Source organism: Hyphomicrobium sp. 802 (assembly GCF_000526135.1).
Taxonomy (GTDB): domain Bacteria; phylum Pseudomonadota; class Alphaproteobacteria; order Rhizobiales; family Hyphomicrobiaceae; genus Hyphomicrobium_B.
In genome coordinates, this window is record NZ_JAFM01000001.1 from 1205861 (window position 1) to 1317686 (window position 111826).

A 111826-nucleotide genomic window follows, 5' to 3' on the forward strand; every position below is an offset into this window, starting at 1 on the left:
ATAGTTCGGCTTCCTCGCCATCGGCGGCTTGCACGACGTCGTAACCTTCCGACTGAAGATTGTACTTCAGAAGCTCGGCTAGCGGCGCTTCGTCTTCAACAACGATAATCTTAGCTGGCATGATATTGGATCGGGGTTGCTCTCAGGGTCGTACGGTCATTGGCGCGGCGTAATCAGTGTCGAAGAGGTCTTGTCGCCCTTCGGCCGATCGTCGGCGATCGGTACGCCGTGCACGAGGTAGTAGACGTTCTCGGCGATGTTTGTCGTGTGGTCGCCAATGCGCTCGATATTCTTGGCGCCAAAGAGGAAGTGCGTGCAGATACCGATGTTGCGCGGATCTTCCATCATGTACGTCAGGAGTTCGCGGAACAGCGAGTTATACATAGCGTCGACCTGCTGGTCGTTGCGCCAGACTTCCATCGCCTTCTCGGCATCGAGCGTCGTCAGCGCATCAAGAACGTCCTTGAGCTGCTGCTGCACCATCTCGGTCATGTGGCGCATGCCGGTCATCAGCGGCTTGGGATAGGCTTCCCCTGCAATGGTGAGAGCGCGCTTGGCGATGTTCTTGGCAAGGTCGCCGATACGCTCAAGGTCGCCCGCAATCTTGATGACTGTCATGATGTGGCGCAGGTCGTTGGCGACCGGCTGGCGGCGGGCAATCATCAGAATGACCTGGTCCTGCAGCTCGCGTTCGAGCTGGTCGACCATGACATCGTCGGAAACGGCTTTCTCGGCGAGCTTAGGGTCGCGGCGTTCGAGCGAGTCCATCGCCTGAACGAGAAGCTTTTCGGCATAGCCGCCCATCTGCGCGATGCGGCGGTCGAGGAGCTTCAACTCTTCCTCGTATGACTTCACGGTATGTTCGTTCATCGTCGTAATCCTGAAATCCGGTTTGGCCTCAACGTCATCTCTAGCCGAAGCGGCCGGTGATGTAGTCTTGCGTGCGACTATCCGTTGGGTTTGTGAAAAGCTTTTTGGTGTCGCCGAATTCGACGAGATCGCCGAGGTACATGAAAGCAGTATTCTGCGAGACGCGGACTGCCTGCTGCATGTTGTGGGTCACGATGGCGATCGTGAATTCGTTCTTCAACTCGTCGATCAGCTCTTCGACCTTAGCGGTCGAAATCGGATCGAGAGCGGAGCAGGGCTCGTCGAACAGGATGACTTCCGGGCGGATCGCAACTGTGCGGGCGATGCACAGACGTTGCTGCTGACCGCCGGATAACGACAGGCCGCTGGCGTGCAGCTTGTCTTTTACTTCCTTCCAGAGCGCTGCCTTTTCGAGGGCGCTTTCGACGCGGGCGTCGACTTCGGATTTCGGCAGGCGCTCATAAAGGCGAAGACCGAACGCGATATTTTCATAGATCGTCATCGGGAACGGCGTCGGCTTCTGGAACACCATGCCGATGCGCGAGCGCAGCAGGTTCAGGTCCTTCATGTCGAGGATGTTTTCACCGTCGAACATGATCTTACCTTCGGCGTGCTGGCCGGGATAAAGATCGTACATGCGGTTCAAAACACGCAGGAGCGTAGACTTGCCGCAACCCGAAGGTCCGATGAAGGCTGTCACCTGCCGCTCGTAAAGCGGCAACGAGATGCCTTTGAGTGCCAGAGTCGATCCGTAGTAGAACTTCAGGTCCTGGACCGAAATTTTCTCGGTCAGGCCGGTGTCGACGTCTTTTGACATTACGTTCATTTGGATGTCCTCGAAGTACCCAGGTAACGAGCGGCGATACTAAGCGTGAGCACCGCTGCGGTGATTAACAGTGCGCCGGTCCAGGCGAGGCGCTGCCAGTCCTCGTAAGGGCTCAAGGCATACTGGAAAATAACGACCGGCAAGCTTGCCATCGGAGCATTAAGATCGGTGCTCCAGAACTGGTTGTTAAGAGCGGTGAACAGAAGCGGAGCGGTTTCGCCGCTGACGCGAGCGATAGCAAGCAGCACGCCCGTGATCATGCCGGCGCGGGCCGCCTTGTAAGCCACCTTACGGATGACGAGCGACTGGGGCATGCCGAGCGCTGAAGAGGCTTCGCGAAGCTGGTTCGGAACCAGCAGCAGCATGTTTTCAGTCGTGCGAACGACCGTCGGGATGACAAGTACCGCCAGGGCCGCGGCACCAGCGATGGCCGAGAAGTGGCCCATCGTGCGGACGAGGATCTCGTAGACGAAGAGGCCCGTCACGATCGAAGGGGCGCTGAGCAGAATGTCGTTGATGAAGCGGATCACCGACGAGACTTTGCTGTAACGGCCATACTCCGCCAGATACGTGCCGGCGAGGATGCCGATTGGCGTGCCGACCGCGACGCCGATGAAGGACATCACGAAGCTGCCGGCGATGGCGTTCAGAAGGCCGCCGTCGCTGCCGGGCGGTGGCGTCATTTCCGTAAAGACCTTGAAGTTCAAGCCCGCGAAGCCTTTGAACAGCAGCGTCGCGAGGATGACGGCCAGGATCGTTAGGCCGAGCGCGGATGCCGCCCAGCACAGGCCGACGGTGATCGTGCTTCGCACGCGCCGACGGCGGTATTTTGCCATATCCAAGGCCATGTTTATGCTCCCGCCTTTTTCTCGATACGCATCAGCATGAGGCGCGCGAGAGCCAGGACGACAAAGGTTATGAAGAAGAGGATGAGGCCGAGAGCGATGAGCGACGATGTGTATATGTCGCCGACCGCTTCGGTGAATTCGTTGGCGATCGTGGCAGAGATTGTGGTGCCCGGCGCCAGAATCGATTCCGAAATTCGGTGCGCGTTGCCGATGACGAAGGTGACCGCCATCGTCTCGCCGAGCGCGCGGCCGAGGCCGAGCATGACGCCGCCGATGATGCCGACGCGGGTATAGGGAATGACGACGTTTTTCACGACTTCGCGGGTGGTCCATCCCAAGCCGTAGGCGGCTTCTTTCAGCACCGCCGGGACGGTCTCAAAAACGTCGCGGCAGACCGCAGTAATGAAGGGAAGCACCATCATCGCCAGGATGAGGGCAGAGGTCAGAATGCCGATGCCATATGGCGGACCGGCGAACAGGCCGTTGAGGATCGGGATCGGTTTGAAGAAGGCGATCAGTTCGGGCTGGACATAGCGCTGCAGAGTAGGAGCGAAATAGAACAAGCCCCAAATGCCGTAGATGATGCTCGGAATGCCCGCGAGCAATTCGATCGCGATGCCGATCGGACGGCGGAGGGACATCGGGCAAAGCTCGGTCAGAAATACTGCGATGCCGATGGCTATGGGAACAGCGACCAGCATGGCGATCGCCGACGTCACGATGGTGCCGTAGATCGGGGCCAGTGCGCCGAATTTCTCGGTGACAGGGTTCCAGACTTCGGTGGTGAGAAAGCTGAGGCCGAAGGTCTGGAATGCGAGCGAGCCTCCGAGGACGAGCGATACGAAAATCGCGCTCAGGAGGATCAGTACGAAATAAGCGGAAGATTTGGTTAGCACGCGGAACATCGTGTCCGTCGTTTTTAGACCTTCAAGTACTTTGCGTCTGGCTGCCGCCGCAGCCATCGCTTGCGTGTTGGCGTCTGTCATGAAGGTCAAGTTTCCGCTCCGCACCAGGATAAGGACATCATTTTTTTGCGCAGCCGAGAGGCACCCGAAAGCGGGCGTCTCTCGGCCTAGCGAACGCTTAGTTCGAAAGAACCGGTTTGTTGTCGTCGCCGACAATGTCAGCCCAGCTCTTCTTGATCATCGCAACGACGTTGTCCGGAAGCGGAACGTAGTCAAGGTCTTCCGCAGACTTGTCGCCGTTGGCGTAAGCCCATTCGAAGAACTTGAGGGCTTCCTTGGCGGCAGCAGCATCCTTCGACTTCTTGTGCATCAGGATGAAGGTCGGGTTCGTGATCGGCCACGATTCTGCACCCGGCTGGTCCGTCAGGATAACGCCCATGCCCGGAGCCGAAGCCCAGTCAGCGTTAGACGCCGCGGCCTGGAAGGCGGTGATGACCGGAGCAACGGTCTTGCCGTCCTTGTTGATCATCTTCGTGTACGTCAGCTTGTTCTGCTTGGCGTAGGCGTATTCGACGTAGCCGATAGCGCCCTTCGTCTGCATCACGTTGTTGGCGACGCCTTCGTTGCCCTTCGCGCCGATGCCGACCGGAAACTGGACCGACGTGTTCGAGCCAACGTTTTCCTTGAACTCAGGGCTGACCTTCGAGAGGTAGTTCGTCCAAACGAACGTCGTGCCCGATCCGTCCGAGCGGAAGACAACAGCGATGGCATCCGACGGAAGCTTCACGTCCGGGTTCAGCTTCTTGATGGCCGGGTCGTCCCAGGTCTTGATTTCGCCGAGGTAGATCTTGGCGATGGTCGGGCCATCGAGAACGATTTCGCCCGGCTTGATGCCATCGAGGTTAGCAACCGGAACGATGCCGCCCATGACGGTCGGGAACTGGACGAGGCCGTTCTTCTCGAGTTCTTCACCCTTGAGCGGCTTGTCCGAAGCGCCGAACGTGACGGTGTTGGCTTCGATCTGCTTGATGCCGCCGCCGGAGCCAATCGACTGATAGTTCAAGCCGACGCCGGTCTCTTTCTTGTAGGCGTCAGCCCACTTTGCGTAGATCGGATACGGGAACGTGGCACCCGCGCCGGAAATGTTGTCGGCTTTGACGGGGGCGGTCGCAGCGGCTGTCGCCGCAAACGCCGCAATAAGCGCCATAAAAGACTGTTTCACTCGTGGTCTCCTTGTTGAACGGGGGCTTGAGGCCTCGCCACTCCATCTGCCGGGCGAGCCGGCAAGCACTCTCTAGTCCAGTTAGTTCACGCCTTTGTGAAACGTTAACGGATTGTTTTCTAAGCCGTGGAAATCGTCCGTAGTCGTCTCTTTCAGATGCGGTGATCGGGTTTCTTCCGACGGATCCTGCAAAGATGCTCCCTGAGAGAACAATTTTAGGAAGCGTCTGCGGCCCTCCCCCAAGGCGCGCGCCGCGCAAGATTAGGTTGTTCGGACTAGGCCAACTGGCTTTCAGCGGCAGTCATAACACTGTCATCCAACGCGGGACTCGTTCTAGCGAGTTCAAGCTATGGAATTGTGACAGTCTAGTTATATGATTTTATTATATTTATTTGTAGGCGGGCAGAGAGACGTTGAAAGTGGTGCCCTGGCCGACCACCGATTGGACGGAAAGCTCGGCTTCGTGCCGGTTCAGCACGTGCTTGACGATCGCGAGGCCGAGACCTGTGCCGCCGATGCGGCGGCTATGTTCGGCGCTAACGCGGTAGAAGCGCTCGGTGAGGCGGGGCAAATGCTCAGGCGCGATGCCTGGACCGTTATCCGTGATCGAGACGTGAGCGCGTGCGGGAAATTTTTCGTCTCGCGCACTGTTTTTCTTCAGTAGGGAAACTTTTACGGAGCCGCCTTCTTTGCCGTATTTGACGGCATTTTCAACGAGGTTGTGAAAGACCTGGAACAACTCATCGCGATCGCCCATCGCAATCAGCGGGCCGGCTGATGGTTCGACCTCGATTGTGATGTGCCGTTCTTCTGCAAAAGGCATCAAAGAGCGGGTGACGTCTTCGATGAGATCGTTGACGTCAACGCGGCCTTCCGGCTTCAGGTTGGCCTTTTCCTCGACGCGGCTGAGCAGCAGCAGATCGTCGATCAGGCGCGTCATGCGTTCGGCCTGATCGGCCATGATGGCGAGGAAGCGTTCTCGGGCTTTTTCGTCATTTCGCGCCGGGCCTTGCAGGGTTTCGATGAAGCCGCGCACGGATGCCAGCGGTGTTCTAAGTTCGTGGCTGGCGTTGGCGATAAAGTCCGTGCGCATCTCAAGCAGGCGATGCTGCTCGGATTCATCATGGATTGTAATTAGCGCGGCAATCGGCGGGCGTTCTACCGCGGCGCCGAGGGGGGCAACAGTGGCGATGAGACGCTGACCGGCACCGCCGCGCGGAACGAGATGTGCGGTGCCTTTCTCGCCGTTCTGAAGTGCGTTGGAAACGGCTGAGATCAACTCGGGATCGCGGTTGACGTGCTCGAGCGGGACGCCTTGGCGAAGGCGGTCGAACAGGCCGCGGGCGGCAGCGTTATAATTAAGGATGACGGAGGCTTCATCGAGCACGATCGCGGGATCGGGCATCGCGGCGGCGAGATCGATCCAAGTCAAATTCTTATCTGAGCTTGAGCCAATGCCTGTCATGTCACTCGCTTTTTGATCGAGCGTAACGCGTGGCCATGCAAATAACGCGGCAATGGCAGCAAACAATCCACAGCCGAAGAAAATTAAATCGCGAAGTGGCCCGGTCGCCCAGATCGACAATAGAGCGAACAAAAGAAGGGCGACAGCGCAAAGGGCTGCAAAACTTAGGCGAGCGTTCTCACGGGTCATGCCCGTTGGAGTAATCTTGAAGGGCGCCATAAGCTAGTCAGCAATTCAGGTGCGCCGCGTGCCGCGTGCTGCCGGCTTCTTGCTACGCAATTTGTGGTCCGAATCGCTCGATCCGTTCGGTTCGGTTTCGGTGAATCCGATCGGCGACTTGACCGCGAGCTCCGCAAGCGTGTGCTGATCGAGGACAGAGATGAATGCTGTCAGCGCGTCGTCGAACATGGCGTTGATGTTGCCGGGGTCGGCTTCGCTGGGCTGGTCGGAATTCCCGCCCTCGACTTGAACGCGCGTCACTTCGATGGCGCGGACCACGTCGCCGACACGGATTTGGGTAGCCGGGCGGGCAAGGCGGACGCCGCCGTTGGGACCTCTTACGGCGGTCAGAAATCCGGCGTGCGACAAAATGTGGACGATCTTGAAGACATTCTGCTTCGTGACGCCCAGACGGTCTGAGACGTCAGCAACTTTCACAAGCTGGTCTTTTGCCTGCGCACAATCGATCAGAATGCGGATCGCGTGGCCGGTTTGCTTCGTCAAGCGCATATTCGAATTACCTGGACCGCGCGATCGCGACGGAAGAATTCCTACCCCTGCTTGTTTCAAATTCTTGTCAGGGTGGCAAGTGGCCGAACTGACCTGAGTTCACTTGACACTTAATTGCGCCGGCTTTCTATACCATCGAGGTCAATAATGGGGCTGGGCGAATCCGTTCGAGTGTTGCGGATCGCAGAGGACAGCAAGCTGCGGGAGATCTGTGATGTCGAAGAAAGCAAATTTGTGGACCTGCGCAACTCGATTTGCGGCCGTATCGGCCGTTGCTCTGGCCGTCAGCTGTGGACCGGCGCTCGCGGCTCCGCCTGCCACCAAAGACATCATGAAAAACTACGGCGACATGGCCGAGGCAATGTATGGCGATGCGCTGGCGAAAGCCAAGGATCTCGACAAGTCGATTGACGCGTTTTTAGCGTCCCCGAACGCCGAGACGCTGGCGGCCGCGCGCACGGCCTGGAAAGCTTCGCGCGTTCCCTACATGCAGACTGAGGGCTTCCGCTTCGGCAATAAGATCGTCGACGATTGGGAGGGCGAGGTGAACTCGTGGCCGCTCGATGAAGGCCTCATCGATTATGTCGACGAAGCGAGCTACGGCGATACGAAGGAAGAAAATCCGCTCTACACGGCCAATGTCATCGCCAACAAGAAAATCCGCCTCGGGCCGAAAATGCTCGACGCCAGCAAGATCGACAAGACGGTCATCGCGAAGCTCAACAGCGCGCTCGATGTCGAAGCGAACGTCGGTACCGGATATCACGCGATCGAGTTCCTGCTCTGGGGACAGGATCTGCACGGCACAGGACCGGGTGCAGGCGAGCGTCCGGCAAGCGATTACGACCTCAAGAACTGCACGCATGGTAATTGCGACCGCCGCCGCGATTACCTGAAAGCCGCTTCGGGTCTGTTGGTCGATGATCTTGCCGAGATGGTCGATGACTGGAAGACGGACGGCAAAGCTCGCAAGGCGCTTGCGGAGCAGAACGACAATGCACAGCTCTCGACGATCCTCACGGGTCTTGGTTCGCTGTCGTACGGAGAGCTTGCAGGCGAGCGCATGAAGCTTGGCGTTCTGCTGCATGATCCGGAGGAAGAGCACGATTGCTTCTCCGACAACACGCATAACAGCCATTACTACGATCAGGTCGGCATGATGGAGATCTGGAGCGGCAAGTACGACGGCGTGACGCCGGTCAGTGGGCCGAGCATCGCCGAGCTTGCTCGCGATAAGGCGCCGGATGCCGCAAAGCGTGTCGATGATGCGATGGCGGTGACGCTGGAGAAGATCAAGGCGATCAAGACCAAGGCCGACTCCGGCGAAATGGCTTACGACCAGATGCTGGCGGCCGGGAACGAGACCGGAAACAAGATGATCCTGGATGCCGTCGATGCGCTCGTTGCGCAGGCGCGCGCTATCGAGGCGGTCGTTGCGGCGCTTGGCCTCAAAGTGAAGATCGAAGGGTCGGATAGTCTCGACGATCCCGATAAGGTCGCCAAGGCGAAGTAAGGTGATTTCGGTCAAAGCGCAGCGGCTGCGAGCTGAAAGGGTGCACGCATGGTAACGCGTCGCGACCTCATGCTCGGAGCCGCAGCCTTCACCGCTAGCGCGGGGGTGGGGTTTGTCGCCCCCGGGCGTAAGGTTCAGGCAAAAGAAGTCATCGCCAAGCCGATCGCGCACGGCGTTAAGTCGCTTGCGCTCGATCTCGCAGAGCGGCCGACGGCATTACCATGTTTCGGCGGCAAGACGCTGCCGCTCTGGACGTTTGAAGCCGGCCCGACGTTTCCGATCGTGCGGGTTAAGCTCGGCGAGCGGCTCGATACGGTTTTCCGAAACCATCTGCCGCGCAACGGCGAGGTCGCCTCGATCCATTGGCACGGGCTTCGAATTCCGAACGCGGAAGATGGCGTTCCGTATCTGACACAGCAGCCGATACCGCCGGGCGGCGAGGGACGGTATGCATTCGTGCCGCCCGACACGGGCTCGTTCTTCTTTCACACGCACTGCAATTCGGTGGAGCACTTCGGGCGCGGATTGGTTGGCGCACTGATCGTCGAAGGTGACGAGATAGAGCCGGCGGATGCGGAATACGTGCTGCTTGCCAAAGACTGGCGCATCGGACCCGACGGCAAATTTCTTCCGTTCTCGACGGACGAGGGTGCAGCCAAAGGCGGGACGCCCGGAACGATCCGGTCCGTCAATGGTGCGACGTCGCCGGTGATCACGGTCCCATCGTCGGCGAATGTTCGTATCCGGTTTTACAACCTCGATCCGATGCGCATTTCCGAGATCGGATTTGAGGACGCGGAAGCTGCGATCATCGCCATCGATGGCAACGGTCTGCCGCCGATGACGTTCGAATCGTGGCGTCTCGGCACGGCGATGCGCGTCGATATTCTGTTGCGTACGGCAGCGCCCGGCGGGTCGATCAAACTCTATGATTACTTCGCGAAAGAACCGTTCGTGCTTGCCGAGTTCAAATCGGAAGGCCCGCCGAAACGCTCGGACGCGTTCGAGCCGACGCCGCTCAAGGTGATGCCGTTTCCGAAACTCGACGAAGCGAACGCGCAAATCGTTCCATTCGAGTTTTCAGCGACGCCGACAGGACAGTCCATCGCGGATATCGGCGCCGGTCCCGGCATCGAGCTTGGGCCGCTCTGTCTGACGAAGCGGACGTTCTGGGCGATCAACAAGCGCGCGTGGCCAGGGCAGGATCATCGCGATCTCGGGCCGCCGCTTGCGGTGCTGAAATCTGGGCAAAGCTATATATTCGAACTCGATAATACGACGCCGCGGTCGCATCCGATCCATATCCATGGCCACACATTTGAAGTGTTGAATTCAAGTAAACGGAAGCTTCCGCGCTTCCGTTGCGATACGGTGCTGCTGATCCCGAACGAGCGCATCCAGGTCGGATTGGTTGCGGGCCTTCCGGGAAAATGGATGTTCCATTGCCATATCCTCGAACATCAAGAGACGGGCATGATGGGGTACATCGAGGTCGTATGACGCGGCGGTTGCAGGCCCTGTCGGTGCTGGCATTGTTCGCCGGAATGTTGCTGCCTGATGCCGGTTGCGCCGATCCGCTCGATGCTGCCGTCGGCAAAGCGCTGTTCGACCGGCAGTGGATTCCGGCGCCGTCTTCGACGAACGGAACGGATGGTCTTGGGCCGCTGTTTGTGTCGCGGTCATGCACGGGCTGTCATGCCCGCGCGGACGGTGCGCATGTGGTCGTGCGCGATGATGGCAAACCGGACATCGCTGGCGCAGTCGTTCGCTTCGGCACCGCCGACGGCGCCACAGATTCTTATTATGGTCTTGAACTGCAAACCAACGCGATCCCCGGATTGAAATCCGAGGGCAGCGCACGATTTCTACCGCACCTTAGTTACAACCTGAATGGGCCGCCGCTGGGGGAGGGCGTGCATGCGGGCGTTCGTCTTGCTCCGCAGTTGTTCGGCAAGGCCGCGTTCGACGACGTGTCGGACGAAGAGATCGTAAAGCGCGCCGCCGCCAACGCGAAGAGCGGTGGGCCCGTCAAAGGCCGCGCCAACGTCACGCCGCACGGCGTCGGCCGTTATGGCTGGAAAGCGGCGCACGTTTCGATCGACGAGCAGATCGCGCATGCGTTCGCGTTCGATATCGGGCTGTCGAGCCCGCTGTTCCCGTTGCCGTATGGCGACTGCACGACGGCTGAGACGGCCTGTCTGGCCGCCCCGAACGGCGAAAGTCCGGCGTTCGAGGGGCGCGAGCTTTCGTCGCCGATGATCGGTGTCGTCGCAAGTTATCTGAAATCGCTTCGCGCCCGGCCCGTGACTGAGGCTTTGGCGCTATTTACTTCGACGGGATGTGCGGCATGCCATGTTCCGGCGCTCACGGCGCGGGACGGGCGGCAAATTCCGGCCTTCACTGATCTTTTGCTTCACGATATGGGTCCAGGGCTCGATGACCATGTCGGAGAGCCGGGCGTGAAATCGTTCGAATGGCGGACGGCGCCGTTAATCAATGGCCGTTTGCGGCCCGAAGACCGGCGCTATCTTCACGACGGTTCGGCTGCAACGGTTGAAGACGCGATCGAGCGGCACGGTGGAGAAGCGGAACACAGCCGTAATCTTTTTGAGGCCTTGATGGTCGACGACAAGAAGCGACTGGTCGATTATGTGAATGGGCTATGATGGTACGAAAAGTCATGATCGCGGTGCTGGCGTTTTTGGCATTTGCGACGGAGGCGGTCAGCGCCGATCTGCCTCCTGAACCGCTGAGCCATGCGGGCATGGTGAAGGCTGCAATTGAACAATACATCATCCCGCACATCGATGCGCTGAAGGCTGCGACGGCGCCGTTGCCGGAAGCCGTCGAAGATGTTTGCAAGACGGGCTCGCCGGAAGCCGAAAAAGCGCTCCAAGAGCGCTTCGACAAGGCCGTTATCGCCTATGCAGGTGTCGATTTCCTGCGCTTCGGGCCGATGCTCGAAAAGGGGCGGCGCGAGCAGATTTCATTCTGGCCCGATCCGCGCGGGTTCGTTGCCCGGCAGATGCGGCTGTTGCTTTTGAACAAGGATGAAACGATTGCGCAGCCGGGCGCCATTCGCAAACAGAGCGCGGCTGTGCAGGGGCTTCCGGCACTCGAAACGCTGATGCACGATAAGAATGTGCCACTGGGGCCGGGTGATGCCGCGCGTTACCGGTGCCTTGTGGCGCATGCGATTGCTGCCAATGTCGCAAGCCTCGCGACGGAAGTGGCCGAGGGCTGGGAGAAGCCAAACGGCTGGGCCGATAAGATGCTGCATCCAGGCCCCGCGAACGACACGTATAAAAGCGATAGCGAGGCGGCCGTCGAAGTCGTCAAGGCGTTGATCGTCGGTCTGGGTTTGACGGCCGATCTGCAGGTGAAGCCGCAGATCGACGCCAAGGTTCGGCTAACGCCGCCCTACGACAAATCGGGATTGCAGAAGGCTTATTACGCGACGAGCGTCGCGTCGCTGCATCAGCTTTACGATGTTCTCAATCTTGAAAGCTGGTTGCCGCCCGATCGTCTCTGGATGAAGGATTGGGTAGTGGGGACATGGCGCACGCTCGAATCTAGCGACGGCGTCGGCGGGCATATGCCCCACGCGAAGCGAGAGGATACTCCGACGCTTCGGGAAGTGTTCGATCGCACGAATGGATTGCGCAACATGGTCGCGAACAGGTTGTCGGTCGCGGCCAAACTGACGGTAGGTTTCAATGAACTCGATGGCGATTGATCGCAGGCAGATGCTGCTCGGCACGCTGGCGTTCGTCGGCGCGACGGCACTTCGACCGGAATTCGCGGCAGCGGGAACAAGCGCGGCTTACGTTACGGCAGCGCGCCTTGCTGACGGTTCGTTCGGCATTCTGCTGCTCAGCGCTGATGGCGCGATCTTGCGCGAAGTGCCGTTGTCGGCGCGTGGACACGACATTGCTATCGACCAGACGTCGGGGCGCGTCGTGGTGTTTGCTCGGCGACCCGGCGCGTTCGCGGTTTCTTTCGAACTCAACAACGCGACGCCACCGCATGTATTTACGCCGGGCGAAGGCCGCCACTACTTCGGGCATGGCTCGTTCTCGCAGGACGGGCGATTGCTTTATGCATCAGAGAACGACATTGCGACCGGCATGGGCGTGATCGGCATTTATGATGTAGTCCGCAGCTTCAAGAAGATCGGCGAGCACTCGACGTTCGGCATGGGGCCGCACGAGATCATGCTGCTGGCTGACGGTAAGACGATCGCGTGCGGGAATGGCGGTCTCGATACGACACCCGAGGCGGGGCGCGAAAATCTCAACGTCGATTCGATGCAGCCGTCGTTGACGTTCGTCGATGTGGAAAGCGGCAAGCTTTTATCGAAACATGAGATGACGGGCGACGTGCAGTCGCTGTCGATCCGGCATGTGACGCAGGATGCGAACGGCATCGTCTGGTTCGGCGGCCAATGGGAAGGCAGCCCGAGCGAGACGCCGCCGCAGATCGTCGGCAGCGCTGGGCTCGATCGGCCATTCAAGCTGCTCGAACCGCAAGGCAAAGGCGGAGATGATCTCAAGGGCTATATCGGCGCAATGGCAGTGAGCAACGACGGACGCTTCATTGCGGCGAGTGCGCCGAAGGCCGGGCATGTGCTTTACGTCGATACCACGACGGCGACCGTCATCGGGCGTAGCGATCTGAAGGACGTTTGCGGGCTTGCGGCGGAAGGCGCGCGGGATTTCGCGGCGTCGTCGGGCTTCGGCATCATTCGCTACGAGACGGCGCAGGCGAGCACGATTTCAGAGCGCGCGCTACAGGACATCGCGTTCGACAATCACTTGCGGCGCATCGCCTGATCGCGGGCTTTGAAAGCCTCAAGGTCGGCTCGGGTGTCGATGTCGGCAAAGGCCCCTTCGTCGTCGCACGGCAAGGGTCGCCAAAGTGCTTGATGTGAGGTGAGGATCGCCCTGCCGCCGCTATCGCCCGTGACGGTCATGAGTTCTGGAAAGAGCGATTTGGGCCAGAGGATCGGGTGCCCCCGGCGGCCGTCGCTCGCGACGGGAAAGACGATCGCGGCCCGGTTGGATCGGAACGCCGAAACAAGCGCATTCACCAGCTCCGTCGAAATGGCGGGCATGTCGGCCAGCGCAACGAGCAGGCCGTCAGTGTTTTGCGAGATGTTTTTCAGGCCGGTGCGTAGCGACGTCGAGAGGCCATCGCGAGCGTCGGGATTTTCGGCCACGCGCCAGCGCCCTGTTCCGGCGGCCTTTTCCACGGCGCCATTTGCTTCCGATGTCACCAGCACGATGTCGGCAACATCGGATGCTGCCAGCGCCCGGCAAACGTGGCGGACAACGGGAATGCCGTCGATTTCGACCAACAGCTTATGGCCATCTTCGAAGCGGGATGAGCGTCCGGCGGCTAGGATGACAGCCGAGACGGTCACGCGTCAGGTGCTTTGCGGAACGCTGAGATGATCTGTGCCAGGATCGAGGTTGCGATTTCGCCCGGCGTTTCGGCTTCGATGTTGAGGCCGACGGGAGCGTGGATGCGCGCGATGTCGGCATCGGTGAAGCCAGCGGCCTTCAGGCGGTCGACGCGTTTGGCGTGCGTTCTGCGCGAGCCGAGCGCGCCGATGTAGCGGCACGGCGATTTCAAGGCGATGGACAGGGCTTCGTCGTCGATGTGGTCGACGTGAGTGAGCGTGACGACGGCGGAAAACGGATCGGCGGTGAGCTTTCTAAAACAATCCTCCGGCCAGCCCGCGATGAGCTGCGATGGGTCGAACCGTGTTGCGTTCGCGAATGCCGTGCGCGGGTCGATCACCTTCACGTCGTAGCCGGAGGCGGTCGCCATCGTCGCCAAGTGTTGGCCGATGTGGGTCGCGCCGACGATGACGATGCGCGGCGGCGGTGTCAGGGCATGGAGAAACGTTTCACCGCTTTTGTCGACGCCGCTATGGGCTCGGCGGATGGCTTCGGCGATGGCGGGATCAGTTGTGCTTGTGCCGTCATAGATTTGCCTCGCGCCGTCGGCGAGGCGCGTCATCACGACGACGGGCTCGCGGGCGGCGGCGGCACTGTCGAGTTTTTTCAGAAAGTCGAGATCGGTTTTCGGATCGAGCTTGCTGACGTGGACGCGGATCTTACCTCCACATGCCAGGCCTGCGCGCCAGGCTGTCTCGTCGGCGATCCCGAAGCTCAGCGTGTCGGGTTTGCCGCTCTCGATAACGTCCATTCCGGCGGCGATGACGTCGGCTTCGACGCACCCGCCCGACACCGAGCCCTGGAACTCATCTTCGCCGGCGATAACCATTTGTCCGCCGGCGCGGACGGGGGCCGATCCCCAGGTGTCGATGACAGTCGCAATGGCGACGGGGCGTCCGGCTTCGAGCCAAGCCCTTGCAGCGGCCCGAGGATTGGTCTTCGGGGCGTCGGATTTTTGAGGCGTTTCAGCGGTCTTGAGATCGGTCACGGGGGTATCTTCAACTGGTTGCCACAGTGTCGCGATTGCGCTTCGGAAGTCCCGAGGCTAGAAGCCCGAAGATGGCGAGACCCTCTCTAAAGATCAAGGCGAAGGCAAGTGCGAAGGTGCGGCGGCTGGCGCATGGCGCGACGGCTGAGCAAGCGCGCACGCCCAAGGTCGGCTTCGTGTCGCTCGGTTGTCCGAAGGCGCTGGTCGATAGCGAGCGCATTATTACCAAGCTGCGTTCGGAAGGCTATGCGATCGCGCGCGAGTATTCCGGCGCCGACGTTGTCGTCGTCAATACCTGCGGTTTTCTGGATTCCGCCAAGCAGGAGAGCCTCGACGCTATCGGCGAAGCGATGAACGGCAATGGCCGGGTGATCGTGACAGGGTGCTTCGGCGTCGAAGAAGGGCGCATTCGCGAGGCGCATCCGGGCGTGCTGGCGGTAACGGGGCCGCATCAATACGAGCAGGTCGTCGAAGCCGTTCACGACGCGGTGCCTCCGCTGCACGATCCTTATGTCGATCTCGTGCCGCCGGAAGGTTTGCGGCTGACGCCGCGCCACTACGCGTATCTGAAGATTTCGGAAGGCTGCAACAATCGCTGCACGTTCTGTATCATTCCATCGTTGCGCGGCGATCTTGCGAGCCGCCCCGCGAACCACGTGATGACGGAAGCGGAGCGGCTGGTGAATGCGGGCGTGAAAGAGCTGCTCGTCATCAGCCAGGACACCAGCGCGTACGGCCTCGATCTTAAATATCAAGAGAGTGCGTGGAAGGGCGGTCAGCTCAAGGCGCGCTTCCTCGACCTGTCGCGTGCGCTGGGCGATCTCGGTGCGTGGGTTCGGATGCACTACGTCTATCCTTATCCGCACGTCGATGACGTCATTCCGCTGATGGCCGAGGGCAAGATTTTGCCTTACCTCGACATTCCGTTTCAGCATGCGTCTCCGGCTGTCTTGAAGAAGATGCGGCGTCCGGCCTCGCAGGAGAAGACGGCAGAGAGAATTCGGCGCTGGCGCGACGTTTGTCCGGATCTTGCGATCCGCTCGACGTTCATCGTCGGCTTTCCCGGTGAGACCGAAGACGATTTCGCGTTTCTGCTCGATTGGCTGAAGGAAGCGAAGATCAACCGCGCCGGATGTTTCAAGTATGAAGCGGTTGAAGGCGCTCAGGCGAACGAGATTGAAGGCGCGGTTCCGGAAGAAGTGAAGGAAGAGCGCTGGCATCGCTTCATGGAAGCGCAGAAAGAGGTCAGCGGCGAATTGCTTCGCGGCAAAGTCGGCACGACGATCGACGTCATCATCGACGAGGTTGACGAGGACGGCGCTATTGGCCGCTCGAAGTGGGATGCGCCGGAGATCGACGGCAACGTGTTTCTCAACGGTGATGGCGATGTAAAGCCCGGCGATATCGTCAAGGCGAACATCATTGAGGCCGACAAATACGACCTCTGGGGCGACCGGGTGGTTTAACGGCTGGATTCCCGATCTTCGCTGATGCTCGATCGAGAATGACGAAAAAGATCTAAAGCGGTACCGCGCCGGAATCTTCCGGTTTTGCTTTGTATTCCGGCTCGACGTGGATCACCACTTCCGAGCCTTCGATGCTTTTCTCGATGGAATTTTCAAGCCGGTCGCAGATCGCATGCGCGTCATCGACGGTCATCGAGCCCGGCACAACGAGATGGAACTCGATGAACAAGGCTCGTCCTGCCTGGCGGGTGCGAATGTCGTGGGCCTGAAGCGCTCCGATGCCGTTCGCTTCGATGGCGCCGCGAATACGCGCCTCGATTTCAGGGCTCGCGGCTTCGTCCATGAGGCGGGACATCGATTCAGTCGCGATGCGATAGCCCATCATCAGAATGTTGACCGCGACCACGGCCGCAATCAGCGGATCGAGAATGTACCAGCCCGTCATCAGCGCCAGGATGAGCGCAATGACTACACCGACCGATGTGATGACGTCGGTGAAGAGATGATGGCCGTCGGCAACAAGCGCGGGAGAGCGCCATTGCGTGCCCCATTTGATCATCGCCCAAGCCCAAAGCGTGTTGATGACCGTTGCGATGCTGTTGATCGAAAGACCCAAAACGGAATGGTTGAGCGTCACGCCTTCAACGAGACCGTTGTAAGCCTTGATCATGATCAGCACGGCTGCGACGGCAATCATCGCGCCTTCGAACATCGCGGCAAGAAATTCAGCCTTGGAATGGCCGAACGGATGGTCCGAGTCCGGCGGCTTCGCGCTCATCCAGATGGCGACGTAGGCGGCTACCGCCGTTATGACGTTGACAATGCTTTCGAGTGCGTCTGAGTACAACGCGACGGAGCCGGAGACGACGTAAGCGGCGTACTTCAGACATATGACCGCCAGAGCCACGACTATGTTTGCGGCTGCAACTTTCGTGATTTTTTTGCTGGTCGGGGTGCTGTTCGTAAACATGTGAGCATTGGTTTCGCTGATGTCGTGACCTAGTCGCACATTCCATCGGTGGGCGCTACCGCAGAGCCGGGCTCGTCGCCCGAGCGGTATAAGAATGAAGGCTGCGGCGGCTTATCCACATGCGGGCCGGCCGGGCATCTCGTCGGGAAGACGAGAATCTGATGCTCCAATAGTCGCAGTATCGACTGCCGAATCTCTCAGCCCGGTATTTCGGCTGCGAGCGGGCTGGAGCACCCCAATGGCGAATTTCACGACACACATTGCGATCGGCACCGTCGTTTCCGGCGCGCTGGCCACGCTGACGCTCGCAGCCGACGTCGTGGCGCCGCAAAACCTCGTGGCGGTGACATTGGCCGGTGCGCTCGGATCGGTGTTGCCGGATATCGACCTCAAGGACTCGCGGCCAAGCCGCGCGATGTTCGCCGGGCTCGCTATTTTTGCATCCTTCGCGGTCCTGTTTAACGCCGCGACACATTATTCGATTGCGGAGCTTTGGCTGCTTTGGCTCGGGACGTTGCTGCTTGTGCGGTACGGGCTGCATACGATCTTCCATCGCATGGCCGTTCATCGCGGTATATGGCACTCGATCTTGGCTGCTGTTTTCTGTGCGGTGGCGACGGCGATCGTGTTTCGCCATCTTCTGGGAAAGCCGGAGGGCGTGTCGTGGCTGGCTGCGGCGTTCATGTTCGTGGGCTACATTACGCATCTGACGCTCGATGAGATCTACTCGGTCGACGTCATGGATACCCGCATCAAGTCTTCGTTCGGGACGGCGCTGAAGCTGTTCGATCGCCGGCATCTCTATGCGTCGGCGGGGATGGCGGCAGCGACGGCGCTCGCGATCATGCTATCGCCGCAGACGAGCACGTTCGTTCATGGGCTCAGTTCGCACGACATGTGGTCGGGCCTTGAGCAGCGGTTGCTGCCGACAGGCAAATGGTTCGGCGTTATCGAGGGGCCGCATTTTGCGTCTCGCAAGCCGGAGGCGGGCGAAGGGATGACGACGGGATCAATCGCCGCCCAGCCGGCCACCTCTCAGCCAGCGAGTGGCACGGGCGCGGCGGCAGATCATTCGGGGGCACTGCAGGCTCAGGGCGGCGCAGGGGAGGCAGCTACGCCTCTTCCCGCGTCGCAGACGCCTGCAGCGGTTTCAGCTCCGGCCGTGGTCCCGGCCGCCGTTACTGGTGCGCCGAGCGGCAGCGCAAGCCCTTGAGGAACGTCGAGGTGAGATCCTTGGCGTAAGTCTGGGCCGTTGCCGGAGTGATGTAGACGCCCTTCTCGGTGGCGGCGAAGGCCGTGATGCCATTCAGGCCGGCCAAGAAAGAGCGCGCCGTCGTATCGAGATCTTCGGTCGACAGGTTTGGTGCGACCTGGGCAAGCGCGCCTTTGACGACTTCAACAAGGCTGTTTGTATAGTCATGGAAGGGCGCCGGGACTGTTTTTCCTGCCGGGAGATTGTGGGCCAGGAATAGGTTCCACATCCGCCGATTGACCAGCGCGAAGTCGACGTAGGCGTAAGACAAGTCTTCGATGTTTTTTTCACCGTCTTGTCCGAGGGGCACACGTTTCAGGTGCTCGACCGTGCGGCCCATCAGTTGAACCTGGAGAGTCAGCAAAACATCGTCGAGGTTCTCGAAGATGTTATAGAGCGTGCCTGGCGAATAACCAATCATTCGCGCAATTTCGCGAGCCGAAAGACCTGTAATTCCATTGCGTTCTACAATGGTCTGAGACGCGTCAAGAATAAGCTGTCTCAATTCTTCCGGCGAGTGAACGGATCTCCGTCCCATAGGTTTCCTACGATCCCCAAACAGTGTTTACATTTTCGTAAGCTCGACTTTAACTCACGTTTATAACAGCACAAGGAAATATAGAACTCGGAGTTTGAAATCCTAGAGGTGAATTTCTTTCGGGGAAATTATGTTTATTTCCCAATGGAATAGAATGTTTTGGCGATCCGCAAAGACATGCTGTGTCAGGGTTTTATAAAATCAGCATGCTGATTATATTGCAAATACGAGCATGGGCCAGCGCTGAACAAAATTTTGTTATTTGCCGCAAAACGGGCTGGAAGACGTTACTGGCAAGCAGCTTTCGAGGGATTATCCCACGTATTGTTGTTGTTCAGGCCCGGCAGAAACATGACAGAGGGCACATCGCGGGGCGTCATGACCATCGTATCTGACCATGTGGACTGCCGAATGACACTCGGAAGCAGGTTCGAGAGGATGGGCGTGTATGTGTATGTGGCCTCGATGAAGACGGCGCGTCCATTGCCGACCAGCACGCCTTGATCGACGATCTTAGAATCTCCGCATCCCGACGTCACGCCGGTGGGATACTGGTAAGACCATTCGATTTTCGTTTGCGTTGGGTCATCGAGTTTGGCCCAAACTTGGTAGACACGAAGCGACAGCGGCGTGATGCTGTAGGGTTCCATCGCGTGCGCGACGGACTGCATGATGCCTGCAAGAGTATTCTTGGCATCCGTTGTCGTTACGCTCGCGTCGGCTTCGTCTTCCGGCCAAAGCTGCTTTTCGCGCGTGACGAGGTCGCCCACCATCGCCGTCGCACGCTGAAAGCGCTTATGGATCATCAGGGCGCGTGACAGCTCGATCGTGCCGAACGTCATCATCAGGAGCAGTGGGACGAGCAAAGCGAATTCGATCGCGGCGACGCCCGCGTCGTCGGTGCGAAAGACGCGAAATTTTGCCGACAGCGAGGATGTCCAAAGCTTGTGCATGTCAGCTGCCCGTTCCCGGAAACGGCTCAGTCCGGAATGCCGTAGACGACTGGATCATCATCGTTCCGTCCTGCATGTTGCCCAAATGGAGGAACGGAATTTTTGATGCGTATTCCCATTGGTAGCAGGTCGTCACGACCACGACGTTGCTGGCGCCACCGGTATAGGTGGCGATGAGATCGCCCGGATTACGATTGTTCACGCTCGCCGTGTTGTTTGCATCGACGCAGCGATGTATTCCGTTGGAGTTGAAACCAGTGTCGTCCGTCGGATTGGTGGTTCCAATGGCACTCCAGTCGGTCCAGCTTTGGGCCCAGACCTGCAGCTTGTCGCATTTGATCCAACCGCCGGCGCTATCGCAGATTGTCTGCTTGAATTGGGCGACGGTCATCTTGTCGGTGACGGCTTCGCCAGTGCGGATCAGCCGGCTCGTCTGATCCATGCCGCGTTCGAGGGTATTGGAAACAAAGAAGTAAAGTGCGCAGCCGATCAGGGCGAAGACGAACATCAGGAACGGCGTAAGGAGGATGGCGAATTCGACTGCGGTTGCGCCCCGGTCGTCGAGACTAAAGCGGCGTAGGCTCGCAAATCTCAAAGACAGCCGTCGTCTGGCCGTTGCCAGGCCTGCCATGGGTTGGAGCTCCGCGTCGCGATCATGTTTTGCGAAGAGCTAAACTGCGGAAGATTAAGACGGCATTTATCGAAAGGTGTTCTTTCTTTATCGGTTAAGAAGGCGTTGCCGAGGTGCCGCTTCCGTTCGCTATTGCGCGTTGTTGGCGCTGTTGCCTTGGTCCGACGTGCCGGACGAGAATTTGATCTTCGACGAGTTTGCGGACTCCACTTCTTTGAAGAAGTCCTTTTCATCGCCAATCGTCAGTGTCGGTTCGCAGTTCGGCGTGCACGCATATGTAAAGCGCTCGCTTCCTTTATGGAGATTGACGATACGGTTGTCGTCGCGCTCGACCATCACGCGCTGGTCCTGGATAATATTATGGTCGGTGTCGAGCGCAATGATGTTGGTGATGCCGAAGGTCTTACCCGTCACGACTAGCAGGTTGCCGTCCTGCAAAGCGACGTCCGCGATCGACGGATTGCCGACGATGATTTCGGAAGCGGGGCGCGGCAGTCGAAGCAACTGCGATTGATCATAGCGGACGATCAGATCGGCGGCCGTCGCCGGCATCGCAAACAGAAGAGAGATGCCGATGCCCAGCACAATGCTCCTCACTTGGGAGGAGACGGCGGTTGTTCTGGGGTTTGTCAGCATACGACGGAATCCGGGTTCATGACGAATTGCGCCATTACCCCAGAAATTGGTGAAGGATGTGCAAACGCCCGTCTCAGAGCGGCCTAAGCCTGGATGAGACACGGTCGGCCCCACAAAAGCGAAGCTCTGCAAGTCGATAAATTTGTTCGTATCGACTCTCGAGACCCGGCAGTGCTTGTTGGAGTTAGGGCGCTGGCTTGCCAGATGCACCGACGCAGCGGCCTCGACGCGGCGCGGAACTGGCAGAATTCCTTCTTCTTGTTCTTTTAGTATATTATGCGATAAATCATGTATTAACTCATAAATACTTGTGCCATTGGCGTTTTATGGCGCCAATTTTCGAATTAGTAACGGGTTATTCGGGTGGATTTCGTGATTTTATTTCTTGTGTTCTGTCGAGTTTAACTTGGATAATCGTGTATTAATGGAGATTTATGGCGAAATTCGCCTATTTTACTCGGTTTTAATTTTTCAGGACTATGTTTCCGAAAGTTCCCAGTTTGGGCGGAGACCCAATGGGACATGGATCGGACAACTACTTGAAGATTGGTTTGGGAGAGTACGAATGAACATGTTTTCGCGTTTCGTGAAGGACGAGTCGGGCGCAACGGCTATCGAATATGGCCTTATCGCAGCCATCGTCGCTGTCGGCATCATTGCCGCTCTGAGCCAGGTTCGTGGCGCTCTGCAGACGACGTTCACGGGCGTCGCCGATCAGCTCAACAGCGCCAACACCAACTAATTGCTGCGCTAAAGCGAAGCGTTTCGATATGCGCTCGGGGGATCGCTCCGAGCGCATATTTTATGGGCATTGGTGAAGACGGTTGAAACAATCTGCTCCGGGCTTCCAGCACCTGATCTTAAGAAATCAGCGCGATGCTTTCGGAAAGACTCGGCTGGAGGCAACTGAAAATGGGATCGGTTATGCTTCGAAACAAAGCCCTCAGGTTCATCGCTGATGAGAGCGGAGCGACTGCTATCGAATATGCGTTGATCGCCAGCATTATCAGTATCTGCATGGCGGCTGCTCTGACGCAGATTTCCGGCTCTCTTCAAAGCACGTTCAACAACATTGGCACGCAGCTCAACGCAAACGGCCAATAAAACTTCCGCAGCATCGGCATATTAGGTCGACTTTTACCCTGTTCGGGCAGGCTTCTCGCCATTGGCGGTCTATAACCGGGTCTTGGCGTATGAGTTCGATGGCATCTTTTGTTCTGATGGTTTTTCCGGTGGCGATGGCGTTTGCAGCGGCGAACGACCTTCTCACGATGAAAATCCCTAATCGCATTCCGATGGCGCTGGTTTCCGGATTTGTCGTCATTGCGCTTCTGACCCGCATGCCGCTTGACGTGTTCGGCATGAATTTGGCGGTCGGATTTGCTGTCCTTGCAGTGACGTTCAGCCTTTTTGCGTTCAATCTGCTCGGCGGCGGTGATGCCAAATTGATCGCGGCCGGTGCGCTTTGGATCGGCGCGGCGCACATCATCGACTATTTGCTGTTGACGACGATCTTTGGCGGCGCGCTGTGCCTCGCCATCCTGGCTTATCGCCGATGGGTCCCGGCGACTGCCCTTGCGCTTCCCGGTTGGGCGCATCGGCTGCACACAGAAAAGGGTCCGGTCCCTTATGGTATCGCGATCGCGGCAGGCGCGCTTGCTGTGTTCCCGAGTACGGATCTTTTCCTGACGCTGATGTCGTAAGCGCATCGGAGTCAGAGCAACGCGCGGCGCAACCCCGTTTACGCTTCGATAACTGGCTCTACAACGAATTACCTCCGCGCCCCAGTTCGAGACGGCGGTTAACTTCAAATTGACGATTGTCGGGCCATCATCAGGGCGAAGGAATCACGTTCGATCGCGAAGGGACTTGCGGGGCGTATGAAGCGGGCTCAGCTTATCGGCTTTTCAGTGGCACTCGTTGCCGCGGGGCTAGCTTATTATGTCGCGGGCGCTCTTCTGCAGCCGCCCGCTCCCATTACCGTCGAGAAGCATGTCGACAGCACAAAGGTGCTCGTTGCCGGCAGGAATATTCCCGTTGGCGAGATCGTCAACGAAGGCAGCTTCCGCTGGATGACGTGGCCGAAAAGCGCTGTGTCGCCCGACTATCTGAACCAAAAAACGGTTGGAGCTGACATCTTGAAGCGGCTTGCCGGATCGGTCGCGCGAGCGCCGATCCTCGCGGGTGAGCCGATTACGAAGCAAAAGCTGATCAAGCCCGGCGACGGTGGCGTGCTCGCCGCTATTCTTCCGCAAGGCATGCGCGCCATATCGACGAAGATCCGCGCGGAAACCGCGGCAGGCAGCTTGATCCTGCCGAACGATCACGTCGATGTCATCCTGATCCGGCGCGTGCGAGGTCGCAACAACGATGATCAGAGCGTCGCCGATACGCTGTTTCGCAACGTTCGGGTGCTCGCGATCGGTCAGCAGATCCAGACTAAAGAAGGCAAGATGGTCGCCGAAAGCTCGGCGAGCACGGCAACGCTCGAGCTGACGCCACATCAGTCCGAAATGATGGCGCTCGCAAATACGATGGGGGACATCACCCTCTCGCTGCGCAGCGTCGCCGATCTGAATTCGGATCCGACGGGATCGGGTGCAGGCCTCCGCCGGCCGAAAGAGAATTCCGTGCGTATCGTACGTTACGGCGCGAAGTCGCGTGTGTATGGCGTGAACTGAGTCATCAAAAGTCAGTGGTCGTCATAAGGTAAGACCTCATGCGCATTACTCTAGAATTTTCGTGGCGCGCCGCGGTGCGCGCCGTCGCGCTGCTTGTCGGCGTCGGGATGTTGTGCGCGAATTTATCGCCCGCATCTGCGCAGGCGCAACGGGGCGGCGACCAGTCTTACGACGACGATGTTTCGGGGGCGGATCACCAGTCGTTTATCCGTATCCAGGATACCGGGGGTCCAATCCGCAAGAGCATAAAGATCGGGATGGGCAAGTCGGTTCTCTTGGAGTTCCCGCGGCCGGTTCGCGACGTGATGGTTTCCAACCCGGCTGTTGTCGATGCCGTGGTGCTGAGTTCGAACCGCGTTTTCCTGCTCGCAAAAGATATGGGCGAGGCCAACGCCTTCTTCTTCGATACGTCCGGCAATCAATTCGCGACGATGGAGCTTTACGTTGCGCGCGAGACTGCGGGACTGGAATCGCTTCTGAACCGCATCATTACGGGGGCGCGGATCAAGGTCGAAATGTTGAACCAGACCGTGATCCTGACGGGCTCCGTCAAGAGCCCGATCGACTCGACGCGTGCGGGCGATATCGCCGGACAGTTCATCTCGCAGCAATTACGCACCTTTTCCGCGAATACCAAGGAGGGTGTTTCGCTGGCTGAAGGACAGACGAACCAGATCAAGGAATCCGTCATCAACATGCTGACGGTTGAGGCCGAAGAGCAGGTGATGCTCAAGGTCACGGTCGCGGAAGTTCAACGCACCCTGCTTAAGCAGATGGGTGTCAACGTCGGCGCCATGGTGCAGTCCGGCAGCTTCGCGACGCAGCTTCTAACGGAAAACTCGTTCCCGATCACGGTGGCGCAGGGCCTTGGCGCCTTGCCTTCGGTCGGCATCGGAACGGCGGCAAGCTCTGGCTGTACGGTCGGCGCACTTTGCACGATCAATACGGGCACCGGAGGATCGTTTCAGAACAGCGGCATTACTTCGCAATTCGGAAGTGGAAACAACGCAGTCCAGACTGCGATCCGCGCGCTCGAACGCGACGGTCTGATCCGTACGCTGGCCGAGCCCAACCTGACAGCGATCTCGGGCGAGCCGGCTGAGTTCCTGGCGGGCGGTGAGGTTCCTTACGTCACGGGCATCGACACGCAGTCGGGCGTTAGCTCGGTGGCTTTCAAGAAGTTCGGTGTGCAGTTGAGCTTCACGCCGGTCGTTCTTTCCGAAGGTCGCATCAGTCTCAAGATCGATACCAGCGTCAGCGATATCTCGCAGTTCATCGCCAACAACCCAGTGTTCGATACGCGCCAGGCCAAGACGGTCGTCGAGTTGCCGTCGGGCGGCTCCTTGGCGCTTGCCGGTCTCATCAGCACCAAGACGCAGCAGAACATCGACGGGCTGCCGGGTGCAAAAGACATCCCGATTCTCGGTACGCTATTTCGCAGCCGCGACTTCCAGAACCAGGAATCGGAACTGGTCGTGATCGTGACGCCCTATGTCGTGCAGCCGGTCTCGCGTCAGCAGCTTGCAACGCCTGCGGATGGTTTGGCGCCGGCGACCGATCTCAAGGCAGACTTTCTGGGTCATCTGAACCGGATCTACGGCAAGAGCGAAGCTATGCCGTCCGGCGGTCTCAAAGGTGACTACGGCTTTATCGTCGAATAATTGGGGCAAGACGCGTCATGCAGATGAAAAGCACGAGTGCCGGCGGCCCGAAGAGATTGCGGACCGACATGGGCAGGATTGTCATGATCGCCCTATTGTCCATGGTTGCGGGCGGCTGTCAGCATGATGGTGTCACGGGACCGCAAGTTGCGGGCTGGACGCTCGTCGATCCCGAGCAGCGCCACCCGATCCTGGTTTCGCAACAGCCCGCGACCCTCAGCCTGCATATCTCGCGGAACGCCGATGGATTGACGCCAGCGCAGCGGGCGCGGGTGCTCGAATTCTCCAGCCGCAGCCGGGCGTCCGATGCCGGTAACAGCCGCATCGTTATCTCGGCACCAAGTGGCGCGTCGAACGAAAGCGCTTCGATGCAGGCCGCGGATGAAGCGCGCAAGCTTCTTATCGATACAGGCTATTCGGAGACGACGATCGCGGTCGAGGCGTACCCGGCTTATGGCCGCGATGCGCCGGTGCGGTTGTCGTATATGCGCTATGTCGCGGAAGCGCCGAATTGCGGGCAGGACTGGTCTGAGAACCTGGCACGGACTTACCAGAACACGCCTTATCCGAACATGGGCTGTGCCGCGCAGCGCAACTTGGCGGTGATGGTCGCCAATCCGGCCGATCTGCTCGGACCGCGTACGATGACGAGCCGCGATTCCAACCGCCGCGACGACATGTACGAAAAATACGTGAAGGGTGAAGCCGTCGGCGCAGCCGCCGAGGCTCAGACTGTCCAGAGTGTCACCAGCGGCCAGTGATCGATCGGAGACGTCATGTCCAAGCTTGCTCATCTTACCGACGACGAGCCCTACTTCGATAGCGATGAGGCGTTGGCCGCCCATCCTAGCGATCGCGCCCGGCCGATCCCGCGCATTTCAATTCAAGCGTTTTGCGACGATCTGAACGTCGCTGATGCGGTTCAGCATGCGGCGGAAGATCGGCGCCTGGCGAAGGCGCATGTTAGCGTCCACATGGGCGGGATCGCGGCGGCGATTGCGCACTATGCCGATAGTCCGACGCCCAATCTCATCATTGCTGATAGTTCTCACAGCGGCAGTCAGCTGCTGTCGGAGCTCGATCATCTCGCAGAAAGCTGCGATCCGGGAACGAAGGTGATCGTTATCGGTCGCCATAACGACGTGATGCTCTATCGCGAGCTGTTGAAGCGCGGCGTCGCCGAATATCTGGTCGCGCCGACTGATCCCATCGAGTTGATGGAGAGCATCTCCAATCTCTACAACAACCCAGAGACGGACCCGGTCGGGCACGTCTTTGCGTTCATCGGCGCCAAGGGCGGCGTCGGATCATCGACCATCTGCCATAACGTGGCGTGGACGATGTCGGAGGCGCTGGAAACCGACGTCACGATTGCCGACATGGACCTCGCGTTCGGCACGACGGGGCTCGATTTTAATCAGGATCCCGTTCAAGGCATCGTCGAAGCTCTGTCGGCGCCGGAGCGTCTGGACGATCAGCTGCTCGACCGGTTGCTGACGAAGTGCTCCGAACGGCTGTCGATTTTTGCGGCGCCCGTCGTCCTCGACCGCGACTTCGATTTTTCGGCTGACGCTTGCGAGACCGTTATCGATGTTGCGCGGCAGAACGTGCCGTTCGTCGCGATCGACCTGCCGCACGGCTGGTCTCCGTGGACGAAGCGGCTGTTGCTGCAGGCCGACGAGATCGTCATCACAGCCGCGCCCGATCTCGCCAATCTGAGAAACGCGAAGAATATCGTCGATCTCATGAAGACCTCGCGACGGAACGACCAGCATCCGCACCTGATCCTCAATATGGCAAACCAGCCGAAGCGGCAGGAAATCAGCGTCAAGGAATTCGAGCAGGCGCTCGATTTGAAGGTTCTCGCCGTCGTCGACTATGACAGCGAGACGTTCAGTCAGGCCGCCAACAACGGCCAGATGGTGGAAGAGCTTAACGCCAAGGCAAAAGCCGTCGAAAAGTTTCACGATGTGGCGATGAAGCTAACGAGACGTAAAGACACGAAGGCCGAAAAACAGAGTTCGGCACTTTCGGCCCTGGCGCCGATCTTGGAGAAGCTAAAGCTCAAGCGTTGAGGATTTCAGGTTCATGTTCGGAAGGCGCTCAAACGAGCCACAGGCAGATCGACGCGTAACGCCGCGTCCTCCCGAACCGCAGGCCGCACCTGCTGCAACCGAGGCTAGACCGGCTGCGGCAGCTCCGGCGCGCAGTGCGGTGCCGCCACCGAGCGCGCCGCCTAAAAAGCCGGAACCCGCGCCGGAACCGCAGCGGCGGCATTCCGAAGAGTACTATGACGTCAAGACGACAGTCTTTAACGCGCTGATCGACACCATCGATCTCACGCAGCTATCGAAGCTCGACAGCGTGACGGCGCGCGAAGAAATTCGCGATATCGTCAGCGAGATCATTCAGATCAAGAACGTCGTGATGTCGATTTCGGAGCAGGAAGAGCTGCTCGAAGACATCTGCAACGACGTTCTCGGCTATGGTCCGCTTGAGCCCCTTCTGGCGCGAGATGATATCGCCGATATCATGGTGAACGGTGCCGCGACGACCTTCATCGAAGTCGGCGGCAAGGTGCAAAAGACCGGCGTCCGCTTTGCCGACAATCAGCAGTTGATGAATATCTGTCAGCGCATCGTCAGCCAGGTCGGCCGGCGTGTCGATGAATCCAGCCCGATCTGCGACGCGCGTCTGCCGGATGGGTCACGCGTCAACGTCATTGCGCCGCCGCTTGCGATCGATGGGCCAGCGCTCACGATCCGAAAATTCAAAAAGGATCGGTTGAAGCTCGAACAGCTCGTCAAGTTCGGTTCGATTACGCCGGAAGGCAAAACCATTCTGGAGATCATTGGACGCGTTCGCTGCAACGTCGTCATCTCAGGCGGTACGGGCTCAGGCAAGACGACGCTGCTCAACTGTCTGACCGGCTCGATCGACCACGACGAGCGCATTATCACGTGCGAAGACTCGGCCGAACTTCAGCTGCAGCAGCCCCATGTCGTGCGGCTGGAAACGCGCCCGCCGAACCTCGAAGGCGAGGGCGAGATCAAGATGCGCGATCTCATCAAGAACTGTCTGCGTATGCGGCCTGAGCGGATCATCGTCGGCGAAGTCCGTGGACCTGAAGCGTTTGACTTGCTTCAGGCCATGAATACCGGCCACGACGGCTCGATGGGCACCCTTCACGCCAACAGTCCGCGCGAAGCCTTGAGCCGACTTGAATCGATGATCATGCAGGGTGGCTACGCGCTGCCGATCAAGACGATCCGCGAAATGATCTGCGGTTCGGTCGATGTCATCATTCAGGCCTCGCGATTGCGGGACGGCTCGCGCAAGATCACGCACATCACTGAAGTTCTCGGCATGGAAGAAGAAACGATCACGCTGCAGAACATTCTCGTCTACGAAATCACGGGCGAAGACGCACACGGCAAGCTGACCGGGCGACACCGTTCGACGGGCATCGTTCGTCCGCGGTTCTGGGAGCGCGCAGAATACTACAACGAGACTGAAAAGCTCGCAGCGGCGCTCGTGCGGTCGGAAGTCATGGACGATCTCGGCAATCCGCTTGGAGATCAAAATGGCTGATCTTGGGCTGCCGACGTTTCTCGCGCCGCTGCTCGCCGCGCTGGCTTTCGCCGGTATCGTGTTCGCGGTGGCGTACCCGTATTTTGCGGACGATCGCAAGGGAAAGCGTGTCGAGGTCGTTGCGGGAGGACGGTCGTCGCGCAAAGGTAGCTCGGCCATTGCCGATATCCAGAGCAGCAGAAAAAAGTCCGTTGCTGAAACGCTGAAGGAAATCGAAGTCCGCGAGAAGGCCAAGAAGAAGATCACGATGAGCCTGCGCTTGATGCGGGCCGGTACGAAGCGAAAGCCCCGCGATTTCTATGTTGCGAGTGCGTTGCTCGGCGTGCTTTTGGCGTCTATCGCGCTTCTCATTCTCGAATTGCCGTTTTCGGCGGCGATCGTGGCGGCATTCGTCGGCGGTTTTGGTCTGCCGCGGTGGATTCTGAACAAGATGACCGCGCGTCGGCAGGCCAAATTTCTGGGGCAGCTTGCAAACGCTATCGACGTCATCGTGCGTGGCATCAAATCCGGCCTGCCGCTCAACGAATGTCTTCAGGTCATCGCACGTGAGAGCCCGGAACCGCTCGGCAGCGAGTTTCTCGAAGTCGTCGATCAACAAAAGATGGGCGTTGGGTTGGCGGACGGGCTTGAGCGCATGTGCGACCGGCTTCCACTTCCGGAAGTGCGCTTTCTGACGATCGTCATTGCGATCCAGCAGCAGGCGGGCGGCAACTTGTCAGAAGCGCTCTCCAATCTGGCGAGCGTGTTGCGCGAAAGGCAGTCGCTGGCGATGAAAGTCAAGGCGCTGTCGGCGGAAGCCAAGGCATCGGCCATCGTGCTTGCATCTTTGCCGCCTGGTGTCATGACGATGGTCTATCTGTCGTCGCCCGACTACATCATGCCGCTGTTCACGACGACGATGGGGCATTTCATGGTCGCGTTCGGCGCGGTGTGGATGCTTACCGGCGTTTTGATCATGAGGAAGATGATCAACTTCAAATTTTAGATCTTTTCACGCGAGCAGGCACGGTCGTGCGCAGATGACGACATTCATCGATACAATCATGAACCCGCAGTTCATCGCGACGGCGCTGGCGGCGATCTGCGTCTTCGCGACGGTTTTGACGGTGGCGTTGCCGATGCTGCAGCGGGACCAGATGAACCGGCGCATGCGTGAAATGGCGATCGAGCGCAGCAAAATGCGCTCGGCGCGGCTTGCGGAAATGACGTCGAAAGACCGCCAGCAGGGCGGTGCGAGCCGGCTTCGCTCGACGCCAAAAGGCTTTATGCAGCGGGTTGTCGACAAGTTCAATTTGCGGGAACGGTTCGACAACGAAGAGCTGCGCGAAAATCTCAAGCGAGCGGGTCTGCGCGGTCAGGCCAACATTGTCGCGTTCCTGTTCTTCCGCGTTGCGGCGCCGATTGCGATTTTCTTTTTCGCGCTCTTTTATCTTTTCGTGCTGTACGACAGCGGCTATCCGCCGATGATTAATCTGTTGATCGCGCTGGCGGCGGGTTTTCTCGGCTTCTATGTGCCGAACATGTTCATCACCAACCGCGTGCAGAAGCGGCAGATGGCCATCAAGCAGGCGTGGCCGGATGCGCTCGACATGCTGTTGATTTGCGTGCAGTCGGGCATGTCGGTCGAAGCAGGGTTCGCGAAAGTTGGCAAAGAGATCGTCAGCCAGTCGGTCGAGCTTGCGGAAGAAATGTCGCTGACGACGGCGGAACTCTCCTACCTTCAGGACCGGCGGCAGGCCTACGACAATCTTGCGAAGCGGACGGGGTTGCCCGGCGTGAAAGCGGTGACGACAGCGCTCGCTCAGGCCGAGCGTTACGGCACGCCCGTCGGGACGGCGTTGCGTACGATGGCCAAGGAAAACCGCGAAATCCGGCAGTCGGAAGCCGAGCGTAAGGCGGCCGCGCTGCCGCCGAAGCTCACCGTGCCGATGATCGTGTTTTTCCTGCCGGTACTTTTCGTCGTCATTCTGGGACCGGCCGTCATCAGCTATATGGCGCTGAAGCAGCATTAGGATGCGCTTTTCGCTGCTCCACGTTTGCGAGGAGCAGCGAGAAGAGACGCCCGGTTTGCGATTGGTCTTTGTCTATTTGATGAGACGCGCGAGCTTGGCATGGCGGCGCGTCATGACGTCGAGCGGTAGCCGACAGCGGCTTCAGCGCACCAGTGGCGGGCTTTGGTCGGTCGTCGTCTGCCACACGCTCTGGCTGACGGGAAGCGACGACGTCGTCGTGGCGGCGGCGCGCTGCACTTCGATCCGCGGCTGGGAGGGGCTCACGTAGGTATTGCTGGCGAAGCTTTTGGCGTCGGGCATCGCCGTCGTCGGTTGGAGCTGGACCATCTGCTTCAGATAGTTGGCGTTGGCGCTGGCGGTATCGGTCGAGAGTACGCGGGATGCGATGGCCTTCGATTCATCATAGCGGCCCTGCAGGCCGAGCACGAGAGCCAGGTTTTCACGAACCTTCGGCGTCGCGCCGGGAGCGACAAGCGCCTGACGCAGAATGCCCTCGGCCTTTTTCGGATCGCCGGTCATGGCGTAGGCCATGGCGAGATTGTTCATGACGGTCGGGTTGTCCGGCGAAAGGGTCAGCGCGCGCTCATAGAACGGCACGGCGTCGGCATATTTGCCCTGCTTCGCCATCACGGTGCCGCGCGCCGAGACGACCCGCCAATCCGGTTTCGCCGGATCGTCGGCGACCGTCAGCATCTGGTTGGCGACGCCGACCTGGTCCATTTCGAGCGCCAGGCGGCCGTATTCGCCGGCAAGCTCCTGATCGCTGCCGTGAATGAGCGCGGCTTGCTGCAGAACAGACAAGGCTTTCGACTTTTCGCCGAGCGCCTTCAGGTCTTTCGCATAATTGAGTGCGGGCTTCAGTTCGGCCGGGTTTTTGGCGTATTGCTGGCCCCAGTAGATCGTTGCCTTCTGCAACTCGGTCTGCGGCGTGCCGGGGGTGGTATCTCCGGTCGTCGTATCACTGGGTTTCATGGCGATGCTTGGCAGCAGATCAGTGGAGGCGGAGCAGGCACCCAGGAGCAGCGATGCCGTGAGCGACGCGAAGGTTCCGAGGCGCGGAAGGCGCGGCAAAGTCTGCGAGCGGGGGCGCTCAAAACGCGTCATGACGGTCTCCTGGGGTGATTCGCTCATCAGCGACGAATCAAGGTGAGGCCGTCAGTTTCTGGGGCATCGGTCAACAAACGCTTAAGACTTGCCAGTGACCTGTGATAGCTGGAGAAAACGCGAATGAACTGCAGCCCGGGGGCGCCTGTCGAGGCCGCCAGTTTGCGGCCGGGTCGCGACCTTGGTCAGCTTGGTGCAACGGTAAAAGAGAGAACGAAGACGAATGGTTGAGACGACAGCCTGGGCGGCAGCGGAGACCTTTGCACTTGGCGCGCCGGATGCGAGCGACATACCGGTGCACTTCATCGGGTCGAACAGTCTTCAGCCGTCGCCGCTCGATGCCGCGCAGCAGGCGTGGCTCGCAGCTCAGAATTTTTCCGGGAGCGCCAAGCGCTCCGTTCTTCTGCCCAACGCCGAGGGGAAAGTTTCAGCCGTCGCGTTCGGCACGGGCAACGGCCAGCAGGGCGAGCCGAGCGGTCCGTCGGAATTGCTCGCGGGGCTGCTCGGTGCGGGGTTGCCTGCCGGGACCTATCGGATCGCATCGGAGCTGTCGCAGCCCGACCTTGCAGCCCTGGCGTGGGCGCTCGGCAGCTATTCGTTTTCGCGCTACCGCAGCAAAGGTCCGAACGGGGCGCGCGCGAAGCTGCGTCTGGCGGCGGAGGGCGCTGAGCGCATCATCAACACGGCTGAAGCCGTCTGGCTCGGCCGTGATCTGATCAACACGCCGGCGTCCGACATGGCGCCCGCCGATCTCGAGGCCGTCGCGCGGGTTCTGGCCGACCGTCATGGGGCCGACATCTCCGTCGTCGTCGGCGACGACCTGTTGGCGAAGAACTTCCCGCTCATTCATGCGGTCGGACGTGCGAGCCCGCGGCCGCCGCGTCTCATCGACATGAGCTGGGGGCCGGTCGGGGCGCCGAAAATTACGCTTGTCGGCAAGGGGATCAGCTTCGATACCGGCGGTCTCGACATCAAGCCCGCGAGCGCCATGCTGCTGATGAAAAAAGACATGGGCGGCGCGGCTACGGCGCTGACGCTCGCGCACATGATCATGGGGCAGCGGCTCAACTGCAGGCTGCGCGTCATCATCCCGACAGCGGAAAATTCCGTAGGCGGCGATGCGTTCCGTCCGGGCGACATTCTGGCGAGCCGTCTGGGGCTTAGCGTCGAAATCGGCAATACGGACGCGGAGGGGCGCCTGGTGCTCGCCGATGCCCTGGCGCTTGCCGATGCCGACGAGCCCGACTGCATCTTCGTTTTCGCAACGCTGACCGGCGCAGCGCGGTCGGCTCTGGGGCCGGACCTGCCGGCGTTCTTCACGAACGATAATGATCTGGCGCAGACTCTGCCGCCGCTTGCAGCGTCAATCGGCGATCCGCTATGGGCTATGCCTCTTTGGGAGGGTTACCTACGCAATCTCGACAGCGACATTGCCGACATCAACAATGTCTGGGAATCGCCATTTGCCGGTGCCATTACTGCGGCGCTGTTTCTGAAACGGTTCGTCAGCAAAGCGCGCCGTTTCGCGCATTTCGATCTCTATGGCTGGCGTCCCGCCGCACGTCCTCTCGGGCCGAAGGGCGGTGAGCCACAAACGGCGAGGGCCGTGATGGAACACTTGCGGCGAGAGTTGACGTCGTGACGGCTGACGTTTCTCAGCGACCGGCGAGCTCGCTCGATCCGAGACGGAACGCATTCCGCTCGGATCTCGCGGCGCAGTCGCTCGAAGGTGTCGTGCGCGCGGAACGCTATGTCACCGGAGAGCCGGGTTTCGTCATCCGCGCGACGGTGCCGTTGCGCAAATTTCCCGATCCCGCCCGTGGCTTCGAGACGGAAGCGCTGTTCGGCGAGAGCCTGACGATCTACGAAGACGGCGGTGGATGGAGCTGGGTGCAGCTCGCGCGGGACGGCTATGTCGGCTATGTGCCGAGCGATGCCATCCGCCGCGGCACCTTTCACACGACGCATCACATTCAGGCGCTGGGGACGTTTCTCTACGCCCAACCCGACATCAAGACGCCGCCGATCATGCATCTGCCGCTCAATGCCGCGATTGCCGTGCGCGGCGGCGACGAGGGCTTTCTGGAGCTTGAAAGCGGCGGCTTCGTCTATGCACGCCACGCTGCACCGAACGATCGTTTCGCGCGCGACTTCGTGGAAATCGCCGAGCGCTTTATCGGCACGCCGTATCTCTGGGGCGGCCGCACGCGGATCGGCATCGATTGTTCGGGCCTCGTGCAGACGTCGCTTGCCGCCGCCGGTTTTCCCGCACCGCGCGACAGTGACATGCAGCAGGCCGAGCTTGGCGAAAACGTGCTGGTGGCCGACGATCTCGAAGGCTTGATGCGCGGTGACCTGATATTCTGGAAGGGGCACGTCGGCATCATGATCGACGGCATCATGATGGTGCACGCCAACGCCTGGCATATGCAGACGTCGGTCGAGACGCTGCCCGAGGCGGTGCTACGCATTGCCAAGACGGGCAGTCAGATTACCGCGATCAAACGCATTCCAGGCTATGCCGCGATGGATGGGTTCTAGCGCCGGTAGGCGAGATAGCGATGCGTTCGCCAGACCTCTTCCGGCGGCGCTTTGGCAATCCGGCGTTCGCCGCGCCAATCCCATCCGGGGCCGAGCGCCACACGCATCTCGATCGCGATCAGCTCGTCGGTCATGGCATCGAACTTGGAGATTTTCTCGACGTGGCCCGCTTCGATGGAGCGGACGAGGTGCGGGAAAAGCTCGAAATGCTCGACCGGCAGGTCTTCGAATGCTTCTTCGGCGAGCTTGAGGCTAAAGGTCTGCTTGGATGCTATCAGCAGTTCAAACGGACAAGCTTCCGGCACGATCGGCAGAACGACGACACGCCAATAAGCTGTCGTCGCGATTACATCGACGGCGGCGTAGTCGCGCATGCGAGCGACGGACGTTTCAATTTCCACGAGCGTTTTTTCGAGGCGGTCGCGGAATACATCATCGGGGAGCATCTGGCAGTCTCGCGTCAGCGATTCGGAGGATCACCAGAATAACCGATCTTCCGGGTACGGAAAGGCGACCGATGCCGTTCAGCAGGACCGCTCGCGAACGAGCGCATCGTCCTTGGCGGCGGCGGTTTTGAATGCCGGGCGGCTCGTCATGCGTTCGATATAGCTGGAAAATTCCGGCCGATCGGGAAGCATCTTGAAGAGCGTCAGAAACCGGACCGCCGATCCGATCACAACATCGGCTGCGGAGAAGCGATCTCCGAGAATGTAGGGGCCGTTGCGCACGGCGCTGACAAGCGCGTTTACGGTATCGTCGTAGCTACCATAGCAGAGCGAGGACGACGGCAAGCCCGGCGGCAGCTTGCGTGCTTTGTCCATGACGGCTGGCTCGATGGCGCCGTGGTTGAAGACGATCCAGCGCAGGTAGGTGCCGCGCGTCGGATCCTTCACGTCAGGTGCGAGCTTTGCCTCGGGAAACAGATCTGCAAGAAAAATTGCGATTGCGCCGACCTCGGTGATCGGCGTGCCATCCGCGGTCACGGTAGGCAGTTTGCCCATCGGATTGATGGCGAGGAACGCGGGCGATTTGTGCTCGCCGGCCTTCATGTCGAGAATTTTCAGTTCGTGCGGCGGCGCGCCCAATTCTTCGAACAGCCAGCGGATGGTGAATGAGCGGGTGTTTGGCGCGTGATAGTGGACGAGCTTCGGCGTTGCCATCGGCGACCTCCCAGTCAGCTCGCCAGCCTGTCAGCTCGCAAGCGCCCCCTTGTATGCCACCTTGATGTCGAAGGCTGCCGCGAGCAGCGCCTTGGTATATTCGTCTTGCGGCTTTTCGAAGATATCGCGCGCGGGGCCTTCTTCGACGACTTTGCCGTTCTTCATGACAATGACGTAGTTGCAAAGCGCGCGCACGACTTTGAGGTCGTGGCTGATGAAGAGATAGGCGAGACCGTGGTTCGCTTGCAGCTTGCGCAGAAGATCGACGATCTGGGCCTGAACGCTCATGTCGAGAGCGCTTGTCGGCTCGTCGAGCATGACGAACTTCGGCTGCAAGACCATGGCGCGGGCAATCGCGATGCGCTGGCGCTGGCCGCCGGAGAACTCATGCGGATAGCGATCCTGCGACGCTGGATCGAGTCCGACTTCCTTCAGTTCCGCGCCGACGCGTTCGCGCCGCTGCTCTTCGTCGAGTTCGGGATTCTGGATCAGAAGCCCTTCCTCGATGATCTGGCCGACCGTCAACCGTGGCGAGAGCGAGCCGTAAGGGTCCTGGAAGACGATCTGCATTTCCTTGCGCAGCGGGCGCATCTGCTTGTTCGTCAGCGCGTCGATGCGTTTGCCGACGTAGGCGATGGGACCTTGCGATGAAATGAGCCGCAGGATAGCAAGGCCGAGGGTGGTTTTGCCGGAGCCGGATTCACCGACGACGCCGAGCGTCTCGCCGGCGCGAAGTTTCATCGACAGACCGTCGACCGCTTTTACGTAATCGACGGTTCGCTGCAACAGGCCCTTCTTGATCGGGAACCAGACTTTCAGATCGTCCGTCTCGACGACGACGGGACGCGTCGGGTCGGCGGCGGGCGGCATGCCTTTCGGCTCGGCATCGAGAAGATGGCGCGTGTAGGCGTGCTTGGGTGCGGTGAAGATCTGTTCGGCGTCGCCGGTCTCGACGATGTCGCCGTTGCGCATGACGTAGACGCGTTCGGCCATGCGGCGCACGATGCCGAGATCGTGGGTGATGAGCAGCATGGCCATGCCCATCTCTTTCTGAAGCGACTTCAGAAGCTCCAGAATTTGCGCCTGAATGGTGACGTCGAGTGCGGTAGTCGGCTCGTCGGCGATCAATAGGTCAGGTTTGTTAGCGAGCGCAATAGCGATCATCACGCGCTGGCGCTGGCCACCAGAGAGCTCATGCGGATAGGCGCCGAGGCGCTTCTCCGGATCGCGGATGCCAACCTTCGTCAGAAGCTCGATGACGCGCTCGCGCGTTTTGGCTTCGGGCAGCATTTGGTGCAGCTTGATGATTTCGCCGACCTGCTTCTCGATGGTGTGAAGCGGGTTGAGCGATGTCATCGGCTCTTGGAAAATGATCGAGATGCGGCGGCCGCGGATTTCGCGAAGGTCATTGCCAGACATTTTCAGGATGTCGGTGCCGCCGAACAAAATCTCGCCGGTCGGATGCGAGGCGGAGTTCGGCAACAGGCGCAAGATCGACATTGCGGAGACGGTCTTGCCGGAGCCGGACTCGCCGACGAGCGCGACGGTTTCGCCCTTGTTGATGTGGAACGAGACGCCGTTGACGACCTGCACGAGGTCTTTTCCTTCGCCAAAAGCGACGGAGAGATTGCGCACGTCAACGAGAGGAACGGGATTTGCCATCAGCTTTTGGCCCTGAACGATTTGCGCGGATCGAGGGCGTCACGCACGGCTTCGCCGATGAAGATCGCGAGCGAGAGGATGATCGACACGGCAATGAAGCCCGAGATACCGAGCCATGGCGCTTCGAGGTGCTTCTTGCCCTGCAGGAGCAGTTCGCCGAGCGAGGGCGAACCCGGCGGCATGCCGAGGCCGAGGAAGTCGAGCGCGGTCAACGCTGCGATGCCGCCCGACAGCTTGAAGGGCAGGAACGTCAGCGTCGCGACCATGGCGTTCGGCAGCAGATGCTTGAACATGATCTGCCAGTCGGACAGACCGAGCGCGCGTGCGGCGCGAACGTATTCGAGGTTGCGGCCGCGGAGGAATTCCGCCCGGACGAGTCCGACGAGGGATGTCCAGGAGAAGATCATCAGAATGCCGAGCAGCGTCCAGAAACCGGGCACGAATAGCGACGACAGGATCAGCAACACGAACAGCTCGGGGATCGAGTTCCAGATCTCGAGCAGGCGCTGGAAAATGAGATCGACGCGGCCGCCGAAATAGCCTTGCACCGCACCGGCCACGATGCCGACGGCGGACGAGACGATCGTCAGGATCAGGCCGAAGAGAACGGATATTCGGAAACCGTAGATGATGCGGGCGACGACGTCGCGGCCCTGATCGTCGAGGCCGAGCCAGTTGGTGTTGCCCCACTCGTTATAGCGGGCGAGCTGGTCGGCCGGCGCCGGGCACAGCTTCAGCGACGAGGACCACGGCGGCGGCGCTGGATAACCGAGGCAGACGCCGTTGTCGCCGATGCGGCCGGGATAGTCCTTGTTGATGGTCGAATACGAATAGCGGATCGGCGGCCACAGCATCCAGCCGTTGGCGTTGATCTCGTTCTGGATATCGGGCGTGCGATAATCGGTGATGGCGAGGAAGCCGCCAAATTTGTCTTCCGGATAGTCGACGAGCACGGGGAACAGGATTTCGCCTTTGTAGCTGACGATCAGCGGGCGGTCGTTGGCGACGAACTCAGCGAACAGCGAGACGACGAACAGGATCGAGAAGACGACAAATGAGCGATAGCCAACTTTGTGCGCCTTGAAGCGTTCCCAGCGGCGTCGGTTGACGGGCGACAGCCGGAAGAGGCGTCGCCACCGGGACTTCTTGGCCTTCGCGGCGGGTACTGCGACTGTCTCGGGAGCGTTGTCGGCGCGCTGGTCCATCGTCATACCTCGCGCGATTCAAAGTCGATGCGCGGATCGACGAGCGTGTAGACGAAGTCCGACAGGATGCCGACCAGCAGGCCGACGAGCGAGAAGATGTAGAGCGAGGCGAACACGACCGGATAGTCGCGCTTTTCGATGCTTTCGAACGACAAGAGGCCAAGGCCGTCCAGCGAGAAGATCGTTTCGATCAGCAGTGCGCCGGAGAAGAAGGCGCTGATGAAGGCCGACGGGAAGCCCGAGATGACGAGCAGCATGGCGTTGCGGAAGACGTGGCCGTAGAGCACCTGGTTTTCGGTGAGGCCCTTGGCGCGCGCGGCGACGACGTATTGCTTGCGGATTTCATCCAGGAACGAGTTTTTCGTCAGGAACGTCATAGCGGTGAACGAGCCGACCGCCATCGCGATCATCGGCAGCACGAGGTGCCAGAGATAGTCGGTTATCTTTCCGAAGACCGAGAGCTGATCCCAGTTGTCGGAGAAGAGACCGCGTGAGGGGAACCACTGGAAGAACGACGAGCCCGCGAACAGGATCAGCAACAGAACAGCGAACAGGAAGCCCGGGATCGCGTAGCCGACGACGAGAACGGCGCTCGACCAGGTATCGAAGGGTTCTCCGTCTTTCACGGCCTTGCGGATGCCGAGTGGAATGGAAATCAGGTACGTCAGCAGCGTCATCCAGATGCCGAGCGAAACGGAGACAGGCAGCTTCTCCTTGATGAGTTCAAGCACCGAGACGTCGCGGAAGTAGCTCTTGCCGAAATTAAAGGTCAGGAAGTTCTTCATCATCAGGTAAAAGCGCTCGGGCGCCGGCTTGTCGAAGCCGAACTGCTTTTCGAGGCTCTTGATGAACGCGGGGTCGAGGCCTTGCGCGCCGCGATATTTCGAGGTGATGGAGTCGCCACCGCCGACGCCAAGCTGGCTGTTCATGCCACCGCCGCCGAGCGTATCGCCGCCGCCACCGCCCATGCGGCTGACGATGGACGAGGATTGGCCCATCAGCTGCGCAATCATGCGTTCAACCGGTCCGCCAGGCGCGAACTGGATGATGATGAACGAAAACAGCATGATCCCGAACAACGTCGGGATCACCAGGAGCAAGCGCTTTAAAAGATAAACGGCCATCACTGCTTCACTGGTTGTTGCGTGGAGTTCGGCGTCGTTTGCGACGCTTTTTGCGGCTCAGGCTTGCCCGAATTGAGGTCGGCGGCCTTCTTGGCATCGAACCACCAGGTATCCAGAACGCCGCTATCATACTTCGGCTGGACGGCTGGATGCGAGAACTTGTTCCAATAGGCGACCGAATAGAACGGCTTGTACCAGTGCGGCACCCAATAATGGCCGGCGCGTAGAACGCGGTCGAGGGCGTGCGTGGCCGTGGTCAGCTCAGCGCGGGATTTGGCGGCGATGACCTTATCGGTCAGGGCATCGACGACGGGATCGCAGATGCCTGCGAGATTGAACGAGCCTTGTGCCTTGGCCGCCTCACAGGAGAGGAAGGCGCGCATATCGACGCCCGGCGTCAGGCCGAGCGAGAAGCGCTGCGTCGTGACGTCGAAATCGAACGACTTCAGGCGCTGCTGATATTGCGCCGGATCGACGAGACGCCAGTTGGCGTCGACGCCGATGCGCTTGAGATTCTCGACATAGGGAAGCGTGATGCGCTCGAACTGCGCTTCGAAATCGAGGAACTCGATGCTTAACTGCTCGCCCTTGGCGTTGCGCAGCTTGCCTTCGGCGTCGGGCTTCCAACCGGCGCTGATGAGCAGATCGCGCGCTTTCTTGAGGTTGGCGCGGTTGTTGCCGCTGCCGTCGGTGACGGGCGGCGTATAGGGCTCGCCGAAGACTTCCGGAGGCAGCTTGTCCTTATAAGGATCGAGCAGGGCGAGTTCTTGCGGCGAGGGCAGGCCCTCGGCCTTCATGTCGGAATTTTCGAAGTAGCTCGTCGTGCGGCTGTACAGGCCGTAAAACAGCTTCTTGTTCGACCATTCGAAATCGAAGACGAGATCGAGCGCGGCGCGTACGCGCGGATCTTTGAATTTATCGCGACGGGTATTGATGAAGTAGCCCTGCGCGCCGGACGGGCGGCGGTCGGGCAAAAGCGCTTTGATGAGACGACCGTCGCGAACGGCTGGAATGTCGTACTGCGTCGCCCAGGCGAGGCTTGAGAATTCCTCGCGGAAGTCGAAGTTGCCGGATTTGAGCGTTTCGAGTTCGATGGTGCGGTCGCGATAATAGTCAAGGCGAACTTCGTCGAAGTTGAAGCGGCCCTTGTTTACCGGCAAATCTTTCGCCCAGTAGTCGTTGCGGCGTTCGTATGTGATCGAGCTGCCGGAGTTGAACGTCTTGATGCGATAAGGGCCTGAGCCGAGCGGCGGCTTCAACGACGTTTCATCATAGGGATTCGCCGTGTAGTAGGCTTTCGACAGCACCGGGAGCTGAGCGATCAGGATCGGCAGATCACGCACAAGTTTGCCCTGGAAGGTGTAGCGCACCGTCTCAGGATCGAGCGCCTCGGCTTTCACGACGTCGTGCAAGGGCTGCGAATATTGCGGGCGCGTCGCCATGCTTTTCAGAAGGCTAAGCGTATAGACGAGATCGTCGGCGGTGATCTGGGTGCCGTCTGAAAACTTTGCCTCGAGACGAAGTTTGAACGTCACCGACATGCGGTCGGGTGCGACGTCGGCCGATTGGGCAACGAGGCCATAGACGGCGTCAGGTTCATCCTGCGCGCGGACCATCAAGCTGTCGAACAGCAGGTCGAGGTCCTGGGCGGCGTCGCCTTTGACGATGAACTGGTTGAAGCTGTCGAACGTATTTACGTCGCCCGTTCCCATTGTCACGATGCGGCCGCCCTTTGGCGCATCGGGATTGACGTAGTCGAAGTGCTTGAAGTCGGGCGGGTATTTCAGTTCGCCGAAGATCGAGAGACCATGGCGGGGCTCAGCCTGCGCCAGGCCGCCGTCGGGCATGGAAAACAGCAATGCCAGCGCGGCCAGAAAAGAGAGCTTCGCTCCGGCCGCCGCACGTGATCGGGTGGGTCGTTCCAACAGGGTCACTTTCCCTTCGCTGCCTGGACGGCTTTCGCCTTGTCCGCGTCGTACCACCAGACCTGAGTCAGAGCGGCGCCTTGTGACGGCAGTTTGTCCGGACGGCCGAAAACATCCCAGTAGGCAAGCCGGTCGTAGGGGTAATACCAGTGCGGGACGACGTAGTAGTTCCACAAGAGAACCCGGTCGAGCGCATGGGTTGCGGCAACGAGGTCGGCGCGATCTTTCGAGAATACGATCTTGTCGATCAGGTGGTCGATCGCGGGGTTCTTGATGCCAATGGTGTTGCGGCTGCCGGGCTTGTCGGCGGCGGCAGAGCCCCAGAAATCGCGCTGCTCGTTGCCTGGTGAATTCGACTGGGCGAAGCTGTCGACGATGATATCGAAGTCGCGGTTGTCCTCGCGCTGTTTGTACTGTGCGTCGTCGACGTTTCGCACCGTCGCCTTGATGCCCATGGCTTCGAGGTTTTGCACGTAGGGTAGAATGATGCGCTCGAACGTGTCGCCGTTGATCAGGAATTCGACCGTCATCTGGTCGCCCCTGTCATTGCGCAGGACGCGCGCGGTCGAGCCCGATGATAGCCCAATCGTCTGCATCGCCTTGCACCAGAAGCCGCAATGCGGATCGTTGACGGTTTCGCTGCGGATCTTCCAGCCGGCGTCCTCGAACAGTTTCAGCGCTTCCTGCTGGTGCTTGCGGAAGTCGCCTTCCTGGGCGTTGACCGGGTTTTCGTAGGTCGCCGTAAAGACTTCCGGCGGCACTTCGGATTTGATCTCGTTCAGGATCTCAAGCTCGCGGCCTTGCGGCAGGCCCGTCGCCTGGAGGTCTGAATTTTCGAAGTAGCTGCCGACGCGCTTATAGAGATTGTAGAACAGCTTCTTGTTCGTCTCTTCGAAATTGAAGAGCAGGTTGAAAGCGTGGCGGACGCGCGGGTCCTGGAACTGCGGGCGGCGAATGTTGAATACGAACGCCTGCATCGGCGCCACGCGCTTCACCGGAATGGCTTCTTTCTTCACCAGGCCTTTTTTCAAAGCGTCGAAATTGTACTGCGTCGCCCAGGCGTCGGCGCGGTTCTCGGACCAGACGTCGATGTTGCCGATCTTGAAATCTTCAAATGCGGGCGTGCGGTCGCGATAGTAGGTGAATTCGAGCGTGTCGAAGTTCATCTGGCCTTTCAACACAGGCAGATCCTTCGCCCAGTAGTCGGGCACGCGCTCGTAGGTGATCTTGCGGCCGGTATCGACCGACTTGATTTTGTAGGCGCCGTTGCCGAGGGGGGCTTCGACCGTCGTGGCCGCGAGGTTGCGCTGGGAGCCATCGGCGTTCTTGCCGGTCCAGTAGGCCTTGGAGACGACATTCAGCTCACCGACGATCATCGGCAGCTCGCGGTTGCCGGTCTTGTCGAAGGTGAATTTCACCTCGTGGTCGCCGGTCTTCTCGGCCTTGACGACGTTCTTGTAGTAGAAGGCGTAGAACGGATTGACGTTCTTGAACTGCTCGAACGAGAAGATGACGTCTTCCGGCGTGATCGGCGAGCCGTCGTGGAATTTCGCTTCGGGGCGCAGCTTGAACGTGACGGACGAATAATCGGCCGGGTAGGAGGCGCACTCGGCGATCAGGCCGTATTGGGTCGAGGGTTCATCAGGGCTCGGCGTAAACAGACTGTCGAAAATCAGACCCAAGCCCGCGGCCTTGACGCCCTTGTCGGAAAATGGGTTCAGCGTGTCGAAGGTGCCATCCGCCCACTGACGGACCGTGCCGCCCTTCGGCGCGTTCGGATTGACCCAATCGAAATTCTTGAAGTCGGGTCCGTATTTCGGTTCGCCGACGAGGGACAGCGCGTGATGGCATTGGACGTCAGCGGCCGTGGCCGTTGAGGCAGCACCGGCAGGAGCGGCGTCGGAGGGGTTCGGCGGCGATACCGGCGTGGTTGCGGCTTCAGCGGGTTTCGGCGCTTCAGCGGGTGCAGCGGCTTCCGAAGGCTTGACGGGTTCATCGGCTTTTGGCGCATCGACCGGCTTCGGTGCGTCGTCGGTCTTGGGAGCTTCGGCGGGCTTTGGAGCGTCTGCGGATTGCGCGGCTGCGGCGGGCGGCGTCGCGGCGTCTTGCGCTTTTGCAGGGTTCGGGAGCGAAAAACTCATGAACGCCAGCGCGGCAAGGATAAACGGCGTCAGGCGCATCTGCATATTCGACTTCGTCCCTTTCAAATTGTCACATTCCGGGGCCAGCTTAACACAGCCCCGGGCAGCGGGGACAAGTCGTGGGCCGGATACAAAAACGACCCCGCCAAAGAGCCGGCAAGGTCGCAAACTTTTGTACCCATAGCGAGTTAAAACGCCGTCATTTTGGCAGTGGAACGGGCGTATCTGCAAGGGTGGCGAGATAGGCGATGACGTCGGCTTCATCCTGCGGTGTCGGCAAGCCGTTGAACGTCATTTTTGTGCCGGGGATGAACGTCTTGGGGCTGTGAAGAAAATGCGCCAAGTCGTCGAATGACCAGTCGCCGCCTTTTTTCTCCATCGCTGCCGAATATTTAAATCCGGGATATGAGCCTTTTTTGCGATTTACCACGTCCCACAGGTTCGGGCCGACGGTCGGCGTCTGGCCTTTTTCGGATACGTGACAAGCTTGGCATCTTTTGAAAATCGTCTTGCCTTTTTCGGCGTTCGCCTTGGGCAGAAGCGCAATCACCTCTTTGCCGCTGTCTTCGGCCGGGGCAGCAGGCGCTGCTGCACCACCTGCAGGCGGGGTCGCCGTTTCAGCGGGCGCGGCGGCAGGAAGGGTGAAGCCCGGTTTCTCGGGCGTATGACCAACGGTCATCTCGATGATCGTGCGGGTTCCGAAAATCAAAAGCAGTGCAGACAGCACGGCCCCGGCAAGTTTCGTGAATTCGAAACTGTCCATCGTCATGTCTCAGCTCCTTGGACGGTCACTCCCCATGACGCGCAATTCAAGGTGACGAGATCGATTTGCGGTATATAAGCTCGGCCGCCCTGCAAGCACGTCGTCGTTTTTTGTAAGAACGTCGATAGCGGTATTGGGGCGATTTGTCACCGAACAAAAGAATTCGATCGCAGTGTCTCAACAAACGCTCATCCTCATTCCCGCCCGCATGCACGCCACCCGTCTTCCCGGAAAGCCGCTTGCGGATATTCATGGTGCGCCCATGATCGTGCACGTCTGGCGGCGGGCGATGGAGGCCGGTCTGGGGCGGGTCGTCGTCGCGACCGACAGTTCCGAAATTCTGGCGGCCGTGAAGTCGGCGGGCGGCGAAGCGGTGATGACGCGGGACGATCATGCTTCGGGTTCGGACCGGATTCACGAAGCCGTCACGACGCTCGATCCGGAGAAAAAAGCCCAGATCATCGTCAATCTGCAGGGTGATCTGCCGACGCTCGACCCCGTGCTTGTCACCGATTGCGTTGCGCCGCTTGCGAATGAGGCGACCGACATCGCGACGCTCGCGGCGGTGATTTCGGAAGACGAAGAGCGCACCAATCCGAACGTGGTCAAAGTGGTCGGCACGCCGATCGGCGAGAACCGGCTGCGGGCGCTTTACTTCACCCGAGCGACGGCGCCCCACGGCGACGGGCCGCTCTATCACCACATCGGCATCTATGCTTACCGCCGTGCCAGCCTCGAACGGTTTGTATCGCTCCCGCAAGCGACGCTGGAAAAACGGGAAAAGCTCGAGCAATTACGGGCACTTGAGGCTCAAATGCGGATCGACGTCAGCGTCGTTGACACGGTTCCACTCGGTGTCGATACTCCCGCCGACCTTGAGCGCGCCCGACGCCTCATCGCGCCCTGACGTTTCTTTCCCGGACAACCGATCCACCATGACCAAAACCACAGGTTCCGAAGCCGGAGCCCTCAAAATCTCGTATCAAGGCGAGCCGGGTGCGAATTCGCATCTTGCGGCGCGCGAAGTCTATCCGGATGCCGAAAGCGTCGCCTACCCGACATTCGAGGATGCGCTCGCGGCGGTGAAGAACGGCGAAGCTGATTACGCGATGATCCCGATCGAGAATTCGGTCGCGGGGCGGGTCGCGGACATTCACCATCTGCTGCCCGACGCCGGGCTCTACATCATCGGCGAGCACTTCCTGCGCGTGCGCCATCAGCTCATGGCGAAGCCGGGCGCGAGCCTTTCGACGATCAAGCGGGTCATGAGCCATACGCAGGCGCTGGGGCAATGTCGGACGACGCTTCGCAAGCTCGGTTTGAAGCCGGTGCCGGAAGCCGATACGGCAGGTTCGGCGCGGCTCGTCTCCGAGAGCGACGATCTTTCGACGGGCGCCATCGCATCGCGTCTTGCGGCGGAAATCTACGGTCTCGAAATCATCAGGAGCGATATCGAAGACCAGTCCCACAATACGACGCGCTTCATAATCCTGGCGAAGGAGCCGGATGACGCCGAGCCCGGCAACGGCCCGGTGATGACGACTTTCCTGTTCCGGGTGCGAAACGTGCCGGCGGCGCTCTACAAGGCGCTCGGCGGGTTCGCGACCAACGGCGTCAACATGACGAAGCTGGAGAGCTATCAGGAGGAGGGGACGTTCAACGCCTCCCGCTTCTTCGCCGATATCGAAGGTCATCCGGTCGACCGGCCTGTGCAACTTGCGCTTGAGGAATTGTCGTTCTTCTCGACGCAGACGCAGATCCTCGGCACCTATCCGGCGAGCCCCTACCGCAAGGAGGCGGCGGAGCTTGCGGCCAACGGCCTCGTCCCGATCAAGCGCGCCGAATAGCGCCGCTGCGCCGGAAGCGAAATTCGGCCGGTAAATCCGCGGCTTGCCTTGTTGTGGAGGCTGTTAGTTTCCGGTGCAGGGAGGGTTGTACTTTTTCGCCGCCCGGCCCATTATAGGAACGGGCTGGCGGCGGACGAGTTCGTCGCCAACCGGGTCAGGTCCGGAAGGAAGCAGCCCTAACGATCAGAAATCGGGTCGTTCGCCAGCCTCTTTACTCGCTCACGAGCGCAATTCGGATCGCAAGGGCGATTCGGCGCTCTCCGCGGGGGCGCGGCTTACCGCGGGTCGCCTTGCTCCCTCGCCCCTTCGGGCGAAAGGTTGTTTCAGGGATCATGGCGAAAAAGAAATCGGAAACGTCTGACGGCGTCGAAGGTTCGGGAAGCACCGAGCTGGCGAAGCCGTATGTCGTGCTGGCGCGGAAATATCGGCCCGCGACGTTCGACGACCTGATCGGCCAGTCGGCGATGGTGACGACGCTGCGCAACGCGTTCGCATCCGGGCGCATCGCGCAGGGCTACATGCTGACGGGCGTGCGCGGTGTCGGCAAGACGACGACGGCGCGTATTCTCGCGCGGGCGCTCAATTACGAAGCGCCAGGCTACGACAAGCCGACCATCGACATGCCGGGCTTGGGTGTCCACTGCAAGGACATCATGGAGGGCCGTCATCCGGACGTGCTCGAAATGGACGCCGCCTCGAATACCGGCGTCGACAACATCCGCGAGATCATCGAAAGCGCGCAGTACACGCCACTCGTTGCGCGCACGAAAGTGTTCCTGATCGACGAGGTTCACATGCTGTCGAAGGGCGCGTTCAACGCGCTGCTGAAGACGCTTGAAGAACCGCCATCGCATGTCCGTTTCATTTTCGCGACGACGGAAATTCGCAAAGTTCCCGTCACGGTGCTGTCGCGCTGTCAGCGCTTCGACTTGCGCCGTGTCGAGCAGCCGGTGCTGGCTGAGCATTTCCAGAAGATCGTCGGCCTGGAAAGTGCTGAAGCTGACGCTGATGCTTTGCAGCTTATCGCACGCGCGGCCGAAGGTTCGGTGCGCGACGGCCTTTCCATTCTCGATCAGGCGATCGCGATGGGCGAGGGGCACGTCACGGCGGCGAAGGTTCGCGATATGCTCGGCCTTGCCGATCGCGCGCGGATTTTCGATCTCGCTGAAGCGCTCTTCAAAGGTGATGTCGCGACGGCCATCCGCGGATTGGAATCGCTGCATCGTGACGGCGCGGAAGCGGCCGAGGTCGTGTCCGATCTGGCTGAAGCCGTACACGCTATAGCGCGCGTTAAAGCTGTCGGCGAAGAGCCTGCGGGCGAAGCTCTGACGGCGGAAGAAAAGGCGCGCATCGCCGGTCTCGCATCGCGTTTGTCGATGCCGTACCTGTCGCGAGCGTGGCAGATGCTGGTCAAAGGTTTCGAAGAGGTTTCGCGTGCGCCCAATCCGCGTGTCGCGGCCGAGATGGTTCTGATTCGGCTTGCGTACACGTCGGATCTGCCGACGCCCGATGAGTTGATCAAAGCGCTCGGCGGCGGGGCTGTTCCCGCGCGGCGTCCGGCATTGCCGGCCGGGGATGCTCCGGCCGGTCAGCGCGGTCCGCTCAATGCGCGCGTTGACGTTCCGGTCGCTGAAAACGATCAGGATGATCTCGGCGACCTCGGTGATCTGGGCGACGGCTTCGAATTCGACGACGGCGAGCCGATTGGCGATGCCGAGGGTGATGAATTGGCTGCTCCGGCTGTTGCGGCCGGATCGATGAAGTCCGATCCGAGATCGTTTGCAGACGTCGTAGCGCTCGCTGGCGAGAAGCGGGATGCGAAGCTCAAGTGGCACCTCGAAGACCATGTCAGCCTCGTCAAGTTCGATGCGGTGGCGGGTTCGATCGATCTTTTCCTGATGCCCGAGGCGCCGCCGGAACTCGCCAACGACCTTCGGGAAAAACTCAACCTCTGGACAACGCGGCGCTGGGTCGTTGTTCTTTCGAAGGATGCCGGTGCGCCGCCTATTGGCGTCGTGCGCCGAGAGCGCGAAGCTCAGGAGCTTGAATCGCTGAAAGCGCATCCGGCGGTGCGTGCGGTTCTGGAAGCTTTCCCGGATGCGAAGATCGCTGAGGTGCGGCGAATTGCTGGGCGCGAGACAGATACGGACAGCGAGAGCGAAGCCGTTTAAAACTTCAGGACGAATTCGGCTCTCTGCCGCGAGGACAATATGAAAGACATTATGGGTATGATGAAGCAGGTGGGCCGGATGCAGGCGCGCCTGAAAGAAATGCAGGACGAGCTGCAGAAGGCTGAGATCGAAGGCCAGGCGGGCGGCGGTCTTGTGCATGTGACGGTCGACGGCCGCGGCGAATTGAAACGCGTGCGGATCGATCCGAGCCTGATGAAGCCGGACGAGGTCGAGATCCTCGAGGATCTCATCGTGGCGGCGGCGACCGATGCCAAGGCGAAAGTCGATAATGTGATGCAGGCGAAGATGGCCGAGATCACGGGCGGTCTGCCGATTCCGCCGGGCATGAAGCTTTTCTGAGTTTTTTCTCGCCCGTCACCCTCGAACGGCGAATTTATGAGCTGTTCGGGGATCCAGCGTAAAACTGCCGAAGGCTCGATCCACTTTTGCGTCTTCGACGAGTCTTACGCTGGATCCCCGACCATCATTCGCTTCGCTCACTCGGCCGAGGATGACGGGTAAGAATTTTGAATTAAACCATGTCTCGCAAAACGGCAGGCCCTGAAATCGAACGGCTGGTGCAGCTTCTGGCGCGAATGCCAGGGCTTGGCCCGCGTTCGGCGCGCAAGGCGGTGCTGGCGCTCTTGAAGCGACGCAACGATCTCATGCTGCCGCTCGCTGACGCGCTTCAACAGGCCATCGCCAAAATCACCGAGTGCCCTGTGTGCGGCAATCTCGATACGGTGTCGCCGTGCAGCGTTTGCGCCGATCCGCGGCGCGATGCGAGTTTGATCGTCGTCGTGGAAGAGGTCGGCGATCTTTGGGCGCTCGAACGCGCCAGCATCGTCTCGGCGCGCTATCATGTGCTCGGCGGACACTTATCGCCCCTCGACGGCGTCGGGCCGGAGCGGCTCAATATCGCGAACCTCGTCGCGCGGGCGCAGTCGCCGGATGTGAAGGAAATTCTGCTGGCCCTGAATGCCACCGTCGAAGGCCAATCGACGGCACATTACATCTCGGATCAGCTTCAGAGTACCGACGTTACTGTTTCGCGGCTGGCGCAAGGTGTTCCCATCGGCGGTGAACTCGATTATCTCGACGACGGCACGCTGGCCGCCGCCTTCAAGGCCCGGCGGAAATTATAAGAACTCCGGGAGCGCGGATATCTCACCGCGGAAACGTCAGGCATATGGCGGAAGTCGAAATCGTCAGGCGCGGCGGTAGCGGGCCGAAGTTCGTCACGGGCTCGCTGTTGCGGCACATTCTGGCGATGACCGCTGCCGGTGCGCTCGGCCTGATGGCCGTGTTCGTCGGCGATCTTGCGAATATCTATTTTCTGTCGCGCATCGGCGACGATGCGATCGTCGCCGCCGTCGGCTACGCGAGTTCCATCCTCTTCTTCTCGACGTCTATCGGCATCGGGCTTTCCATCGCCGCTACGTCTCTGATCGCGCCGGCCCTAGGCGCGCAGCGCCGCGTCAGGGCACGGCGGTTGACGGCTAACGCGCACGTGATGGCGTTTGTTTTCTCTGCGATTGCGAGCTTGGCGCTGTGGTTCGCGATCGAGCCGTTGCTGCGGCTGCTCGGCGCCAGCGGGCGGACGCTCGATCTGGCAAGCTTCTATCTCGAAATTCTGCTTCCGACGCTGCCGTTTCTGTCGCTCGGCATGACATCGTCAGCGGTGCTGCGCTCTGTCGGCGATGCGCGGCGGGCGATGAACGTCACGCTGTCGGGCGCGATCGTCAATACGATCCTCGATCTGATTTTCATCGTGCATTTCGGGCTCGGCATCGAAGGTGCGGTGCTGTCGAGTTTGCTGGCGCGGCTGGTGATGATGGTCGTCGGGCTGTGCGGTGTCGTCCGCGTGCACGATCTGATGGGACGGCCGAAGATCGCAACGTTGAAGCAGGACGTCGGACCCTATTCGCGGATCGCAGCACCTGCAGTGCTGACGAATATCGCACCAGCCGTCGGCAACGCCTACATTACGCACGCCATTGCGCCCTATGGCGATGCAGCGGTTGCGGCGTGGGCGATCATCGGACGGATCATTCCGGTGGCGTTCGGCGCGATCTTTGCGCTTTCCGGCGTGGTCGGACCGATCATTGGACAGAATTTCGGTGCGGGCTTGCGGACGCGAATGCGCGACGCCTACACGCTCTCGCTGCTGACGATGGCGGCCTTCACGGCAGTTGCGTGGCTCGGTCTTGCGGTCGCGGCCGATCCCCTGGCGAGGTTGTTTCATGCAACGGGCGAGGTGCGTGATCTGATCGTTTTCTTCTGCCGCTGGCTGTCGCCGCTGTTCGTTTTCATGGGCGCGATCTTCGTGACGAATGCCGTCTTCAATACGCTGGGCCGGCCGCACGTCTCGACGATTCTCAACTGGGGCCGCGCCACGGTTGGCACTATTCCTTTCGTCATTTGGGGCGGGAAGTTTTACGGTGCCGAAGGCGTGCTCGCGGGTAATTTGGTTGGTGGCGTCGCCTTTGGACTAATTTCCATATTTGTAGGCTACCGTCTGGTTGCGCGCGTTGGGGAAACGCTGAGACTTTAGCGCGCGCGGCGTTGCACTTTCGGACGAGACGGTCCTAGATCGTCTTGGAAGAGTCGATTGCAGCGCCACGTTGAGCTAACGGAGAGCGGGTGTGGCTATTGCCCAACGCATTCTCGTGACTGGAGCGTCGGGTTTCATCGGACAGCATGTCGTCCGCGTACTGGCGGAGCGTGGCTATAATGTCCGGGCGGCGTCGCGGCACCCCATCGTATTTGACAGTCCTCGCGTCGAGGGCGTTGCCGTCGGCGACATGTCGCGATCGTTCGCCGCGGAATTCCTCGTGCGCGGCGTCGATGCCGTCGTGCACGCGGCCGGGCTTTCGGCGGCGCGGACCGATCTGCCGTCTGCGGCCTATACGGCTATCAATGTTGATGCAACGCGGCAGCTGGCCAGAGCCGCCCGTTCGGCGCGGGTGAAGCGCTTCGTCTTGATGTCCTCGATCCGGGCGCAGGTGGGAGTGACATATCCAGGCATCGTCACCGAAGCGACGCCCGCAGCACCCACGGACGCCTATGGCCGTTCGAAGCAGGCGGCGGAAGCCGTCACGGCGCAGATGCTAGAAGGTTCGGCGACGCGTTGGACCGTGCTCCGGCCGGTGCTGGTTTACGGACCGGGCGTCAAAGGCAATATGGCGGCGCTGCTGAAAATCGCCGCTTTGCCGGTGCCGCTGCCGTTCGGGGCGCTCAAAGCGCGGCGGTCGCTGGTCAGCATCGGCAACCTCATCAGCGCGCTGCAATATGTTCTGCAAACCCAAACTGCTGAAAATGCTGCATTTATCGTGGCAGACCCGGAGGCTTTGGCGATGGCTGAGATCATCCGTGCGCTGCGGCGGGGGCTTGGGCGGCCGGAAATGCTGCTTCCCGTGCCGGACACATCGCTCGCCCGCCTGCTGCGGCTTGCCGGAAAGGGCGATTTCGCCGACCGGCTAACGGGTGATCTGGTCGTTGACGCGGCCCGGTTGCGCCGGATTGGCTGGGCCCCGCCGGAGACAACCGCCGCGGGGCTCGCGGCCTCTGTGGTGACGCGGCAACCTGCCGGGGATCAGGTCTCGGAACGGTATAGAGACGCACGCCATTGACCGCGGCTGCGGCCTTTCATATGTCAGGCGCCATGGCCGTACTTCCCATTCTCACCATTCCCGATCCCGTCCTGCGCAAGATCTCAGATCCTGTCGAGCGCGTAGACGATGCCGTCGTCAAGCTGATGGACGACATGCTGGAGACGATGTACGCGGCGCCGGGTGTCGGCCTTGCCGCGCCGCAGGTCGGCGTGCTGAGGCGCGTCGTCGTGCTCGATACCTCGGACGAGGGCGAGCCGCCCAATCCGCTCGCCATGGCCAATCCGGAACTCGTCGCGCTGGGTTCGACGACGCGGGTGCATGAGGAAGGCTGTCTGTCCATTCCCGACGTGCGGGTCGAAATCGAGCGACCGGCGGAAGTGACGGTTCGCTACATCGACCGGAACGGCAAAGAGCAGGAGCTTAAAGCCGACGGTTTGCTCGCGACTGCCATCCAGCATGAGATCGACCATCTCGACGGCCAGCTCATCATCGATTTCCTGTCGCGGCTGAAGCGCGATATGGTCATCCGCAAGTTCAAGAAGCAGTCGCGAAGCTAAGGTTTTGGTTGGCGCGTGCGACTGACCTCCGGTCAGCCGGCCGCACGCGCGAAATTTGGGTCGTCGATCGCGCCTACAAAAGAGTCCATATGCCATTGAAGATCGTATTCATGGGGACGCCGGATTTTTCCGTGCTTGTGCTCGATGCGGTCGTGGCGGTGGGGCATGAGGTTGTCGCGGTTTATAGCCAGCCGCCGCGTCCGGCTGGGCGTGGGATGGCGGAAGCGAAATCGCCGGTGCATCGGCGCGCGGAAGCGCTCGGGATTCCAGTTCGCACGCCGGTGAATTTCAAAAGCGACGACGATCGCCAGGCATTTGCCGCGTTGCAGGCCGATGCGGCGGTGGTCGTTGCCTACGGCCTGCTGCTACCGAAAGCGATCCTGGACGCGACGCGGCTTGGTTGTTTCAACGTGCACGCCTCGAAGCTGCCGCGCTGGCGAGGGGCGGCGCCGATCCAGCGGGCGATCATGGCGGGCGATGCGGTCACGGCCGTCAATATCATGCGCATGGAGCAGGGACTCGACACCGGGCCGGTGTGCGTCGGCCGCGATGTTCCCATTTCGCCGGACATGACGGCAGGCGAGCTGCACGACATCCTGTCGAAGCTTGGTGCGGAACTTATGGTCGAGGCGCTCGGCAAACTCGAAGCGGGGACGCTCGCATGTGTGCGGCAGCCGGACGAAGGCGCGACCTATGCCGCCAAGATCGACAAGCGCGAGGCGCGGATTGATTTCTCGCGGTCTGCAAAAGAGGTCGCGGATCACATTCGCGGTCTGTCGCCGTTTCCCGGCGCGTGGTTTGAGATTTCGCTCGGCGGGAAGCCTGAGCGGATCAAGGTTTTGCTGGCGGCCGTTGTCGACGGTTCGGGTGCGCCCGGTACGCTGATCGACGACCGGTTGACCATTGCCTGCGGCAGCGGCGCGATCCGGATCGTGAAGCTGCAACGGGCCGGCAAGCAACCGATGGCGGCCTCGGATTTTCTGCGTGGTACGCCGGTTGCGGCCGGGACGCCATTTTCCCGTTAATGATATCCGACGTCCGGGCTGCAAACACCAGCGCTTGAGGCTACAACCCACTGGTTGGTAGCTGCGAGTGCGAGAATGTTTCGGCAGGTCTGCGTTGGTCTTGTTTTGACGGTTGCTCTTCCAGTTGCAGCCATGGCTGCGGACTTCGGAGCGCCGACCGGGGCGGCTGGCAGACATCTCGTGCCGGGCGCTGACGTGACGATCGAAAGCGGCGTCAGGGTCATTCGTCCGGTGCCGTTCGATCCCGCGTGGGTGGTTGACGAGGAGACCGAGATTCCCGGCGGGGTCGTGTATCGCGGCGCCGCCTTCTACCGGGTTCCGGGTGTGCGAGCGCCGAAGGCTGTCCATAGAGTGAAGCCTCAAACACCCGACAAGCAGAACGAAGAATAACTGCCAAACGTTGAGCCTGCGCTCCGGAACGGCTAGGGATGGCGCGATCATCCCTGAGCACTGAGTTTGAATGCCCCGCTATCGCATCACCATTGAATACGACGGAACGCCATTTGTCGGCTGGCAACGGCAGGCGCAGGGCCTTTCGATCCAAGGCCTGCTTGAAGACGCGATCCGCAAGTTCTCGCAAGAGACGGTCGGCGTGCGCGGCGCCGGGCGCACGGATGCGGGCGTGCATGCGCTGGGTCAGGTCGCGCATTTCGACTTGAGCAAAGAGTGGTCGCCGGGCCGCGTTCGCGACGCGATGAACTTTCATTTGCGTCCGCATCCGATCGGTATCGTTGCGTGTGCGGCTGTCGATGCCGAGTTCGACGCCCGTTTCAGCGCGATCAAGCGGCACTACAAGTATCGTCTGCTGACGCGCCGCGCGCCGCCGATCCTTGATCGTAACCGCGTGTGGTGGACGATGCAGGAACTCGATGCGGGCGCAATGCACGAAGCTGCGCAAGTGCTCGTCGGTAAGCACGATTTTACGACCTTCCGCGCCGCGCAGTGCCAAGCCGCGTCGCCCGTCAAGACGCTCGACAGGTTCGAGATTTCCCGAGACGGCGACGAGATCGTCTGCACCGTGTCAGCGCGTTCGTTCCTGCACCATCAGGTGCGGTCGATGGTCGGGAGCTTAAAGCTCGTCGGCGAAGGCAAGTGGGCTCGGGCGGACCTCGCAAAGGCGCTCGCGGCGGCGAATCGGGAGGCGTGTGGGCCCGTCGCGCCGGCGTCGGGCCTTTACCTCGTCGCGGTCAATTATCCGCCCGCAAACGTCACGACGTCTTCGTATCCTCCGTCACCAGCGCCAGAAATTCCTGACGCGTGATCGCGTTGTCGCGGAAGACGCCGAGCATGCGGCTTGTCACCATGTCGGTTCCCGGCTTGAGTACGCCGCGCGTCGTCATGCAATGATGCTCGGCCTTGATTATGACTGCCACACCCTGAGGATGCAGCGCCTCTTCGATCGCGTTGGCGATTTGGGCCGTCATTTTCTCTTGGATCTGAAGCCGCTTGGCATAGGCATTCACTACCCGCGCGAGTTTCGAAATGCCGACAACGCGGCCATTGGGAATATATCCGACCCAGGCGCGGCCGATGATCGGCGCCATGTGGTGCTCGCAGTGGCTTTCGAAGCGGATGCCGCGCAGCACGATCATCTCATCGTAGCCTTCGATTTCCTCGAAGGTCTTGTTGAGGATCGCTTCGGGATCTTCGCCGTACCCGCGGAACCATTCCTCAAAGGCCTTGGTGACGCGGGCAGGCGTCTCCTTCAGGCCGTCGCGGTCGGGGTCTTCGCCCGTCCAGCGGAGGATGGTCTTGATGGCGGATTCGACGTCGGCGCGCGTCGGCTTCTTATCTGAATTCATGAGAACACTGAGTTGTTGTGAGAAGACAGTCATACCAACGGGGGCAAATGAAGCGCCCTTATAGACCCATTGGATTTGAGACGGCAAATACCTGTTGCCGCCTCTCTAGATGGGGACCGATGGCCGGTTTGTCGACCCCGCAAGGCCGGACAAGTTAATTTGGCGCTCGCCGTGCCTTTTTAAGCCGATGGTGTGCCCGCCGCCGGGGTATGCGGCGTTTGGTGCGGATCGGCATGCGGATCTCTCCGCGGCGACAGTTTCCGGACGACGACGTAGAAGATCGGCGTGAAGATCAGGCCGAAGAGCGTCACGCCGAGCATACCCGCGAACACGGCCGTGCCCAGCGATTGCCGCATCTCGGCGCCTGCTCCTTCGGCGAAGACCAGCGGCACGACGCCCAGGATGAAGGCCAGCGACGTCATCAGGATCGGCCGCAGACGGGTGCGGGCAGCTTCGACGGCGGCGTCGACGCGGGACAGGCCGTTGTCCTCGCCCTGTTTGGCGAACTCCACGATCAAAATGGCGTTCTTGGCCGCGAGGCCGACGAGCACGATCAAGCCGATCTCGACCAGGATATTGCGATCGAGGCCACGGATGTTCACGCCGATCATTGCCGCCAGGATACACATCGGCACGATCAGGATGACGGCAATCGGCAGCGCCCAGCTTTCGTAGAGCGCCGCGAGCAGCAGGAACACGAAGACGACGGACAGGCCGAAGGCGTAGATTGCGGTATTGCCCGCAAGCTTTTCCTGCAGCGCGATCTCGGTCCATTCGAAACCGAAGCCTTGCGGCAGGACTTTCTCTGCGATCGCTTCCATCGTCGCAATGGCCGTGCCGCTCGAATAGCCGCGCGCAAGCTGAACCTGCACTTCGGCAGACGGATAGAGATTGTAGCGCGGCACGCGATAGGCGCCGGTCGTGTCCTGGAAGGTTGCGACCGAACCTATCGGCACCATGTCGCCGTCGTTGTTGCGCGTCTTCAGGTTGGAGACGTCGCGCAGCGACAGGCGATATGGGTTGTCGCCTTGCGCTGTGACGCGATAGGTGCGGCCGAGGATATTGAAGTCATTGATGAAGGCCGAGCCCATATAAACCGAGAGCGTTTCGAACACGCGGCTGATCGGAACGCCAAGCTGTTCGGCTTTGGTGCGGTCGATGTCGGCATAGACCTCAGGCGTGCGCACGTTGAAGAGCGTGAAGGCCTGCGTGAAGCCCGGCGTCTGGCCGGTGGCGCCGGCCATTGCCCAGGCCGCGCCTTCGAGCGCGGGCAGGCCGCGTCCCGCTTTATCCTGAACATAGCCTTTGAGGCCGCCGCCGGTTCCGATGCCGGGCACAGAGGGCGGTTCCAGCACGAAAATGAAAGCGTCCTTGAGGGTCGCCATTTGCTGGCGCAGGTCGGCAAGGATCATATCCTTGGTCAGGCCGCTGGCGATGCGCTGTTCGAACGGTTCCAGGCCGACGAAGACGACGCCGGTGTTGGGCGCGTTCGTGAATGTCGCGCCGTCGAAGCCGACGAATTCGACGGCGTTGGCGACGCCCGGCCGATGCATGATGATTTCGGAGGCGCGGCGCACGACTTCATCGGTACGCTTCAAGGTGGAGCCCGGCGGAAGCTGGAAGACCGTGATGAAGTAGGCGCGATCGAGCTGCGGGATGAGACCCGTCGGCGTCGCCGTTAATCGCTCATAGGTGACGTAGAGCAGGCCGGCGTAGACAAGGAGCAGAACGGCGGCGACGCGGATCAGGTTGCGCGTCAGCCAGGCGTAGCCATGCGACAGCGTGCTGAAGGCCCAGTTGAAGCCGGCGAAGAACCAGCGCAGGGGCGCACCGAGGATTGTCGCGATGGGATTGCGCTTTTCATGCTCTCCGGCGTGCGGTTTCAAGAGCAACGCAGCCATGGCGGGCGAAAGCGAGAGCGAGACCATCAGCGAAATTGCGGTCGAAGCGGCGATGGTGATAGCGAACTGCTTGAAGAAGGAGCCTTGCAGGCCGGTGATGAAGGCGGTCGGCAAGAAGACGCCGATCAGCACCAGCGAGATTGCAAGCAGCGCGCCGCCGACTTCATCCATCGTCTTATGAGCGGCCTCCTTCGGCGTCATGCCTTGGGCAATGTAGCGCTCGACGTTCTCGACAACGACGATAGCGTCGTCAACGACGATGCCGATGGCCAACACCAAGCCGAACAGCGACAGCGTGTTAAACGTGATGCCGACGAGGCTCATGATGAAGAAGGTGCCGACCAGCGATACGGGGATCGCCAGGATTGGGATGATCGCCGCGCGCCATGTCTGCAAAAACAGGATGACGACGAGGACGACGAGCACCAGTGCTTCGATGAGCGTATGGATGACGGCGTCGATCGAGAACTGAATGAACTCCGTCGGGTTATAGACGACCGCATAGCCGACGCCCGGCGGGAAGCTCTTCTTCAGGTGCTCCATCTCGGCCTTGACGTTGGCGGCCGTCGCCAGCGCGTTCGAACCCGGCTTTTGGAAGATGACGAGCGCGGTCGCGACCTTGTTATTGAGATAGGCGTTGACGGTATAGTCCTGCGAGCCCAGCTCGACGCGGGCGATATCGCGGATGCGAACGACCGAGCCGTCCGGTTCGGCGTGCACGACGATATTTTCGAACTGATCCGGCGATGACAGACGTCCGAGCGTCTTGACGTTGATCGTGAAGGCGCCGTCGGATGACGCGGGCGGCTGATTGATCGAGCCTGCCGCAACCTGCAAATTGGCGGCTTGGAGCGCCGAGACGACCTCACCTGCGGTCAGACCGCGAGCTGCGACTTTGTCGGGGTCGAGCCAGATACGCATCGAGTAGTCGCGGGCGCCGAAGACCTGGACGTCGCCGACGCCGTCGATGCGGGTCAGCACGTCTTTGACGTAGAGCGTCGCGTAGTTCGAGATGTACTGCTGATCGCGCGTGCCGTCAGGTGAGATCATGTGCACGACCATCATCAGGTCGGGCGAGGCCTTGCGTACAGAGATGCCGAGCCGGCGCACGTCTTCCGGCAGGCGGGGCTCAGCAACCGCGACGCGGTTCTGGACCAGAACCTGCGCCTGATCGACATTGGTGCCCGGCTTGAAGACGACGTTGATCGTCAACTGGCCGTCGCCGGTCGATTGCGAGTTGACGTAGAGCATGTCGTCGACGCCGTTGACTTCCTGCTCGATCGGCGTGGCGACGGTTTCGGCGATGACTTGGGCGGACGCGCCGGGATACGTAGCGTGCACGGCAACCGTCGGTGGCGCGATGTCGGGATATTCTGCGATGGGCAGAAACCGCATCGAGATCAACCCGAGGATCGTAATGATGATCGAGACGACTGCAGCGAAGATCGGCCGGTCGATAAAAAAGTGAGACAGACGCATCGGGCCCTATCGGCGTTGGAAGCTTCAGACGGAATGCTCGTTCAGGCGCGGCGGCGCAGATCAGTTCTGCGCCGTCTTCTCGGGCGGTTTGATCGCTCCCTCGGTCGGCGCAACTTTCGTTCCCGGCCGAATGGCGGGGTTTGCGACGCCTTCGATCACGATACGGTCGTCCGGCTTCAGTCCAGAGGTGATGACACGCAAGCCTTCGTACATCTGGCCGAGCGTCACCGGCGTGGCGGTGACAACGTTGTCGGCATTGACGGTATAAAGAATTTTGCTCGCCTGATCGGAGATGATGGCATCGTCGGGAACGAGAAGCGCATCCGCGTCGCCGCCGTAAACGGCGATGCGGGCGAAAAGTCCGGGCGTCAGCAGATCGTCTTTGTTAGACAGAACGGCGCGGCCGCGGATGGTGCCTGAGCGTTGATTGAAGGCGTTGTCGATGAAGTCCATCGTGCCCTCGTGCGCCCAGTCCTTTTCGTCGGCGAGTTTCACGCGGACGGGAACGGGCGCGAGGCGGGATGCGGGAAGCACGCCCGACTTCCGCTTGCGGGCATCGCGCATGTAGTCGGCTTCGGAGGTATCGAAGACGAAGTGAATGGGGTCGGTCGTGACGATGGTCGCCATCAAGGTCGAATTGACCTGACCGCCGATCACGAGGTTGCCGACGTCGATTTTCTTGTCCGAGACGCGGCCGGAGATCGGAGCGCGCACTTCCGCCCATTCCAGATTGAGCTCGGCCGATTTGAGATTGGCCTTTGCCGACATCACCTGGGCTTCGGCGACGCCGAGGCTCGATTTGCGCTGCTCGTAGACCTGTTCACTCAAGACTTTCGTTTCGACGAGCGGGCCGGCGCGTTCGAGATCGGCCTTGGCAAATTCGACCTGGGCCTGCGTGCGCGCGACATCCGCTTTCGCGGCTTCGACGGCGATCTGGAACGGCCGTTTATCGAGCGTGAAGAGGAGATCGCCCTGTTTTACGATCGTGCCTTCCTTGAAATTGACCTGATCGACGTAGCCGCTGACGCGTGGGCGCAGCTCGACGCGGGCGACGGCTTCGAAGCGGCCGGGAAATTCGTCCCACGTCTTGATGTGCTTCGCGATCGGGGGCGCCACGGTGACCGGAAACGCCGGTGGCGCGCTCTGCGCGCTTGCAGATTGGACGTTGCTCGCGATGAAGGCCATCGCGGCCAGCACGGACAAGGCCGAGCATCGAGGCTTAAGCCTCACAAGGGCGGTGGTCGTCGTCATTTTTTCAGAATCCACAGGCGAGAATTTTCCACGGCGCGCCGACGCCAGTGGACAATAGTACATCACATGCATTCCGACGATCCGAAATTCAATGATGTTGACCATCATTGCGGCCCATCTCATTGCGGGCAAAGGGCATTTCGTCCCGAGACAGTGGCCATAAAGCCTCGATCGAATAAGAGGCTTTCAAAACTAGGATTTCAGTAAGCCGCTCAATCCCAGCAGAAATGCCGCGATCGTTTGCAGGCTGTATGAAAATACGACACGAAAATAACGAAGGCGCATGCAGGTTTTTTGTCTGCATACGCCTTTCCGTTCCAAAGTATGATTTTCGCTCTAAAGCAGTGTGCCCCGCAGCACGAGCATGGCGACGCTAAAATAGATCATCAGGCCGGTGACATCGACGAGCGTTGCGACAAACGGGGCTGACGCGCTCGCGGGGTCGAAGCCAATGCGTTTCAGCAAGAACGGCAGCATTGCGCCGGTCAGCGAGCCGAAGGTGACAATGCCGATGAGGCCGAGCCCGACGGTCAAGGCGACGAGCTGCCAGTGCGGGCCGTAGTCGAAGATACCGATCGTCTGCCACAGCGAAATGCGCGCGATGCCGATGATGCCGAGGATGGTGCCAAGCGTAATGCCCGTCGGAATCTCGCGGATGGCGACGCGCCACCAGTCGCGCAGCCGGATTTGTCCGAGCGCAAGCGCACGAATGAGAAGCGATGTCGACTGCGAGCCGGAGTTGCCGCCCGAGCTCATGATCAGCGGAATAAAAAGCGTTAAGACCACCGCCTTTTCAAGCTCATCGGAATAATGCTGCATCGCGCTCGCTGTCAGCATTTCGCCGAGAAACAAGGCGCAAAGCCAACCGGCGCGCTTCTTGATCATCTCCAGGAAGCCGATTTCCAGATACGGCTCGGCGATGCCTTCGACACCGCCGAACTTCTGCACGTCTTCGGTACTCTCATCGAGGATGGCGTCGATCACGTCATCGACGGTGACAATGCCGAGCACGCGGTGCCTGGCGTTGAGAACCGGGACGGCGAGAAGGTCGTGGATCGAGATCAGCCGTGCGACTTCTTCGCGATCGGTGTCGGGATCAACCCAGATCGGATCGCGATCGGGTGCGACCTCTAGAATGGGTTGATCGGGCTCGCCGGTAATCAGCTGACGCAGCGTGACAGTGCGCACGAGGATGCGCGACACAGGATCAATAACATAGATCGCATAGACGGTTTCGCGTGTGTGCTCGACCTCGCGGATCAGCCGCAAGGTGTCGGCGACCGTGAACGTCGAGGGGACGCTGACGAACTCGGTCGTCATGATGCTGCCGGCGGTGCCCTCATGGTAGGCGAGCAGCAGCTTCAGGGATTGGGCGGTCTCGAAATCGAGAAGCGACAGCAGCTTCGTGCGGTCGGGACCGTCGAGCTGACGCAGGAGGTCGGCCGCGCGGTCGGCGGACATGCCGGTCAGGACCTGGCCTGCAAACTCCTCTGGGAGTTCGAGGATCAGGTCGCTGGCGCGGGACAGCTCGGGGCGGTCGAAGATTTCAACGACGCGATCGAGTGGAAGCTGCGCCAGAATTGACGCAGCTGTTTCGAGGTCTTCCTCGTTGAGCTGAGCGACAATGTCGGCGTCGTGCTCTTCGAGCAACTCGACCAGAACGATCGGGTCGACATCGTCACCCGATGCTTTGCGGATGTTTTCCATGGCTCACCTTCCGATCCGCCGTCGCACGGATCGTGGGAGCCGACCCAACGGTCAGTCCACGAGCCTCGACGGCCGGGGCAATCGACTACTGTCGCTAGACAAGGGTTGGGTTCCTTCGGATTCGCGGCACCTTAAACAGGGGCAACCGCGCGGTTCACATGAGCCGTTCGGGAGTAATAGTCAAGATCAACACGTTCGATCTTTTGGATTTTTCCCTCGGCTGGACGGCCAGGGTGATGGCTCACGCTAGAATTATGGAGATGGTGTCTGCGGCGGCCTTGCGCGCGCCGACATTTCGTCGGCAAACTCGGATGGTTTTGGGATTTGCGGCGTGTGGCACATGGGTGGCACCAGAACAAGCACTCCCGATCTGCTGGAACCGGGAACACACGTGTTCTCCGGTACCGTTCGGGTGTGGGGCAATGATTACGCCGAGCTCCATACCGACAGCGGCGTCACCATTCAGCTTGTCACCCAGGGGCTTCATACCTTGCGAGACGGCGCGCGGATCACGGTCGTGACGCGGCGGTATCGGCCGCTCTATCAGATCGAAGAGGTGTTGGACACCTGACGAGCACGTTTTGGTCCAGCTATCCTTAGCTGGCAGCCAGGATTTGCCAGCCCGTCCAAGTAAGCGCAAAACATATCGGCTAGAGCACCGGCAAAGGCCTTAATTTCCGCCGGGGTGCGCGGCGTTTCCGAGAACTGCTTTCCGACGGTGCTAAGCGTCGTCTTGATAAGTTTGGCTGCCAACGATTGCTGCGACTTCGAGGCATTGGGCAATGCTTCACGCATGAAATTGTCCATCGCTCGTGCGCTTGATGCTCTCGCTTCCTTTGCTTCCGGAGCATTGCGGTAGAGAGGGGCGGCGTCGTCCAACGCGACACGGACTGCGGCTTCGTCGCATTCCGATCGGATAAAGGTATGTACGAGCGTTCGGAGTCGTTGAAGCGCTGGTTTGCGTGAGTCGCCGAGAATGCTGCTCAACAACTCTGTCGTCTGCCGCCACTCGTCGCACTGGAGACGAAAGAGGATCGCCGCCTTGTTCGGAAAATACTGATAGAGCGAGCCGACGCTGACTCCGGCTCTTTCGGCGACTCTCGCAGTCGTGAAACGCTGCGCACCTTCTTTCGCTAAAACCTGAATAGCAGCGTCCAGAATGGCCGTTACAAGCTCGGTGGAGCGGGCCTGCCGAGGTTCTTTTCGCGAGGAAATTTGGGTTCTTTTTTTTCGGGACATGGGCGGCGTAGGGAATGCGAATAGTGAATGCGATTGATTAATCGTATTCTTGATCGGGCGGAAGACTGATCAAAAGTCGTAGGAGAGATTTACGATGAATACGCTGACTACACCCCCTGTTGGGCCGCTTCTGGATAGGCTTTTTGAAGTAGCTAGCGCCATCTCGCCGACGGACAGTCCCGATTTTGCGGACCTTTCGTCCGAAGAACATGCGCGACTGATGAGCAGCAAGGTTGATTACCGGGATTTCTATCGGCGATTAAAGGACTTCCCGCTTGCGGTCTCGCGGGAGACGGGAACGTTGCTCTACATGCTTGCGCGCGGATGCCGGGCGCGATCAATCGTCGAATTCGGAATGTCATTCGGCGTTTCGACACTGCACCTCGCCGCGGCGCTTCGCGACAATGGCGGAGGCCGTCTAATCACGAGTGAGTTCGAGCCATCGAAAGTGGTAAAGGCACGCGAAAATCTGACGGCGGGCGGTGTGGTTGATCTGGTCGAAATTAGGCAAGGCGATGCGCTTCAGACGCTGAACGCCGATCTTCCTGAGGTCATCGACCTCGTGCTGCTGGATGGTGCGAAAGCACTTTACCCGGAAATTTTAAGCTTGCTGGAAAGCCGCCTCAGGCCGGGAGCCTTCGTGATCGCCGACAACGCCGATTACAGTCCCGACTATTTGACTCGCGTGCGTTCGCCATCGAATGGTTATCTTTCGACGCCGTTCGGTGACGATGTGGAAGTGTCGATGAGGCTCGGCTGATAAGAATTCGCACCGTGCGAGTTCTCCCGCACGGTGCGAATGGTCTTGTTTTGCTGTTCGGCCGCTTAGAACGCTGCGTCGATGTCGACGATATCGATCAGCTTGTGGTTCACAAACTCCTTGATGCCGAGGCCGAGCAACTCGCGGCCGTATCCTGAGCGCCGGACGCCGCCGAACGGCAGGTCGGCCTTGACCATGGTCGGATGGTTGACGAACACCATGCCGGTTGAGATGCGCTTGGCGACTTCGGCGCCATGAGCGGGGTTCGACGTGAAGACCGAACCGCCGAGGCCGAACGGCGAGTCGTTGGCGATGCGGACGGCATCGTCTTCGTCCTTAGCCTTGAAGATCATCGAAACAGGACCGAAGAACTCCCAGTAGCGGGCCGGGTTGTCTTCTGCGATATCGGTGAGGATCGTCGGCTGCAGGAATGCGCCCTGGTTGGGAACGCTCGGGCCGACTTCGATCGCCTTGGCGCCGTGCGCGACGGCCTGGCGGATCTTGTCCTTGAGGTCGTCGACGGCTTTCTGCGACGAGAGAGGTGCAAGCGTCGTGTTGGGATCCATCGGATCACCGGCGCGCAGCTCGGAAACGCCCTTGACGTAACGTTCCATGAAGCCGTCGTACGCCGGCTCTTCGATAATCATGCGCTTGGAGGATACGCAGACCTGGCCGGCATTCCAGTGGCGGCCGAACACGGCCCACTTCGCGGTCTTGTCGAGGTCGGCGTCTTTCAGGACGACGAAGGCGTCGGCGCCGCCGAGTTCCATCGTCGACTTCTTGAGCGCCTTGCCGGCTTCAGCCGCAACGATCGAACCGGCGTATTCGGAGCCGGTGAGGGCGACGCCGTGAACGCGCGGATCGTTGAGGACCACGCCGACGTGGGGATGATCCAAGAAGAGATTGATGAAGGCGCCGTCCGGCAGACCAGCTTCCAGCATGAGGCTTTCGAAGGCAATGGCGGATTGCGGAACGTTGGCGGCGTGCTTCAGCAGGATGACGTTACCTGCCGAGAGCTGGGGCGCGATGATGCGGGCGATCTGGTAGTAAGGGAAATTCCACGGTTCGATCGCGAGGATGATGCCGAGCGGATCGCAAACCAGAACGGCCTCGCCTTCTTCCGGATCTGCAACCGGAAGCTTTTCCGGAGCCAGCAGTTTCTCGGCGTTCTTGGCGTAATATTCAAAGATGCGGGCGGAAAGCTCAACTTCGGCTTTCGCTTCGGAAAGCAGCTTGCCCATTTCGATCGTCAGGATCGGCGCGTACTTATCGACATCGCGGCGCAGGAGGTCCGCAGCCTTCTGCATGATGCGCGCGCGTTCGCGAAACGACGTCTCGCGCCAGCTGAGAAATGTATCATGCGCTTTATCGATGGCCTGTTTGATTTCGGATTCGCTGGCCGTCGGAAAGGTCTTCAGGACTTCTCCCGTATAGGGGTTGGTCGTCACGAACTTCATCGTTTGTCCTTCCTAGGATTATCGTCTTGTTTTCCCGATCAGCGCGGGCCGAAGCTCTCAGGACTGATTTTTGGAAAGTGCGGGATGAACTAAGGGTTGCCCGGCGGTCGGGGAAAATATTGAGGTTCAATGTTTGGAGAATACGACTATGGTTCAAGACGACCTTGATGCAGAGCAATTCCCGGCTCGGTCCTAACGGCACGAGCATTGTCATCGCGTTTCGCGAAAAGTGACGATTGCCGCGAAAATCGACGATATTTTTGGACGCTCCAGGAAATTAAGAGAAGCGCACCGATGCCGATGCTTCGGCGCGCCCTCTATTATGAGATGATCTGCTATGCATTCTGTGCGCCGGGCAGCAATCCTTCAAAAGGCGCGAAATTTCCGATTGACTATCTTGCTTCAACTCAAGGTAGTCCGTCGTGGATTGTCAGATCATGCCGCCGTTTGCGCGCAGGACTTGACCGTTGATCCAGGCGCCTTCCGGGCCTGCGAGGAACGAGACGACATTGGCGATGTCTTCGGGAGTTCCGAGGCGTTCCATCGGGTTCATCTTCGCCATTTTATCGATCAACTCATCCGATTTGCCGTGAAGGAAAAGTTCGGTTGCGACGGGGCCGGGCGCAATCGCGTTCACGGTAATCGACCGGCCGCGCATTTCCTTCGCCATGATGCCCGTCATCGCTTCGACGGCAGCTTTGGTGGCGGCGTAGATGCCATAGTTCTCGAGTTTGAGGCCGACGACGCTGGTCGAGAAATTGATGATGCGGCCGCCGTTGCGCAGGTGTTTGCCTGCCTCACGCATGGCATTGAACGAGCCCTTCAAGTTGATGGCCACTTGGCGATCGAAAGCGGCGTCGTCGGCGTCGGAAATCGATGAGAGCGCCATAACGCCCGCATTGTTGACGAGCACGTCAATACCGCCGAAGGCCGTTTCGGCCGATTGAAACATGCGACGCACGTCCTCGGGCTTTGATACGTCGGCCTGGGCTGTCACGGCCTTGCCGCCCACCTTTTCGATCTTTCGCACGACGTCATCGGCCTGGGCGGCGCTGCCGGCATAGTTGACGACGACCGTGAAGCCGTCCCTGGCGAGACGCTCCGCGACGGTGGCCCCGATGCCGCGGGAAGCGCCTGTGACGATGGCGACCCTATTCTGGTTGGCGGTCATTTTTCCTTCTCCATTCGAAGAGCGCGCCGAAGCGCGTTTGCTGTTGGAGTGGATATGGACCTTTCAATTGGGCGGATAATCCGGCATTGTTCGGCATTACTATTCGGAATTTGCGAACAATTGGACGATGGACCGATTTGATGCCATGCGGGTTTTTTCGCGCGTCGTTGAGCGGCGGAGCTTTACGCTTGCGGCCGAAGACATGGGGCTGCCGCGCTCGACGGTGACGGATGCCGTCAAGCAACTCGAAGCGCGCCTTGGAGTGCAATTGCTGCAGCGGACCACCCGACACGTAAGTCCGACGCTCGATGGCGAGGCTTACTACCAGCGCTGCCTCTCCATTTTGGCTGATATCGAAGACGCCGAGGGCGCGTTTGCGGGCGCCAAGCCTAAAGGCCTGTTGCGGGTCGATGTGCACGGTACGCTCGGCCGCCATTTCCTGCTGCCGAGCCTGCCAGCGTTTCTCGAAACCTATCCCGACATCGAAATCTACATCAGCGAAGGCGATCGTTATGTCGATCTGGTCCGCGAAGGAATCGACTGCGTATTGCGCGCCGGATCACTTCAGGACAGCGATATGGTCGCGCGCCGTGTTGCAACGCTCGATGAAATGACGCTCGCCTCGCCCGGTTATATCGCAGCGCACGGATTGCCTCGGCATCCTGACGATTTGCCTGGAACACATGGGATGGTCGCGTTCCATTCGACCGCTACGGGCGGGCATCTGCCGCTGGAATTCATCGTCGATGGCAAGGTGCGCAATATCATGCTGCCATCGACTGTCTCGGTGAATGGCGCGGAGACCTATCACGCAGCGGCAAAGCTCGGTCTCGGACTCATTCAAATTCCGCGCTATCGCGGCGACATTGCGGTGCAGGCGGGCGAGCTTGTCGAAGTGCTGCCGGATTATCCGCCGACGTCGACGCCGGTTTCGCTGCTTTACCCGCGCAATCGCCAGCTGTCGCCGCGGGTCCGAGTTTTCATCGACTGGGTAGCCAAAGAATTTGCAGTGCGTAACGCCGAGGTACGGCGTGCCTAGCGCACGATGAATTTAAAAGGCTGCGTGAACGTCATAGGCTTCAGGCTCACTTCCGGCGGAATGGGCGGAAACGGCGTGGCGCGGTCGAGCGCGGCGAGTGCGGCCTCATCGAGAACGCGATATTTCGAGGATGAAGTCACTTCCTTCGAAAGAAGAGCGCCGTCGGTGCCGATCGTGTATTTCAAAACGACCACGCCCGTCTGCCGCGAACGTGGATTGACTTTCGAGTGCTGCACTCGGTCGTTGATTTGGCCCAGATAAATTCCGACGATACGTGCCTCGCCGCCGGTCTTCACCGTTGCCGAACTTTCTTCGGTGACGATCGCGACCTGCTCGGGTTGTGCCTCGACTTCCTTCGTATCGGGCTGCTGCTCTGCCATCGGGGTGGGGGGCGATGGCTTATCGATCTGCGTGACCTTCGATTCCTTGAGTTGGTCGAGGGGCGGCAAGTCTCCGGGCTTGCCGGAGCTTGGCGCTTTGAGAGGGTTCGGCAGCGGTGTTTCGGTAGGCTGCGCTGCGATCTGTTCAACCGCGTCTTTCTGCGGCGCTGCAATGGCGTCGAGCTGTTCGCTCGGCTTTGTTGTGGGGTGCTCCGGCGCAGGCCGTTGCTCTTCGACAGTTGCGGCAGCGTCGGGTTTCCGGCTTTCAACTTTGCTGGCGACGTCGCGGAGCAGCTGCGCCGTCGCAACGAGGGGGCGTTGGGCAGCCGGAGCTTGCTCGCGAACCGGCGCGACGTCTGGTGTAATTTGTCGTCCGGCGTCATCCGGAAGGTCGATCAGCGGGTTCGACGAGGTCACGGTCGGCGGTTGCGTCGACGGCTTTCGCGGTTCGATTGCCGGAATGTCCTCGGTGTTTTGTGCTTGCTGAACGTCCCGGGCGTCATGAAGTGGTGTCGGCGGCGCGACGGGCGATGATTGTGGAGCTGGTTTCTGCTGCGGAAGCATGGCGACGTCCTGCGCGCTTTTTTCCGGCGCACCGCCGCTCACGTCGCGTAACAGCATCGGCGTAACGGAGCTTGACGCTTCCGGCGGCGGCTTGCGCTCGTCCATCGGCACGACGTCCGGCGTCGCAAGGCTTTCGACGCTGTCGCCGCGATTGGCCACGGTATCGAGGACCATGCCCTGCGGCATCAGCTCAATGTCCTGTCCCGTGCCGAAATCGAGGATTTCCAACTCCTCGTTGTGAAGCCTGGGCCATATCGCGTAGCCGATCAAGCCGTGCACGGACAGCGAAAGCAGAATGGCAATCGTTCGCAGCAACATGGCAAGATCCAAGTTCTTCCCTGCTGGGTGCGAGGCGCAACTTGGCTGACGCAAAGATGCAGGCGGACAAAATTAGATTTTCCCGCCGGCCCGATCAACTTTTACTGCTTGTTGCGGTTATGGCGACGCCGAAATGCGGCCTGCGCGCTTAAGTGGGCATGGCCAAGTTGCGGTGCGCTTAGGTCGGCATTGTCAACATGTCCGGCACCCAGCCCTCCGGCGTCTTGCGGAAGAGGGGACATTTAATCGGCGCGTGAACTAGCGCACGGTATGCCGGGTCGATGTCGCCCAGTGTGCGCTCCCAGACTCTCGTTTCCTTAATGGCTGTCACCACGCCGACGATATTCGCGCCGATTTTTTTCATCAGCTCGAGTTCGGCAGAAACCGTGCCGCCTGTCGAAATGACGTCCTCGACAAGCAACACGCGCTTGCCTTCGAGCCGTTCGAGAAGCCGCGGATCGATGAAAACTGTTTTAGGCTTCAGCGGGCTCGTGATCGAGATCACCGGAACGGAGAGTTCGTCCTCGAACCAGAATTTTCGCGAGTACGACAGCGGCACGTAGTAGGGATGGCCGAGCTTCTTTGCGACGGATGCTGCCAGAACCATGCCGAGCGTCGGCATACCGATGACGACTTCAGCGCCGAGCGGGCGGACGAGATCGGCCATCGCCGTGCTCAAGCGGTCTTCGAGCTCAAAAGAATTCTCGGTAATGCACAGGTAGGCAATCGCGGTGTCAAAGTCCGGCGGGAGAGCGAGAAAGGGCAGGTCCGCCCAGTCGCCGTCGGGCAGCTTGATCGGAAAGCTGTTCGAATACGGCGGGTCTGGCAGGACCTTCAGATCCGCGGCGGGAATGATGCGATCCTTGTAACTGCCGCGGTCGGTGTAGTTCAGCATGGGCAACGATCCCCCTATTCGAGATTGGCTCCAAAGCTTAACAAGCTATTTCGCAAGTGCGAAATAAAGTCGAGCACCAGGTGGCATGATTTGTTGAGGGCCTGCGATGCGACGCGCAGATTCGGACTGGGTGCTTCGGCTGCGGTTTCAGATCAGCGAAAGAGAAGCGTGGCCCGTGATGATCGGCGCTCGCATGATGGGAGCGGTCTGGTGCTGCCGGAGGGGATTGAACTCTCGACCTCTCCCTTACCAAGGGAGTGCTCTACCACTGAGCTACGGCAGCTGATTTGGCGTATCGCCTTTGAGGGCCAACGAACGGAAAATTCAGGCGCGCCAACCGGCGTGCCGGAAATGCTCCTGGCTCGGGCGGGCGGACACTGCCACAAGGCTTGACGGCGAGCAAGCCGGAAAGCCAAGCTATCGACAAGGGGGAGGACGGAGCATGAAGATGCAAGTCTTGCGACACATTCCGAGACGCGCGAAGACTGAATGAGCGGAGATTTGCCGCAAAAACCGCCCGCAAATCCGGGTGCAAAGCCGTCGGCTGCCCAGATGTCCCGGAAGCAGCGCCTCGCCGAGGAGTTGCGCGCCAACCTGAAACGCCGCAAGGCTGCGGCGCGGCGCCACAAAGAGACGGATGGGGACGACGGGGAAACATCGTCCGGCAATCATGAGGACTAAGGCTGCTTCACCCGGAAAAGCGGCTTGCCGAGGGTAATGCTCAACGGATAATCACGCGATCTCGGGCCCACTGGCCGATTCGTGCGGATTTTCCACATGGAGACGATTGGAATTCATGGATCGGATCAGAATTGTCGGCGGCCACGCGCTTCGGGGAAGCATCCCGATTTCCGGCGCCAAGAATGCGGCCTTGCCGCTGCTGATCGCCAGCCTTTTGACGGAAGACCGCCTGACGCTGAAGAACGTCCCCAATCTCGCGGACGTCAATCTTCTGGTGCGGATCCTACGTAATCACGGCGTCGACCTTGCCGTCGATGGCAAGCGTTCGAGCCCGTCGGGCCATCTCGGTGACACCATCCATCTGACGGCGCGCGACATCGTCGATACAACCGCGCCCTATGAAATGGTGTCGCGGATGCGGGCGAGCTTCTGGGTGCTTGGTCCGTTGATCGCCCGAATGGGTGAGGCGCGGGTGTCGCTGCCCGGCGGTTGCGCCATCGGTACACGGCCGGTCGACCTGCATCTCACGGGGCTCAAGGCGCTGGGTGCCGAGATCGACATCGACAGCGGCTACGTCGTCGCCAAGGCACCTAAGGGACTTCGCGGCGCGCATATCGTATTTCCGAAGGTATCGGTCGGCGCCACGCATAATGTGCTGTTGGCTGCCGCTCTCGCCAAGGGCGAGACCGTGATCGAGAATGCAGCGCGCGAGCCCGAGATCGGCGACGTGGCGACGTGCCTCACGAAAATGGGCGCGCATGTCGAAGGTATCGGCACGTCAGTGCTGCGCATTCAGGGCCGCGATCGGCTCGAAGGCGCAGTGCATACGGTGCTGCCCGACCGTATCGAAACCGGAACGTTCGCGATGGCGGTCGCGGCGACGGGCGGCGATGTGCTGCTCGAAGGCGCGCACATTCACGATCTCAAGACTGCGCTCGATGTGCTGGGCGAGACGGGCACGTCGGTCGAGGCGACGGAAACCGGCGTGCGCATTGCGCGCAATGGCGGCGGCATCCGGCCGGTGTCGGTCGAGACGCAGCCGTTTCCAGGATTTCCGACCGACCTGCAGGCACAACTGATGGCGCTTTTGACGTGCGCATCGGGAACGAGCGTCATTCGTGAAACGATCTTCGAGAACCGCTTCATGCACGTGCAGGAATTGGCGCGGCTTGGCGCAGACATCCAGCTCCATGGCGACACGGCGACGATCAAAGGCGTGAAAGCGCTGAAAGGCGCGCCTGTGATGGCGACGGATCTTCGCGCCTCTGTGTCGCTCGTTATTGCGGGGCTTGCGGGTGAGGGTGAGACGGTCATCAACCGTGTTTACCATCTGGATCGCGGCTTCGAGCAACTGGAGCGCAAGCTCAGTGCCTGTGGCGCCGAAATCGAGCGTCTCAGCAGCGGTTGAGGTTCTGCACCAGGAGACGTTGCAGCTTTCGGCGCGTCTTTGTATCACTCGGCTTTTCCCAGCCGCCCGCCTGCTTTGCGGAGACAATCGCGCCAGATGCCGGACCTTAAGCTCATCGCCTTCGATACCTTAGACCTCGGTATCATTTCCGCGCATTTGCAGGATGCAGTGCTGCGCGTCGGCGAGATGACATATTTGCCGAAGGAAAAGCGGTTTGCTGCGATCGTCAATCGTTTCGACTGGGCGAATGCGCTGGGCCATTCGCAGACCGCGCAGGGGCGCAGCGACGAGAATTTCGAGCGTCGCCGGGCTGGTATCCGGTTCGAGCGGGTGAATGCTGCGCAAGTCCAGGGCATTGACTTCAAGGACAAAAGAACAGCGCTCGCGCTGCTGGCCGTTACGTTCGAGCCGAAGGGCGGCGAAGGTTCTCCCGAAGGCGATGTCACGTTGACATTTTCGGGTGGCGCGGCCATTCGGCTGAGCGTCGAATGTATCGAGGTCGAACTGAAAGATCTCGGGGCGGCGTGGGGGACAAAACGCTCTCCTGAGCATCCCGAGGATGCAAGCTGATCTGCTTTTCGATCGCTTCCCAAGGACAGATTGCCGATGCCTGTGCGTCTCAACAACAACGATAACGGTTTCGAAGCACAGTTCGCTGAGCTTCTTGGCCTCAAGCGCGAAGTGTCGGTCGATGTCGATAACACAGTGCGCGAGATCATCGCGGATGTCCGCGAGCGTGGTGACGCGGCGCTCGTCGATCTGACGCAGAAGTTCGATCGTCTCGATCTCAGGAAGGCCGGCATTGCGGTGACGGCCGATGAAATCGAGGCGGCGTATGCGGCGTGTTCGAAAGAGACGCTCGATGCGCTGACGTTCGCATGCAATCGCATTGCCGAGCATCACAAGCGCCAATTGCCCACGGACGATCGCTATACGGACGCCGCGGGTGTCGAGCTTGGGCATCGCTGGACGGCGGTGGAATCCGTTGGGCTTTATGTGCCGGGCGGACTTGCGTCGTATCCGAGCTCAGTTCTGATGAATGCCGTGCCGGCAAAAGTTGCGGGCGTGCCGCGCATCGTCATGGTGGTGCCGTCGCCGAGCGGCGATCTCAATCCGCTCGTGCTAGCGGCGGCAAAAATTTCCGGCGTCTCGGAAATCTATCGCATCGGCGGCGCGCAGGCCGTGGCCGCGCTCGCTTACGGCACGGAGACGATCAAGCCGGTCGTAAAAATTGTCGGGCCTGGCAATGCCTATGTCGCAGCGGCGAAGCGGCAGGTGTTCGGCGTCGTTGGCATCGATTCCATCGCGGGACCGTCGGAAGTTCTGGTGATCGCCGACAAGAACAACAATCCGGAATGGATCGCCGCTGATCTTCTGGCGCAGGCCGAGCACGATACGGCGGCGCAGTCGATTTTGATGACGGACGATGCGGAGTTCGCAAACGCCGTCGAAAAGGCCGTGAAGCGCCAGCTCGAAACGCTGCCGCGCGGAAATATCGCGGGCGAAAGCTGGAACACGTACGGCGCGACGATCATTCTAGGATCGCTTGGCGAGGCTGTGCCGTTGGCCGATCGGATCGCTGCCGAACATCTGGAGATTGCAACCGCAGACGCCGAAGATCTCGCGAAACGAATTCGTAACGCGGGTGCTGTTTTCATCGGGAGTGTGACGCCGGAAGTGATCGGCGATTATGTTTCGGGATCGAACCATGTGTTGCCTACGGCGCGGAGCGCGCGGTTCTCATCCGGGCTTGGCGTTCTCGACTTCATGAAGCGGACGTCGATCCTGAAGCTCGATGCGGCGGCGCTGTCAAAACTTGGCCCTGCTGCGATGACGCTTGCTCGCTCGGAAGGGCTCGAAGGGCATCGGCGTTCCGTGGAAATCCGGCTCGAAAAAGCAGGTTAAAAACGAGATGGACCAAACCGTCGCTTCACCGGAAAAGAGCCGGGACCGGCTGATTGAGATCACGCTCGATGCAAAATCGCTCGGGCGGGCTAACTCGAATATCGAGCATGAACGCGAAGTCGCGATCTTCGATATCCTCGACGGGAACAGCTTTCGCGTCGAGGACATGAATGCTGGTCCCTACAAGCTGCATCTGTCGCTGACGGAGGAGCGCCTCGTTCTGGCAATTTCTCCAGCTGAAGGCGGTGATCCGGTTGAACTGGGTATGGCGCTGGCTCCGCTCAAGCGGATCGTGAAAGATTATTTCATGATCTGCGAGTCGTACTACGAAGCAGTGCGAACAGCGCCGCCGGCGCGTATTCAGGCCATCGACGTCAGCCGTCGCGCGCTGCACGACGAAGGCAGTGTGTTGCTCAAGGAAAAGCTGTTGCCGCGGATCGTCGTTGATGAAGATACGGCGCGGCGGCTATTCACACTCGTTTGCTCGCTGCACTGGAAGGGATGAGCGGGCACGATCATTTGCGGGCGAGCAGATACCAGGAGGTCTGCTGGCCGACGCCTTTGATCTCGATATCGGCGCGCGGTTCTAAAACGAACGTGCTTTGCAGCGCGCCCGCGCATGTCGGGCAGATGGCGATAAAGCCTGGTGTGCTCGATTGTTCCAGACGGCTCGCGAGATTGACCGGATCGCCCCACACGTCATAGCTGAATTTATTCTTGCCGATGATGCCTGCCATCATCGGGCCTGATGCCATGCCGACGCGAACGCTGATTGGAATATTTTCCTCAATGCTAATGCGTTTCACTGCCGTGACGATGTCAAGTGCGGTGGCCGCAAGCGCTTCGACATGGTCTTTGCGAGGGACGGGTACGCCAGAGGCGACCATGTAGGCATCGCCGATGGTCTTGATTTTTTCGACGCCGTGGTGATCCGCGATTTCGTCGAAGGCGATGACCAGGTGATTGAGAAGCGCGACCGTTTTTTCCGGGCCGAGGCCGCGCGCCATGCCGACGAAGCCGGTGATGTCGGCGAAAAGCACCGAGGCTTCGGAAAAGCCGTCAGCGATCGTTTCGCCTGGTGCTTCCTTGAGGCGCTCGACCACGCTGTCGGGCAAGACGTTGCGGAGGACCGTCTCGGTTTCGGCCTTGGCACGCTCGAACAGGCTGAAGGCATAATAAACGCAAGCGGCGATCAGTCCGAACGTCGTCACGGCGGCCTGGACGTAGAGCGAGTTGATGGTCTTCTCGTCTGCTCGAAACTTGGCGGCTTCCATGGGAAACGAGAACCAGACGAACAGGTGTAGGATCAGCGCCAGCCAAACGATGGCGATGATGATCCGGAAGCGCCGGGCTTCAAAAATGACGAACGGCGCGGCGGCGGCGATCACGTATTGCAGCGGTGCACCGCCCATCCGTCCGAAAAATGCGGTGAACCCGATGAGAGCGGAAAACTCGGCGACGACGAGCAGCAGTCCGCCAGCGATCTCGTTGTAGCGATGCATGAGCGGCACGAGAGCGACGATCAGCGCGACGCCTAAGTTGATATAGACGGCGGGCAGCATCTCTTTCACGCCAGAGGCCCAGAGCTGGGCTGCATAGATGCAGGTCGTGACGACAACGAGCGCCGAGAATACATTGACGATCTTGAGGCGACGCTGGATGTCCGGCGGATAGCCTTTGATGCCGATGTTGGATATCCGGCGAATAAAACTGCGGATGCCATCGAAAGCGGTTTTCATCCACCCAACTGCCAGCGTAGGCAGGGCACGCCGCTTTTGCCGATCAACGATCGTCATGTGCTTGGTCCGGCGATTGCGGCAAGACGACTAATCTCTGTCGTCGAGGCGGCCGATGCCGCTCAGTGCCGCGATGTTGCAAATGACCTGTTGGCCTCGACGCTCGATGGCGCCTTCCTGTTCGAGCATGCCCAACGCGGCGTTGACCTTCGGACGGCTGGCGCCGACGAGCAGGGCGAGCTCGCTTTGTGAAATGGGGAGGGCAAGCGAAACTTTCTCGGCTTTTCCGGCCGGGTCCTTCTGGCGAACAGATGCAAGGAAAAAGCGCGCAAGCCGGGCTTCGATCGGATGCAGGGCGATTGCTTCCAGTTGCTCATCGGCATCGCGCAGACGGCCGGCAAGAAAACGCACCGCGGCTTCGCCGACGGAGGGCTGTGTTCCGAGCAGCCGGACGAACGCGGCTTTCGACAGCATCAACGTTTCGACCTTGTTGACGGCGGTCGCGTCGGCGGAGCGGGGAAGGCCGTCGAAGACCGCCAACTCGCCGAAGATCGAAGGGGCCTCGACATGCGCAAAAGATAGTTCGCGGCCATCGGACGTCAGGACCGAAAGCCGGACGCGGCCCTTGGTGACGATATGAAGCTCTAAACCGGCCTGACCGCGCGAAAAGATGATCTGGCCGGGCTCATAGGCGGAATCACGAAGCTCTGCCGCGACAGCCTTTCGGCTCGATTCGTCGAGCGTGCCGAAAAGCGGCGTCCTGGCAAGTACGTCGGCGGGGTCTGGTTTCAGAGCCATTGCGGCCATCAAATCTGGGAAAGATCAGGCTATTCATGCCCTGTTTTGTTGCCGCCTGCAACGCGTGGGGCTGGGACTTGCAAAGGCTGGGACGACGGCCGCATTGTTCGCCTCGTGTGTGTCGCCTTTATTCTATCGCCTGTGGTCACGGTTATGATAACGACGCTCATGAGCAGTTTATTGCCCGTCTTTGCCCGGACCGGCGTGCCCGGACGAGAAACGCTGCGGCGCACGCTGTCGCGCGAGCGATCGGAGACGAACGCCGCTATCGAGCGGCCGCAGCTTGTGCTCGCCAGCGCCAGTCCCCGCCGGGTTACGCTTCTGGCTCAGGTCGGGGTGAACCCGGATGCACTGCGTCCCGCCTCTATCGACGAGACGCCGAAGCGCGGAGAAATGCCGCGTGCCCTGGTGTCCCGGCTGGCCCGCGCCAAGGCGGAAGTGGCACGCGCGCAAATCGCCAACGATCCGGAGCTTGCAGGCGCCTACATTTTAGCCGCCGATACAGTCGTTGCGATGGGTCGCAAGATTCTGATGAAGCCGGCGCACATCGAAGAGGCGATGGCGTCGCTACAACTTCTTTCGGGCCGGACACACAAGGTCCAGACCTGCATTTGCCTGATTACGCCGGACGATCGCGTACGGACGAAGATCGTCGATACGCGGGTGCGCTTCCGCTATCTCAATAAGGCGGAGCTTGAATCCTACATCGCCTCGCGTGAATGGCGCGGCAAAGCCGGCGGATACGCCATTCAGGGCTTGGCCGGTTGCTTCGTGCAGCGGCTGATTGGCTCTTATACGAACGTGGTTGGCCTGCCCTTGACGGAAGTCGTGGGGCTTCTCAATTCCGAGAAGTTCCCGATCCAGTACAACTGGCTGAAATACGCCGAAGTCGACCGCGATTGAGTTTCGTTATGTCCGCTGCCAAGTCCGGAGCGAAGCCGCTCAAGTGCCCGATCTGCGGCAAGGAGGCTGCCGAGGCCTATCGGCCGTTCTGCTCTAAGCGCTGTGCCGATATCGACCTCGCGCGGTGGTTTACGGGCGGTTATGCCATTGCCGGACGGGACGAAGACGAGGGCGACAACGCGACGCCGCCCGAGAACGGTAAGCGTTCGGGGGACGAAGACGAGGGGGTATAAAAAAGCCTTGCGAGAGGCGCTTGCATACCGCCAATCGCCCCCCTATAAGGACCGCCTACTTCGTTCGGGGCTCTGCGCCGCGGAGGCAGGCCCAGGTAGCTCAGTTGGTAGAGCATGCGACTGAAAATCGCAGTGTCGGCAGTTCAATTCTGCCCCTGGGCACCATTGCCCAACGCATTCTTTGAATTCCTCGCTAAAATTCGTTCAGCAGAACACGGCCTCAAGCCGGAAAATCTGGCGTCCTTGTACGTACGGGGCGGAATGCTCGCGACGGCCGCATAAAAGCATGGTCGTGCCTATCGTTGATCACTCATTGTAACGGCGGAGCAGAGGCTGTTAGGCTTCGCCTTCCCCGTGAAGTGCAGTGCGCCCCTCCACTACACTTTCGCGATCGGCCGCGTGTCGGCGTTCACAAATGAAATCCAGTACGTCCGGGTATTCGACCGGAGACGGAGAGATTTATGAACCACGACGTCATTTCTCGTCGCGAGCACGACGGTGATAGCTCGGCGATCGACCGCCGTCGTTTTTTTCTTGGCGCTACGGGGGTCACAGCGGCAGGGATGCTGGCTGCGAACAATGTGAGCGCGGCTGCTCAGGCAGTATCCGCGCCGGAGAAGCCGAGACTAAGTTTTCGGCATGGCGGCAGTGGGCCATCCCGTTATCATCCCTCGTTCGTGAAGGACGTCGGTCTGCTCACCGACCTCAACGCCACGAACCAAGGAGGGGCGTGGTGGAACTTCGATACGTACATTACGCCAGTCGAAGAATTCTACATTCGCAACGAATATCCGACCCCGCGTGCGGAGATCGATCAGCGCGTCGATCCGCGATTCTGGCGTCTCAAAATCCATGGCGACGCGATCGAGCGGCCGCTTGAACTCACATACGATGACATCCTCAGGATGCCGTCGCGGTCGATCGTCAGCGTCATGCAGTGTGCTGGGAATGGCCGGTCGCTGTTTTGGGAACAGCAGGACATGCTGTCGTCGCCAACCAAGGTATCAGGAAACGGCTGGGGGCTTGGCGGCGTAGGACAGGCAGAATGGCAGTACGTACCGATGAGCGAGATTCTCGGCCGCGTCGGCCTGAAGGCCAATGCCAAGAGCGTGCTTTTCTGGTCGGGAGTCGATGGCAAGGCGCCGAACATTCAATCCGATACCGGCAGACCGCTTCCAATCAGTGAACTGATCGAGCGCGGCGAGGACATCGGCCTGGCCTTCAAGATGAACGGCATGCCGTTGCCACCGGATCACGGCGCACCAGTCCGGGCTCTCGTGCCGGGCTGGTGTGGCGGCGCATCGACGAAATGGCTAACCGAAATCAAAATTGCGTCGCACGATTTCTGGGTGCGGTTGAACACAATTGGCCACTCCATGGTTGGGCCAGACTATCCGCCGCCGAAACCGTCCAGCGAAGACGAGTTTAGATTTGTCACGCCGAAGAACGTCATCGGTGTTCCGGTGACATGGCATACATCGCGGTCCATGCTTGCAATACCGTTGGTGCTCGCCAAGCAACCGCAGATGCCATCCAACTATCCCCTCGATCGCGGCAAACTTCCGGTCATGCCGTCGGGTCCGCAAACATTACGAGGATATGCTTGGGCGCCGCACTGGGGCGTGAAACGCGTCGATGTGCGCGTCAACGGCGGCCAATGGGAGCCAGCGCGCATCATCGATCATCAGCCTAACCGCTATACTTGGGTGAGGTTCGAAGTCCCGTTGTCGCCTCTACCGGGGACATATCTCATCGAAACGTGCGTGGTCGATGGGCGGGGCGATCGCCAACCTGCGCGGGTGCCCTATAATGCGGGCGGCTATGATTTTTCCGCCATTCCCAAATTCTTCGTTCGATTTTCCTGAGATTTTCGGATGCAGAGAGGTTCACTGCGATTGGCGTGCAGCTATTTCCGTGAGCGAAGCTCTGCTCAGACCAGGACGTGAGACTTCCGGGTTTGCTGCTCTTCTGTTGTTGTCCTGCACAGCGCGCATATACGCCCACAGATAGGGCTCGTAATTCCTTGCGAAGGATGCTCCGACCCGAGGATTGAGTTCGAAAATCATCGGCGTCTCATCTTTGAGCTTAAAGTTAAAGCATGCGCATCCGGTGTAAGAGAGGTCTGCGAAAATGCTGGCAAGCTCCGATGGTATGTACCCGCCTAAGTCTTCAACGCAGAACGGATGGTTTTGCGCCGACTTTGTGTAAGTATCACTGTTGAACAGATATTTGTATGTTTTCACGTAAACCAGACGGCCGGCGACGCAGATCGCGTGCGTAGCATATTCCTCGGCACCTGGAACGTACTCTTGAAAATAGAAGTCGGGATCGTGGATCCTATCCGTCTCTGACCTCTTCGTGATGATGCGGGTATGGATTCCATATTCATCGACGCGCCGCTTTTGAATGAAGGGCAATTCCAATTCGCTCGGTGAGCCTACGCGTGGAATGCAGTTCGCATATCCACACTCCATCATCAGCGCGTTGAAGACGATCTTATCGTCTATTGCTTTTGCGATGTGCTCTTCTGGAAAGATGCATTTGTGCCGAACCTGCGGGCAATCTCGCAGTATGGCGTAGTCTTCCATTGAGAATGGCAATATGAAATCGAATTCCGATTCCAGCACAGTATCTCGATTGAATTCTTTTTCCAGGAATGTGATTTTCGGCCGTGTTCCGATCGGCTCGGGCGCCGCGACAGTGCGGGGACGTTTCCAAAAGTGTTTTTTCTTTTTTTGGGGCGGTGCTGTCAGGCAAGCATGCTTAGTCGTGAGAATTTCTCGCCAATCGCGTCGGCCGCCCAGCAATATTGTCGGCATCGCTCACTCCGAAAAATATAACGATCCGTATACGCTGGCATATGTCTTATGGGCTAGTCTATCTGTGCAGAGATAAATGTTTGTGTTGGGATCTTTGTCTCGTTCAATAGGGAAAACACGCACAGCCGTTGCGGGATTTTCTCTCTGATCTGGGCAGATTATGCATCTGCAGTGCGATTGACTCATGAACTGATGACGCTGTGCTCGGTAATGGCGCTCTCGGCCATCGCACATGCTGCCCGCAATACAGGCTAACTGACAGGCGTTTTTCAACGTTGCATTAAACAAAAAAGAAAAACCCGCCGGGAGGAGCGGCGGGTTTTTTAGGACAAGCGAGGGTCTGCTATCGTTAGTGGTTAGTGAGGGATCTGCTCGTACTGAAGGCGGACGAGCGAGTCATCGTGACCGCGCGAGGCCGAGGCATCAACATCCGGCTGAGCCGAGTTGCCGTACTGCTGCAGCTGCTGCTGGACGATCGATGCGTCTGAACCGTTTTCTGCACCCGAGTAGCTCGGGACGCCGCGATCGCTGATCTGCTGGTTCACGATTTCCGGAAGCGATTCGGCGTTTGCGGGGACACCGTAAAGAGCGAACGCACCGGCAACGACTGCGAGGGAAAGAATCTTGTGCATTGACATAGCCATTACTCCCAAAGAGCTTTGATTTATTTTCCGCTGCTTTCGGGTCTCATTGGCTCGTGAGCAGCTGACCGATAATTTGGTCCGCTCACGTTTCTTTCGCTATCGCACAAAGGTTCGTAAAACGGCGACGTTGGGATGAGTGCAGGAGACAATCGTTTCTGAACGCTATACGTAGGTATATTGCGCCAACCGCGGCGCGTGCGGATTATCCATGCGATGCGGCCTGAATGGGCGCTGATGCCTTCAATTTCAGATTTCCAATTTTAGAATTCGGCAGCCGACTATCATCGATCCGGTTTCTTGGTCTGATCGCCGTTCGTGCTAATCCGCAACCGCCCCGGCGAATATGAAAGAATGTTGCCTTTTGCCCCACTACCTTCGTCGCACTTCGGATCGGCGGCGTGGTCAATGGTCTCCGCTGATGGTTGCCTTGCATCTCGATTGGAGCGTGTCTCATGAACGAAATCTCCCGCAGAAATATTCTCGCGATCGCGGCGGCGACCGGCACGTTGGCATCTTCAGCGGCAGCGCGTGCAGCGACGTTTGGAAATCCCGATCAGCCGGCTGAAGGCGCAATCAACGCCAATCCTGGTGGGCTGTCGGATCCGGGTCCTAAGAACCCGATCATCAATAGTCAGTTTCCGTCTTTCGAAAGTCCGCCGCCAACGGATGTCGGCGGCATGCCGCTCTTCTGGGGATCGTTCAACAATGCGCAGAAGCGCATCCAGAATGGTGGATGGGCTCGGCAGTTAACGCAGGCCGACTTCGCTATTTCCGAGGCGGTGTCGGGTGTGAATATGCGGCTTGGGCCGGGCGGTGTTCGCGAGATGCACTGGCACTTGGCAGCCGAGTGGGCGATCATGACGAACGGCCGCTGCCGCGTGACCGTTCTTGACCCGGAGGGTCATGCCTACGTTGATGACGTTGGACCGGGCGATCTTTGGTATTTTCCGGCGGGCTTCCCGCACTCGCTTCAGGGCCTTGGTCCTGACGGGGCAGAGTTCGTGCTGGTTTTCGACGAAGGCCGGCAATCGGAATACAGCACGTTGCTGGTCACCGATTGGCTTGCGCATACGCCACCCGATGTCTTGGCTGCAAATTTTGGCGTGCCGAAAGACGTCTTCAAGAATATTCCGCTGCAGGATCTCTGGATATTCCAGGGCAAGGAGCCGGGGCCGCTCGCTGCCGATCAAGCGGCTGTCGCGTCGGGCGGGACGCCGCCCAATCCGTTTACCTTTAAGCTCGGATCGTCGAAGCCGGTCAAAGCCAATCCTTCGGGTGAACTGCGCATGGCCGACAGCTCGATCTTCAAAGCCTCAAAGACGATCGCTGCGGCGATGGAGGTTTTGAAGCCGGGCGCCGTGCGTGAAATGCACTGGCATCCGAACGCAGACGAGTGGCAGTACTGGATGGAAGGCGAGGGCCGCATGACTGTGTTCGATGCCGGACCGCATGCTGTCACGGCTGACTTCAGGCCGGGGGACGTCGGCTACGTCAAGAAGAGCCAAGGGCATGTGATTCAGAACGTCGGCAAGACCGACCTCAAGTTCGTGGCTGTCTTCAAAGTCCCCGACTATCAGGAGATCAGCCTATCCGATTGGCTGACCCATACGCCGCCGTCTCTTGTGGCGCAGCACCTCAACATCGATGTTGCAGACATCGCGAAATTCCCAAGCGACGCGCCGGGAATCGTACCGGGCAAGGTGCCGGGGTAGTTCCCGGCATCGGCGCCGAACCATCACAATAAATCATTGGACTATGGCCGCCCCGGCGTACAAGACCGCGGCGGCCATGGTTTCTTCCGGTTTAAACATGTCTCGAATCTTTGCAGCGCTCATCGCGGGCGCCATCGCGATTACGCTAAATTCGCTGCTGCTGCGCGCTGCCGATCTCATTTCGCTGGCGACGGCGCATGGTGGATTGCTCCGGCTGCTACAGATAACGACCGGCATTCACTTGCCCGCGACGGCTGCATTCCGATGGGAATTTCACGCGGCCGTCGGCGTGGCGATGGCTATCGTTTATGCGTTCGTTCTGGAGCCCTACCTTCCAGGTTCTTCCGTTATGAAGGGGCTTCTCTATGCCCTTGCCGTATGGGTGCTCAACGCCGCGGTGGTGTTGCCGCTCACGGGTGAAGGGTTCGCTGGGTCGCGGCATCTGACGGTTGCGGGCATGGCTTGGTTTGCCGCGGCGCATACCGCATTTTTCGTCTGCCTTGCGCTGTTCTATGCGCGCTTTTTCGGCAAAGCGCGTGCCCGCGGCGCGAGCGGGCGGCAGGGGAGACTTATGGTCGATGGCGGCTAAAGTCGGCGTTTTTAACGTGACACAAATCAAACGTGCATAAATTCGTTCTGTTATGGAATTTTTATCCGCGCCGCGTGATGCTGGGTCTTGAGACTGTGCTGGCGCGCGACATATTTCGAGAGGCCGCATAGTTCAGCGCCAAATGTTTCGGACCCTGTCCTGCAAGGAACAGTCGGTCCAGTGAGTAGCAAGGCCGTGTACCCGTGAGACGTGTCGTCTATCCAATATTGGCAATTGTAGCGGTCATTCCGGCCGCCGGGCGAGCTGACGCTATTGCGGATTGTAACGACAGTGCCAATCTGGCCCGGCAAATTCGCGGTTGCACGAAAGTGATCGGGCGCACGATGCTCGGCGATCCGCTGTCCACGGCTTACATGAACCGCGGCATTGCCTACGCCCAGCAGCATCAGCTGAAGAAGGCTATCGCGGATTTTACGTCATCGATCGACGCCAACGGGGCCAACAATTTCGCGTATTACAATCGCGGGAACGTTTATCTTGATCTGGGCAAGCCTGATCGGGCGATTCCCGATTATTCGCGGGCGATCGAGTTGGCGCCCGACATGTCTCCTGCATTTCTGAATCGAGGGCTCGCCAACGAGATGATCGGCGACCGGACAGCCAGCATATCCGACTTCCGTGCGGCCTTGGCGCTGGAGCCGACGCTTTATGCAGCGGCGGAAGGCTTAAAACGTCTGGGCGCCGATGCAAATGCTCCTTCGCAGGCGGGCGCCCAGCCAGGCGAATAGCTAACGCATTGCTATCGCGTAACTTTCTCGCTGTTACAAACAATTACAAACCGTTACTCCAGCCGCATATGTGGCGAACGAACGGTCGCTAGAACTCCTGACATACCGCAGACAGTCGGCATTGCAGGAGGTTGGACATGCTGGGCGCTTCTCAGGTCATCGGAGCTAATTCCCACGGGGCACACATTGCGGCCTCGGCTGCCAGTTCTTCAAGCGACAGTTCTGCAGATCGTTTTGAGCGTGGGACGATCCGGCGTATCGAAGCCAAAGAGCATGTTTTCTGCGATGGCGATCCGCGGACCCATGTTTTCCGCATCGAAGAAGGCGTGATTGCGCTCTCCAAGCTGCTCGGTGATGGCCGGCGGCAGATCATCGAATTTGCCTATCCCGGCGATTACATCGGGCTCGGGACGCTGCGCGAGCACATTTTCGATGCTCAGGCGACGTGCCCGGCGAAAGTGCGGTGCCTCTCGGCGGCCGCCCTGGAACAGGAAGCTGCCCGCGATGCTGGGTTGGCACTGAGGCTCTATAAGGCCGTCTCCGCCGAGCTCGCTGCTGCTCGCAGCCTGCTCGTGTCGGTCGGGCAGCAGAGCGCGATGGAGCGGTTGGCGGGTTTCCTTCTCAGCCTTTCCGCCCGGGCCCCTGATGGCGAAGAGAACGTCGTCAAGCTGCCGATGCGCCGTTCCGACATTGCGGATCTCTTGGGTCTCACGATCGAGACGGTCAGCCGGACGATCACGAAGCTGCGCACGATGCACGTCATCGACGTCGTCCGCGGTACGGAAGTTCACATCCTGGACAGCGACCGTTTAGCCGAACTTGCCGGTCAGTGAGGCGTCAGGTTTCCCGAGACTCCGTCGGCGGCGCGCTCAAGGCGGCGGAGTCGTCCAGCTTGGCCAGTGTTTCTGCGGCCTTGCTGCGGGGCGATTTGAGGCTGTGAATGAGGGACCCCAGCAGCGGTAGCAAGACTGAGCTGATCAATACCTCGCTGGCAGGATAGATATAGGCACTAGGCCCTATGGCCGGGCTTCCGACATTTTTCTCAAGGGCCGAGACACTGGATCTCCGCATTTCCTGGGCGACGGCATATTCGCGTCCAGGGCGTTGAAGCATCGCGATGATCGCGACGAGGCTTGCCAGAAGGCAGCCGATGACGCCAACCAATGCCGCGGCGCCGATGCGGCCGAGGCTCTCTTCCAGCAGCCAATAGAGCGCTAAGCCCATAATCGCGAGCCCCAGGACGGCAAGAATGCCGGCGAGGCCATAGAGAACGCCCTTCCTCAACGCATATCGGATGTAGCTGTCCGCAACGACGGCGTCAGCCGTCGCCAGTTTATCGAGGTCGCGGGCAAGACTTGGCAGATCCACGAGATGTCCGTGCAGATATGAGGGCTATGTTGTGCCCCTGGATATATCAGAACGTTTTATAATAAGCGAACGGACGCGAAGCGTCAGTTCAACGAGAACGCTGCTCAGTTCTTCACTTTCCGGTTTGTCTTCCGGTTCATGTACCAATCGGACAGCGTTTCCCAGAATGCGGCGACGGCGACGATGATCGTAATCAGAAATAGTGCAACAACCATCTGGATGACGTCAAAATTGACGGCGTCTTCGGCGACGAACCAGCCTGCGATGGCAGCCGCCAGGAACATCACAGGACGAAGAAGAAGGTTCACCATCTCAAAGGTCTCCAAGACCAATATTTTCCAGCGCTTCTTATAACATGGCTCGAGGACCTAGTGCTTGATTCCGGTCAAGATATTTGCCCGATATTGTTAAGGTTCCGGTGACAGGGAAGGGCTCTTGCACCGGGGCGACGCGGGTCTTAAGGACATGGGCGACCGCATATCGGACAGCCGGGGCGGGCCTTCTCAAACTCAATTGTCGGGACTCATCGCGTGGCCGTCAAAGTCGCTGCCTTCTATAAATTTGTATCGATCGACGATCCGTCGGCGCTTCAAACGTCGCTGCGCGAAGTGTGTGCGGCGCAGGAGATCAAGGGCACCATTCTCGTTGCTAGTGAAGGGATCAACGGCACCGTCTCAGGTGCCAGCGACGCGATCGATACGCTGTTTGCGGCAGTCAGAGCGGACGCGCGCTTTTCCGATCTCGTCGTCAAATTTTCAGAGACGGCGGAGCATCCGTTCCAGCGCCTTAAAGTAAAGATCAAACGCGAGATCGTCACCTTCGGTGTGCCGGGGACAGAGCCGGCCGCCTTAACCGGCGAACTCGTCGAACCGGAAGATTGGAATGCTTTGATTTCCGATCCCGACGTGATCGTCATCGACACGCGTAACGACTACGAATTCGATGTCGGAACGTTCAAAGGCGCGCGCAATCCACAAACGCGATCCTTCACCGAATTTCCCGACTACGTGCGCCGCACGTTGTCAGATAACCGCTCGCAGAAGATTGCGATGTTCTGCACGGGCGGCATCCGATGCGAAAAGGCGAGTTCGTACATGCTTCAGGAAGGCTTCACGAACGTCTACCAACTGCATGGCGGTATCTTACGGTATCTCGAACAGATTGCGCCCGATGAGAGTCTGTGGCGCGGCGAGTGCTTTGTCTTCGATGAGCGCGTTGCGCTGGAACACGGCGTGCGCCCCGGGCAACATACGCTCTGTGTCAAATGTGGATCTCCGATCAAGCGTGCAAGCGAAGGAAATAGCGATCTTTGCGAATGCTGTCGCGATGCGCTCGGTGGCGAAGGCGCGTGAAGTACCTACGTAGAGACGGCGGGAACATCAGGTAATAGGCCGTTTTTGCTGTCTAAAATTTAAGGATATCAAACTTGACCCCTTGGGCTCTTGGCGTCATTCAGCGTTTTCGACTAACGCGCCTTTACCTCACCCAAGGGGATTTCAATGACGGACCTGATCGAAGCCGTCGGACTTGAGAAACAGTTTGGCGAGATCAAAGCCGTTGATGGCATATCGCTCAAAGTTGCAAAGGGCGAAGTTCTAGGATTTCTCGGACCGAACGGCGCCGGTAAGTCCACGACGATGAAGATGATCACCGGCTTTCTCGAACCGGATGCCGGACGGGCCGCAATCTGCGGCGTCGATGTTTTCGAAAATCCGAAAAAAGCCAAAGCACTGTTCGGTTACGTACCGGAAGGGGCTCCGTCTTACGCGGAAATGACGCCGCGCAGTTTTCTCACATTTATCGCGGAAATTCGCGGTTATCGCGGTGTGGAGCTTACGACCCGAATCAATCGCGCGGTCGAGCGTGCGGGTCTCGGTACCGTTTTCGATCAGGTGATCGACACGCTGTCGAAAGGTTACAAGCGCCGCGTCGGCCTCGCGCAGGCCATTCTGCACGATCCGCCCGTGCTGATCATGGATGAGCCGACGGACGGTCTCGATCCGAATCAAAAGCATCACGTTCGCGAGTTGATCAGCGATATGTCTTCGGACAAGGCGATCATCATCTCGACTCATATTCTCGAAGAGGTCGAGGCCGTCTGTTCGCGGGCGATCGTCATCAATCGGGGGCACATCGTCGCCGACGGTACGGCCGACGATCTGATGCAGCGGATGCATTATCACGGCGCGGTATCGCTCAAGGTCATTGCCGAGCGCGGGGACGCCGCGATCGAAGTGCTGTCGAGCGCGAGCAGCGTTGCGAAGGTCGAGACGCTCGGTAAACCGAACGGCCATTTTCTGCTTCGCGCGATCCCGAAGCAGAAGGAGATGGCCGCGGCCGAGGTGGCGGCGCTGCTTCGCGCGCAGAACATTCCGGTCGATGAGCTTTATGTTGAGCGCGGTCGCCTCGACGATGTCTTCCGACAGATCACCATGCCTGAAGACGGAGGCCCAAATGGTTGAGACTTTCGATAACGCTTGGATTATTGCCAAGCGTGAACTTCGCGGATATTTCGCGACGCCGCTGGCGCTCGTGTTTCTAACGGTCTTCGTAGCCCTGACCGGTGCGCTGACGTTCTATGTCGGCAATTTCTTCGAGCGCGGGCAAGCCGATCTGTTCCCGTTCTTCGCCTATCATCCGTGGCTTTATCTGCTGCTCGTGCCTGCGGTGGCGATGCGGCTTTGGGCGGAAGAGCGCAAGACCGGCACCATCGAACTCTTGATGACGTTGCCGATTACGCCGCTTGAAGCGATCCTCGGCAAGTTTCTTGCGGCATGGGCGTTTATCGGCCTCGCGCTGGTGTTGACGTTTCCGATCTGGATTACGGTCAACATTCTTGGTGATCCGGACAATGGTGTCATTCTAACGAGCTACATCGGCAGCTTTCTGATGGCAGGTGCGTTCCTGGCGATCGGCTCGTTCGTTTCGACGCTGACGAAGAACCAAGTCATTGCCTTTATCGTCGCGTCTCTCATCTGCTTCCTGTTTACGATGAGCGGCTTGGAGATGGTGCAGAGTGGGTTGAGGGCTTGGACGCCGGCGTTCTTCGCGTCTGCCGTTTCGTCGATGAGTTTCCTTTCGCATTTCGAGCAGATCACGCGTGGCGTTCTCGATTTGCCGACACTCATCTTCTTCTTCTCGATGATCGTTTTCTGGCTGTTCGCGACGGTGATCGCGATCGACCAGAAGAAAGCGCAGTGAGGTTTGGCCATGTCGAACGGGTTTGGACCCGTCGCCGGCGCATTCAAGGCGACGGTGGCTTATTTCTCGTCATTCAAGAGATCGACACTTGCCTGGGGCGGATTGGCGCTTGGCGCTGTTATCTTACTGTCGGTCAACCTTTCCTCGACGATCGGTCTCAAGGCGTGGAGCGCCGACCTTACGCAAGATCGGCTGTTCACGATTTCGGACGGCACGCGTCAGATCCTGAAGTCGATCGACGAGCCGATCACGGCGCGGCTCTATTTTTCGAAGAACCTTGCCGACGCCTCGCCTGATATCGTGCGCTATTTCGATCGTGTGCGTGAGTTGTTCGAACGCTATCGCGATATCTCGGGCGGCAAGCTGCAGCTTACTATCCTCGATCCCGAGCCATTCTCGGATGCGGAAGACAAAGCCGTCGAAGGGGGCCTTAGGGGGCTCCGCCTCAACGCGGATGGCGACGTTGGATATTTCGGCCTCGTCGCGACAAACGCGACGGATAATCAGCAGGTCATTCCGTTCTTCGATCCGAGCCGCGAGTCGTATCTCGAATATGATGTCACGAAGCTTATTTACTCGCTTGCCAATCCGAAAAAGCGCGCCGTTGGCTTGATGACGTCGCTGCCTCTCGACGGCGGCAAGTCGCCGATGCGGCAGCAACAGACGCAGCCGTGGCTGATGATGGGGCAGATCCGCGAGTTCTTCGACGTCAAACCCATCGACCAGGATGTGAAGGAAATTCCGGCAGGTCTGGACGTATTGATGGTGGCGCAGCCGACGAAGCTGACGCCGGATGCCGCTTACGCCATCGATCAATACGCGCTGAAAGGCGGCAAAGTCTTGATCTTTACCGATCCGGTTTCGGACACGGCGGAGATGCAACTTCTGCAGAACCAGGGCAATGGCGAGAAGGAGTTGACGAAACTTCTCGCGGGTTGGGGCGTGACGTACGACGGTTCGAAGGTCGCGACCGACATCAAGCACGCGCGGCGCGTACAGTTCCAGAATCCGCAGACAGGGCAACCGGCGGTCACAGACTTCGTCGCTTGGCTTGGGCTCGATAAATCGAGCATCAATCCGAAAGACGTGCTGTCGGCGGGCATCGATCAGATCAACGTCGCGTCGGCAGGCTTCTTGAGCAAGAAAGACGGCGCGACGGTCGATTTTTCGCCCATTCTGGAGACGAGCGACAGCGCCGAGGCTGTCAACGTGAAGGATGTCGGCTTTGGCGCCGATCCGCTTGCGCTGCTGCGCAATTACGTTTCCGGCGGTCACAAACTCGTGCTTGCCGCACGCCTTTCGGGCAATGTGACGTCGGCATTCCCGGACGGTCCCCCGAAAGCGGCGGATGCAGCGGCCAAGAAGGACGAGAAAGACAAGTCTGCTGCTAAAGCCGATACGTCAACGGCGGATGCAGCGAAAAAGGATGCAGCCTCCTCCGCCGCGTCGGACACCGCCAAAAACGACCAAGTCAAATCGGGCAAGATCAACGTCATCGTCGTTGCCGATACGGACATTCTGGCGGATCAGTTCTGGGTGAATACCAGCCTCGGCCAGGACGTCGCCATTCCAACGGCGCACAACGCTGCGTTCGTTGTCGGGGCGCTTGAAAATCTTTCCGGCAGCAATGCGCTCATCGCGCTGCGCGGGCGCGGCGTCAAAGACCGGCCGTTCACGCTGGTCGAAGATCTGCGCCGCGGCGCAGAGCAGAAATTCCGCGCGAAGGAAGAAGCGCTGGAAGACAAGCTGAAGACCACGCAAGCGGAGCTGCAGAAAATTCAAGCCTCGGGGAATGGCGGCAGCGCGATCCTTTCCGATAAGGAACAGGAGACCGTCGAGAAGTTCCGCGGCGAGATGGTCGATACGCGGCGTGAACTCCGCAGCGTCAAACTCGCGCTTCGCCAGGACATTGATAACCTCGGCGGCTGGCTGAAGTTCGCGAACATCGCTCTCGTGCCGTTGATGCTCGGCATGGCGGCAGTCGGCGTGTCGTGGCGACGGACACGCCAGCGCCGCAAGACACCGAAGAACGAACGCTGAGGAGGACGCGCGATGAAGCCCAAGACCTTCGTAGCTCTGCTCGGTGCAGCTATCCTTTCGCTGGCGGTTGCGGTGACGGCATTCGTGTCGTCGCGGCCTTGGTCGCCGACCGCCATCATCCACGGCGAAGCGGCACTGCCGGCGCTCACTCCAGCGGAAAATAAAATCGCGGTGATCGAAGTCGAGCAAGGCGGCAATACGATCAAGCTTGCGCTGAAGGACGGAAAGTGGGTGATCGCGAGCCAGCGAGATTATCCGGCGAATGTCGAAGCCGTCCGCAGGTTGCTGCTCAATGCGTCGGAAGCATCGCTCGTCGAACGTAAGACGGCGAAGAAGGATATGCTGCCTATTCTCGGTCTCGGCGATCCGAAAACAAGCTCGTCGCGGCTGATCCGGTTTCTCGATGCGAGCGGACACGCCATTGGCGAGATCGTGGCCGGCAATAGTAAGGCGGATGCGTTCGGAACCAACAAGAACGGCACATATGTTCGCAAGCCGGGGACCGATCAGAGTTGGCTCGCAGACCGGCCGATCGATGCCTCAGCCAAGCTCAGCGATTGGGTGAAGACGCGCGTCGTCGATATTCCGACGAATTCGATCAAGACGGCGTCGATCGAAGTTGCGGGGCAACCGGCCTATCAGATCGATTCGGAGAAGGACGGTTCGCATAAGCTGGCGCAGATGCCGGCCGGCAAGAAGCTCAAGTATGTGAACTCGGTCGATGAGATCATCGAGTCCGCAAGTTATGTCGACTTCCAAGGTGTGCGTAAGGCGGACAAATCCGAGACGCTGCCGGACGCTGGGAAGGTGTCGTACGAGACCGACAAGGGCTTAAAAATTCAACTCGACGTCAAGTCGGACGGCAAGCAGGCCTGGGTCGTCGTCACGCCTTCAGGCACCGGCGACGCTAAGAAGCAGGCCGATGATATCGCGGCGCTAACGGCCGGTTGGGAATTTAAGATTCCGGTGGCGAAGGTGTCGGGCCTGCTTAAGAAGCAAGACGATCTGCTGGAAAATACAGGGTCATAACGCCGTAACGCCGCAGGTTTCGGGCCGGAAAGCCGAGCGCTTGCGCGGCGGGCGTCGAATGGTGCTATAGGTCGGGATTGCCGCAACGGCATTTCCGACCGAACGCATTTATTCGCCATGACCGACCGCAAGACCAGCGACCACAATCAGCAGCAGGATGGCCGAGCCTCGCTCGAGCAACTCGTCCGCTGGCGCCGCGATGTCCGCCGTTTCCGGCCGGACCCGGTTCCTGACGAGCTGATCGACCGCCTTCTGCGCCTTGCGGATCTGGCGCCGTCGGTCGGTAACAGCCAACCGTGGCGCATCGTCAACGTGCGTTCGGCCGAAACGCGCACAACCATCATCAAGAATTTCCAAGTGGCACGGGACCGGTCGGCTGAAGCCTACGCCGGGGATCAGGCGGATCTTTATAACCGGCTCAAGCTCTCCGGCTTCGATGCTGCGCCGGTGCATCTCGCGGTGTTTTGCGACAGGAGCGCTTTGCAAGGCCACGGTCTCGGCCGGCAGACAATGCCCGAGACGCTCGATCATTCGTGTGCGTGCATGGTGACGGTGCTGTGGCTTGCGGCACGCGAGGCGGGGCTTGGGCTGGGCTGGGTGTCGATCATCGATCCGGCGGAGGTTTCAAAGGCGCTCGATGCACCCGCCGACTGGAAGCTCGTCGGCTATCTTCTGCTCGGCTGGCCGGAGGAAGAGCATCTCGATCCGGAGCTGCAACGTTATGGTTGGCAGCCGCGCACGCCGTTCGAGACCCGCTATTTTGAAGCCGGATCGATAGCGGAGCGGGCGGGCGTGCAGGCTGACGAGCCAAAGGCATCCGGCGTGCCGATGGGAACCGTTACATTGGTTGGTGCCGGTCCGGGCGATCCGGAGCTTTTGACGTTGAAGGCGCTGAAGGCGCTGCAATCGGCCGATGCCGTGCTGTTCGACGACCTTGTGGCCAAGCCGATCCTCGAATTCGTGCGGCCCGGCGCGCGGATGATCGACGTCGGCAAGCGCGGCTATCGCACATCCTGCAAGCAGCCGGACATCAACGCGACGATGGTTTCGCTGGCTCGCGAGGGCCTCAAGGTGGTCCGCCTCAAATCGGGCGATCCGCTGATTTTCGGGCGCGCGGGCGAGGAGATCGAGGCCTGCCGCAGCGCGGGCATTCCGATCAGCATCGTGCCGGGGGTGACGTCGGCGCAGGGTGCGGCCGCCAGCCTCAAAGTTTCGCTGACGAACCGCGATCACGCGCGGCGGCTGCAGTTCATCACGGCGCATGATCGTCGCGGACATCTGCCGGAAGATATCGATTGGAGCGCGGTTGCCGACAGCGCGGCGACGACGGTCATCTACATGCCCAAGCGAACGCTTGCGGAACTGACCGACGTAGCGCTGGTGCACGGCCTCGATCCCAATACGCCGACGATTGCGGTTGCGAATGCGACGCGACCGGACGAGCAGGTTTTTATAGCGACCCTCGCGACGATCGCGGCTGAGCTTCATGCGGCGCATCCGGACGGTCCGGTGCTTGTGATGGTCGGTGAAGCGCTGCGCTACGCGACTGTTCGCGATGTCTCGGAGCAGGCCGATGCTATCGTTGCGGCGCTCGATGTCATGCCGGGGCAGTCATGATGACGTGCCGTGCTCTGTACGTCCTGCCCGCATAGCCGCCCGTGACAGCCGCACAAACGCTCTTCGTCCTTGTCGGCGCTCTCGCGCTTGAGGCCACGTTCGGATATCCGGACTGGCTTTATCAGCGTATTGGGCATCCCGTATCGTGGCTAGGGCGATTCATTTCCTTTCTCGATAAAAAGCTCAATCGGGAAACCGACAGCTCGCAAGTCAGGCGCAACAAGGGCGTGCTGGCGCTCGGCATTCTTATCGTCATTACCGGTGTCATCGCCTGGGCGTTGGAGCAGTTTTTCGATCACGTTGCCTTCGGGGCGTTTTTCATTGCGCTCTTGGCGTCGATGCTGATTGCGAGCCGGAGCCTTTACACGCACGTCGAAGATGTGGCGCGGGCGCTTGATCAATATGGTCTGGACGAGGCGCGGCAGGCGGTCGGTCGTATCGTCGGGCGCAATCCGAAAACGCTCGATGCGCACGGCGTGGCGCGTGCAGCTATTGAAAGCCTTGCTGAAAATGCCTCGGATGGCATCGTGGCGCCGGTGTTCTGGTTTGCGATCTTGGGGCTGCCAGGCCTTGTCGTTTATAAGGCCATCAACACGGCTGACAGCATGATCGGGCATCGGACGCCGCGGCATGAGGCGTTCGGTTGGGCGTCAGCGCGTCTAGATGATTTCGTCAATCTGCCTGCTTCGCGATTGACAGCCCTGCTGCTGGCGCTGGCGAGCATCTTCACGCCGGGTGCGTCGGTGGCGGGAACGCTCGAAGCTGTGGCGCGCGATGCATCGAAGCATCGTTCGCCGAACGCGGGCTGGCCGGAGAGCGCGCTCGCGGGCGCACTCGGGCTGAAGCTCAACGGTCCGAAGGTCTACGGCGAGACGCGCGTTGAAGATGCCTACATGGGCGACGGCAAGCGCGATGCGACAGCAGAAGATATTCGCGCTGCGCTGCGGCTGACGACGACGGCATGGGGCGTCATGGTCGGCAGCCTGCTGCTCATCGCAATCATCTTGCCAGGCTGAGGAGTTCTTCGATTGCGATGTGTTGGGCGAGGTGCTCGGCAAAGCGATCGAGGATGGCGTCGATTTCGGTATCGTAGCTGAGCGCAGATGCTTCCATGCCCAAAGAGGCCAGAAAGGTCTGGCGTGCAGCGTCCGACGTAAATAGGCCGTGAATGTAGCATCCCGAGACGCGGCCGTCTGGCGAGGTGGCGCCGTCGCGGTGGCCGTCGGGGAAGGTTACCATGGGGCGCGCGGTGTCTGGCCCAGTCGTCTTGCCGACGTGCATTTCATAGCCTTCAAACGGCGCTATGGAACCCGTAAGCGTGCCGGAAACGCGCTCTAGCGTTTTCTCGGTGCCGAACTCGGTTTCGATATCGAGAAGGCCGAGGCCATCGACGGCGCGCGGCGGGCCTTCGATGCCATTCGGATCGGCGATGCGTTTCCCAAGCATCTGATAGCCACCACACAGCCCGAGCACACGGCCGCCGCGGCGAACATGCGCTTTGATGTCGATGTCCCAGCCTGCGGCGCGCAAGGCTGTTAGGTCATCAATGGTTGTCTTCGAGCCCGGCAGTAGAACGAGATCGGCGTGTGCCGGAATCGGCTGACCGGGTTCGATCAGTTCGACGATGACGCCAGGTTCGTTGCGTAGCGGATCGAGGTCGTCGAAATTCGAGATGCGCGGCAGCAACGGCACAGCGATGCTCAGTTTCGTTTCACCACCGGACCTCGATGTTTTCATGAGGTCGCGCAATCCGAGCGCGTCTTCAGCGGGAAGCTTGCGAGCGTCGGGGAAGAACGGCACGAGGCCGAGCGGCGTCCATCCGGACAGATTTGCAATTGCCGTCATGCCATCGGCGAATAGCGTCGGGTCGCCGCGCATCTTGTTGATGATGAAGCCGCGGATCATGGCCGCGTCGTCGAGATCGAGGACGTGGCGTGTACCGACGACGCTGGCGATGACACCGCCGCGGTCGATGTCGCCGATCAGTACGACCGGAACGTCGGCGGCGCGTGCGAAGCCGAGATTGGCGATGTCGTTCGCACGCAGGTTGATCTCGGATGCGCTGCCTGCGCCTTCGACGAGAACGAGATCGGCGTTCGCTTTGAGGCGCGCGAAGCTGTCGAGAACGGCAGGCAGAAGCTCTTTCTTTTTCGATTGAAAATCGCGCGCTTTCGCCGAGCCGCGCATTTTGCCTTGCACGACGATCTGCGCGCCGGTTTCGGTCTCGGGCTTCAGCAGCACCGGATTCATGTGCACGGATGGCGCAACGCGCGCGGCTCGCGCTTGCAATGCCTGGGCGCGGCCGATTTCGCCGCCGTCGGCCGTGACCGCGGCATTGTTCGACATGTTCTGGGGCTTGAACGGAACGACGCGAACCCCGCGGTTGGAGAACAAACGGCAAAGCCCGGCGACGATCAGCGATTTGCCAACGTCGGAGCCGGTACCTGAGAACATCAACGCGCGCGCAGGCATCAGAATTCGATGCCTTCCTGAGCTTTGATGCCGGCGGCGAAATGGTGCTTCACGGCACCCATTTCCGTCACGCCATCCGCGAGCGCGATCAATTCCGGTTTGGCGTTGCGGCCGGTGACGACGACATGAAGATCGGGCCGCCGCGTGCGGAGCGTTTCGAGCACGTCATCGAGCAGCAGATAGTCATAACGCAGCGCGATGTTGAGTTCGTCGAGAATGAGCAGACGAATGGATGGATCGGCCATCAATTCTTTGGCCTTCGCCCAGGCGCGTGTGGCGGCGGCAATGTCGCGGGCCTTGTCTTGTGTTTCCCAGGTGAAGCCTTCGCCCATCGTGTGCCAGGAGATCTGATCGCCGAAGCGTTCAAGCGCGTCGCGTTCGCCGGTCTTCCACGCGCCTTTGATGAACTGGACGACGCCGACGCGCCAGCCGTGTCCAAGCGCGCGCAGCACGAGGCCGAATGCGGCCGTCGATTTGCCTTTGCCGGGGCCGGTGTGGACGAGCAGCACGCCTTTTTCGATCTGTTTCGAGGCGACCTCGGCATCTTGCACGGCTTTGCGCTTTGCCATCTTGGCTTTGTGACGCTCGGCATCATCGACCGTGGTGGGATTGTTGCTCACGGCTCAGCCTTTCAACGTCAGCGGCAGTCCGGCGGCGACAAAAATGACCTTGTCGGCGGCTGCTGCGATCTTCTGATTGAGCCGGCCGGCTTCGTCGCGGAAGGCGCGGGCGAGCGCGTTGTCCGGCACGATGCCGAGGCCGACCTCATTCGAGACCATCACACAGGGCGCGACGCGTTTTGCGACGGCGGCCAGCAACGCGTCGCTTGCCTCCGGAACGGGGCGGTTGGCGTGCATCAGATTGGAGGTCCAGAGCGTAAGGCAATCGACCAGCGAGGGAAGCTCTGCAACACGGTTGGCCAGCACGTCGGCAATTTCGAGGGGCGATTCGTGATCGACCCAGCCCGCGCCACGGCGGCTCTTGTGGTGCTTGATGCGGCTGTACATTTCGTCGTCGAACGCTTCCGCCGTGGCGACATAAGCCCAAGGCCCGGGAATGCCTGTCAAAAGGCCTTCCGCATAGGCGCTTTTACCGGAACGGGCGCCCCCGAGGATGAGGGTCAGCTGCGGGAGGTGCAAAGTCGTCATTATAAACTTTCGGTCGTGCCGCAGAGGCCGCTATTGCGATTGACGTAAGATGTGGGCTCACTTATCGATTGGGACGACGGTCCCTCGCAAGAGGGTTCAAAAGGGAATGCGGTATTTACTCCGCAGCTGCCCCCGCAACTGTGCGCGGTGAGCATAGGCGAGAACGCCACTGGGCAACAGCCCGGGAAGGTCGCCCAATGCCAAGACCCGCGAGCCAGGAGACCTGCCGTCAACGAGATTTCCAACTTATCGCCGGTGGGGCGAGAAAGGTTAAGATGCACTTCAGAACATGCCGCGCGTCTGGCCGGTCTTCCGAAAATTCAATGTCTGTGGAGGCGGGGCAATGAGCACGCGCAAGGTTCCCGTCACGATCGTCACCGGCTTTTTGGGAGCGGGCAAAACGACACTCGTTCGCCATGCCGTTGAGAACGCGCAAGGCCGCCGCTTGGCGCTGATCGTCAACGAATTCGGCGATGTCGGCGTGGACGGGACGATCCTCCGGTCATGCGGCATTGAGAACTGCCCGCAAGAAAACATCATCGAGCTGACAAACGGCTGCCTGTGTTGCACCGTCGCTGACGATTTCATTCCGACGCTTGAAGCGCTTTTGGCGCGCGAGCCCGCGCCGGAGCACATCATTATCGAGACGTCGGGCCTCGCGCTGCCGAAGCCGCTGGTTAAAGCTTTCGAGTGGCCGGATATCCGCAATCGTGTGACGGTTGATGGCGTGGTGACGGTCGTTGATGCCCCGGCCGTGCGCGCCGGTCGCTTCGCCGACGATCCGGTGAAGGTCGCGGCGCAGCGCGAAGCAGATCCGTCCGTCGATCATGAAAATCCGCTGGAAGAGGTTTACGAGGATCAGCTGCTCTGCGCCGACCTCGTCGTGCTCAACAAGTGCGATCATCTTTCGCCGGAAGACGCGGCTTTGATCGCGCAAGACATTCGCAGCATGGTGCCGCGGGCAATCAAGATCGTGGCAACGCAAAATGGGGTCGTTCCGACAGATGTGCTGCTCGGCATTTCGGCAGCTGCGGAAGATGATCTCGCCGCTCGACCTTCGCATCACGATGCCGAACCGGAACACGATCACGACGATTTCGAGACGTTCATCGTCGAAGTGCCGGAGCTATCGTCGCCCGACGATCTTGCGCAGCGCGCAAAAGCGATCGCCAACGATCATGACGTGCTGCGTGTAAAGGGCTTCGCGGCCATTGGCGGGAAGCCAATGCGGCTCCTTTTGCAAGGGGTCGGCGAGCGGATCGACACGCGTTACGAACGTGCATGGCAATCGGGCGAGGCGCGGGTGGGCCGGCTGGTCGTCATCGGTCAGAAGGGGCTTGATCGCGACGGCATCACTCGGACCCTGACGGGCGCTGCCTGATGCATATCGTCGTTCGCGAGAGCCGGGATCTGGACGAGGCTGCCGCGCCTCAAGATCTCGGACTCGCGCCCGCCGATATCGTTTTTCTGTCGTTTTCCGATTCCGACCTTGCGATGGCGGCGGCTGCATTTCGCGGCGCTGAGAGCACGCAGCCGAGTGTGCGGATTTCGAACCTCAATGCTTTGCGCCACCCGATGTCGGTTGATCTATTTTCCGACGCGACGCTGAAAGGCTCGAAGGCCGTGCTCGTGCGCCTGCTGGGCGGCCTCGACTATTGGCGGTATGGCGGCGAGCAACTCGGGCGGCGCTGCCGCGAACTGGGAATTGCACTTGCTATCGTGCCGGGCGACGGGCGGCCGGACATTCGACTCTCGGCGTTGTCGACGCTTGGTTCGGATGAGCTGGCGCGGCTTGAGGCTCTGCTCGACGTGGGCGGCATCGAGAATACGCGCATGGCTTTGCTGGCGATGCTCGGCAAACGTGACGCGCGTGGAAAAATTGCACAGCCGCGAGAGATTCCGAATTTCGGCGTCTATCGGGAAAGCGCGCAATCCGTTGCTGCGCTCGGGGCGGCTGCCGTTGTTTTCTATCGCTCACATTTGCTTGCGGGCGATGTTGCGCCAGTCGATGCTTTGGTAGATGCACTTGAAGATCGCGGCTTGGCGGTGGCGGCGCTCTACGTTCCGAGCCTGAAGGCAGCGGATACCGCGGCTTGGCTTCAGGATGAGCTGCAACGTCTCCGGCCGAGCGTCATCGTCAATGCGACAGCGTTTGCCTCACGCGACGGCGCGGATGCCTCGCCGCTCGACGTTGCGGATTGTTCGGTCCTGCAGGTCGCGCTCGCCAATTCGAAATTTACGCTTTGGGAGAAGTCGCAGCGCGGCGTCAGTGCCGCGGACCTTGCGATGCACGTCGTTTTGCCGGAACTCGACGGACGGTTGTTTGCGGGCGTCGTATCGTTCAAGGAAGCGGACACGCTGGGAACCGAACTCGGCGTGTCGTTGCTGCGCCATGTGCCTTATAAGCCAAGCGTTTCGCATGTTGCCGAGCTTGCCGCGCGTTGGGCGAGGCTTCGTTCAGCCCCGCGCCATGATCTTCGCATCGGTCTGTTGCTCTCGACGTATCCGGGGCGGCCGGATCAGATCGCGCACGCGGTTGGACTTGATGGCCTTGAGAGCGCGTGCAGGATCGCATCGCATCTCGAAGACGCGGGTTATGACGTCGCCTGTCGCCCGTCGGACAGTCGCGATCTCGTGGCGCAACTCGATCCAGCGAAGGCAATCGGGTGGCCGCTTGATGCTTACCGTTCGGCGTTCGATGCTCTGCCAGAAGCCTTTAAAGAAAGCGTCGTCAGCGCCTGGGGACCGCCAGAAGATGATGACGCACTCGTTGGTAATACGTTCCGCTTTCGTGTTGCGCCGTGCGGAAATCTTTTGATTGGACTGCAGCCGGAACGCGGGCAGGCGCTTGACCGGAAGGCGCAGTATCACGATCCGGCGACGCCGCCGCGGCACAGCTATGTCGCGTTCTATCTCTGGCTGAGACACGTCGCAAAGATCGACGCGCTTATTCATCTCGGCGCGCACGGCACGCTCGAATGGCTGCCAGGCAAAGCCGTTGCGGGCAGCGAAATGTGTGCGCCGCGCGCGCTGGTTGGCCCTACGCCGATGATCTATCCGTTCATCGTCAATGATCCCGGCGAAGCGGCGCAGGCGAAGCGGCGGCTATCTGCCGTGACGCTCGGACATAAGCCGCCGCCGATGACGGATGCCGGTTTGTCGGGGCCGTTGAGTGAAGTTGAACGGCTGGTCGATGAATTCGCGTCGGCGGAAGGTCTTGATCCGAGGCGGCGCAAGGTTCTGTCGGATCAGATCGTCGACGCCGCCATTCGTGCCGGAATTGCGGCCCAGTGCGGCCTCGATGCGGGCATGGCGGCGAGCGAAGCATTGACCCGCATCGACGCCTTTTTGTGCGATGTGAAAGAGCTGTCGATCCGCGACGGGCTGCATATCCTCGATGAGGTGGAGCTTGAAGCGATCACTCGGACGCTTGCTGGAAAATTCATCGCGCCGGGTCCTGCTGGAGCGCCGAGCCGAGGGCGATCTGATGTACTGCCGACAGGACGCAATCTTTTCAGTGTCGATCCGCGCAGCGTGCCAACCGCAACGGCGTGGGCGAACGGCAAGCGTGCAGCGAAAGCAATCCTCGATCGCTATCTCTCCGATCATGGCGAATGGCCCCGCGCGATCGTGCTCGATCTTTGGGGCAGCGCAACGCTCAGAACCGGTGGCGAGGAACTCGCGACCGCGCTGGCGCTGCTTGGCGTTCGCCCCGTCTGGGATCAGCGCTCCTATCGCGTGACGGGCGTCGAGACCGAGGCATTGGCGGAACTTGGACGTCCGCGTGTTGACGTGACGCTGCGGATTTCAGGACTTTTTCGCGATATGTTTGGAGCGCAGCTTGCGTTGTTTGATAGCGCCGTCGCGCTCGTTGCCAGTCTTGAAGAAGATGCCGGCGATAATCCGCTGCGCCCGGCCTCGTCGTCCGAAGCAAAGCTCGATCGCATTTTCGGACCGGCCGGCGGCAGCTTCGGTGCTGGCGTAATGCAGCACATCGACCGCGGCGACTGGAGCGAGCGTGGCGATCTTGGGCGGTCGTATCTCGCCAGCACACAGGCGGCGTATCGTGGCGATGGTTCGGAAGCGACGAGCGCGAGCTTTGAAAAACGCGTGAAATCGGCAGACGCCTTCGTGCATGTGCTGGATCACAGCGAGATCGACCTGCTGACTGGCGGTGACTTTGCGGCACACGAAGGTGGGTTCGCGGCTGCCGCTGCTTCTCTCGGAAACGATCGCGTTGCGCTTTATCATGGCGATACGGCAACGCCAGATGCGCCGCGGGTTCGCACGCTGCAGGAAGAATGTGCCCGTGTGATTCACGGGCGCGCTGCAAACATCCGGTGGATCGAGGGCCAGATGCGTCATGGCTTCCGCGGTGGCGCGGAGATGGCGCAGAGCGTTGACGCGGCATTCGCCTTCGCGGCGACGGCGCGGGCCGTCGACAACGGCGGCTTCGAGCGGCTCTACGAAGCATATCTCGGTGACCCAGTGGTCGCAGCGTTTCTTGCGCGCGAGAACCCCGACGCAATCGCGGCAATGCGGCGCCGGTTCGAGGAGGCGATTGCGCGCGGGCTTTGGCAGCCGCGACGCAACGATCTCGGCGAAATCGCAAACAAAGACGATTCATCGCGCGAGGCAGCGGAATGACGTCGGCGGATCATTTGAGGAAAGGCTGGTGTCCAGGCGCGCATCGTCCGATGCGTTCGGGCGATGGGCTTCTGGTGCGTGTGCGTCCACGCGCCGGCGCACTTTCGCTCAGTTCGTTGCGAGCCATCGGTACGATCGCCGCTCAGTTCGGGTCCGGCGACATTGATTTGACTAATCGCGGCAATCTGCAGATCAGAGGCGTTGGTGACGGCGCGTTCGCAGTGCTTCTCGGTGCCCTGGATACGGCAGGTTTGCTCGACCCGTCTGCGGACGCGGAAGCCGTGCGCAACGTCGTCGTCGATCCGTTGAGCGGGCTTGATCCGCGGCGTGCGGATATTTGCGATCTCGCGGCAGCGCTGGAGACGATCCTGCTGCGAGATGCGCGCTTATGGTCTCTGCCCGCAAAATTCGGTTTCAGTTTTTCGGGCGTGGCGACGCCGCGCATCGGCGGACGCAGCGCGGATATCATGATGTCCGCCCGCGATGATTTTTTCTCCATCGTGCTCGATGGTGCGATTGGAATGGGCTGCGAAGTTGCGCGCGGAGAGGTCGTCGATGCCATGCATCGTCTGGCGCTGGCGTTTATCGAGCTGAAGGCAAACGACGCGAGTTTTCGGCGTATGCGCGACGCGGTTGCTCAGTTCGGCGTCGCAAGGGTATTTGCAATGGCAGGTTTGCCGCTTCCGACGGCCGCGGATGAAGCGGTAGCAGACAGTGTGCCTGTGGGATTGCTGCAGCGGAATGACAGCGTGTTCGGAGCTGGCGTCGGTTTTCCCTTCGGGCGGATTACGGCTGATCAGCTTGCCGCGCTTTGCGATCACGCCGCAGTGGCGGGCGCTGAAGACGTTCGCACAAGCCCAGAACGCGTGTTCGTCTTTCCACTGCAGGATGCGATGCATGCGCACGAATTGCTTCGGGGCGCCAATGCCGCAGGACTGATCGTGCAAGAAGACGATATACGGCTCGCGATGGATGTCTGTCCGGGCGCGCCTGGGTGCAAAAATGCGCGCACGGATACGCGGCGGGATGCGCAGCGCTTTGCCGACACGTTTGCGGGTTCGTTGCACGGCTGCTCGCTGCATATTTCCGGATGCGAGAAGGGGTGCGCGCGGCGGACGGAAGCACGTCTGACGCTCGTCGGCCGCGACGGCCGGTACGATATCATCAGAGACGGTTCAGCGGATTCGATGCGCGTACACGATACGATCAATGCTGACGACATGAGCACGACGATTTCGCGCTTGATCCTGGAGCCCGCAGTATGACGGTACAAGACTACATTCGCGACGGAGCGGCGATATACGCGCGCTCGTTTGCGATCATCCGGGCAGAGGCGGATCTCGCCGGGTTGTCACCGGTCGAGGAGCGCGTCGCGGTGCGGATCATCCACGCCTGCGGCATGGTCGAGGTGGCCCGCGATATTGTGATGTCACCAACGTTTGCGCGCGATGCCGAGGCGGCGCTCAAAGCGGGGGCGCCGATCCTCTGCGATTCGATGATGGTCGCGGATGGTATTACGCGGGCGCGCCTTCCGGCGAAGAACGAGGTCGTTTGTACACTGCGCGATCCGCGCGTGCCTGAGATCGCGGCACAGATCGGCAATACGCGCACGGCCGCTGCCATGGAGCTTTGGCGGCCGAAGCTTGCGGGCTCCATCGTTGTTGTCGGAAACGCCCCGACGGCGCTGTTCCGGCTGTTCGAAATGCTCGATGCGGGCGCGCCAAAACCTGCTGCTGTCATCGGAATGCCGGTTGGCTTCGTCGGTGCGGCTGAATCGAAAGAGGCGTTGGCGGCTGACGGGCGCGTTCCATTTGCAATCGTCAAAGGCCGCAAAGGCGGAAGCGCTATGGCTGCGGCAGCCGTCAATGCGCTCGCAAGTGAGGCCGAATGAGCGAGGTTAAATCCGGCACGTTGTTCGGCGTCGGGCTTGGGCCTGGCGATCCGGAGCTGATGACGCTCAAGGCGGTGCGCGTCCTGAGTTCAGCGCCGGTCGTTGCGCATTTCCGCAAGGCGGGACGCACGGGACACGCGCGAGCCATTGCGAATGCTCATATCCGCGCCGACGTCGTCGAGGCGGCGTTCGAATATCCCGTGACGACTGAGATTGATTTCCGAGAGGATGGATACGTTTCGGCGATCCGCGATTTCTACGAAGAGAGCGCGGCGGCGATTGTCGCTCATCTCGAAGGCGGTAGAGATGTGGCGTTGCTATGCGAGGGCGATCCATTTTTCTACGGATCGTTTCTGCACATGTATGATCGCATCAAGGCTGCACATCAGGTGATGGTCATCCCTGGGATCACGGGAATGTCGGGATGCTGGACGGCGGCGCAGGCGCCGATCACCTACGGTGACGACGTCATGACAGTGTTGCCGGGTACGCTCGATGAAGAGGCGCTGACGAAACACCTTGGCGTTGCCGACGCGGCCGTGATCATGAAGGTTGGCCACAACATCGAGAAGATCAAACGGGCGCTGAGCGCGGCGGGTCGTTTCGACGATGCAATTTATGTAGAGCGCGGAACGATGCCGGGCGAGCGCATCGCGAAGCTGTCTGACCTCGGAGAGTGCGCGGTTCCCTATTTCTCAATTGTCCTGCTTCCGGGCGGACGAGGACGGCGCATCGCATGAATGGACAGTTGACTATCGTGGGGCTTGGGCCCGGTCCGAAAGGTTGGGTGACGCCTGCGGCGACCGATGTCGTCGGCGGGGCGGATGTCATTCTGGGGTACGCGCCCTATGTTAATCGTTTGACGCCGCGGGCCGGCCAGATTTTGGAGGCTTCCGACAATCGCGAGGAGTTGGCGCGGGCGGAACGTGCGCTCGAACTTGCCGCGAGCGGACGTCGCGTTGCGATCGTGTCGGGTGGAGATCCGGGCGTCTTTGCCATGGCGGCGGCGGTTTACGAGGCCGTCGAGAAAAATCCGGCGGCTGCAGACGGCGTCGATATTCGTGTCGAGCCTGGTGTTACCGCGATGCTGGCGGCGGCGGCGCGGATCGGGGCGCCGCTGGGGCACGATTTCTGCGCCATTTCGTTGTCCGATAATTTGAAATCTTGGGCGACGATCGAGAAGCGGCTGCGTCTTGCGGCCGAAGCTGATTTCGTTATTGCGCTCTACAACCCGGCATCGAAGGCGAGGCCGCAGCAGATCAGGTCGGCGTTCGAGATTTTGGGTGACGTGTTGCCTGCTGAAACGCTCGTCGTGTTCGCGCGCGCGGTTGGACGCCCAGATGAAGAGATCGATATCGCGACGTTAGCAACCGCGACCGACATGGCGTGCGATATGCGCACGCTCGTGATGATTGGATCGCGTGCGACGCGGACCGTGCAGGCGAGCGATGGGCGCGCGTGGGTTTATACGCCGAGGTCGGAGCGCGAGCGATGATGGGTTGCGATCCAGGTCAGCGCCTCGTCTGCGGAGGACACCTTCGTGCGATCTGGGATCGCCGGCCGGCGAACCATGTGGACCGCAATGCCGAGCTGGCGCGCAGCTTCAATCTTGGCATAAGCGGCACTGCCGCCTGCATTCTTCGCCAGCACGTAGCGGATGTCATAGTCCGCGAACAGCCGGGCATCCTCGCCCGTTCGGAACGGTCCACGCGCGGCGATGAGTTCGGAGTTGATCAGCTCACAGGGCAGCTCGAGCGGATCGACGACGCGGATCAGATAACGATGCAGCGGCGCGCGACAGAGCGCGTCGATGGCCTGGCGTCCCAAACCCGAAAAGACGTCTTGAGGCTCAGTGGGAAGAGCGGCAATCGCGGCATCGATGCTGTCGTGCTCAATCCAGTTGTCACCTTCGACCGGCGTCCAAGCCGGGCGTTCGATGGCGAGCAGCGGAATGTTGGTGGCCGCCGCGGCCGCCACGGCGTTGGCGCTTATCTGCGCCGCGAAAGGGTGCGTGGCGTCGATCAGCAGGTCAATCTTTTCCTGGCGCAGGTAAGCGGCAAGTCCGTCGCTCCCGCCGAAACCGCCAACGCGCGTCGGAAGCCTGCTTGCTGCGGGATTGGCGGTTCGTCCGGCGAGCGAAAGCGTCGCTTCGATGTTGTCGGCCGTCGCAAGACGGTCGGCGAGCGTTGCCGCTTCGGTTGTTCCGCCGAGGAGCAGGATGCGCAGCGGTGTCGTCGTGATCGCTTTTGTCATGTGAGCGCAATGCCATGAGCGGACGCTGGTTGTCCATCATCGGAATCGGCGAAGACGGGCGTGCGGGTTTGAGCGCGGCGGCGCTTCGCCTCGTCGATGGAGCTGATCTCATCATCGGCGGGCGTCGACATCTTGATTTGATTGGCGACACGCGCGGCGAAAAAGCGGAATGGGAAAAACCGCTCGAAGCTACTGCCACGATGATCCTGGCGCGGCGCGGTTCGCCGGTCGTGGTGCTCGTTTCCGGCGATCCGTTCTGGTTTGGTGCTGGCGCGACGCTCGCGCGGTCCATTCCGCTTGATGAGATGCTGGTGGTGCCGTCGCCGTCGAGCTTTTCAATTGCGGCAGCGCGGCTCGGCTGGCCGCTGCAAGAGGTGACAACGCTCGGTCTCAATATGCCTGGGTACACGCCTCTCGTCCGTCGCCATGTGCATCATGGGCGCCGAATTCTCGCGCTGGCGCTGAATGGCACTACAGCAGGCGAAGTCGCGGCATTGCTGACGACGGCTGGGTTTGGACACAGCGAGATGATCGTGATGGAGGCGCTTGGCGGCAGCCGCGAGCGCATCCGACGGACGACCGCCGATACTTTCGATTTCACGAGCGTCGATCCTTTGAACATCATCGGCATCAACGTGGTCGCGGGGCCGGATGCACGGGCGATCCCCTACGCGAGCGGGTTGCCTGACAGCTATTTCGAGAATGACGGGCAGTTGACGAAACGCGAAGTCCGCTCGGTTACGCTGTCGTCGCTCAGGCCCGGTGCGGGCGAATTGCTGTGGGACGTCGGCGCAGGAAGCGGCTCGATCGGAATCGAATGGATGCTCGCACATCCGTCGAACCGGACGATCGGCATCGAGCGTGATGAAGCGCGCGCGGCACGGGCAATGCGCAACGCGGTCGCGCTGGGCGTACCGCATCTTGAGATCGAGATCGGAGCAGCACCGGATGCGCTTCGAGAATTGGCGGCGCCGGATGCTGTTTTTATCGGCTGCGGGACGGCTGGAGGCGCGGTTATCGAAGCGTGCTGGGCGGCACTGAAGCCGGGCGGCCGGATCGTCGCAAATGCCGTCACGATTGAATCCGAGCTTGGCCTGCTCGCTGCATATCATGGCCATGGCGGAACGTTGACGCGCTTGAGCGTTGAACGCGCCGAGCCGGTCGGATCGCGCACGACGTGGCGTCCGGCATTGCCGATCATGCAGTGGGTAGCGCAGAAACCTGCAGGTGCCTCATGATCGCGATCGGCATCGGTGCCAACAGCCGTGCGGAGCAGCGAGACTTTGCAGCGGCTTTGAATGACGCGCGGCAGAGCGCGGGCGGCGCTGACGTAGTTGCAACGTCTGAGGGTGCGGCTTTTGCCTCTTATGTGCGGGAGGCGGCGCGACAGGCATCGCTTTCATATCATGCCATTACATTGGAGAGCATGCGCGCACGAAACGGGGACTGTCTGACGCGTTCCGAGCGATCGCTTTCGCTGTTCGGCGTTGCCTCGATTGCGGAAGCGGCGGCCCTCGCCGGTGCAGGGCCTGGGTCGCGGCTGATCGCGCCGCGGCGGACAGTCGGCAATGTCACGATTGCGGCGGCGCAATCGGCGGACGAACGGGAGCAGGGGACATGACCGTGCATTTCATCGGTGCGGGTCCGGGAGCTGCCGATCTCATCACCGTTCGCGGGCGCGATCTCATCGCAAAATGTCCTGTCTGCCTTTACGCCGGATCGCTTGTGCCACAAGCGCTGCTAACGCATTGCCCGGCCGGCGCCGAGATCGTGGATACGGCTCCGATGACGCTCGACGAAATCATGGCGCGTATCGAGTTGGCGACGCGCGAAGGCAAGGACGTCGCGCGACTGCATTCGGGCGACCTCTCGATCTGGAGCGCACTTGGCGAGCAGTTGCGGCGGCTCGACCAACTCGGGATCTCCTATACGATTACCCCCGGCGTGCCGTCGTTTGCGGCGGCTGCGTCGGTGCTTGGCCGGGAGCTGACGTTACCTGAAGTGGCGCAATCCGTTGTGCTGACGCGCACGTCGGGGCGGGCGTCGTCAATGCCGGAAACGGAGCAGCTCGAGGCTTTCGCGGCGACGCGTGCAACGCTTGCGGTGCATCTTTCGATACACGCGATTGCTGATGTCGTGCGCCGCCTATTGCCATTTTACGGGCCCGACTGTCCGGCGGCCGTCGTCTATCGCGCGACGTGGCCGGACGAGCAGGTTATTCGCGGTACGCTCGGAACCATCGCGGAGAAGACTGCGGAAGCAGGTCCGGAGCGCACGGCGTTGATCCTGGTCGGCGAGGCGTTGGGGCGGGACGATTTTCGCGAGAGCGCACTTTACAGCGTCGATTATCGGCGCCGGTTCCGGGGCGGGGTGTCATGAGCGAAACTCGGACGCTGCCGCCCGGCATTGTGATCGCGGCGTCGCGTTCGGGCTCCGGCAAGACGACGATGACGCTCGGCCTGCTGCGGGCTTTGCAGCGGCGCGGGCTGCAGGTGCAGCCGTTCAAGTGCGGGCCGGATTACATCGACCCGGCGTTTCATGCCGTCGCGGCGGGGCGGTCATCGTACAATGTCGATAGCTGGGCGATGCGGCCGGATCATGCCGCGTACATCCTATCGGATGCATCTCAAGGCGCTGATATCGTCGTTTGCGAGGCGTTGATGGGGCTGTTCGATGGGGTGTCGCGGCCGGGTCTTTGGGGCAACGGCGCCAGTGCCGATATCGCCGCCGCCACGGGATGGCCTGTCGTGCTCGTCCTCGATATCTCGGGCCAATCGCAAACTGCTGCTGCGGTGGCGCGAGGATTTCAGGGCTATCGCGACGGCGTAACAATCGCGGCAGTGATTTTGAATAGGGCAGGCAGTCCGCGCCACATTCGCTTTGCAACAGATGCGCTCGAACGCGTTGGATTGCCGGTCGCAGGTGCGCTGCCGCGTGATACTGGCGTGGTGCTGCCGGAGCGGCATCTGGGACTTGTCCAAGCCGAGGAAACGGCGGAACTGGACAGCCGCCTCGATGCGTTAGCGGATTTCATCGAAGCACATGTCGATCTCGATAAGATCATGGGCTGCGCGTTTCGCGGACGTATGGAAGCGGGTGAGCCAAGGCCGGTGCCGCCGCCTGGACAACGGATTGCACTCGCGCGCGATGCGGCCTTCTCATTTGTTTATCCGCACGTGCTGGCGGGCTGGCGGTCCGCAGGTGCCGAGATCCTGCCGTTTTCACCGCTCGCGGACGAAGCGCCCGACGCGAGTGCCGACGTGGTCTGGCTCCCCGGCGGGTATCCGGAGCTACACGCGGGGGCGATCGCGAGTGCCTGGCGGTTCAAGGCAGCGATTTTCGAATTTGCTCAGTCACGTCCCGTTCATGGAGAGTGTGGTGGGTACATGGTGCTCGGCGCGGGATTGATCGATGCTGACGGCGAGCGACATGAGATGCTTGGCCTTTTGGGGCTTGAGACATCTTTCGCAGTGCGAAAAATGAACCTCGGGTATCGGCGAGCCGAACTCGTCGCGCCGTGTCCTTTGGGGGCTCCGGGCGATATCTTGATGGGGCACGAGTTTCATTATTCGCGCGTTCTTGCGTCTCCGGATGCGCCGCTTTTCAAACTGGAGAATTCCGACGGAGAAGCGCTGCAAAATGGGGGGAGCCGCCGCGGCTTTGCAACGGGATCCTTTTTTCACTTTATCGATAGATAGGCTACCGTTTCCCGGTCGTGTCGGGCTATATTTTCCGGTGAAGCTGCGCACCTTGGAATTCGCGCAATTCAATAGGTTACCGCCGGGCCGGAACTTTTCGGATCGTCATGCATTTAGGTCTGGAAGGTTCGTCGGGAACCCGGAGTACGAGCGAAAGTTACCACGGAATCCGTCAATAAGGTCTTTGTACGATGGGCACTGGCAGTGACCCCAAGCGGGGGGATTCAGTCACAATGCAAGCACCCTTACCGGTAGAGCTGCAGGGCCAGATTGGCCAGCGGTTGCGGGAGGCTTATATCGAACTCATCAATGAGCCGGTTCCTGATCGGTTTGTCGCGCTGTTGCAGAAATTGAAGCAGCGGGAGGATCAAGGGCAAGGAGGCCAGTCGTGACCAAGACCGACGACGACCTGCAGGCTCTGTTGATCAGTGCAGTGCCGAATCTTCGCGCGTTCGCGAATTCCCTGTGCGGGGATCCGACGCGCGCGGATGATCTCGTGCAGGACACGCTCGTTAAAGCATGGTCGAATTTGGAAGGTTTCGAGCGCGGATCGAACCTCAAAGCCTGGCTTTTCACCATTCTGCGCAATACCTACTTCTCGGAGCTTCGCAAGCGCCGCCGTGAGGTGGAGGATGCCGATGGGGCGCTGGCGGAACGTATGTCGGTGATGCCGGAGCAGCAGGTCCATATGGACCTCGTCGATTTCAAGAAGGCTTTCGGCAGCTTGAGCGATGATCAGAAGGAAGTGCTGCTGCTGGTCGGAGCCGAGGGCTTTTCGTATGAGGAAGCCGCAGAGATCACCAATGCGGCGGTCGGAACGGTCAAGAGCCGGGTCAATCGCGCCCGTGTCGCGCTGAACAAGGCTCTTGGTTTCGAAGATGGTGAGAATTTCAATCCGAATGGAGAATTCGTCGGCATCACTCGGGCTGTCAGTCGAGGGTGAGTGGGACGGACGAAACGATCGAATGAAGATGATCGCGTGCGGCACCGCACCGGTTGTCGTCTTGTCAATTACGAGCTTACGAGGTGAACAATGTCGATTGCCGAATCTATTGCTCCCCACCTTCCCTATCTCCGCCGATATGCCCGTTCGCTGACCGGCAGTCAGGCTTCAGGCGATAACTATGTCGCGGCCGTTCTCGAAGCACTGATTGCCGATTCCGACGCATTCGATAAGTCGATTGCACCGCGTGTGGCACTCTATCGGGCTTTCACGAAGGTCTGGAATTCTCTCGCCGTCAATCAAACGGCGGAAGAAGTCTCGCACGACAAGCCGCTGCCGGAGCGCCGCCTTGAGTCGATCACGCCGCTGCCGCGGCAGGCATTCCTGCTGGTCTCGGTCGAAGGCTTTTCAACCGCCGAAGCTGCGCAGGTTCTCGACGTCACGCCTGCGCATGTGACGGAGCTGCTGCAAATGGCCGGCGCCGAAATTGCAGAGCAGCTTTCGGCCGACGTTCTCATCATCGAGGACGAGCCGCTGATTGCCATGGATCTCGAAGCGCTGGTGGTCGATATTGGCCATCGCGTTCAGGGTGTCGCCCGTACGCATCAGGAGGCGGTCGAGGAGGTTGCGAGGAAAGCGCCCTCGCTCGTGCTCGCTGATATCCACCTTGCCGATGGCAGCTCAGGCCTCGAAGCGGTCAACGAAATTCTCGAGACCATCAGCGTGCCGGTGATCTTCATCACGGCGTTCCCGGAACGCCTGCTGACCGGCACTAAGCCTGAGCCCGTGTTCCTGATTACGAAGCCGTTCGAGCCTGCCGTCGTCAAGGCGATGATCAGCCAGTCGCTGTTCTTCGGCTTGAAATCGAAAAAGGCCGGACAGCGCGCGGCCTGATATCGGGACTTCAGCTTTAGATCTTTCGGGCGCGGACAAAGAATTGTTCTGCGCTCGATTTTGTGTTCGCGCCTGCGAAGCGAGGCTTGGATTACTTCGACGAGTTGTTCGTCTCCGAGCCCGAAACGGAATTTTGGTCGCGATCTTCAATTTTTTCCATCGCCGACTTTTCAGTCCACGTATAGCTCGGGGCATTCGTCAGCGTTTCCTTGGTCGCGTCGACAGTGGCGATGCGGCGGCCGTTCTTCTCGGTGAATGACAGCTCGTTGTAAGGAATGCCGACGTTCTTTTCGCCGACACCGAGGAAGCCGCCGACGCCGATAACGGCCGTGCTGATCTTTCCGGTATTGTCGAGCACGAGATAGTTGATGTCGCCAAGCTTGTCGCCTGCATTATTCTCTACCGGAAGTCCAATGACGCTCGCGGT

The 111826-nt window shown here is 60.2% G+C and carries 110 protein-coding genes, 2 tRNA genes, 1 other RNA gene and 1 riboswitch (2 of these 114 cut by a window edge); of the genes, 67 read left to right on the forward strand and 46 right to left on the reverse strand.

Features of this window, described 5'->3' with window-relative positions; genetic code table 11:
• The 8 genes from phoB to HYP802_RS0106050 form a co-directional block, all read right to left on the reverse strand.
• Positions 1-121 carry the start of a phosphate regulon transcriptional regulator PhoB gene (gene phoB, locus HYP802_RS0106015; RefSeq protein ID WP_013946231.1) on the reverse strand. 584 nt of this gene lie to the left of the window's left edge, so only the first 121 of its 705 coding nucleotides appear in the window; the start codon lies at positions 119-121; its stop codon lies off the left edge, out of view.
• Between the two features lie 35 nt (positions 122-156).
• The gene (phoU, locus tag HYP802_RS0106020) at positions 157-870 is read right to left on the reverse strand and encodes a phosphate signaling complex protein PhoU (protein WP_013946232.1); all 714 of its coding nucleotides are present in this window, start codon (positions 868-870) and stop codon (positions 157-159) included.
• A gap of 40 nt (positions 871-910) precedes the next feature.
• A complete protein-coding gene (gene pstB / locus HYP802_RS0106025) occupies positions 911-1696 on the reverse strand; it encodes a phosphate ABC transporter ATP-binding protein PstB (RefSeq protein WP_013946233.1) in 786 nt (261 codons plus the stop codon).
• Positions 1693-2544: a phosphate ABC transporter permease PstA gene (gene pstA / locus HYP802_RS0106030; protein WP_013946234.1), complete on the reverse strand. Its 852-nt coding sequence runs from the start codon at positions 2542-2544 to the stop codon at positions 1693-1695. The genes pstB and pstA overlap by 4 nt, the downstream gene beginning before the upstream one ends.
• Positions 2545-2546: 2 nt before the next feature.
• Entirely contained in the window at positions 2547-3506 is a 960-nt protein-coding gene (gene pstC / locus HYP802_RS0106035; protein WP_050976848.1) for a phosphate ABC transporter permease subunit PstC, read from the reverse strand.
• 121 nt (positions 3507-3627) lie between these two features.
• Complete coding sequence (gene pstS / locus HYP802_RS0106040) at positions 3628-4656, reverse strand: phosphate ABC transporter substrate-binding protein PstS (RefSeq protein WP_029670825.1); 1029 nt, start codon at positions 4654-4656, stop codon at positions 3628-3630.
• Between the two features lie 403 nt (positions 4657-5059).
• Positions 5060-6136 (reverse strand): ATP-binding protein, encoded by a 1077-nt coding sequence (locus tag HYP802_RS0106045; protein WP_244420965.1) that lies wholly within the window; start codon positions 6134-6136, stop codon positions 5060-5062.
• Between the two features lie 234 nt (positions 6137-6370).
• Positions 6371-6865: an Rrf2 family transcriptional regulator gene (locus tag HYP802_RS0106050; protein WP_013946239.1), complete on the reverse strand. Its 495-nt coding sequence runs from the start codon at positions 6863-6865 to the stop codon at positions 6371-6373.
• 214 nt (positions 6866-7079) lie between these two features.
• On the opposite strand from HYP802_RS0106050, the gene HYP802_RS0106055 reads away from it, so the two are divergent.
• From HYP802_RS0106055 to HYP802_RS0106075, 5 genes are read left to right on the forward strand one after another with little or no spacing between them, the layout of a single operon-like run.
• On the forward strand, positions 7080-8378 hold the full coding sequence (locus HYP802_RS0106055; RefSeq protein ID WP_013946240.1) for an imelysin family protein: 1299 nt from the start codon (positions 7080-7082) through the stop codon (positions 8376-8378).
• Between the two features lie 48 nt (positions 8379-8426).
• A complete protein-coding gene (locus tag HYP802_RS0106060) occupies positions 8427-9878 on the forward strand; it encodes a multicopper oxidase family protein (RefSeq protein WP_013946241.1) in 1452 nt (483 codons plus the stop codon).
• Complete coding sequence (locus HYP802_RS0106065) at positions 9875-11044, forward strand: di-heme oxidoredictase family protein (protein WP_024275343.1); 1170 nt, start codon at positions 9875-9877, stop codon at positions 11042-11044. The genes HYP802_RS0106060 and HYP802_RS0106065 overlap by 4 nt, the downstream gene beginning before the upstream one ends.
• Positions 11041-12114 carry an imelysin family protein gene (locus HYP802_RS0106070; RefSeq protein ID WP_024275344.1) on the forward strand — a complete coding sequence of 358 codons (1074 nt, stop codon included), beginning with the start codon at positions 11041-11043 and terminating at the stop codon, positions 12112-12114. Before HYP802_RS0106065 ends, HYP802_RS0106070 begins: the two co-directional genes overlap by 4 nt.
• Complete coding sequence (locus tag HYP802_RS0106075) at positions 12095-13210, forward strand: DUF1513 domain-containing protein (RefSeq protein WP_024275345.1); 1116 nt, start codon at positions 12095-12097, stop codon at positions 13208-13210. The genes HYP802_RS0106070 and HYP802_RS0106075 overlap by 20 nt, the downstream gene beginning before the upstream one ends.
• On the opposite strand, the gene HYP802_RS0106080 is transcribed toward HYP802_RS0106075, so the two are convergent.
• Positions 13189-13800, reverse strand: a complete 612-nt coding sequence (locus HYP802_RS0106080; RefSeq protein WP_024275346.1) for a nucleotidyltransferase family protein — start codon at positions 13798-13800, stop codon at positions 13189-13191. The two genes, HYP802_RS0106075 and HYP802_RS0106080, sit on opposite strands and share 22 nt — an antisense overlap.
• Complete coding sequence (locus tag HYP802_RS0106085) at positions 13797-14828, reverse strand: XdhC family protein (RefSeq protein WP_024275347.1); 1032 nt, start codon at positions 14826-14828, stop codon at positions 13797-13799. Before HYP802_RS0106085 ends, HYP802_RS0106080 begins: the two co-directional genes overlap by 4 nt.
• A gap of 71 nt (positions 14829-14899) precedes the next feature.
• Between HYP802_RS0106085 and rimO the strand changes: the two genes are divergently transcribed.
• The gene (rimO, locus tag HYP802_RS0106090; protein WP_024275348.1) at positions 14900-16294 is read left to right on the forward strand and encodes a 30S ribosomal protein S12 methylthiotransferase RimO; all 1395 of its coding nucleotides are present in this window, start codon (positions 14900-14902) and stop codon (positions 16292-16294) included.
• Between the two features lie 52 nt (positions 16295-16346).
• Here rimO and HYP802_RS0106095 read toward each other — a convergent pair whose 3' ends face one another.
• Entirely contained in the window at positions 16347-17264 is a 918-nt protein-coding gene (locus tag HYP802_RS0106095) for a cation diffusion facilitator family transporter (protein WP_013946248.1), read from the reverse strand.
• 238 nt (positions 17265-17502) lie between these two features.
• Between HYP802_RS0106095 and HYP802_RS0106100 the strand changes: the two genes are divergently transcribed.
• Positions 17503-18477 carry a metal-dependent hydrolase gene (locus HYP802_RS0106100; RefSeq protein WP_024275349.1) on the forward strand — a complete coding sequence of 325 codons (975 nt, stop codon included), beginning with the start codon at positions 17503-17505 and terminating at the stop codon, positions 18475-18477.
• On the opposite strand, the gene HYP802_RS0106105 is transcribed toward HYP802_RS0106100, so the two are convergent.
• The 4 genes from HYP802_RS0106105 to HYP802_RS22130 all read right to left on the reverse strand — a co-directional run bounded on the left by HYP802_RS0106105 (position 18443) and on the right by HYP802_RS22130 (position 21223).
• The gene (locus HYP802_RS0106105) at positions 18443-19054 is read right to left on the reverse strand and encodes a TetR/AcrR family transcriptional regulator (protein WP_013946250.1); all 612 of its coding nucleotides are present in this window, start codon (positions 19052-19054) and stop codon (positions 18443-18445) included. The two genes, HYP802_RS0106100 and HYP802_RS0106105, sit on opposite strands and share 35 nt — an antisense overlap.
• A gap of 287 nt (positions 19055-19341) precedes the next feature.
• Entirely contained in the window at positions 19342-20007 is a 666-nt protein-coding gene (locus HYP802_RS0106110; RefSeq protein WP_013946251.1) for a TadE/TadG family type IV pilus assembly protein, read from the reverse strand.
• A gap of 1 nt (position 20008) precedes the next feature.
• Entirely contained in the window at positions 20009-20638 is a 630-nt protein-coding gene (locus HYP802_RS0106115; protein ID WP_013946252.1) for a TadE/TadG family type IV pilus assembly protein, read from the reverse strand.
• A gap of 129 nt (positions 20639-20767) precedes the next feature.
• Positions 20768-21223: a pilus assembly protein N-terminal domain-containing protein gene (locus HYP802_RS22130; protein WP_024275350.1), complete on the reverse strand. Its 456-nt coding sequence runs from the start codon at positions 21221-21223 to the stop codon at positions 20768-20770.
• Positions 21224-21839: 616 nt separating this feature from the next.
• Between HYP802_RS22130 and HYP802_RS0106125 the strand changes: the two genes are divergently transcribed.
• The 10 genes from HYP802_RS0106125 (at position 21840) to HYP802_RS0106170 (ending at position 31219) form a co-directional block, all read left to right on the forward strand.
• Positions 21840-22016 (forward strand): Flp family type IVb pilin, encoded by a 177-nt coding sequence (locus tag HYP802_RS0106125; RefSeq protein ID WP_024275351.1) that lies wholly within the window; start codon positions 21840-21842, stop codon positions 22014-22016.
• Positions 22017-22186: 170 nt separating this feature from the next.
• Positions 22187-22378, forward strand: coding sequence for a Flp family type IVb pilin (locus HYP802_RS0106130; RefSeq protein WP_013946255.1), 192 nt, complete (start codon positions 22187-22189; stop codon positions 22376-22378).
• Positions 22379-22467: 89 nt separating this feature from the next.
• A complete protein-coding gene (locus HYP802_RS0106135) occupies positions 22468-22977 on the forward strand; it encodes a prepilin peptidase (protein ID WP_024275353.1) in 510 nt (169 codons plus the stop codon).
• 177 nt (positions 22978-23154) lie between these two features.
• Positions 23155-23955 carry a Flp pilus assembly protein CpaB gene (gene cpaB, locus HYP802_RS0106140; protein WP_024275354.1) on the forward strand — a complete coding sequence of 267 codons (801 nt, stop codon included), beginning with the start codon at positions 23155-23157 and terminating at the stop codon, positions 23953-23955.
• A 38-nt stretch (positions 23956-23993) separates the two neighbouring features.
• Positions 23994-25616 (forward strand): type II and III secretion system protein family protein, encoded by a 1623-nt coding sequence (locus HYP802_RS0106145; protein WP_024275355.1) that lies wholly within the window; start codon positions 23994-23996, stop codon positions 25614-25616.
• A 23-nt stretch (positions 25617-25639) separates the two neighbouring features.
• The gene (locus HYP802_RS0106150; RefSeq protein ID WP_245261467.1) at positions 25640-26377 is read left to right on the forward strand and encodes a CpaD family pilus assembly protein; all 738 of its coding nucleotides are present in this window, start codon (positions 25640-25642) and stop codon (positions 26375-26377) included.
• Positions 26378-26392: 15 nt separating this feature from the next.
• A complete protein-coding gene (locus HYP802_RS0106155; RefSeq protein WP_024275357.1) occupies positions 26393-27691 on the forward strand; it encodes a hypothetical protein in 1299 nt (432 codons plus the stop codon).
• Between the two features lie 13 nt (positions 27692-27704).
• The gene (locus HYP802_RS0106160; protein ID WP_024275358.1) at positions 27705-29207 is read left to right on the forward strand and encodes a CpaF family protein; all 1503 of its coding nucleotides are present in this window, start codon (positions 27705-27707) and stop codon (positions 29205-29207) included.
• Positions 29200-30192 (forward strand): type II secretion system F family protein, encoded by a 993-nt coding sequence (locus HYP802_RS0106165; RefSeq protein ID WP_013946262.1) that lies wholly within the window; start codon positions 29200-29202, stop codon positions 30190-30192. Before HYP802_RS0106160 ends, HYP802_RS0106165 begins: the two co-directional genes overlap by 8 nt.
• Positions 30193-30226: 34 nt before the next feature.
• A complete protein-coding gene (locus HYP802_RS0106170; RefSeq protein ID WP_024275359.1) occupies positions 30227-31219 on the forward strand; it encodes a type II secretion system F family protein in 993 nt (330 codons plus the stop codon).
• A 141-nt stretch (positions 31220-31360) separates the two neighbouring features.
• On the opposite strand, the gene HYP802_RS0106175 is transcribed toward HYP802_RS0106170, so the two are convergent.
• Positions 31361-32323, reverse strand: coding sequence for a tetratricopeptide repeat protein (locus HYP802_RS0106175; RefSeq protein WP_024275360.1), 963 nt, complete (start codon positions 32321-32323; stop codon positions 31361-31363).
• Positions 32324-32546: 223 nt separating this feature from the next.
• Here HYP802_RS0106175 and HYP802_RS0106180 point away from each other — a divergent pair, with 223 nt between their 5' ends.
• Positions 32547-33965 carry a leucyl aminopeptidase family protein gene (locus HYP802_RS0106180; protein WP_024275361.1) on the forward strand — a complete coding sequence of 473 codons (1419 nt, stop codon included), beginning with the start codon at positions 32547-32549 and terminating at the stop codon, positions 33963-33965.
• Complete coding sequence (locus tag HYP802_RS0106185) at positions 33962-34864, forward strand: C40 family peptidase (protein WP_013946266.1); 903 nt, start codon at positions 33962-33964, stop codon at positions 34862-34864. The genes HYP802_RS0106180 and HYP802_RS0106185 overlap by 4 nt, the downstream gene beginning before the upstream one ends.
• Here HYP802_RS0106185 and HYP802_RS0106190 read toward each other — a convergent pair.
• From HYP802_RS0106190 to HYP802_RS0106225, 8 genes are all read right to left on the reverse strand, one after another.
• Positions 34861-35310, reverse strand: coding sequence for a hypothetical protein (locus tag HYP802_RS0106190; RefSeq protein WP_013946267.1), 450 nt, complete (start codon positions 35308-35310; stop codon positions 34861-34863). The two genes, HYP802_RS0106185 and HYP802_RS0106190, sit on opposite strands and share 4 nt — an antisense overlap.
• Positions 35311-35388: 78 nt before the next feature.
• Positions 35389-36024: a glutathione S-transferase family protein gene (locus HYP802_RS0106195; RefSeq protein WP_013946268.1), complete on the reverse strand. Its 636-nt coding sequence runs from the start codon at positions 36022-36024 to the stop codon at positions 35389-35391.
• Between the two features lie 30 nt (positions 36025-36054).
• Entirely contained in the window at positions 36055-37686 is a 1632-nt protein-coding gene (locus HYP802_RS0106200; protein WP_013946269.1) for an ABC transporter ATP-binding protein, read from the reverse strand.
• Complete coding sequence (locus HYP802_RS0106205; RefSeq protein ID WP_024275362.1) at positions 37686-38891, reverse strand: ABC transporter permease; 1206 nt, start codon at positions 38889-38891, stop codon at positions 37686-37688. Before HYP802_RS0106205 ends, HYP802_RS0106200 begins: the two co-directional genes overlap by 1 nt.
• A 2-nt stretch (positions 38892-38893) precedes the next feature.
• Complete coding sequence (locus HYP802_RS0106210) at positions 38894-40015, reverse strand: microcin C ABC transporter permease YejB (RefSeq protein WP_013946271.1); 1122 nt, start codon at positions 40013-40015, stop codon at positions 38894-38896.
• Complete coding sequence (locus HYP802_RS0106215; protein WP_244420966.1) at positions 40015-41940, reverse strand: extracellular solute-binding protein; 1926 nt, start codon at positions 41938-41940, stop codon at positions 40015-40017. Before HYP802_RS0106215 ends, HYP802_RS0106210 begins: the two co-directional genes overlap by 1 nt.
• Before the next feature lie 5 nt (positions 41941-41945).
• The gene (locus HYP802_RS0106220) at positions 41946-44126 is read right to left on the reverse strand and encodes an extracellular solute-binding protein (protein ID WP_013946273.1); all 2181 of its coding nucleotides are present in this window, start codon (positions 44124-44126) and stop codon (positions 41946-41948) included.
• A gap of 154 nt (positions 44127-44280) precedes the next feature.
• Entirely contained in the window at positions 44281-44850 is a 570-nt protein-coding gene (locus HYP802_RS0106225; RefSeq protein ID WP_013946274.1) for a cytochrome c family protein, read from the reverse strand.
• A gap of 166 nt (positions 44851-45016) precedes the next feature.
• Here HYP802_RS0106225 and HYP802_RS0106230 point away from each other — a divergent pair, with 166 nt between their 5' ends.
• The 12 genes from HYP802_RS0106230 (at position 45017) to truA (ending at position 55319) form a co-directional block, all read left to right on the forward strand.
• Positions 45017-45751, forward strand: a complete 735-nt coding sequence (locus HYP802_RS0106230) for a 3-deoxy-manno-octulosonate cytidylyltransferase (RefSeq protein ID WP_013946275.1) — start codon at positions 45017-45019, stop codon at positions 45749-45751.
• A gap of 28 nt (positions 45752-45779) precedes the next feature.
• Positions 45780-46691: a prephenate dehydratase gene (locus HYP802_RS0106235; RefSeq protein ID WP_013946276.1), complete on the forward strand. Its 912-nt coding sequence runs from the start codon at positions 45780-45782 to the stop codon at positions 46689-46691.
• Positions 46692-46809: 118 nt separating this feature from the next.
• An RNA gene (gene ffs / locus HYP802_RS23170) (signal recognition particle sRNA small type) lies at positions 46810-46905 on the forward strand.
• Between the two features lie 118 nt (positions 46906-47023).
• Positions 47024-48862: a DNA polymerase III subunit gamma/tau gene (locus HYP802_RS0106240; protein ID WP_024275364.1), complete on the forward strand. Its 1839-nt coding sequence runs from the start codon at positions 47024-47026 to the stop codon at positions 48860-48862.
• Positions 48863-48901: 39 nt separating this feature from the next.
• Positions 48902-49222, forward strand: coding sequence for a YbaB/EbfC family nucleoid-associated protein (locus tag HYP802_RS0106245; protein ID WP_024275365.1), 321 nt, complete (start codon positions 48902-48904; stop codon positions 49220-49222).
• A 179-nt stretch (positions 49223-49401) separates the two neighbouring features.
• Positions 49402-50007, forward strand: coding sequence for a recombination mediator RecR (recR, locus tag HYP802_RS0106250; RefSeq protein ID WP_024275366.1), 606 nt, complete (start codon positions 49402-49404; stop codon positions 50005-50007).
• Between the two features lie 44 nt (positions 50008-50051).
• The gene (locus HYP802_RS0106255; RefSeq protein WP_024275367.1) at positions 50052-51416 is read left to right on the forward strand and encodes an MATE family efflux transporter; all 1365 of its coding nucleotides are present in this window, start codon (positions 50052-50054) and stop codon (positions 51414-51416) included.
• Positions 51417-51507: 91 nt separating this feature from the next.
• Positions 51508-52494, forward strand: a complete 987-nt coding sequence (locus HYP802_RS0106260; protein ID WP_024275368.1) for an NAD-dependent epimerase/dehydratase family protein — start codon at positions 51508-51510, stop codon at positions 52492-52494.
• A 32-nt stretch (positions 52495-52526) separates the two neighbouring features.
• Positions 52527-53033 (forward strand): peptide deformylase, encoded by a 507-nt coding sequence (gene def / locus HYP802_RS0106265; RefSeq protein ID WP_024275369.1) that lies wholly within the window; start codon positions 52527-52529, stop codon positions 53031-53033.
• Between the two features lie 89 nt (positions 53034-53122).
• The gene (gene fmt, locus HYP802_RS0106270) at positions 53123-54058 is read left to right on the forward strand and encodes a methionyl-tRNA formyltransferase (protein ID WP_024275370.1); all 936 of its coding nucleotides are present in this window, start codon (positions 53123-53125) and stop codon (positions 54056-54058) included.
• Between the two features lie 75 nt (positions 54059-54133).
• Positions 54134-54448, forward strand: coding sequence for a hypothetical protein (locus HYP802_RS0106275; protein ID WP_024275371.1), 315 nt, complete (start codon positions 54134-54136; stop codon positions 54446-54448).
• 70 nt (positions 54449-54518) lie between these two features.
• A complete protein-coding gene (gene truA, locus HYP802_RS0106280) occupies positions 54519-55319 on the forward strand; it encodes a tRNA pseudouridine(38-40) synthase TruA (RefSeq protein ID WP_013946285.1) in 801 nt (266 codons plus the stop codon).
• Here truA and folE read toward each other — a convergent pair.
• The 5 genes from folE to mgtE all read right to left on the reverse strand — a co-directional run bounded on the left by folE (position 55267) and on the right by mgtE (position 62198).
• A complete protein-coding gene (folE, locus tag HYP802_RS0106285) occupies positions 55267-55860 on the reverse strand; it encodes a GTP cyclohydrolase I FolE (RefSeq protein WP_024275372.1) in 594 nt (197 codons plus the stop codon). The two genes, truA and folE, sit on opposite strands and share 53 nt — an antisense overlap.
• Positions 55861-56039: 179 nt before the next feature.
• Complete coding sequence (locus tag HYP802_RS0106290; protein ID WP_013946287.1) at positions 56040-59240, reverse strand: multidrug efflux RND transporter permease subunit; 3201 nt, start codon at positions 59238-59240, stop codon at positions 56040-56042.
• 60 nt (positions 59241-59300) lie between these two features.
• Positions 59301-60491, reverse strand: a complete 1191-nt coding sequence (locus HYP802_RS0106295; protein WP_155831165.1) for an efflux RND transporter periplasmic adaptor subunit — start codon at positions 60489-60491, stop codon at positions 59301-59303.
• Positions 60492-60579: 88 nt separating this feature from the next.
• The gene (locus HYP802_RS23525) at positions 60580-60795 is read right to left on the reverse strand and encodes a hypothetical protein (protein ID WP_013946290.1); all 216 of its coding nucleotides are present in this window, start codon (positions 60793-60795) and stop codon (positions 60580-60582) included.
• Between the two features lie 32 nt (positions 60796-60827).
• Positions 60828-62198, reverse strand: coding sequence for a magnesium transporter (gene mgtE, locus HYP802_RS0106300; protein ID WP_013946291.1), 1371 nt, complete (start codon positions 62196-62198; stop codon positions 60828-60830).
• Between the two features lie 340 nt (positions 62199-62538).
• Between mgtE and HYP802_RS0106305 the strand changes: the two genes are divergently transcribed.
• Positions 62539-62769 carry a hypothetical protein gene (locus HYP802_RS0106305; protein WP_024275374.1) on the forward strand — a complete coding sequence of 77 codons (231 nt, stop codon included), beginning with the start codon at positions 62539-62541 and terminating at the stop codon, positions 62767-62769.
• Here the strand turns inward: HYP802_RS0106305 and HYP802_RS0106310 are convergent.
• Positions 62742-63437 carry a TetR family transcriptional regulator gene (locus tag HYP802_RS0106310; RefSeq protein WP_013946293.1) on the reverse strand — a complete coding sequence of 232 codons (696 nt, stop codon included), beginning with the start codon at positions 63435-63437 and terminating at the stop codon, positions 62742-62744. The two genes, HYP802_RS0106305 and HYP802_RS0106310, sit on opposite strands and share 28 nt — an antisense overlap.
• A gap of 94 nt (positions 63438-63531) precedes the next feature.
• Between HYP802_RS0106310 and HYP802_RS0106315 the strand changes: the two genes are divergently transcribed.
• Complete coding sequence (locus tag HYP802_RS0106315; protein WP_013946294.1) at positions 63532-64197, forward strand: O-methyltransferase; 666 nt, start codon at positions 63532-63534, stop codon at positions 64195-64197.
• A gap of 65 nt (positions 64198-64262) precedes the next feature.
• Here the strand turns inward: HYP802_RS0106315 and HYP802_RS0106320 are convergent, their stop codons facing one another.
• Together HYP802_RS0106320 and HYP802_RS0106325 are read right to left on the reverse strand one after the other, a co-directional pair.
• Positions 64263-65654 (reverse strand): NAD-dependent succinate-semialdehyde dehydrogenase, encoded by a 1392-nt coding sequence (locus tag HYP802_RS0106320; RefSeq protein WP_013946295.1) that lies wholly within the window; start codon positions 65652-65654, stop codon positions 64263-64265.
• Between the two features lie 430 nt (positions 65655-66084).
• On the reverse strand, positions 66085-66825 hold the full coding sequence (locus tag HYP802_RS0106325; protein ID WP_013946297.1) for an SDR family oxidoreductase: 741 nt from the start codon (positions 66823-66825) through the stop codon (positions 66085-66087).
• Positions 66826-66952: 127 nt separating this feature from the next.
• On the opposite strand from HYP802_RS0106325, the gene HYP802_RS0106330 reads away from it, so the two are divergent.
• Complete coding sequence (locus HYP802_RS0106330) at positions 66953-67864, forward strand: LysR family transcriptional regulator (RefSeq protein WP_013946298.1); 912 nt, start codon at positions 66953-66955, stop codon at positions 67862-67864.
• Here HYP802_RS0106330 and HYP802_RS23960 read toward each other — a convergent pair.
• The 3 genes from HYP802_RS23960 to HYP802_RS0106345 all read right to left on the reverse strand — a co-directional run bounded on the left by HYP802_RS23960 (position 67861) and on the right by HYP802_RS0106345 (position 70304).
• Positions 67861-69126: an energy transducer TonB gene (locus HYP802_RS23960; RefSeq protein ID WP_024275375.1), complete on the reverse strand. Its 1266-nt coding sequence runs from the start codon at positions 69124-69126 to the stop codon at positions 67861-67863. The two genes, HYP802_RS0106330 and HYP802_RS23960, sit on opposite strands and share 4 nt — an antisense overlap.
• Positions 69127-69304: 178 nt before the next feature.
• Positions 69305-70021 carry a phosphoribosyltransferase gene (locus HYP802_RS0106340; RefSeq protein WP_013946300.1) on the reverse strand — a complete coding sequence of 239 codons (717 nt, stop codon included), beginning with the start codon at positions 70019-70021 and terminating at the stop codon, positions 69305-69307.
• 208 nt (positions 70022-70229) lie between these two features.
• Positions 70230-70304: transfer RNA gene (locus HYP802_RS0106345), tRNA-Thr, on the reverse strand.
• Positions 70305-70510: 206 nt separating this feature from the next.
• Here HYP802_RS0106345 and HYP802_RS0106350 point away from each other — a divergent pair.
• The 5 genes from HYP802_RS0106350 to HYP802_RS0106370 all read left to right on the forward strand — a co-directional run bounded on the left by HYP802_RS0106350 (position 70511) and on the right by HYP802_RS0106370 (position 74520).
• Entirely contained in the window at positions 70511-70702 is a 192-nt protein-coding gene (locus HYP802_RS0106350) for a hypothetical protein (protein WP_013946301.1), read from the forward strand.
• A 115-nt stretch (positions 70703-70817) separates the two neighbouring features.
• Positions 70818-72110 carry a UDP-N-acetylglucosamine 1-carboxyvinyltransferase gene (gene murA, locus HYP802_RS0106355; protein WP_013946302.1) on the forward strand — a complete coding sequence of 431 codons (1293 nt, stop codon included), beginning with the start codon at positions 70818-70820 and terminating at the stop codon, positions 72108-72110.
• Between the two features lie 96 nt (positions 72111-72206).
• The gene (locus HYP802_RS0106360) at positions 72207-72680 is read left to right on the forward strand and encodes a DUF2948 family protein (RefSeq protein ID WP_013946303.1); all 474 of its coding nucleotides are present in this window, start codon (positions 72207-72209) and stop codon (positions 72678-72680) included.
• A gap of 36 nt (positions 72681-72716) precedes the next feature.
• Entirely contained in the window at positions 72717-74015 is a 1299-nt protein-coding gene (hisD, locus tag HYP802_RS0106365) for a histidinol dehydrogenase (protein WP_013946304.1), read from the forward strand.
• 7 nt (positions 74016-74022) lie between these two features.
• Positions 74023-74520 (forward strand): UPF0262 family protein, encoded by a 498-nt coding sequence (locus HYP802_RS0106370; protein ID WP_013946305.1) that lies wholly within the window; start codon positions 74023-74025, stop codon positions 74518-74520.
• Between the two features lie 10 nt (positions 74521-74530).
• Here HYP802_RS0106370 and HYP802_RS0106375 read toward each other — a convergent pair whose 3' ends face one another.
• Together HYP802_RS0106375 and HYP802_RS0106380 are read right to left on the reverse strand one after the other, a co-directional pair.
• On the reverse strand, positions 74531-75811 hold the full coding sequence (locus HYP802_RS0106375; protein WP_013946306.1) for an adenylate/guanylate cyclase domain-containing protein: 1281 nt from the start codon (positions 75809-75811) through the stop codon (positions 74531-74533).
• 30 nt (positions 75812-75841) lie between these two features.
• The gene (locus HYP802_RS0106380; RefSeq protein ID WP_024275376.1) at positions 75842-76549 is read right to left on the reverse strand and encodes a Crp/Fnr family transcriptional regulator; all 708 of its coding nucleotides are present in this window, start codon (positions 76547-76549) and stop codon (positions 75842-75844) included.
• Positions 76550-76717: 168 nt separating this feature from the next.
• On the opposite strand from HYP802_RS0106380, the gene HYP802_RS0106385 reads away from it, so the two are divergent.
• The 4 genes from HYP802_RS0106385 (at position 76718) to HYP802_RS0106400 (ending at position 79550) form a co-directional block, all read left to right on the forward strand.
• A complete protein-coding gene (locus tag HYP802_RS0106385; protein ID WP_244420967.1) occupies positions 76718-77452 on the forward strand; it encodes a Maf family nucleotide pyrophosphatase in 735 nt (244 codons plus the stop codon).
• Between the two features lie 8 nt (positions 77453-77460).
• A complete protein-coding gene (gene yacG, locus HYP802_RS0106390) occupies positions 77461-77685 on the forward strand; it encodes a DNA gyrase inhibitor YacG (RefSeq protein ID WP_013946310.1) in 225 nt (74 codons plus the stop codon).
• Positions 77686-77774: 89 nt separating this feature from the next.
• A tRNA-Phe gene (locus HYP802_RS0106395) sits at positions 77775-77850 on the forward strand.
• A gap of 296 nt (positions 77851-78146) precedes the next feature.
• A complete protein-coding gene (locus HYP802_RS0106400; protein ID WP_013946311.1) occupies positions 78147-79550 on the forward strand; it encodes a molybdopterin-dependent oxidoreductase in 1404 nt (467 codons plus the stop codon).
• A gap of 21 nt (positions 79551-79571) precedes the next feature.
• Here HYP802_RS0106400 and HYP802_RS0106405 read toward each other — a convergent pair whose 3' ends face one another.
• Together HYP802_RS0106405 and HYP802_RS0106410 are read right to left on the reverse strand one after the other, a co-directional pair.
• Positions 79572-80504, reverse strand: a complete 933-nt coding sequence (locus HYP802_RS0106405) for a hypothetical protein (protein WP_013946312.1) — start codon at positions 80502-80504, stop codon at positions 79572-79574.
• 356 nt (positions 80505-80860) lie between these two features.
• A complete protein-coding gene (locus HYP802_RS0106410; protein ID WP_013946313.1) occupies positions 80861-81142 on the reverse strand; it encodes a hypothetical protein in 282 nt (93 codons plus the stop codon).
• A gap of 458 nt (positions 81143-81600) precedes the next feature.
• On the opposite strand from HYP802_RS0106410, the gene HYP802_RS0106415 reads away from it, so the two are divergent.
• From HYP802_RS0106415 to HYP802_RS0106430, 4 genes are all read left to right on the forward strand, one after another.
• Positions 81601-82860: a cupin domain-containing protein gene (locus tag HYP802_RS0106415; protein WP_024275379.1), complete on the forward strand. Its 1260-nt coding sequence runs from the start codon at positions 81601-81603 to the stop codon at positions 82858-82860.
• Positions 82861-82957: 97 nt separating this feature from the next.
• Positions 82958-83449, forward strand: coding sequence for a hypothetical protein (locus tag HYP802_RS0106420; protein ID WP_155831167.1), 492 nt, complete (start codon positions 82958-82960; stop codon positions 83447-83449).
• A gap of 203 nt (positions 83450-83652) precedes the next feature.
• Complete coding sequence (locus HYP802_RS0106425; RefSeq protein ID WP_029670832.1) at positions 83653-84198, forward strand: tetratricopeptide repeat protein; 546 nt, start codon at positions 83653-83655, stop codon at positions 84196-84198.
• Between the two features lie 137 nt (positions 84199-84335).
• Positions 84336-85031, forward strand: a complete 696-nt coding sequence (locus HYP802_RS0106430) for a helix-turn-helix domain-containing protein (protein ID WP_024275382.1) — start codon at positions 84336-84338, stop codon at positions 85029-85031.
• A gap of 4 nt (positions 85032-85035) precedes the next feature.
• Here the strand turns inward: HYP802_RS0106430 and HYP802_RS0106435 are convergent, their stop codons facing one another.
• Positions 85036-85566 carry a hypothetical protein gene (locus tag HYP802_RS0106435; protein ID WP_013946318.1) on the reverse strand — a complete coding sequence of 177 codons (531 nt, stop codon included), beginning with the start codon at positions 85564-85566 and terminating at the stop codon, positions 85036-85038.
• Positions 85567-85670: 104 nt separating this feature from the next.
• Positions 85671-85877: a hypothetical protein gene (locus HYP802_RS0106440; RefSeq protein ID WP_013946319.1), complete on the reverse strand. Its 207-nt coding sequence runs from the start codon at positions 85875-85877 to the stop codon at positions 85671-85673.
• Between the two features lie 219 nt (positions 85878-86096).
• On the opposite strand from HYP802_RS0106440, the gene HYP802_RS0106445 reads away from it, so the two are divergent.
• The 7 genes from HYP802_RS0106445 to cbiB all read left to right on the forward strand — a co-directional run bounded on the left by HYP802_RS0106445 (position 86097) and on the right by cbiB (position 94469).
• The gene (locus tag HYP802_RS0106445; protein WP_024275383.1) at positions 86097-86918 is read left to right on the forward strand and encodes a rhodanese-related sulfurtransferase; all 822 of its coding nucleotides are present in this window, start codon (positions 86097-86099) and stop codon (positions 86916-86918) included.
• Between the two features lie 147 nt (positions 86919-87065).
• Complete coding sequence (locus HYP802_RS0106450) at positions 87066-88028, forward strand: ABC transporter ATP-binding protein (RefSeq protein ID WP_024275384.1); 963 nt, start codon at positions 87066-87068, stop codon at positions 88026-88028.
• Entirely contained in the window at positions 88021-88767 is a 747-nt protein-coding gene (locus HYP802_RS0106455) for an ABC transporter permease subunit (RefSeq protein WP_013946322.1), read from the forward strand. The genes HYP802_RS0106450 and HYP802_RS0106455 overlap by 8 nt, the downstream gene beginning before the upstream one ends.
• Positions 88768-88776: 9 nt before the next feature.
• A complete protein-coding gene (locus HYP802_RS0106460) occupies positions 88777-90807 on the forward strand; it encodes a Gldg family protein (RefSeq protein WP_024275385.1) in 2031 nt (676 codons plus the stop codon).
• Between the two features lie 12 nt (positions 90808-90819).
• Positions 90820-91836 (forward strand): DUF4340 domain-containing protein, encoded by a 1017-nt coding sequence (locus tag HYP802_RS0106465; RefSeq protein ID WP_024275386.1) that lies wholly within the window; start codon positions 90820-90822, stop codon positions 91834-91836.
• A gap of 117 nt (positions 91837-91953) precedes the next feature.
• The gene (gene cobA, locus HYP802_RS0106470; protein ID WP_024275387.1) at positions 91954-93453 is read left to right on the forward strand and encodes a uroporphyrinogen-III C-methyltransferase; all 1500 of its coding nucleotides are present in this window, start codon (positions 91954-91956) and stop codon (positions 93451-93453) included.
• 41 nt (positions 93454-93494) lie between these two features.
• Positions 93495-94469, forward strand: a complete 975-nt coding sequence (gene cbiB, locus HYP802_RS0106475) for an adenosylcobinamide-phosphate synthase CbiB (RefSeq protein WP_013946326.1) — start codon at positions 93495-93497, stop codon at positions 94467-94469.
• On the opposite strand, the gene HYP802_RS0106480 is transcribed toward cbiB, so the two are convergent.
• Genes HYP802_RS0106480 through cobU form a run of 3 tightly spaced genes read right to left on the reverse strand, consistent with a single transcriptional unit; the run spans position 94453 to position 97073 of the window.
• The gene (locus HYP802_RS0106480) at positions 94453-95925 is read right to left on the reverse strand and encodes a cobyric acid synthase (RefSeq protein WP_013946327.1); all 1473 of its coding nucleotides are present in this window, start codon (positions 95923-95925) and stop codon (positions 94453-94455) included. The genes cbiB and HYP802_RS0106480 overlap by 17 nt on opposite strands.
• Positions 95925-96545 (reverse strand): cob(I)yrinic acid a,c-diamide adenosyltransferase, encoded by a 621-nt coding sequence (gene cobO, locus HYP802_RS0106485; protein WP_013946328.1) that lies wholly within the window; start codon positions 96543-96545, stop codon positions 95925-95927. The genes HYP802_RS0106480 and cobO overlap by 1 nt, the downstream gene beginning before the upstream one ends.
• A 3-nt stretch (positions 96546-96548) precedes the next feature.
• Positions 96549-97073 (reverse strand): bifunctional adenosylcobinamide kinase/adenosylcobinamide-phosphate guanylyltransferase, encoded by a 525-nt coding sequence (gene cobU, locus HYP802_RS0106490; protein WP_013946329.1) that lies wholly within the window; start codon positions 97071-97073, stop codon positions 96549-96551.
• A 60-nt stretch (positions 97074-97133) separates the two neighbouring features.
• Positions 97134-97319, forward strand: a riboswitch (cobalamin riboswitch).
• 97 nt (positions 97320-97416) lie between these two features.
• On the opposite strand from cobU, the gene cobW reads away from it, so the two are divergent.
• From cobW to cobJ, 6 genes are read left to right on the forward strand one after another with little or no spacing between them, the layout of a single operon-like run.
• Entirely contained in the window at positions 97417-98454 is a 1038-nt protein-coding gene (gene cobW, locus HYP802_RS0106495; RefSeq protein ID WP_013946330.1) for a cobalamin biosynthesis protein CobW, read from the forward strand.
• A complete protein-coding gene (cobN, locus tag HYP802_RS0106500) occupies positions 98454-101720 on the forward strand; it encodes a cobaltochelatase subunit CobN (RefSeq protein WP_013946331.1) in 3267 nt (1088 codons plus the stop codon). Before cobW ends, cobN begins: the two co-directional genes overlap by 1 nt.
• Positions 101717-102985: a precorrin-3B synthase gene (gene cobG / locus HYP802_RS0106505; RefSeq protein ID WP_013946332.1), complete on the forward strand. Its 1269-nt coding sequence runs from the start codon at positions 101717-101719 to the stop codon at positions 102983-102985. Before cobN ends, cobG begins: the two co-directional genes overlap by 4 nt.
• The gene (locus HYP802_RS0106510) at positions 102982-103611 is read left to right on the forward strand and encodes a precorrin-8X methylmutase (RefSeq protein ID WP_013946333.1); all 630 of its coding nucleotides are present in this window, start codon (positions 102982-102984) and stop codon (positions 103609-103611) included. The genes cobG and HYP802_RS0106510 overlap by 4 nt, the downstream gene beginning before the upstream one ends.
• Complete coding sequence (locus HYP802_RS0106515; RefSeq protein ID WP_013946334.1) at positions 103608-104351, forward strand: precorrin-2 C(20)-methyltransferase; 744 nt, start codon at positions 103608-103610, stop codon at positions 104349-104351. The genes HYP802_RS0106510 and HYP802_RS0106515 overlap by 4 nt, the downstream gene beginning before the upstream one ends.
• Positions 104348-105106 carry a precorrin-3B C(17)-methyltransferase gene (gene cobJ, locus HYP802_RS0106520; protein ID WP_024275388.1) on the forward strand — a complete coding sequence of 253 codons (759 nt, stop codon included), beginning with the start codon at positions 104348-104350 and terminating at the stop codon, positions 105104-105106. The genes HYP802_RS0106515 and cobJ overlap by 4 nt, the downstream gene beginning before the upstream one ends.
• Here the strand turns inward: cobJ and HYP802_RS0106525 are convergent.
• The gene (locus tag HYP802_RS0106525) at positions 105076-105864 is read right to left on the reverse strand and encodes a cobalt-precorrin-6A reductase (RefSeq protein ID WP_024275389.1); all 789 of its coding nucleotides are present in this window, start codon (positions 105862-105864) and stop codon (positions 105076-105078) included. The two genes, cobJ and HYP802_RS0106525, sit on opposite strands and share 31 nt — an antisense overlap.
• A gap of 14 nt (positions 105865-105878) precedes the next feature.
• Here HYP802_RS0106525 and HYP802_RS0106530 point away from each other — a divergent pair, with 14 nt between their 5' ends.
• From HYP802_RS0106530 to HYP802_RS0106560, 7 genes are all read left to right on the forward strand, one after another.
• Positions 105879-107102 carry a bifunctional cobalt-precorrin-7 (C(5))-methyltransferase/cobalt-precorrin-6B (C(15))-methyltransferase gene (locus HYP802_RS0106530; protein WP_029670834.1) on the forward strand — a complete coding sequence of 408 codons (1224 nt, stop codon included), beginning with the start codon at positions 105879-105881 and terminating at the stop codon, positions 107100-107102.
• Positions 107099-107485 (forward strand): cobalamin biosynthesis protein, encoded by a 387-nt coding sequence (locus tag HYP802_RS0106535; RefSeq protein ID WP_013946338.1) that lies wholly within the window; start codon positions 107099-107101, stop codon positions 107483-107485. Before HYP802_RS0106530 ends, HYP802_RS0106535 begins: the two co-directional genes overlap by 4 nt.
• Positions 107482-108243, forward strand: coding sequence for a precorrin-4 C(11)-methyltransferase (gene cobM, locus HYP802_RS0106540; protein ID WP_013946339.1), 762 nt, complete (start codon positions 107482-107484; stop codon positions 108241-108243). The genes HYP802_RS0106535 and cobM overlap by 4 nt, the downstream gene beginning before the upstream one ends.
• Positions 108240-109562 (forward strand): cobyrinate a,c-diamide synthase, encoded by a 1323-nt coding sequence (locus HYP802_RS0106545; protein WP_013946340.1) that lies wholly within the window; start codon positions 108240-108242, stop codon positions 109560-109562. The genes cobM and HYP802_RS0106545 overlap by 4 nt, the downstream gene beginning before the upstream one ends.
• 233 nt (positions 109563-109795) lie before the next feature.
• The gene (locus HYP802_RS0106550; protein WP_244420968.1) at positions 109796-109954 is read left to right on the forward strand and encodes a NepR family anti-sigma factor; all 159 of its coding nucleotides are present in this window, start codon (positions 109796-109798) and stop codon (positions 109952-109954) included.
• Positions 109951-110505 carry a sigma-70 family RNA polymerase sigma factor gene (locus HYP802_RS0106555; protein ID WP_013946342.1) on the forward strand — a complete coding sequence of 185 codons (555 nt, stop codon included), beginning with the start codon at positions 109951-109953 and terminating at the stop codon, positions 110503-110505. The genes HYP802_RS0106550 and HYP802_RS0106555 overlap by 4 nt, the downstream gene beginning before the upstream one ends.
• Positions 110506-110595: 90 nt before the next feature.
• On the forward strand, positions 110596-111399 hold the full coding sequence (locus HYP802_RS0106560; protein ID WP_013946343.1) for a response regulator: 804 nt from the start codon (positions 110596-110598) through the stop codon (positions 111397-111399).
• A 91-nt stretch (positions 111400-111490) separates the two neighbouring features.
• Here the strand turns inward: HYP802_RS0106560 and HYP802_RS22815 are convergent, their stop codons facing one another.
• Positions 111491-111826 carry the 3' portion of a PRC-barrel domain-containing protein gene (locus HYP802_RS22815; RefSeq protein ID WP_013946344.1) on the reverse strand. Its footprint extends 123 nt past the window's final position, so only the last 336 of its 459 coding nucleotides appear in the window; its start codon lies off the right edge, out of view; it ends in the stop codon at positions 111491-111493.

Excerpts from the sequence above, each read along its gene's own strand:
- HYP802_RS0106125 (WP_024275351.1), top strand. The coding sequence starts at position 21,840 with ATGAACATGTTTTCGCGTTTCGTGAAGGACGAGTCGGGCGCAACGGCT.
- HYP802_RS0106315 (WP_013946294.1), top strand. The coding sequence starts at position 63,532 with ATGAATACGCTGACTACACCCCCTGTTGGGCCGCTTCTGGATAGGCTT.
- cobN (WP_013946331.1), top strand. The coding sequence starts at position 98,454 with ATGCATATCGTCGTTCGCGAGAGCCGGGATCTGGACGAGGCTGCCGCG.
- HYP802_RS0106545 (WP_013946340.1), top strand. The coding sequence starts at position 108,240 with ATGAGCGAAACTCGGACGCTGCCGCCCGGCATTGTGATCGCGGCGTCG.
- HYP802_RS0106330 (WP_013946298.1), top strand. The coding sequence starts at position 66,953 with ATGGACCGATTTGATGCCATGCGGGTTTTTTCGCGCGTCGTTGAGCGG.
- recR (WP_024275366.1), top strand. The coding sequence starts at position 49,402 with ATGTCTCGCAAAACGGCAGGCCCTGAAATCGAACGGCTGGTGCAGCTT.
- HYP802_RS0106095 (WP_013946248.1), bottom strand. The coding sequence starts at position 17,264 with ATGTTTACGAACAGCACCCCGACCAGCAAAAAAATCACGAAAGTTGCA.
- pstB (WP_013946233.1), bottom strand. The coding sequence starts at position 1,696 with ATGAACGTAATGTCAAAAGACGTCGACACCGGCCTGACCGAGAAAATT.
- HYP802_RS0106200 (WP_013946269.1), bottom strand. The coding sequence starts at position 37,686 with ATGGCAAATCCCGTTCCTCTCGTTGACGTGCGCAATCTCTCCGTCGCT.
- cpaB (WP_024275354.1), top strand. The coding sequence starts at position 23,155 with ATGAAGCGGGCTCAGCTTATCGGCTTTTCAGTGGCACTCGTTGCCGCG.
- cobJ (WP_024275388.1), top strand. The coding sequence starts at position 104,348 with ATGAATGGACAGTTGACTATCGTGGGGCTTGGGCCCGGTCCGAAAGGT.
- HYP802_RS0106340 (WP_013946300.1), bottom strand. The coding sequence starts at position 70,021 with ATGCTGAACTACACCGACCGCGGCAGTTACAAGGATCGCATCATTCCC.
- HYP802_RS0106550 (WP_244420968.1), top strand. The coding sequence starts at position 109,796 with ATGCAAGCACCCTTACCGGTAGAGCTGCAGGGCCAGATTGGCCAGCGG.
- HYP802_RS0106480 (WP_013946327.1), bottom strand. The coding sequence starts at position 95,925 with ATGCCTGCGCGCGCGTTGATGTTCTCAGGTACCGGCTCCGACGTTGGC.
- HYP802_RS0106515 (WP_013946334.1), top strand. The coding sequence starts at position 103,608 with ATGAGCGAGGTTAAATCCGGCACGTTGTTCGGCGTCGGGCTTGGGCCT.
- HYP802_RS0106050 (WP_013946239.1), bottom strand. The coding sequence starts at position 6,865 with ATGCGCTTGACGAAGCAAACCGGCCACGCGATCCGCATTCTGATCGAT.
- HYP802_RS23960 (WP_024275375.1), bottom strand. The coding sequence starts at position 69,126 with ATGTTGCTGCGAACGATTGCCATTCTGCTTTCGCTGTCCGTGCACGGC.
- HYP802_RS0106070 (WP_024275344.1), top strand. The coding sequence starts at position 11,041 with ATGATGGTACGAAAAGTCATGATCGCGGTGCTGGCGTTTTTGGCATTT.
- hisD (WP_013946304.1), top strand. The coding sequence starts at position 72,717 with ATGCCTGTGCGTCTCAACAACAACGATAACGGTTTCGAAGCACAGTTC.
- HYP802_RS0106160 (WP_024275358.1), top strand. The coding sequence starts at position 27,705 with ATGTTCGGAAGGCGCTCAAACGAGCCACAGGCAGATCGACGCGTAACG.
- HYP802_RS0106460 (WP_024275385.1), top strand. The coding sequence starts at position 88,777 with ATGTCGAACGGGTTTGGACCCGTCGCCGGCGCATTCAAGGCGACGGTG.
- HYP802_RS0106220 (WP_013946273.1), bottom strand. The coding sequence starts at position 44,126 with ATGCAGATGCGCCTGACGCCGTTTATCCTTGCCGCGCTGGCGTTCATG.
- HYP802_RS0106325 (WP_013946297.1), bottom strand. The coding sequence starts at position 66,825 with ATGACCGCCAACCAGAATAGGGTCGCCATCGTCACAGGCGCTTCCCGC.
- HYP802_RS23525 (WP_013946290.1), bottom strand. The coding sequence starts at position 60,795 with ATGCAGACAAAAAACCTGCATGCGCCTTCGTTATTTTCGTGTCGTATT.
- HYP802_RS0106320 (WP_013946295.1), bottom strand. The coding sequence starts at position 65,654 with ATGAAGTTCGTGACGACCAACCCCTATACGGGAGAAGTCCTGAAGACC.
- HYP802_RS0106275 (WP_024275371.1), top strand. The coding sequence starts at position 54,134 with ATGTTTCGGCAGGTCTGCGTTGGTCTTGTTTTGACGGTTGCTCTTCCA.
- HYP802_RS0106430 (WP_024275382.1), top strand. The coding sequence starts at position 84,336 with ATGCTGGGCGCTTCTCAGGTCATCGGAGCTAATTCCCACGGGGCACAC.
- HYP802_RS0106205 (WP_024275362.1), bottom strand. The coding sequence starts at position 38,891 with ATGGACCAGCGCGCCGACAACGCTCCCGAGACAGTCGCAGTACCCGCC.
- HYP802_RS0106255 (WP_024275367.1), top strand. The coding sequence starts at position 50,052 with ATGGCGGAAGTCGAAATCGTCAGGCGCGGCGGTAGCGGGCCGAAGTTC.
- HYP802_RS0106145 (WP_024275355.1), top strand. The coding sequence starts at position 23,994 with ATGCGCATTACTCTAGAATTTTCGTGGCGCGCCGCGGTGCGCGCCGTC.
- HYP802_RS0106510 (WP_013946333.1), top strand. The coding sequence starts at position 102,982 with ATGACGGTACAAGACTACATTCGCGACGGAGCGGCGATATACGCGCGC.
- cobA (WP_024275387.1), top strand. The coding sequence starts at position 91,954 with ATGACCGACCGCAAGACCAGCGACCACAATCAGCAGCAGGATGGCCGA.
- pstA (WP_013946234.1), bottom strand. The coding sequence starts at position 2,544 with ATGGCCTTGGATATGGCAAAATACCGCCGTCGGCGCGTGCGAAGCACG.
- pstC (WP_050976848.1), bottom strand. The coding sequence starts at position 3,506 with ATGGCTGCGGCGGCAGCCAGACGCAAAGTACTTGAAGGTCTAAAAACG.
- HYP802_RS0106415 (WP_024275379.1), top strand. The coding sequence starts at position 81,601 with ATGAACGAAATCTCCCGCAGAAATATTCTCGCGATCGCGGCGGCGACC.
- HYP802_RS0106380 (WP_024275376.1), bottom strand. The coding sequence starts at position 76,549 with ATGGCTCTGAAACCAGACCCCGCCGACGTACTTGCCAGGACGCCGCTT.
- HYP802_RS0106370 (WP_013946305.1), top strand. The coding sequence starts at position 74,023 with ATGGACCAAACCGTCGCTTCACCGGAAAAGAGCCGGGACCGGCTGATT.
- HYP802_RS0106190 (WP_013946267.1), bottom strand. The coding sequence starts at position 35,310 with ATGCTCCCCGATGATGTATTCCGCGACCGCCTCGAAAAAACGCTCGTG.
- pstS (WP_029670825.1), bottom strand. The coding sequence starts at position 4,656 with ATGGCGCTTATTGCGGCGTTTGCGGCGACAGCCGCTGCGACCGCCCCC.
- HYP802_RS0106065 (WP_024275343.1), top strand. The coding sequence starts at position 9,875 with ATGACGCGGCGGTTGCAGGCCCTGTCGGTGCTGGCATTGTTCGCCGGA.
- HYP802_RS0106210 (WP_013946271.1), bottom strand. The coding sequence starts at position 40,015 with ATGGCCGTTTATCTTTTAAAGCGCTTGCTCCTGGTGATCCCGACGTTG.
- HYP802_RS0106560 (WP_013946343.1), top strand. The coding sequence starts at position 110,596 with ATGTCGATTGCCGAATCTATTGCTCCCCACCTTCCCTATCTCCGCCGA.
- HYP802_RS0106525 (WP_024275389.1), bottom strand. The coding sequence starts at position 105,864 with ATGACAAAAGCGATCACGACGACACCGCTGCGCATCCTGCTCCTCGGC.
- phoU (WP_013946232.1), bottom strand. The coding sequence starts at position 870 with ATGAACGAACATACCGTGAAGTCATACGAGGAAGAGTTGAAGCTCCTC.
- rimO (WP_024275348.1), top strand. The coding sequence starts at position 14,900 with ATGGCGAGACCCTCTCTAAAGATCAAGGCGAAGGCAAGTGCGAAGGTG.
- HYP802_RS0106135 (WP_024275353.1), top strand. The coding sequence starts at position 22,468 with ATGAGTTCGATGGCATCTTTTGTTCTGATGGTTTTTCCGGTGGCGATG.
- HYP802_RS0106105 (WP_013946250.1), bottom strand. The coding sequence starts at position 19,054 with ATGGGACGGAGATCCGTTCACTCGCCGGAAGAATTGAGACAGCTTATT.
- HYP802_RS0106535 (WP_013946338.1), top strand. The coding sequence starts at position 107,099 with ATGATCGCGATCGGCATCGGTGCCAACAGCCGTGCGGAGCAGCGAGAC.
- folE (WP_024275372.1), bottom strand. The coding sequence starts at position 55,860 with ATGAATTCAGATAAGAAGCCGACGCGCGCCGACGTCGAATCCGCCATC.
- HYP802_RS0106235 (WP_013946276.1), top strand. The coding sequence starts at position 45,780 with ATGACCAAAACCACAGGTTCCGAAGCCGGAGCCCTCAAAATCTCGTAT.
- HYP802_RS0106420 (WP_155831167.1), top strand. The coding sequence starts at position 82,958 with ATGTCTCGAATCTTTGCAGCGCTCATCGCGGGCGCCATCGCGATTACG.
- HYP802_RS0106150 (WP_245261467.1), top strand. The coding sequence starts at position 25,640 with ATGAAAAGCACGAGTGCCGGCGGCCCGAAGAGATTGCGGACCGACATG.
- HYP802_RS0106310 (WP_013946293.1), bottom strand. The coding sequence starts at position 63,437 with ATGTCCCGAAAAAAAAGAACCCAAATTTCCTCGCGAAAAGAACCTCGG.
- HYP802_RS0106400 (WP_013946311.1), top strand. The coding sequence starts at position 78,147 with ATGAACCACGACGTCATTTCTCGTCGCGAGCACGACGGTGATAGCTCG.
- HYP802_RS0106465 (WP_024275386.1), top strand. The coding sequence starts at position 90,820 with ATGAAGCCCAAGACCTTCGTAGCTCTGCTCGGTGCAGCTATCCTTTCG.
- fmt (WP_024275370.1), top strand. The coding sequence starts at position 53,123 with ATGCCATTGAAGATCGTATTCATGGGGACGCCGGATTTTTCCGTGCTT.
- HYP802_RS0106225 (WP_013946274.1), bottom strand. The coding sequence starts at position 44,850 with ATGACGATGGACAGTTTCGAATTCACGAAACTTGCCGGGGCCGTGCTG.
- HYP802_RS0106405 (WP_013946312.1), bottom strand. The coding sequence starts at position 80,504 with ATGCCGACAATATTGCTGGGCGGCCGACGCGATTGGCGAGAAATTCTC.
- HYP802_RS0106110 (WP_013946251.1), bottom strand. The coding sequence starts at position 20,007 with ATGCACAAGCTTTGGACATCCTCGCTGTCGGCAAAATTTCGCGTCTTT.
- HYP802_RS0106245 (WP_024275365.1), top strand. The coding sequence starts at position 48,902 with ATGAAAGACATTATGGGTATGATGAAGCAGGTGGGCCGGATGCAGGCG.
- HYP802_RS0106455 (WP_013946322.1), top strand. The coding sequence starts at position 88,021 with ATGGTTGAGACTTTCGATAACGCTTGGATTATTGCCAAGCGTGAACTT.
- HYP802_RS0106075 (WP_024275345.1), top strand. The coding sequence starts at position 12,095 with ATGAACTCGATGGCGATTGATCGCAGGCAGATGCTGCTCGGCACGCTG.
- HYP802_RS0106060 (WP_013946241.1), top strand. The coding sequence starts at position 8,427 with ATGGTAACGCGTCGCGACCTCATGCTCGGAGCCGCAGCCTTCACCGCT.
- HYP802_RS0106350 (WP_013946301.1), top strand. The coding sequence starts at position 70,511 with ATGAGCGGAGATTTGCCGCAAAAACCGCCCGCAAATCCGGGTGCAAAG.
- HYP802_RS0106100 (WP_024275349.1), top strand. The coding sequence starts at position 17,503 with ATGGCGAATTTCACGACACACATTGCGATCGGCACCGTCGTTTCCGGC.
- HYP802_RS0106130 (WP_013946255.1), top strand. The coding sequence starts at position 22,187 with ATGGGATCGGTTATGCTTCGAAACAAAGCCCTCAGGTTCATCGCTGAT.
- yacG (WP_013946310.1), top strand. The coding sequence starts at position 77,461 with ATGTCCGCTGCCAAGTCCGGAGCGAAGCCGCTCAAGTGCCCGATCTGC.
- HYP802_RS0106195 (WP_013946268.1), bottom strand. The coding sequence starts at position 36,024 with ATGGCAACGCCGAAGCTCGTCCACTATCACGCGCCAAACACCCGCTCA.
- HYP802_RS0106180 (WP_024275361.1), top strand. The coding sequence starts at position 32,547 with ATGGTTGAGACGACAGCCTGGGCGGCAGCGGAGACCTTTGCACTTGGC.
- HYP802_RS0106155 (WP_024275357.1), top strand. The coding sequence starts at position 26,393 with ATGTCCAAGCTTGCTCATCTTACCGACGACGAGCCCTACTTCGATAGC.
- HYP802_RS0106440 (WP_013946319.1), bottom strand. The coding sequence starts at position 85,877 with ATGGTGAACCTTCTTCTTCGTCCTGTGATGTTCCTGGCGGCTGCCATC.
- HYP802_RS0106045 (WP_244420965.1), bottom strand. The coding sequence starts at position 6,136 with ATGACAGGCATTGGCTCAAGCTCAGATAAGAATTTGACTTGGATCGAT.
- HYP802_RS0106115 (WP_013946252.1), bottom strand. The coding sequence starts at position 20,638 with ATGGCAGGCCTGGCAACGGCCAGACGACGGCTGTCTTTGAGATTTGCG.
- HYP802_RS0106295 (WP_155831165.1), bottom strand. The coding sequence starts at position 60,491 with ATGACGACGACCACCGCCCTTGTGAGGCTTAAGCCTCGATGCTCGGCC.
- HYP802_RS0106450 (WP_024275384.1), top strand. The coding sequence starts at position 87,066 with ATGACGGACCTGATCGAAGCCGTCGGACTTGAGAAACAGTTTGGCGAG.
- HYP802_RS0106360 (WP_013946303.1), top strand. The coding sequence starts at position 72,207 with ATGCCGGACCTTAAGCTCATCGCCTTCGATACCTTAGACCTCGGTATC.
- HYP802_RS0106170 (WP_024275359.1), top strand. The coding sequence starts at position 30,227 with ATGACGACATTCATCGATACAATCATGAACCCGCAGTTCATCGCGACG.
- HYP802_RS0106165 (WP_013946262.1), top strand. The coding sequence starts at position 29,200 with ATGGCTGATCTTGGGCTGCCGACGTTTCTCGCGCCGCTGCTCGCCGCG.
- HYP802_RS0106055 (WP_013946240.1), top strand. The coding sequence starts at position 7,080 with ATGTCGAAGAAAGCAAATTTGTGGACCTGCGCAACTCGATTTGCGGCC.
- murA (WP_013946302.1), top strand. The coding sequence starts at position 70,818 with ATGGATCGGATCAGAATTGTCGGCGGCCACGCGCTTCGGGGAAGCATC.
- mgtE (WP_013946291.1), bottom strand. The coding sequence starts at position 62,198 with ATGGAAAACATCCGCAAAGCATCGGGTGACGATGTCGACCCGATCGTT.
- HYP802_RS0106385 (WP_244420967.1), top strand. The coding sequence starts at position 76,718 with ATGAGCAGTTTATTGCCCGTCTTTGCCCGGACCGGCGTGCCCGGACGA.
- HYP802_RS0106305 (WP_024275374.1), top strand. The coding sequence starts at position 62,539 with ATGGGTGGCACCAGAACAAGCACTCCCGATCTGCTGGAACCGGGAACA.
- cobM (WP_013946339.1), top strand. The coding sequence starts at position 107,482 with ATGACCGTGCATTTCATCGGTGCGGGTCCGGGAGCTGCCGATCTCATC.
- HYP802_RS0106410 (WP_013946313.1), bottom strand. The coding sequence starts at position 81,142 with ATGTCAATGCACAAGATTCTTTCCCTCGCAGTCGTTGCCGGTGCGTTC.
- HYP802_RS0106530 (WP_029670834.1), top strand. The coding sequence starts at position 105,879 with ATGAGCGGACGCTGGTTGTCCATCATCGGAATCGGCGAAGACGGGCGT.
- cobW (WP_013946330.1), top strand. The coding sequence starts at position 97,417 with ATGAGCACGCGCAAGGTTCCCGTCACGATCGTCACCGGCTTTTTGGGA.
- HYP802_RS0106175 (WP_024275360.1), bottom strand. The coding sequence starts at position 32,323 with ATGACGCGTTTTGAGCGCCCCCGCTCGCAGACTTTGCCGCGCCTTCCG.
- truA (WP_013946285.1), top strand. The coding sequence starts at position 54,519 with ATGCCCCGCTATCGCATCACCATTGAATACGACGGAACGCCATTTGTC.
- cobG (WP_013946332.1), top strand. The coding sequence starts at position 101,717 with ATGACGTCGGCGGATCATTTGAGGAAAGGCTGGTGTCCAGGCGCGCAT.
- cobU (WP_013946329.1), bottom strand. The coding sequence starts at position 97,073 with ATGACGACTTTGCACCTCCCGCAGCTGACCCTCATCCTCGGGGGCGCC.
- HYP802_RS0106290 (WP_013946287.1), bottom strand. The coding sequence starts at position 59,240 with ATGCGTCTGTCTCACTTTTTTATCGACCGGCCGATCTTCGCTGCAGTC.
- HYP802_RS0106375 (WP_013946306.1), bottom strand. The coding sequence starts at position 75,811 with ATGACGATCGTTGATCGGCAAAAGCGGCGTGCCCTGCCTACGCTGGCA.
- HYP802_RS0106240 (WP_024275364.1), top strand. The coding sequence starts at position 47,024 with ATGGCGAAAAAGAAATCGGAAACGTCTGACGGCGTCGAAGGTTCGGGA.
- def (WP_024275369.1), top strand. The coding sequence starts at position 52,527 with ATGGCCGTACTTCCCATTCTCACCATTCCCGATCCCGTCCTGCGCAAG.